Below are 112,967 nucleotides of genomic sequence, written 5' to 3'. Positions count from 1 at the left end.
GGGGGCGTCGCTCAGGTCGAGCACCCGTCCTGCGGCCACCAGGAAGACGTGGTCGCTGCGGGCCGAGAGCGCGGCGTTGAGGCGACCCAGCTCGTCGCGGAAGAGGCCACCGGCGGGGGTGGAGGGCACGACCCCGAGCCCCACCTCGTTGGTCACAGCCACGATGTCGGTCGGGGCGTTGCACCACGCGTCGGTCAGGTCCCGCAGGGCCCAGGCGACGGCGATCGAGGACTCGCGCGGGTTGCCCCAGCCGCCGATGCCGTCGATGAAGCGGGTCAGCCACAGCCCCAGGCAGTCGATGAGCAGCGGGGTGGTGGCCTCCCGGATGGCACCGGCGAGGTCGAGCGTCTCGTGGGTCGTCCAGCTCTCGGGCCGGCGGGCCTGGTGGCTCTCGACCCGTGCCGCCCACTCCGGGTCGGAGGGGTCCGCGGGGTAGCCGGGCGCGACGAAGGTGACCTTCTCGCGCTCGCGCAGGAGCTGCTCGGCATACCGGCTCTTGCCGCTGCGGACGCCGCCGAGGACCAGCGTCGTCGTCATGACGGGGTCGCGAACCGCACGGGGGCGTCGAAGCGCGCCTGCCGCAGGGCTCGGCGCAGGACACGCAGCACCGGCGCGGCGGCGAGCAGCGTCAGGGCTGCGGTGAGCAGGCCGCGCAGCAGGTCCCACGCCAGGGAGGTCAGCACGTAGAACACGGCGTAGTGGGTGAGGTTGGCGGCGGCACCCGCGCCCGGCACGTAGCCGGCGCCCTCGGGTGCGGTATCGCCCATGAAGGGCCAGAACCAGAGGTTCATGACGGCACCGTATGCCATGCCCGAGGCCAGGCCGTAGCCGGCCAGCACCACCCGCTCGCCCCAGCCCGACGCCCTCGGCAGCAGCCCCGCGCCCATGGCCACCCACGCGCACGCGAGCATCTGGAACGGCGTCCAGGGGCCGATCCCCGCGGTGAGGAAGGCGGAGGCCAGCAGGGCCAGTGCTCCCAGCAGGAAGCCCTTGCTCGCGCCGAGCACCCGGCCGGCGACGACGAGGAGGAAGAACATCGGCTCCAGACCGGCGGTGCCCGCCGACAGCACCCGCAGCGCGCCCCCGGCTGCGGCGAGGACCCCGAGCACGGCGACGCCCTTGGCGTCGAGTCGCCCGGAGGACATCTCGGCCAGCAGGACCAGGGCCAGCAGGGCCATCAGCGCCACGAAGAGGAGGGACGCGTCGCCGGAGTGGCCGAGCTGGGAGATCTCCGAGCCCGGTGTCACCAGGAACGGCCAGCCGAAGGCCACGACCCCGACCGCCATGACCAGTGCCATGACGACGCCCTGCTGCCACCGGCGTGCCCTCACGAGGCGGCCCCGGTCGCGGCGACCACCTGGTCGACCGTCAGGAAGTGCAGGGGGTGCAGGATCTTCGAGACCTGGGGGGCGAAGGCGGGCGAGCCCGAGAGCACCGCCTGGGCACTGCCGTCGGCGACGACCTCGCCCTCGGCCAGGACGACGACACGCGAGGCCACCTCTGCGGCCAGCTCGACGTCATGGGTGGCCAGCACGACGGCGTGCCCCCGGCCGGCCATCTGGCGCAGCACCTCCACCAGGCGGCGCTTGGCCGCGTAGTCCAGCCCCCGGGTGGGCTCGTCGAGCAGCACGACCTCCGGCTCGGAGGCGAGGATCACCGACAGGGCCAGCGAGACACGCTGGCCCTCGGAGAGGTCCCGCGGGTGCTGGGCGGGGTCGAGGTCCGGGGAGATGCGGCCGAGCACCGCGGCAGTGGTGCCCGAGGGCAGGGCGAAGTCCCGGTCGGCGGCTGCGCACTCGTCCCCGACGGACTCCGCGTACAGGATCAGCGAGGGGTCCTGCGGCACCATCCCCGCTCGGCGCACGATCTGCGCGGGCTGCGCCCGGGCGGGGTCGAGCGACCCGAGCCGAGCCGTCCCGGAGACCGGGTGGACCTGGCCGACCAGCGCGGCGAGGAGGGTCGACTTCCCGGCGCCGTTGCGGCCCATGACCGCCACGACCTCACCGCCGCCGACGGCCAGGCTCACCGACCGCAGGGCGACGACGGACCCGCGGCGCACCGTCAGGCCGTCGACCTCGGCCAGGGTCGCGCCGCCTGCGGAAGCCGCCTCGGCGGGCGTCGGCCCGAGCGCGGACAGGCTGTCCCGCACGTCGCCGGCGCGGCGCCGGGCGTCACGGATCGACAGCGGGAGCGGCGACCACCGCAGGGCGCGCCCGAGACCGATGATCGGCGGGTAGATCGGGGAGGTGACCATGGCCTCGGCCGGGTCGAGGAGGCCCGAGACCCGGCCGTCACGGATGAGGACCACGTGGTCGGCGTGGTGGATCACGCGCTCGAGCCGGTGCTCGGCGACGACGACCGTGATGCCGAGGTCGTGCACGAGGCGGTGCAGGGTGGCCAGCACGTCCTCGGCCGCCACCGGGTCGAGCGCCGACGTCGGCTCGTCGAGCACCAGGATGCGCGGGCCGGCAGCGAGGACCGCACCGATGGCCACGCGCTGCTGCTGGCCGCCGGAGAGGTCGCGCAGCGGGCGGCCGCGGACGTCGGCCAGCCCGAGGAGGTCGAGGGTCTCCTCCACACGGCGGCGCATCGCGGTGGCGTCCACCCCGAGTGCCTCCATGCCGTAGGCGATCTCCTCCTCGACCGTCTCCGTCACGAACGACGACATCGGGTCCTGCACCACGAAGCCGACGAGGTCGGCGAGGTCGCGCGGGCGGTGGGTGCGGGTGTCGCGGCCGGCCACCCGCACGGTGCCGTGCAGGGTGCCGCCGGAGAAGTGGGGAACCAGCCCGTTGATGCAGCGCAGCAGCGACGACTTGCCCGAGCCGGTCGGGCCGACCACCAGCACCAGCTCGCCCTCCGGCACACGGAAGCTCGCCCCGGTGAAGACCGTGGTCGTGCTGTCCGTCTCGTCGGCGCCCTTGCCGCCCTCGTCCGCGTAGCTCACGCCGACGGCATCGAACTCGATCATGTGGCTGCCTCACGTGCGCGGGCGAGTAGGGGAGGGACGGGTGCGGCGACCGCCGGCAGGGCAGCCACGGCGATCGCCGCAACCATACCGAGGGGTACCGGCGGCAGGGCTGCCGGAACCTGCTGGGGCACCAGCCCCGGCCAGGCAAGCACGGCGCCTGCGGTGAGCACGAGGGCGGGCACGAGCCCGCTCAGCGAGACCAGCCACTCCGGACCTGCCCAGGGATCGCGGCGGTAGCGCGTGCGGGGGTCGCGCCGGGCCCCCACCACGAGGGCTGCCGCCGCGCACAGCACCCCGGCGACGAGCATCGGGACGCCCAGCACCGCAGGGCTGGTCGCGTCGAGCAGGCCGTACAGGCCGACGACCACGCCGATCAACCCGACGAGGGTGAACAGCGCCGCCAGCCGGCTCGAGGTGGCGCTGCGGCGCACGACCCGGCCGTAGCCGCGCGACTCCATGGAGGCAGCCAGGCTGAGGGAGCGTTCGAGGGACCCGACGAGCACCGGCACGGCGAGACGGCCGAGCTCGCGCAGGCCCCGCCCGGAGTGGCCCCGCAGCCGGCGGGCCGCCCTGACCCGGGCCGCGTCGTCCACCATCTGCGGCGCGAACGTCAGCGCCACGACCACGGCGGTGCCCACCTCGTAGAGGGTGGCCGGCACGTAGCGCAGCAGGCGTCGTGGGCTCGCGAGGGCGTTGACGGCGCCCAGGCAGGCCAGGATGGCAGCCAGCCGAAGGCCCTCGTAGACCGCGGCCAGCAGGCCCTCGAGGGTGACCGCGCCGCCGATGCGGACCCCGCTCGTCCAGGCGGGCAGGGGCACCTCGGGGAGCCGGAAGAGCACGACCCGGCCGGTGACCCCGCCACCGAGGAGGCCGACCATGACCACCCTGAGGGCGATCGCGAAGAGCCCGACCAGCAGGAAGGGGACCAGGGAGTTGGTGGCCCCCACCTCACGCCGCTCGAGGACCACCCACGCCGCGACGGCCACGATGAGCGCCAGCAGCAGCGGGTTGGTCGTCTGCGAGGCGGCCACGGCCAGTCCCAGGCCCCACACCCACCAGGCTGCCGGGTGGAGCAGCCGGGGGGCGGGGGTGGGGTGGGACCTGGGGGCCACGGCGCGGTGCCCGGACCTCAGTGGCCGCGGCGTCGACGCGCAGCCGCCCCGATCGCCAGGGCGATCGCCGCGAGCCCGAGGGCCAGCCCGGCATACGTCAGCGCACTGGTGCCGTCCTCGCCGCCCTTGTCGGCGGCCGGCGCCCGTCCGGCCTCGACCGTGGCGGTGGCCGTGGCTGCCGAGAGCGGCACAGTGGTGTCGGCGGCCTGCGCCTGCGGGCTGACCTCCTTCACCTCACCGCCGCAGCCCTTGGCGGGGTGGTTGTCGATGCCGCAGACCAGGCCGCCCTCGGCGCGCACGGACGCCACGGCGGCCAGCACCTCGGCCCCGGTGGCCTTGGTGTCGACGACGGCGCACTTCCCGACCGGGGTCGGCGGCTGCGCGCCGTCCTCGCTGTCGGCCGCGCGGCCGTAGTCGATGACGACGCCGACGCGCTTCTTGCCGGCCTCGGCGGCGGCGTCACCGCAGAGGTCGTCGAAGGTGGCGGTCGCCCGCGGCATGCGGGCGTCGGTCTCGCCGGCGACGGCGAAGCGCCAGCCCTCGACGGCGCCGTCGGCGGGGGTGAGCTGGTCGGGGCCCTTGCTGGCGAAGGCCCACGTGGTGCCCTGGAGCTGGAAGTAGCCCCAGTAGCGGTAGGCCGCGGCACTGGCGGGGGCAGCCGGGGCGACGACGGCGGCGACCAGCGCGAGCAGCACGGCGGCGACCAGGGACGGGACGGCCACGACGGGCCGGGTGGTGCGAGACATGGTTTTCCTCCTCGCGACCGGCGAGGAGACGTGGCCGACCTGCCGGCGACGTCCCTGACTCCGGTCCGCATTCCACGACGGACTTGTTGATGGAGTCGAGGCCCAGGGCAGGTGCTCCGGCTCGTCGCCCCGGTGGAATGCCAGGGACGACCTACGGTTGCGGGACAGCGCCGGACTTTGACCGGCTTCCCCTCACCAAGGGCTGGTTCGACGTGCGAACCGTCCCACCCGCCCCGCGGTGCTGTCAAAGTGATCTCGCTCCCACGTGACCCGGGTATGCCGGGCAGGCACCACCGCGCCTAGGGTGGCCGCGCCATCGACGAAGGAGTGCCATGTCGCTGCTGTCCCAGACCCTCGAGGCCATCTCGCCCATCTGCCGGCGGGCGGTCGGCGAGGCCGATGCGCGCCAGGGCCAGCTCACCAAGCCCCCGGGGTCGATGGGCCGCCTCGAGGACCTCGGCGCGCAGCTCGCCGGGATCGCCCGGACCTGTCCGCCACCGGTGCCGCTGCGCCCGGCCATCGCCGTGTTCGCCGCCGACCACGGCGTGCACGCGCAGGGCGTCACGCCGTGGCCGCAGGAGGTCACCGCGCAGATGGTGGCCAACCTCGCGCACGGCGGTGCCGTCGTCAACGCCCTCGCGCGGCAGGCCGGGGCCAGCGTCACGGTGGTCGACGTCGGGGTGGCCAGCGACCTGCCCCCCGCACCCAACCTCCTGCACCGCAAGGTCGCCCACGGCACGCAGGACTTGGCCGAGGGGCCCGCCATGACCCGGGCCGAGGCACGGCAGGCGCTGGAGGCCGGCATCACCGTGGCCCACGACCTCGTCGACGGCGGCGCCGACCTGCTCGTCACCGGCGACATGGGCATCGCCAACACCACCGCCTCGGCGGCCCTGGTCGCAGCACTGACCCGCAGCGAGCCGGGGGAGGTCACCGGGCGCGGCACGGGCATCGACGACGCGATGCTCGAGCGCAAGACGGCCGTGGTGGAGCGCGCGCTCGCCCGTCTCGACCGCTCCGAGCCCCTGGCCGTCCTGGCCGAGGTCGGCGGGCTCGAGCACGCGGCCCTCGCCGGCTTCCTGCTCGGGGCGGCCTCGCGCCGGGTGCCCGTCGTGCTCGACGGCGTCATCGCGGTCGCGGCGGCCCTGGTCGCCAGCGCGGTCAGCCCGGCCGCGGCCGGTTACTGGGTGGCCGGCCACGTCTCCGTCGAGCCCGGCGCGCGGGCGGCCCTCGACCACCTGGGCATGGAGCCGCTGCTCGACCTCGGCCTGCGGCTCGGCGAGGGCTCCGGCGCGGCGCTCGCGGTGCCGCTCGTCCAGTCGGCGGCGCGCCTGCTCACGGAGGTCGCGACCTTCGACTCCGCCGGGGTCGCCAGCACCTGAGGCGCCAGCTCTGCCCACCGGCCTACAGTGGGCACATGAGCGAAGCCTGGACCTGGACCTACCTGGACCCCGAGGCCAACGAGATGAGTGGCGAGGGGCTGCCCACCACGGCCTTCCCGTCGCAGTCCGACGCCGAGAACTGGTTCGGCGAGACGTGGCACGAGCTCGCGGCCAAGGGCGTCGACGCCGTCAGCCTCTACCGCGACGGGCAGCTCGTCTACGGCCCGATGGCGCTGCAGCCGGCCGAGTAGGGCGAGACGGCAGGGCGGGCGCCGGGGGGTGCTGCGGGCGCCGCCCGCAGCGGCTCAGGAGGGGTACTGCCCGCGTGCCACCTGGGGCTTCGGCATGCGGGAGCGGCGCATCTGGAAGGCGCGCATCACGGCATACATCGCGCCGCCGCGGGGGAGGTGGTCCGCGCCGAACTTGGCCACGAGGCGCTTCTTCACCTTGCGCCACATGAGCACGGCGTCGACCACCGCGACCAGCAGGACACCGTAGACGGCCACGAAGACGATGAGCAGCGCCCACGACTGGCGCACGAACGACAGCGCCAGCACGACCAGCATGACCGGGAGCATGAACTCGCCGACGTTCCACCGGGCGTCGACGTAGTCGCGGATGAACCGGCGCTCGGGGCCCTTGTCGCGGGCCGGCAGGTGCGCCTCGTCGCCGGTGAGCAGGGCCTGGCGCATGCGCGCCGACGCCTCACGGCGCCCCCGCTGCTCTTCACGCTTGGCGGCCTTGCGGTCGGCCACCACCAGGGGACGCTTGCGCGCCGCCTCCTGCTCGCGTCGCTTCGGCGTGGGCCGGTTCTTCGCGCCTTCCCGCTCGGGGCGGGCGATGGTTTCGGCCTGCTGCTCGTTCAGCGTCTTGTTGCGTCCAAACACGGGCCAACTGTATGCCGTGCGGCCGGGTTCTCCCGCATCGCCACCGACGGCACCCACTAGGCTCCCCGCCGTGACCGCCGACGCCCTCACCGCTGACCAGATCGCCGACCTCAAGGCCGCCGTGGCCGGGCTCATGCCCGGGATCCGGGCCGACCTCGAGGCGCTGACCCGCATCCCGAGCATCTCCCTCGACGCCTTCGACCAGGCGCACGTCGAGGCGAGCGCGGAGGCGACCGCTGAGCTGCTGCGCGCCGAGGGCCTCGAGGTGGAGATCGTGCGCGAGGGCGGCCGCCCGGCGGTGATCGGACACGTCGACGGCCCGCCCGGAGCACCGACGGTGATGCTCTACGCGCACCACGACGTCCAGCCGACCGGCGCCGAGGAGCTCTGGGACAGCAAGCCGTTCGAGCCGACCGAGCGCGACGGCCGCCTCTACGGACGCGGCGCGGCCGACGACAAGGCCGGCATCATGGCGCACCTCGCGGCCCTGCGCGCCCACCGCGGCGACCTGCCCGTCGGGGTCACGGTCTTCGTCGAGGGGGAGGAGGAGATCGGCTCCGAGTCGCTGCCCGCCATCCTCGAGCGCCACGGCGAGAAGCTGCGGGCCGACGCCATCGTGCTGGCCGACTCGATGAACTGGGCGATCGGCGAGCCGGCCCTCACCACGACGCTGCGAGGCCTGATCCGCGTGGTCGTCACGGTGACCACGCTTGACCACGGCGTCCACTCCGGCATGTTCGGCGGGGCCGTGCCCGACGCGATGATGCCGCTGGTGCGCCTGCTCGCCAGCCTGCACGACGACAACGGCGACGTGGCGATCGAGGGCCTGCGGTCCGGGGTCGCCTCCGACCTCGACTACGACGAGGCGCGGCTGCGCGAGGAGTCGGGCCTGCTCGACGGCGTCGACGTTATCGGCACCGGCTCGCTGCTCACCCGCATCTGGAACAAGCCGACCGCCACCGTCATCGGCATCGACGCCCCGTCGGTCGCGACGAGCTCCAACACCCTCGTGCCGAGCGCGAGCGCCAAGATCTCGATCCGCCTCGCGCCCGACGAGGACCCGAAGGAGGCGTATGCCGCGGTGCAGCGCCACGTCGAGGAGCACACGCCGTGGGGTGCGAAGGTCGAACTGCGCCTCGACGACCAGGGCCCCGGCTTCGCCGCCGACGCCACGGGAGCGGTCTACGACCAGGCCCGCGCCGCCTTCACCGACGCCTGGGGCGTCGAGCCCGTCGACATCGGCGTGGGAGGGTCGATCCCGTTCGTGGCAGCCTTCGCCGAGCGGTTCCCCGACGCGGCGATCCTCGTCACCGGCGTGGAGGACCCCGACGCGCGCGCGCACGGCGCGAACGAGTCGCTGCACCTTGGCGAGTTCCAGCGGGTCTGCGAGGCAGAGGCCCTCCTGCTGGCCCGTCTGGGGGCCATGACCCGCTGACGGGCGGGCGGGCGCGGACGGGGCGCCCGGGTTAGGTTCTGGGCATGGCCGAGACAGCGACCAGCACGACCCGCAAGGGCTACGTCGAGCCGACCTTCGAGCGCGACACCCACTACATCCACGACCGCATCACCGCCGACGCCTCCGGCGAGAACGCGTGGCCGGTCGAGCCGGGTCGCTACCGGCTGGTCGTCTCGCGGGCCTGCCCGTGGGCCAGCCGGGCCATCATCGTCCGCCGGCTGCTCGGCCTCGAGGACGCCATCCCCATGGGGGTCTGCGGACCGACCCACGACGAGGACAGCTGGACCTTCGACCTCGACCCCGGCGGCGTCGACCCGGTGCTGGGCATCCCGCGCCTGAAGGATGCCTTCGAGGCGCGTCAGCCCGGCTACCCGCGGGGCATCACCGTGCCGGCCATGGTGGACATCGCCTCGGGCAAGGTCGTCACCAACGACTTCGCGCAGATGACGCTCGACTTCTCGACGCAGTGGCGGGACCTCCACCGCGAGGGGGCGCCGGACCTGTACCCCGAGGACCTGCGCCCCGAGATCGACGAGGTCAACCGGAGGGTCTACTCCGAGGTCAACAACGGCGTCTACCGCTGTGGCTTCGCCGGCACGCAGCAGGCCTACGACGAGGCCTACGACCGGCTGTTCAGCAGCCTCGACTGGCTCACCAACCGGCTGCGCGACGAGCGCTACCTGGTGGGCGACACCGTGACCGAGGCCGACGTGCGGCTCTTCACGACCCTCGTCCGGTTCGACGCGGTCTACCACGGCCACTTCAAGTGCAACCGGCACAAGCTGAGCGAGATGCCGGTGCTGTGGGCGTACGCGCGCGACCTCTACCAGACGCCGGGATTCGGCGACACGGTCGACTTCGAGCACATCAAGGCGCACTACTACGTCGTCCACCACGACATCAACCCCACGGGCATCATCCCCAAGGGGCCGGACCTGTCGGGGTGGCTGCTGCCCCACGGCCGTGAGGCGCTCGGCGGACGGCCCTTCGGTGACGGCACGCCGCCCGGCCCCCCGCGACCCGAGGAGCGGGTGGCGGAGGGGCACCAGCCGCGCGAGCGGCGCCGGTGAGCGAGCGCGAGCACGACCTCGTCGTCCACGGCGCCACCGGCTTCGTCGGGCGGCTGCTCGCCGCCGACCTCGCCGTCCACGCGCCGCGGCACCTGCGCATCGCGCTGGCCGGGCGCAGCGCGACCCGGCTCGAGGACCTGCGAGCCACCCTTCCGGGGTCCGCTCGCGACTGGCCGCTCGTCGTCGCCGACAGCAGCGACGACGCAGCGCTCGAGCGGCTGGCCCGCTCGACGCGCGTGGTCGCGACGACGGTGGGCCCCTACGCCCGCCACGGCTTCGGGCTGGCCCGGGCCTGTGCAGAGGCAGGCACCCACTACGCCGACCTGGCCGGCGAGGTGCTCTTCGTGCGCGAGCTCGTCGACCGGCTCGACGGCACGGCGCAGGGGACCGGCGCCCGCCTGGTCACGGCCTGCGGGTTCGACTCGGTGCCCTCGGACCTCGGCGTGCTGATGCTCCACAAGCGGGCCGCCGCCGACGGCGCCGGTGACCTCGGCGACACCACGCTGCTGGTGCGGCAGCTGCGTGGCGGCGTGAGCGGCGGCACGGTCGACTCGATGCGCACCATGGTGGCGGCGGCCACCTCCGACGCCGCGGCTCGCCGTGTCGTCCTCGACCCCTACGCCCTCAGCCCGGACCGGGAGGCCGAGCCGCAGCTGGGGCGCCAGAGCGATGTCAGCGGCGTGACGCGCGACGGCGAGACGGGTCAGTGGACCGCGCCGTTCGTCATGGGCTCGTTCAACACCCGGATCGTGCGCCGCAGCAATGCGCTGGCGGTCCACGCCTACGGGCGCCGGTTCCGCTACCGCGAGCGGATGGCCTGCGGCAGGGGACGCGCCGGCCAGCTGCGCGCGGCCGCGGTCTCGGCCGGACTCGGCGCCCTGGTCGTGGGGATGGCCAACCCGCTGACCCGCCCGCTGCTCGGCGTCCTGCTCCCGTCGCCGGGCGAGGGGCCGAGCGAGGAGGTGCGCCGGCGCGGCAGCTTCCGCATGGAGGTCCGCACGGCGACCTCCAGCGGGCGGCGCTACCTCGCGGTCGTGGCGGCCCAGGCGGATCCCGGGTATGCCGGCACGGCCGTCATGCTCGCGGAGTCGGCGCTGTGCCTGGCCGAGGACGAGCCGCGCCTGCCGGCGCGTGCGGGCGTGCTCACCCCCGCCACCGCGTTCGGCGACGTGCTCCTCGAGCGGCTGCGGGCGCGCGGCTTCACCCTCACGGTGGAGGAGCTGGCGGGCCCGCCCACGGCGCGCCCACGGCATACGGCCTAGTCGCGGTGGGTCTCGCCCGGCAGGGCGAGCATCTGGTCGAGCGCGACGCGGGCGAAGTGCGCGACCTCGGGGTCGACCCGGATGGGGTTGACCACCCGGCCGTCGACGAGGGACTCCAGCGCCCACACGAGGTGGGGCAGGTCGATGCGGTTCATCGTCGAGCAGTAGCAGACGTTCTTCTCGAGGAAGGCGATCTGCTGGCGCGGGAACTCGGCCGCGAGCCGCTTGACGAGGTTGAGCTCGGTGCCGACCACCCACTTGGTGCCGTCGGGGGCGGCGGCGATGGTCTTGATGATCTTCTCGGTGGAGCCCACGGCGTCGGCCGCCTCGACGACCTCGTGTCGGCACTCCGGGTGGACGATCACCTTGACGCCGGGGATCTCCCGCCGCGCCTGCTCGACGGCCTCGAGGGTGAACCGGCCGTGCACCGAGCAGTGGCCGCGCCACAGGATCATCCGGGCGTCCCGCAGCTGCTGCTTCGTGAGCCCGCCGAGGGGGCGGTGCGGGTCGAAGACCACGCAGTCCTCGAGGGAGCCGCCGAGGTCGCGAGCCCAGGTGTTGCGGCCGAGGTGCTGGTCCGGCAGGAAGAGCACCTTGCCGGTGCCTCCCTCCACCCGGCCGTCACCGGCCTGCGAGAAGGCCCACGACAGAGCGCTCTTGGCGTTGGAGGACGTGCAGATGGTGCCACCGTGCCGGCCGGTGAAGGCCTTGATCGCGGCGGAGGAGTTCATGTAGGTCACGGGGACGGTGTCGTCGGCGACGCCGGCCTCGACGAGGTCGTCCCAGGCGTCCTCGACCTGGTGGATCTGGGCCATGTCGGCCATCGAGCAGCCGGCGGCGAGATCCGGGAGGATCACGGTCTGCTCGTCGCTGGTGAGGATGTCGGCCGACTCCGCCATGAAGTGCACGCCGCAGAAGACGATCCACGGTGCCTCGGGGCGCGCTGCCGCCTCCTTGGCGAGCTTGAACGAGTCGCCCGTGACGTCGGCGAACTCGATGACCTCGTCACGCTGGTAGTGGTGCCCGAGGACGAACACCTTCTCACCGAGGGCCGCGCGGGCGGCGCGTGCGCGCTCGACGAGGCCGGGCTCAGAGGGGGCCGGGAGGTCGCCTGGGCACTCGACGCCCCGCTCGGTGGCCAGGTCGCGGCCGTGGCCCAGGACCAGCAGGGGAAGGGGGGCGCCTGCCCGGGCGGCGGGGTCTGCGGTGGTGCTCACGATGGAATCCTGTCACACCCCGTGGCGCCGGTCTGCCGCCCGGGCGATACCCGTCGACGCCTGCGGCTGCGTGCTCAGAGGGGGTGCAGGCGCGGGCTGGAGACGGCCACGCTCACGGTCTGGGAGCCGAAGCGCACGTTGACCCGGTCGCCGTCGACACGCACCACGCGGCCGAGTCCGTGGCGGTCGTGGGTGACCCGGTCGTCGACGGCGTACTCCGGGTGGATGGGCGTCGCCTCGGAGCGGAACGGGCTGTTGGCGGGGCGGGGCCGGTCGGGCTGTTTCTGTCGGGGGCGCATCAGTCCAGTGTGCGCCATTCGCCCGGGTTCTCATAGATCGGTGCTGTGGTCAGCGGGTCTGTCAGCCCCGCGGTAGGGTGGGGACACGCGGTCCGCTCCGTTCTGCCTCGGGCCGCCTTCTCATGTCGATGCTCATGCGCCGCGACCCGTGACGGCTCGCGCCGGGCAGAACGACCAGCGCTCATCGGTTGGTGAGCAGCTCTGTTCGAGAGCACAACCTCGGGAGTACCCCTGTGTCTGCTGACACCACCTTTGCCCACCTCGGCGTGCCTGCCGCGCTGACCGACGTGCTTGCGGCCTCAGGCATCACCGTGCCCACCCCCATCCAGGCGGCCACCCTGCCGGACTCCCTGTCCGGCCGTGACGTGCTCGGCCGCGGCCGCACCGGCTCGGGCAAGACCTACGCCTTCCTCCTGCCGCTGCTGGCCCGCCTGGCCGCGAGCGGCACCCCGCGCCGGTCGCAGCGCCCCCGGGCGCTCGTCCTCGCCCCCACCCGCGAGCTGGCCCTCCAGATCGACACCGCCCTGGCCCCGCTGGCCCGCCCGCTGGGGCTCACCAGCCAGACCATCTTCGGCGGCGTCGGCCAGAACCCGCAGGTCACGGCGCTGCGCCGGGGTGTCGACGTCGTCGTCGCCTGCCCCGGCCGCCTCGAGGACCTGATCGGGCAGGGGCACGTCAGCCTCGACAGCATCGAGGTGACCGTGCTCGACGAGGCCGACCACATGGCCGACCTCGGCTTCCTGCCCGGGGTGCGCCGCATCCTGGAGCGCACGCCGCGCACCGGCCAGCGGATGCTGTTCTCCGCCACCCTCGACGCGGGCGTCAACGTCCTGGTCAAGCGCTTCCTGACCGACCCGGTGACCCACGAGGCGGACTCGGCGCAGTCGCCCGTCGCGACGATGGCGCACCACGTCTTCCACGTGCACAAGGACGACCGGCTCCCCGTGCTGCTGGACCTGGCCGCGGCCCCCGGCCGGACGGTGGTCTTCACCCGCACCAAGCACGGCGCCAAGAAGCTGGCCAAGCAGCTCAACTCCTCGGGCGTGCCCGCGGTCGAGCTGCACGGCAACCTCAGCCAGAACGCCCGCACGCGCAACCTCGACGCCTTCCACGGGGGCACGGCCACCACGCTCGTCGCCACGGACATCGCCGCCCGCGGCATCCACGTCGACGACGTGGGGCTCGTCGTGCACGCGGACCCGCCGGTCGAGCACAAGGCCTACCTGCACCGCTCGGGCCGGACGGCCCGCGCCGGGGCGGCCGGCACGGTCGTGACCCTCATGACCGCCGAGCAGGTCGCCGACGTGCGCGACCTGACCCGCAAGGCGGGGATCCGCCCCACCACCACGCGCCTCGACGCCTCGCACCCGCTGCTGCTCGAGGTCGCACCCGGCCACCGCAGCTTCCCCGGGGGCATCGTCTTCGACCAGGGTGACGACCAGGCGAAGCAGGGCCAGCCGAAGCAGGGCCAGCCGAAGCAGGGCCAGCCGAGGCAGGGCCGGGCCAGCCAGACGGGCCGCGCCAAGCAGGGGCCGGCCCAGCCCGGGCGGGGCCAGGCCAAGCAGGGTCAGGCCAAGCAGGGCCAGGCCAAGCAGGGCCAGGCCAAGCAAGGTCAGGCCCAGCAGCCCGGCCGGTCCGGGCGCGCCCGCAGCGGCGGGGGAGCCGCGCGCAGCGGCTCGACCACGGCATACAGCACCTCCACCCCCGGGTCGGGGGGCAGCCGTGGCAGCAGCGGTGGCGCCGCCGCGTTCTCGACCCGCTCGCGCGCCGGTTCCCGGGGCGGCCGCTGACGGCGGCCCCCCGCGAGTACAGTCCGATTCGTGCACGTGCTCATCGCGCCGGACTCCTTCACCGGCACCCTCACCGCGACGCAGGCGGCGGAGGCCATGGCCGAGGGGTGGCGGCGGTCTGCGCCAGACGACCTGCTGACGCTGATGCCCCTCTCCGACGGCGGGCCGGGCTTCATCGACGTGCTCGCCACCGCCCTTCGCGAGTCCCGAACCGTGCTGACGACGGCCGCCGACCCGCTCGGCCGCGAGGTGCCGGCCGCGCTGCTCGTCCGCGAGGCCGACGACGGCGTGCCCACCGCCTACATCGAGTCCGCCCAGGCGGCGGGCCTGCACCTGCTGGAGGCGGACGAGCGCAACCCGGCCGTCACGAGCACCTGGGGCGTGGGACAGCTGCTCGACGCCGCCCTGCGCGAGGGCGCCGAACGGGTCGTCGTGGGCCTCGGGGGCAGCGGCACCAACGACGGCGGCGCGGGCATGCTCGCCAGCCTGGGGGCGGGCAGCGCCAGCGCGCTGGCCCGTGGCGGACTCGCGCTCGCCGACCTCGACGACGGCGGGCTGCACGGCCTCGAGGTGGTGCGCCAGCGCTTCGCCGGCATCGAGCTGCTCGTCGCCACCGACGTCGACTCGCCCCTGCTGGGCTTCCACGGCGCCTCGGCCGTCTACGCCCCGCAGAAGGGCGCCTCGCCGCAGGTCGCCCAGGCGCTCGAGGCAGCCCTCGGCCGCTTCACCGAGGTGGTGCGCCGCACGCTGCCGGAGGTGCCGGACCTGCTCACCGGCCAGGCGCGCCGCCTCGACCGCGAGCCCGGGGCCGGTGCTGCCGGCGGGCTGGGCTACGGGCTGATGCTGCTCGGCGGTCGCCGGGTCAGCGGCGTCGACGAGGTGATCCGTGCCGTCGGCCTGCCGGAGGTGATCGGTGCCGCCGACCTCGTCGTGACGGGGGAGGGCAGCTTCGACTGGCAGAGCCTGCGCGGCAAGGTCGTCGCCGGGGTCGCCCGGGCCGCGCTCGAGGCGGCCACGCCCGCGGTCGTCATCGCCGGGCAGACCCTGGTCGGGCGCCGCGAGGCCATGACGCTCGGCCTGTCCGGGACGTATGCCGTGGCCGAGACCCCCGAGGAGGTCGAGGCCGCGGTGGCCGACCCGGTGGGCACCCTGGCCGCCCGCGCCGCCCGCGTGGCGGCCACCTGGTCACCCCAGCGCTGAGGACGACGTAGGCTAGGCAGCGCGGGGAACAATTCCCGCAGACCGCGGGTTTGCACGCACGCAGACTCAACGCCGACGACATGAAGGACGCAACCCGATGAGTGTTCAGGACCAGACCCCGGTCGCCGCGGACGCCACGACCGAGGCACCTGCCCACGGCGTCATCCTGACCGACGTCGCCGCCGACAAGGTGAAGTCGCTCCTCGAGCAGGAGGGCCGTGACGACCTGCGCCTGCGCGTGGGCGTGCAGCCCGGCGGCTGCTCCGGCCTGATCTACCAGCTCTACTTCGACGAGCGCACCCTCGACGGTGACCTCGTGCGCGACTTCGGCGGTGTCGAGGTCGTCGTCGACCGGATGAGCTCGCCGTACCTCGAGGGCGCGACGATCGACTTCGCCGACACCATCGAGAAGCAGGGCTTCACGATCGACAACCCCAACGCGGGCAGCTCCTGCGCCTGCGGGGACTCCTTCAGCTGATCCGCAGCGCTGGTCCCGGCCCCGCCGGGACCAGCGCTTCGTCGCTGACACGAGCGGCCGGCATACCCCTCATCGGGCGGTATGCCGGCCGCTCGCGTTGTCGCGGCCACGTTCCCTCAGCGGTACTCAGGGTTCTCGTAGTCGAACCGCGCCCCTGCCTCCCAGGCGGCGCGCTGGTTGCCGCCGACCGGGAAGCCGCCCCGGCGTCGGAGCATGGCCGCGAGGTGCATGAGGTTCCAGGTCATGAACGTCGTGTTCCGCTGGGTGAACTCGTTCTCCGGACCCCCGCTGCCCGGGTCGAGGTAGGACGGCCCGGGGCCGGCCTCGCCGATCCAGCCGCAGTCGGCCTGGGGCGGGATGGTGTACCCGATGTGCTGGAGGCTGTACAGGATGTTGCTCGCGCAGTGCTTGATGCCGTCCTCGTTGCCCGTGATGATGGCGCCGCCGACCCGGCCGTAGTAGACGTACTGGCCACTGTCATTGGTCATCGAGGAGCCTGCATACAACCGCTCGATGACCTTCTTGGTGATGCTGGAGTTGTCGCCCAGCCAGATGGGGCCGGCGATGACGAGGATGTCGTTCGCGAGGACCTGCTCGAAGATCCGCGGCCACGCGTCCGTGGCCCAGCCGTGCTCGGTCATGTCGGGGTAGACCCCGGTGGCGATGTCGTGGTCGACCGCCCGCAGGACCTCGACCTGCACGCCGTGCTTCATCATGATCGCCGCGCTGGCGTCGACGATTCCCTCGGTGTGGCTGAGCTCGGGAGAGCGCTTGAGCGTGCAGTTGATGAACATCGCGCGCAGGTCCGAGAAGTCTGCGGCGTCGGTGTCGAAGCGCGGCCGCGCGGTCCCTGCTGGAGGAGTGGTCATCCCCCGACTGTGATCCCGTCGGGGGCCGGGCGCATCGGTCAGGCGCCGTAGGCCTCCATCCCCTCGACCAGGGCCGACGCGTCGTCCGGCACGTCGATGTCGCGGTGCGCGCCGCCGAGGGTGCGCGGCTGTGCGACCTCGACCTCGACCGCGCTGCCGTCGATCGCCAGCTCCGTGATGCTGCCGTTGTCCAGGCCCTCGCGAGGGGTGGGGAACTCGGTGGGGGTGCTCATGACTCGACCGTAGGCGCGGGGGCCGGGTCGACACACCGGTACCACGAGGTAACACCTGCCGGTAGCCGAACCCGTGGTCGCCCGGGCCGCCACCCGGCGCGGGAAGGTGCGCCCGCGGCATCCGCTCGCTTTGGCGGTAGGTTGCGGGTGTGCGCGTCGCCATCACCGGATCCATTGCCACCGACCACCTGATGACGTTCAAGGGACGCTTCGCCGACTCCCTCGTCGTCGAGCAGCTCGACAAGGTCTCGCTGTCGTTCCTCGCCGAGGACCTGCAGGTCAGGCGCGGGGGAGTGGCCGCCAACATCGCCTTCGGCATGGCCAACCTGGGCCAGCGGCCGGTCCTCGTCGGGGCCGTGGGGGAGGACTTCGCCGACTACCGCAGCTGGCTCGAGCGGCACGGCGTGGACTGCGAGTCGGTGCACGTCTCGGAGTCCCGGCACACGGCCCGCTTCGTCTGCACCACCGACGACGACATGGCCCAGATCGCCACCTTCTACGCCGGGGCGATGTCCGAGGCGCGCCAGATCGAGCTGCAGCCGGTGGCCGACCGCGTCGGTGGGCTCGACCTGGTCGTCATCGGAGCCAACGACCCCGAGGCGATGGTGCGCCACACGCAGGAGTGTCGCACCCGGGGCATCCCCTTCGCCGCCGACCCGAGCCAGCAGCTCGCGTTTGCCGACGGCGAGACGATCCGCCAGCTCATCGACGGGGCCGACTACCTGCTCACCAACGAGTACGAGGCGGCGCTGACCTCGCAGAAGACCGGCTGGTCGCCGGAGGAGATCGCCGACCGCGTCACGACCCGCGTCATCACGAGGGGCAAGGACGGCGCGGTGATCGCCACCCGCGGCCAGGAGCCGATCGAGGTGAAGGCGGCCCGCGAGGTGCGCCGGCTCGACCCCACCGGCGTGGGCGACGCCTTCCGGGCCGGGTTCCTCACCGGCCTGGCCGCCAACCTGAGCCACCAGCACGCCGCGGAGCTGGGGTCGATGCTCGCGACCTACGTCCTGGAGACGGTCGGCACGCAGGAGTACACCCTGGGGAAGGCGCGCTTCCTCGCGCGCCTCGCGGACGCCTACGGCCAGGACTCGGCTGACGCCATCGAGCCCCACATCACCTGTCTCGCCCCGTAGGCAGCTGAGCGTGCCCTGGCCGCCGCAGGAACCCGCCGCGAGTCCCTGGGACTTCGACCTCACCGAGGTCGACCCGGGCGAGGACCTCGTGGGCGTGGGCGGCGACCTGGCACCCGGGACGCTCCTGGCCGCCTACCGCAGCGGTGTGTTCCCCATGGGGCTCGGCGAGGACGGCGCCCGGCCCATGGGGTGGTGGTCGCCGGACCCGCGCGGCGTGCTGCTGCCGGGCCGCATCTCGGTCAGCCGGTCGCTGCGCAAGTCCTGCCGGCGGTTCGAGTTCCGCGTGGACTGCGCCTTCGACGAGGTCGTGGAGCGCTGTGCCGACCCGCGCCGGGAGGGCCGGTGGATCACCAGCGAGATCCGTCTCGCCTACGGGACGCTGCACCGGATGGGGTGGGCGCACAGCGTCGAGACCTGGCAGGACGACCAGCTCGTCGGAGGGCTGTACGGGGTCGCCGTCGGCGGCCTCTTCGCGGGGGAGTCGATGTTCCACTCCGTCACCGACGCCTCCAAGGCGGCGCTGGTGGCGCTGACCGGCTTCTTCTTCGCCGACGGCCACCCCGACCGCGTCATCGACGTGCAGTGGGCCACCGACCACCTGCGCACCCTCGGCATCGAGGACATGCCGCGCGAGCAGTACCTGCGTCGCCTCGAGCGCGCGCTGCAGGTGCCGCAGGTCCGCATCGGGGCCAACGAGGACTAGCGCCGGGGGTCCGCCAGGCGGACCCGGTATGCCGTGTGCCCGCCTTCGGCGCCCGCCGCCCCGGCGCCGGCCGCCTGCGTGACCTGCACCAGCTCGTGCCCGCGCATGCGGCACCACGCCGGGACGTCGGCCCGGGCAGCGGGGTCGGTGGCCCACAGCTCCAGCAGCGACCCGGCGGGCCGTCCAAGGGCCGCCTGGGCCAGCCGGATCACGGGCAGGGGGCAGCGCAGGCCCCGGGCGTCGACGACGGTGGCCGCCTCCGGTGGTCGAGCCGCGCCACCGTCCACCGGGTCATCCCTCACAGGTGCTCCGCGCCGAGCTGCGCCCGCACCGAGGCGACGACCTCGGGAAGGGCTACGCAGAACCGCTCGACGTGCTCGGCGCGGGCGGGCGAGACCGACTCGAGCGGCAGGGTGAGCCGCACGTTGCCGTGGGTCAGCACCCCCATGGCCGCCAGCACGTGGCTCGGTTCCAACGTGCTCGCCGTGCAGGCCGACCCCGAGGCGATCGCGAAGCCCCGCCGGTCGAACTCGTGCACGAGGGCCTCGCCGTCGACGAACAGCGCGCTGAACGTGACGACGTGCGGGAGCCGCTCGTCGGGGTCGCCCACGACCTCGACGTCGGGCACGGCAGCGGCGGTGGCGCGCACCCGGTCCACCAAGGCTCGGGCCCGGGTCGTCTCCTCGTCCAGGGCCGCGCCGGCCTGCTGCCACGCCTCCGCGGCAGCCAGCGCGAGAGGCACCCAGGGCACGTGCCCGCTGCGTCCGTAGCCCGGCTCACCGGAGGGACCGGGCAGCGCCCAGCGCGTGCGCTCGGGCACGGCCAGCACGCCCAGGCCGCCCGGACCACCCCAGGACTGCGCGTCACCGGTGAGCACGTCGAAGGCGTCCGGGGACGGCACCCGGCCCAGCGACGACTGCGCGTCCACGACCAGCGGCGTACCGGCGGCCCGGCACCGCTCGAGCGCGGCGGCCAGCGGCTGGAGGGTGCCGACCTCGCCGTTGGCGTGCTGCACCGCGGCGACGACCGTGCCCGGCGCGTCCAGGGCGGCGGCCAGCGCGTCGACGTCGACCCGGCCGGCGTGGTCGACGGGCACCTCGGCGAGGAGCGCCTCGTCCTGCGCCTGCGCGGCACGGTAGCGCCCGGGGGCCAGCACGGCGGAGTGCTCCACCGCGGTGGCGACCAGCCGTGAGCCGCGGCGGCGCGCGCTGTGCAGCACCCCGTCGACGGCCAACCGCACGGCGGCCGGGCCGGACGGGGCGAAGGAGAGCTCGGAGGGCCGGACGCGAAGGCCCGAGGCCAGCACCTCGGTCGCCTCGTCCAGCAGCCGGCGGGCCGCGCGACCCTCCGCGTGGAGGCGCCGCGGATCGGCCCAGCCGGCGTCGAGCGCGGCCATGAGGGTGTCGCGCGCGAGGGGGTGCATCGGGGTGCTTGCGGCGTCGAGGATCGCGCGCTCGCCACGGGTGTTCGCCACACCCCGACGTTAGTCCCACCCTGACCGGACTCACGGAACGGGCTGGAGTAGGGTTTGCCGCGTGGTTGGTCTCTCGTCAGAAGAAGGTGCACCGTTGCGTCCGCACGACGACTCTGTGCCGCGCCCGCGAGGGCGTCGGACCTGGTTCACGGCGGCGACCGCCGGCCTCAGCGCGCTGGCCCTGACCGGGTGCGCCGGACGCGTGGAGGACGGACTCCTCCCGCGGGGGGCGACCGAGGGCGCCGAGCGCGTGACCAACCTCTGGGTCGGGTCCTGGATCGCGGCCCTGGCGGTCGGCGTCCTGGTGTGGGGCCTGATCCTGTGGTGCGCCGTGGCCTACCGGCGCCGGCGTGACGACGACGGCACGCTGCCCGTCCAGCTGCGCTACAACGTGCCGCTCGAGATCCTCTACACCGTCGTCCCGGTCCTGATGATCGCGGTGCTCTTCTACTACACCCAGCGCGACGAGTCGGCGCTGCTCGACACCTCCAAGCAGCCCGACGTCGTGGTCAACGCGGTCGGCAAGCAGTGGAGCTGGGACTTCAACTACGTCAACGAGCAGGTCTACGAGACCGGAACCCACGCCCAGCTGACGGGGGAGCCGGGTGTCGAGGAGACGCTGCCGACCCTGTACCTGCCGGTCAACAAGCGAGTCGAGTTCCAGCTCACCGCGCGCGACGTCATCCACTCGTTCTGGGTGCCGGCCTTCCTCCAGAAGCTGGACATGATCCCGGGCAAGGTCAACCGCTTCCAGGTCGTGCCGACCCAGACCGGCACCTTCCAGGGCAAGTGCGCCGAGCTGTGCGGCGCCTACCACTCGCAGATGCTCTTCAACGTCAAGGTCGTCGAGCAGGCGGAGTACGACCGGCACATCGCCGAGCTGAAGGCCAAGGGCAACGAGGGACAGCTCGACAACGGCCTCAACCGTGAGGAGATCATGGACGAGGACGCGGACAAACTTGAGAACGCTGGGAGCAACTGAGCATGAGCGCCACGAGCGAGTCGACCTACCTGCGGACGGCTGAGACCGTCACGCGCCGACGGGTTGCCCCCGGGGCCACTGTCGTGAAGTGGATGACGACGACCGACCACAAGGTCATCGGAAATCTGTACTTCATCACGGCGTTCATCTGGTTCATGCTGGGCGGCCTGATGGCGCTGGTCATCCGCGCCGAGCTCATCAACCCCGGACTGCAGGTGGTGGACAGCCCCGAGCAGTTCAACCAGCTGTTCACCATGCACGGCACGATCATGCTGCTGCTGTTCGCGACACCGCTGTTCGCCGGCTTCGCCAACGCGCTCATGCCGATCCAGATCGGCGCGCCCGACGTCGCCTTCCCGCGCCTGAACATGTTCGCCTACTGGCTGTACCTGTTCGGCGGGCTCATCGCGGCCGGCGGCTTCCTCACCCCCTCCGGTGCGGCCTCGTTCGGCTGGTTCGCCTACGCGCCGCTGTCCGACGCGACGTACAGCCCCGGTCTCGGCGGCGACCTGTGGGTCTTCGGTCTGGCGCTCGGTGGCTTCGGCACCATCCTCGGCGCCGTCAACTTCATCACCACGATCATCTGCATGCGTGCCCCCGGCATGACCATGTTCCGGATGCCGATCTTCACCTGGAACATCCTGGTGACCTCGATCCTCGTGCTGATGGCGTTCCCGGTGCTGGCTGCCGCGCTGCTGGCCCTGGGCGCCGACCGCAAGTTCGGCGCGCACGTCTTCGACCCCGGCAACGGCGGCCCGATGCTGTGGCAGCACCTGTTCTGGTTCTTCGGGCACCCCGAGGTCTACATCATCGCGCTGCCCTTCTTCGGCATCGTGACCGAGATCCTGCCGGTGTTCTCCCGCAAGCCGATCTTCGGCTACAAGACGCTGGTGTTCGCGACCATCGCGATCGCCGCCCTGTCCGTGACGGTCTGGGCGCACCACATGTACGCCACGGGACAAGTGCTCCTGCCGTTCTTCGCGGTGATGACGATGCTCATCGCCGTGCCGACCGGTGTGAAGTTCTTCAACTGGATCGGCACCATGTGGGGCGGCAAGGTCACCTTCGAGACCCCGATGCTGTGGACCATCGGCTTCCTCGTGACCTTCCTCTTCGGAGGCCTGACGGGCATCATCCTCTCGAGCCCCGCCCTGGACTTCCACCTGTCCGACACCTACTTCGTGGTGGCGCACTTCCACTACGTCGTGTTCGGCACCGTGGTCTTCGCGATGTTCGCCGGCTTCTACTTCTGGTGGCCCAAGTTCACCGGCCGCATGCTCGACGAGACGCTCGGCAAGATCCACTTCTGGCTGCTGTTCATCGGCTTCCACACGACCTTCCTCATCCAGCACGTGCTCGGCGTCGACGGCATGCCTCGCCGCTACGCCGACTACCTGCCAGAGGACGGCTTCACGTGGGAGAACCGCGTCTCGAGCGCCGGCGCCTTCCTGCTGGCGGCCTCGACCCTGCCGTTCCTCTACAACGTCTGGAAGACCTGGCGCACGGCGCCGCTGGTCGAGACCAACGACCCGTGGGGCTACGGCGCGTCGCTCGAGTGGGCCACCAGCTGCCCGCCGCCGCGGCACAACTTCGACACCATCCCGCGGATCCGTTCCGAGCGCCCGGCCTTCGACCTGCACCACCCCGAGGCGGCCCCGGTCGCCGGGCCGCAGCCGGACGCCGACACGCTGGCCAAGGTCCTCGGTCCGGCCGACCTCGGCCAGGGCCGCCACCCCCACCAGACCGGCGAGTTCGACGGCACGGACAAGCACGGCCGTTTCCACGAGGAGCGCTGACCCCCTGTGAAGATCGAGTACAAGCTCTTCCTCATCGTCGGGGCGTTCTTCGTCCCGGTCGGGATCATCTACGGCATCGTCACGGACTGGTCGGAGCCGGTGGGACCGGTCGCGCTGCTGCTGAGCGCCGGCCTCGGCGGCATGATCGCCTTCTACCTCTGGGCGACCGGGCGCCGGCTGCCCGAGCGCCCCGAGGACAACCCCGGCGGGGAGATCGCCGAGCTCGAGGGTGACTACGGGTTCTTCAGCCCGCACTCGTGGTGGCCGCTGCCGCTGGCCGCCGCAGCCTCGATCTGCTTCCTCGGCCTGGCCATCGGCTGGTGGATGTTCATCATCGGTGCGGCCTTCGGAGTCGTCGCCCTCATCGGCTGGACCTTCGAGTACTTCACGGGCGACGAGGCGGTCTGACCGCCGAGCACGCCGACCAGGACGCCCCGCCGGGAGACCGGCGGGGCGTCCTGCTGTCCGGGCGGGGCAGCTTGGTACTCGTGTCCTCGTGACGGGGCATCAGGCCCAGCCGAGCTCGTGCAGGCGGTGGTCGTCGATGCCGAAGTGGTGGGCGATCTCGTGCACAACGGTGATCGCGATCTCGTCGAGCAGCTCGTCGCGGTCGACGCACATGCGCAGCAGCGGTCCGCGGTAGACCGTGATGCGGTCGGGAAGTGCGCCCATCGCCCAGGCGTCACCCCGCTCGGTGAGGGGCACCCCGTCGTAGACCCCCAGCAGGTCCGGGTCCTCGGGTGGCGGCTCGTCCTCGACGAAGAAGGCGACGTTGTCGAGCAGGGCCATGAGCTCGGCGGGCACGGCATCGAGGGCGTCACCGACGGCGTCCTCGAACTCCTGACGGCTCATCTCCTGCACGCGCACCAGCCTGCCATGCTGGCTGCGTGCGCATCACCGTGAGGGTCCGGCCCGGCGCGTCCCGCACGGCCGTGGGAGGGCGCTACGGAGACGGGACCGGGGGACAGGCGCCTGCGCTGGTGGTGCGGGTGGCCCAGCGGGCCGTGGAGGGCGCTGCGACGGCCGCGGTCCTCGACGCGGTGGCCGCGGCCTTCGGCGCGCGTCGTGGTGACGTCCGGCTCGTGACGGGGGAGCGCAGCCGCACGAAGGTGCTCGAGATCGACCCCGCCCCCGCCGGGGCCGAGCAGCGGCTGGACGAGCTGCTCGAGGGGCGCTGAGCGGCGCTCAACGGGGACGCCTAGCGGGCCGGGAAAGGCGAGAGGTGCCGCACCCCGGTAAGGGGTGCGACACCTCTCGCGACAGCCGTGCTGCGGGCTCAGTGGCCGCGGTGTCGGCCGGGCTCCGCCGTGTCCGGGTTGTCTCCGGAGGTGGACGACGCCATCTCGACGAGCGGGGTGCCACCGGGCTCCTGGTGCTCGATCTCCTCCGCGTGGTGGCCGTCGTGGTGGGCGGCCTCGAGCTCTGCCGGGGTGACGGGCTCGACGCGGTCCTTGAAGAAGAAGTGCGACACCTTCGCCCGGAGACGCTGGCTGCGGGCGTTGGGCGCAGCCACACCGTTCTCGTCGACACCCGACTCGAGCTCCAGCGGCCGGTGCTGCTCGTGCTGCACCAGCTTCCAGCGGGTGTAGGGGTCGAGCGGCTCGTGCCGCTCGTAGAAGCGGCCCTCCGCGGTGCGGATGATGCGTCCGGTCTCCCGGCCGTGCAGCACCAGGTCGCGGTCGCGGCGCTGCAGGCTCAGGCAGATCCGCTTGGTGACCCAGAAGGCGACCACGGGCAGGACGAAGAAGAGCGTCCGCAGCGCGATGGTGATGTCGTTGATGGACAGGCCCAGCTTGATCGCCATCAGGTCGTTGCCCGCGGCGAACATCAGCACGGCGTAGGCGGCGATGCCGGCCATGCCGATACCGGTGCGCGTCGGGTTGTTGCGCGGGCGGTCGAGCAGGTGGTGCTCCCGCTTGTCGCCGGTCACCCACTCCTCGAGGAACGGGTAGAGGGTGATCAGGCCGTACATCACCGGGATCAGCAGGATGGCGCCGATCATGACGTTGAAGCTGAAGGTGAACCCGAACGCCTCGAACTCGAGCCAGCCCGGCAGCAGTCGCAGGGCGCCGTCGGCGAAGCCCATGTACCAGTCGGGCTGCGAGCCCGCGGTCACGGGCGACGGGTCGTAGGGACCGTACGCCCAGATCGGGTTGATCGTCACCAGGGCCGAGATCAGGGCGACCACGCCGAAGACGATGAAGAAGAACCCGCCGGCCTTGGCGGCATACACCGGCATGACCGGGAAGCCGACGACGTTCTCGTTGGTGCGGCCGGGCCCGGGGAACTGGGTGTGCTTCTGCACGGCCACCAGCACGATGTGGGCGGTGAACAGGCCGACGAGGATCGCCGGGAGCAGCAGCACGTGCACCGAGTAGAGGCGGGGGATGATCGCCTCGCCCGGGAAGGCTCCACCGAAGACGAAGTACGAGACGTAGCTGCCGATCACGGGGATGGAGCGCATGAAGCCCTCGGCGGCCCGCAGGCCGGTGCCCGACAGCAGGTCGTCGGGGAGGGAGTAGCCGGCGAAGCCCTCGACGAGCGCCAGCATCGACAGCTGCGCGCCGAGGACCCAGTTGAGCTCACGCGGCTTGCGGAAGGCGCCGGTGAAGAACACGCGCATCATGTGCACGTTGATCGCCACGATGAACAGCAGCGCCGCCCAGTGGTGGATCTGCCGGATGATCAGGCCGCCGCGGATGTCGAAGGAGATGTCCAGCGTCGAGCGGTAGGCCTCGGACATCGTCACGCCGCGCAGCGGGAGGTAGGAGCCCTCGTAGACGACCTGCCCCGCGCTCGGGACGAACCAGAAGGTGAGGAAGGCGCCGGTGAGGAGGCAGATGACCATCGAGTACATCGCCACCTCCCCGAGCATGAACGACCAGTGGTCGGGGAAGACCTTCTTCATGAGGTAGCCGACGCCCTTGGCGGCGCCGGTGCGGTCATCGACCCAGCCGGCGACGCCGCCGACCTTCCTCAGGCCGCCACCGACGGGGGCCTCGGCCCGGGCGTCGTTGGCGCGCAGTCGGTCTGCGCCAGATGCGTTGTCTGCGGTGCTCATCCACGCTCCCAGAAGCTCGGGCCGACTGCTTCCTGGAAGGGGGCGTCGGCCACCAGGTAACCCTCGGCGTCAACGGTGATCTTCAGCTGCGGCAGCGGTCGCTTGGCCGGGCCGAAGATGACCTTGCAGTCCTGCGTCACGTCGAAGGTGGACTGGTGACACGGGCACAGCAGGTGGTGCGTCTGCTGCTCGTAGAGACCGACGGGGCAGCCCACGTGCGTGCAGATCTTGGAGTAGGCGACGATGCCCTCGTAGCCCCAGTCGCGTGCCTTGGCGACCTGGATGATGCCCGGCTCGAGGCGCATGAGGAGGACGGCGGCCTTGGCCTTGTCCTCGAGGACGTGGTGGGACTCCTTGATGGACTCCGGCAGCACGTGGAAGACCGAGCCGATGGTCACGTCGGTGGCCTTGATCGGGGTGTGCTCGGGGTCGCGCACGAGGCGGTCGCCCTTCTTCCACATGGTCTTGGAGAGCTCGTCCTTCGGCAGGGGGCCGAGGCTGCCGGCCACCTGCAGCACCATCGGCAGGGCGAACAGGCCGAGGGCGCCACCGAGGCTGTACTTGATGAGGGGACGACGGTCGAGCTGGGCGTCGGTGCCACCGGTCAGCATCGTCTTGACGAAGCCGCCACGGGCCTCGTCGGGGGAGCGCAGCGGGTGGCGCTCCTCGACCACTTCCTCGTCGGGCATGAGGGTCTTGGCCCAGTGGACCGCGCCGATGCCGATGCCGAGCAGACCGAGGGCAAGCGAGACGCCGAGGACGACGTTGGACAGGTTGGCCTTGCCGATGCCCGGGATGAAGACCTGGTTCTCCATGGGGATCGCGAAGTAGGCGACGATGAAGACGAAGGTGCCGAGCATCGAGAGGCCGAACATCGAGGCGACCTGCTTCTCGGCGCGCTTGGCGGCGCGCTCGTCGAGGTCGGCGGCGCGGTGGATGTGCGGGGGCATGCCCGGGTTCTCGAAGCGCGCCGGCAGGCCGCCGGTGCCCTCGATGTGCCCTTGGTCGAGCCGCACCGCGGAGCTGCCGTAGCCCTCGGATCCCGGCTGGGCCACCTGGCCGCCGTGCTCAGTGCCGTGTTCGTTCATGCTGTGGTCGATCCTGTCGGTTCGCAGTGGTCGAGTGCGGTGGGCATCAGGCCGATTTCTGTCCGAGCCAGACGGCGAAGCCGATCATGATGCCGAGGCCGAACACCCAGATGAACAGCCCCTCGGAGACAGGGCCGAGGTTGCCGAGCGCCATGCCGCCGACGTTCTCCTGCTCGTCGAGGGTGTGCAGGAACGCGATGATGTCGCGCTTGCTCTCCGGGCTGATGTTGGTGTCGTTGAAGACGGGCATCGACTGCGGGCCGGTGGCCATCGCCTCGTAGATGTGCTTGCCCTCGATGTCGCGCAGCGAGGGGGCGTACTTGCCCCGGGTCAGGGCCCCGCCGGAGCCGGCGAAGTTGTGGCACATTGCGCAGTTGACGCGGAACAGCTCGGCACCCTTGGCGACGTCACCGCCCTCTCCGGAGGCGTACTCCTCCTCGGGGACGGCCGGGCCCGGCGCCAGCGACGCGACGTAGGCGGCCATGGCGGCGATGTCCTCGTCGCTGAACTGGACCTCCTTGCGGGGGGCCTGCACGTCGGGGCGCGTCATGGGCATGCGACCGGTGCCGACCTGGAAGTCGACCGCGGCGGCGCCGACGCCCGCAAGGCTCGGGCCGTCCTGCGTGCCCTCGCCGTTGAGGCCGTGGCAGGTCGAGCAGTTGGCCTGGAAGAGCTTCTTGCCCTCCTCGACCTGGGCGGCGCTCGCGGTGGAGGCCTGGGCCGGCTTCGGCGCCAGGGCGGCATAGGCCGCGCCGGTCACCAGGAGGCCCACCAGGATGAGGAGGGCGATGGCGGCCGGGTGCCGTCGGCGGGCGGCCAGTGCGTTCACAGTGCGCTCCTGAACGTGTGCTGTCGTCGAGTTGTTCGGTTACGGGGGCTGTTCCGGATGGCTCTCACCGCAGCAGGTAGATCGTCGCGAAGAGCGCGATCCACACGACGTCGACGAAGTGCCAGTAGTAGGAGGTCACGACAGCGCCGGCTGCCTGGTTGTGGCTGTAGGTCCGGGTCGTGAAGGTGCGGCCGATGATCAGCAGGAAGGCGAGCAGGCCGCCGGTCACGTGGAGGGCGTGGAAGCCGGTGGTGAGGTAGAAGACCGAGCCGTAGGCGTCGGACGCGAGGGTGACGCCCTCGTGGACGAGCTCGGCGTACTCGAGCACCTGGCCGGAGACGAAGACCGCGCCGAAGATGTAGGTGAGCACGTACCACTCGCGCATGCCCCAGGCGCTGATGTTGAACAGCGTCGCGTCACCCCGGTGCGCCTTGCCGTGCTCCGCGGCGTGCACGCCGAGCTGGCACCACACCGAGGAGATCACGAGGATCAGGGTGTTGATGGTGGCGAAGGGGATGTTGAGCTGGCTCGTGCGCTCGTCCCACAGCTGCGGCTCGACCCCGCGGATCGTGAAGTACATCGCGAACAGGCCCGCGAAGAACATCAGCTCGCTGGCGAGCCACACGATCGTCCCGACCGAGACCATGTTCGGGCGGGTCACGGGACCGTGTCCGGGGATGGACCCTACGGGGCCGGGGGTACCTGGTTGCACTGCGGATGCTGTCGCCACGTGCGCCATTATTGCCACATTCGCATCGCGGCACACCGTCGACCCCCCCTTGGGTGTCGTCGGTGTGCGGGACGGGCGCGCGCGGTGTGCCCGAACCGCGCGGACGGGGTCGGCACGTGCCTGCGCCCACGGCCTGCTGCCCTTCGACCGGCGGGTGTGTCTCCGGCCGGTCCGGGCGGCCCCGCTAGGATTCACGCCATGACCGCTCCGCACGCGACCGCAGCCTCGAACCCGGCCACCGGCGGCTCTGCCGCCCGCCAGATCTCGGTGCTGCTCTACAGCGACGACATCACCACCCGCGACGCCGTTCGCGTCAACGTCGGCCGCCGTCCGGCCCGCGACGTGGAGGTCACGCAGTGGCGCGAGTGCGCCACCGCCCCCGCGGTCATCGAGGCCGTGGAGAACGGTCACTTCGACGTGCTGGTGCTGGACGGCGAGGCGGCCCCCACCGGCGGTCTGGGCCTGTGCCGGCAGCTGAAGAACGAGCTCTTCAACTGCCCGCCCGTCCTCGTGCTGACGGGCCGCCCGCAGGACGGCTGGCTGGCCACGTGGTCGCAGGCCGACCTCGCGGTGCCGCACCCCCTCGACCCGATCGCCCTGGCCTCCGCGGTGGCCGAGCTGGGGCGCCGCGGCCGCCAGGCAACGGCCTGACGCCGATGGCTTCGTCGGCGCCGGCTGCGTTCACGTGGCCGGACCTGTTCACCTCCCTGCTCGCCGGCGAGGACCTCAGCACGGAGGCTGCCGCCTGGGCCATGGACCAGATCATGTCCGGGGAGGCCTCACCGGTGCAGCAGGCCGGCTTCCTCGTGGCCCTGCGCGCCAAGGGCGAGAGCGTCGACGAGGTGCGCGGACTGGCCGACGTGATGCTCGAGCACGCGCGCCCCATCGAGGTCGCCGAGCCCAGCCTCGACATCGTGGGCACGGGCGGCGACCGGTCGCACTCGGTCAACATCTCCACGATGTCCTCGGTGGTGATCTCGGCGTGCGGGATCCGCGTCGTCAAGCACGGCAACCGGGCCGCGTCGTCGTCCTCGGGCTCGGCTGACGTCCTGGAGGCCCTCGGGGTCAACCTCACCTTGACCCCCGGCCAGGTGGCGCGGGTGGCCGAGCTCGCCGGCATCACCTTCTGCTTCGCCCAGACGTTCCACCCCTCGATGCGGCACGCTGCCGAGGCCCGGCGCGACCTGGGCATCCCCACCGCGTTCAACCTCCTCGGCCCATTGACCAACCCGGCCCGCCCCACGTATGCCGCGGTGGGCGTCGCCGACGCCCGCGTGGCGCCGCTGGTGGCCGGTGTGTTCGCCGGGCGCGGCAAGGACGCGGCGGTGTTCCGCGGTGACGACGGCCTCGACGAGCTCACCATCAGCACGACCTCGCGGGTGTGGTGGGTGCGGGGCGGCCAGGTGCGCGAGCACCGGCTCGACCCACGCGACCTCGGCCTGGAGCTGCACCCCCTGGAGAGCCTGCGGGGAGCCGACGCCGCGCACAACGCGAGCGTGGCCCGACAGCTCTTCGAGGGCCTGCGCTCACCGGTGCGGGATGCGGTCGTCCTCAACGCCGGCATCGCGCTCGCGCTCACCGAGCCCGACGGCGGCCCCACCGCTCAGGACTTCCTCTCCGGCGTGCGCCGCGGGATGGACCGCGCCGAGCAGGCGCTGGACTCCGGGGAGGCGCTGCGCCGGCTCGACGCCTGGGCACAGGCGAGCCAGCGCGACGACCTCTGAGCGCCGGCCAAGGTCAGTGCAGGTGGGCGAACCAGTGTGCCGCCCGCACCGCGTCACGGCGGCGCCACTCGTAACGGGCGCCGAGAGCGAGCAGCGCTGCGCCCGTCAGCCCCAGGGTGAGCGCGCGGGAGCCCCACGGCATACGGCGCGAGCTGGCTCACCGCCACGACGGCTGCAGCGGCAGCGCCGACGACCACCAGGGCCTGCCAGCGCAGCCGGACGCCGAGGCCAGCACCGCGGCGGCGGCGACCAGCGTCAGCATCGGCCGGACGAGGCCCTCCTCGTCGACCGAGACCAGCGCCGACGGCAGCAGCGCCAGCGCCGCGGCTGGACCCACCGACACCCACGATGACAGGCCCGGTGTCGTGTGCAGCAGCCACAGCCCGGCCGCGAGGGCGAAGGCAGCAGCGGGCAGGGAGTAGGCCTCCGGCGTCGTGACGTCGGAGTCGGCCACCAGCACCCAGACCGCACCCGTCCAGGCCAGCGCGGCCACGACCACCAGGGGCCGGCGGCGCAGCAGCACGGCATAGCTCGCGCTCACGCCTCCCTCGAGGACCAGCAGCAGCGACGTCGTGCCCGCCCAGCCCTCGCCGGCCGCCCACGCCTGCGCGGCCGTGGCCGCCAGCACCGCGGTGACCCCCAGGGAGAGCTCATCGGCGTGCCCACGGCGCCAGGCAGCCAGGGCCGTCAGCCCCACAGCCGAGACAGTGAGCGCCGCAACGAGCCACCCGGCGCCGAGCAGCTCGGCGGCCAGCCCGACGCTCACCGCGCCGGTGAGGGCGGCCACCGCGCTGCCGATCGCGCGGAGGTCGGGACGGAGCACACAGAGTGCCGCGGACACCGCCGCCACCGCGGCCACAGCGACGCTCGCCGTGGCCTGTGAGCCCCAGTGGTCCGAGGCACCCACCAGCCCCACCAGAGTGGTCGCGCCCAGGCCCAGGAGCGTCCAGCGGGTCCGGGACCAGCGGGTTCCGGACCGCCAGGCGAGGGTGCCCAGAGCGGTGGCCAGCAGGACGGAGGCCACGCCGGTCGTGACGGGTCCAGCCTGCCAGGCGAGAGACGTGAGGGCGGCGGGCGCAGCGACGCCGACGGCGGCAGCCAGGGCGCTGAGGGGCCACCAGGTCCCCGCGAGCGGCGTCGCGAGCCACGCGTCCGCCGCGCGGCCGGTGCCCAGCCCGCGGGACCGCCGTCGCAGGACCTCCCGCAGGACGGCGTAGCCACCGGTCGCGATGACGACGAGCACCACCACGGCCCCCGCGTCCTCGGGGCTCAACCCGTCCCGGTAGAGGTCGTCGAAGCCCGCGAGGACCGCAACCACCAGCGAGACGAGCAGGTACATCACGGCGGGCACGACGGCTCCGGCCCTGACCACGCCGAGCCGAGTGGGCAGGAGCGCCGCCGCGACGGCGAACACGACGGCTCCGGCCAGTGCCACCGCGGCGAAGCCCGCCACGGGCCCGGTGGCCCAGCCGAGGACCGCCGCCCAGGCGGTGGTCGCCGCCACCAGCGACCCGATGCCGAAGGCGCTCACCCGGCGGTCCCGGGTGTGCAGCGCGGCGAGGGCGACCGCGACGAGGGTGCCGGTCACCGCGGAGTAGGTGCGCACGTCCAGCGCCTCCAGGCCGCCGAGCCCGAGGGACCGGGCGGCGGCGACGTCGAGCAGCAGCAGGCCGGCGGTGAGGGCGCCCAGTGCCTCGGCGCTGCCGTGCAGGCGCTGGCGCGACAGACGGAGGGCACCGTATGCCGTCAGGCAGGTCAGGGTCGCCATGGCCAGGACCTGGCCGGCGACGCCGATGACGTCCCAGGCGACGGCAAGGAAGACGAGGGACGCCACCAGCACGAGCAGGACACCGGTGCCCAGCAGCACCTGCTGCCCGCTCCAGCGCGGACGCAGGTGGGGTGGTCGGGCGTTCGTCGGGCCGGTGGAAGCGCTGCGAGCGGCCACCGCGCCGGCGGGTGACCGCTGCTCGCGGAGCGCCTGCAACAGCCGTGCGCGCTCGCGGGCCAGTGCCGCGAGGCTCTGGTCCACCTCCCACAGGCGGCTCGCGACCGGTCCCTGCAGCGGCAGGTGACAGCTCGGGCACTCGGCGGCCCCACCGGGTGGGAGCGCGGCCCCACAGGACGGACAGGGGACTACGGGGCTCATCGTCGACCTCCGGGGCTCACGGGCACCACGCCCTCTGGGGGCAGTGTCGGGCCGAGGAGGGCTCGGCGGCATGAGGCTTCGTACTCACATCGCCGGACCGCGGGCCGGTGGCGCGGCGCGGCTACTCGTCGTCGAGGCCCAGGCTGAAGGCAGCCTCGAGGTCGTGCCGCGAGTAGGTGCGGAAGGCGATGTGGGTCGAGGTGCCGGTCACCCCGTCGACCTTGTTGAGCCGGTCGGCGATGACGTCGGCGAGCTCCTCGTGCGCCCGCACGCGCACCATGGCGATCAGGTCGACGTCGCCGGCGACCGAGTAGACCTCGCTGACGCCGTCGAGCTCGGCGATGGCCTGGGCCACCTCGGGGATGCGGTCGACTTCGGCGTTGATGAGGACGATGGCAGAGATCACGGGGCCACAGTAGTGCGGCCGGTCAGGACGCGGCGACGAAGCCGGCCGCCTCGTGGCGTGACACGGCCTGGGGCTCGAGCTGGGCCCGGGCGGCGCCGGCGCCGCCGACCGGGCAGGTCCACTGCCCGTCGAGGTCGACGAGCCGGACGCCGGGCGCCTCGAGCCAGCGCAGGATCTTCTCCGACTCCTCGGCCGTGCCTGCCGGTGCCGGTGCCGGCGCGGGCAGGACCGCTTCGGCGCTGGCCCGCAGGGCCTGCACGTAGGGCATCGGGTCGGCGCCTCGGGGGGAGACGCTGCTGCCGGCGAGCCGGCCGTGGCGGATGCACACGAGCTCCCAGCCGCCGAGGGCGGCCGGCCTCGCCGCGACGATCTCGGCGCTGGTGGCCAGCGGGGCAATGCGCTGGGTGCGGGCCATGCCGCGCACCAGGGCGAGGAGGCGGTCGCGCAGCGTGCCGGCGTCCTCGAAGCGCTCCTGCTCGGCGAGGGTGACCATCCGCGCCCGCAGGGCAGTGACGACGTCGCGGCTGTCGCCGGCCAGGGCGGCCATCGCCCGTCCGGCCACGACGGCATACTCCTGCACGCTCTGGGCCCCCGTGCAGGGGGCGCCGCACCGGCCCATGTCGGCGAGCGCGCAGGCGCTCACCGGCTTCGACGGGGAGAGCCGCTGCACGCACTGGCGCAGCGGGATGACCTCGTGCACCGCGGCGATCGCGGCCTCGGCAGCGGCGCGGCCGGAGAACGGGCCGATGTAGCGGGCCCCGTCGGGACGCACCTCGCGCACCATGCTCAGGCGCGGGAAGGCCTCGACGGTCAGCTTCACCCACACCCCCCGCTCGGGTGCCTTGGACCGCCGGTTGTAGCGCGGCTTGTGCTCGGCGATGAGGCGCAGCTCGCGCACCTCGGCCTCGAGGGTGGTGGCGCAGACGATGGGCGTGACGCTCTCGGCGAGGCGCACCATCTCGGCCATGCGGGTGCGCTGCTCGGAGGCGGTGAAGTAGCTGCGCACCCGCGTGCGGATGTTGACGGAGGTGCCGACGTAGAGCACGCGGCCCTGCCCGTCCTTGAACAGGTAGACGCCCGGGGCCGACGGCAGGTCCTGGGCGAGGTAGCGCTTGCGCCGCGTGGACGGCGCCACGCGCGAGGTGTAGCTGGTGAGCTCCTCCAGGGTGTGCACGCCGAGGTTGCCGACCCGCCCGATGAGCGCGTGCAGGACGTCGACGGTGGCCCGCGCGTCGTGCAGCGCCCGGTGGTCGGGCGTCGTGGGGGAGCCGAAGTGCGCCGCGAGAGTGGAGAGCTTGTGGTTGCGGGTCTCGTCGCGCGGGACCAGCTGGCGCGCCAGGGTGACGGTGTCGAGCACCTCGAAGCCCGGCCAGCGGTTGCCCGTGCGGGCGGCGGCGGCCTTGAGGAAGGAGATGTCGAAGCCGGCGTTGTGGGCCACGAGCACCGACCCCCGGGCGAACTCGAGGAACGCGGGGAGCGCCGACTCGATGCGCGGCGCGGTGGCGACCATGGCGTCGGTGATGCCGGTGAGCACCTGGATGAACGCCGGGATCGGCGCGCCGGGGTTGACCAGGGTCTGGAACTCACCGAGCACCTCGCCGCCGCGGACCCGCACGGCGCCGATCTCGGTGATCTGCGACTCGGCGGGGCTTCCGCCGGTGGTCTCGAGGTCGACGACGACGAAGGTGACCCCGGACAGCGCGGTGCCCAGGTCGTCGAAGGTGCCTTGGACCATCTGCATGCGCCAGACGGTATGCCGGGGCGCCGACAGCCCGGCGAAGGCGCGCCTGCAGGTGCCTGCGCCGGTTCCCGGCCGGCCCCTCGTCGGCGTCCTCCGGGCCGCTGCCGGGTCCGCCGGGAGGTCCGCTGCGGGGTCGCTGTCGGTGGTCGCTCCTACCGTCGGGGGCAACCAAGAGGAAGGGGTGATCACGGTGATCATCGACTGCACGTCCTGCCCGGTCCGTGAGCTCCACTGCGGTGACTGCATGGTGACGGCGCTCCTGGCGCCCGCGACCGCAGACCTGCCGCTCGACGCGGCTGAGCGCGCCGCGGTGACCCTGTTCGTCGCCTCTGGCCTCGTCACGCCCCAGGAGGCCACGGGGCTGCGGGCGCGGCGCGAGCCGTGGGACGCGGCGCGCGCCGTCGGCTGAACAGCCCCGCCGGCGCCAGCGCCCCGTGCCTACGATGGCCCGCGTGAGCATGCGGTCGTGTGGCCGGGACGACGGCCGGCGGAACGACGGGGTGGGCCGGCGGCGCCTCGCCGCGCACACGGTCCTGGTCGCCCTGCTGTCCTTGGCCGTCCTCGTCTCAGGCTGCTCCGGCTCGCCCCGCGTCGAGGGTCCGCCCCGCCCCGCCTCCGCGGGCCCGGCGACCACCTCCGCCTCCGCCGGTGACTCGACGCCCCAGAGCCCCACCGCCGACCCTGCCGTCGCCCGGGTCGAGGCGCTGCAGGACCTGCTCGACGAGCGTGCCGCGGCCGTCCTCGCACGCGACCGCGCCCGCTTCGTGGCCACCCTCGACAGCCCCCGGTCCGGTTTCGGGCTCCGCCAGCTCGAGGCGTTCGACAACCTGGTCCGCCTGCCGCTCGGCACCTTCGACTACGGTACACCCGAGCCCGCCCCGGCTCTGAGCGCCGAGCGGGCGGCGCAGGTCGGCCCCGAGGCATGGGTCGCCCGCGTCGAGGGCAGGTACGCCCTCAAGGGCTACGACCGCGGGTTGCGGACCTACGAGACCCACCTGACCGCCGTGCGCCGGGCCGACGGCTGGAGGCTGGCAGACGACTCCGACGGCGGCACCCAGGCCCAGCTGTGGGACCTGCCGGACCTGCGGGTGCTCGCGGGCCGCAGCACGCTGGTCGTCGCGAGCGGGAAGGTCCGCGACCCGGACCTCTACCGGCGCCTCGGTGACCGGGCCGTCTCCCGGGTCGGCCAGGTCTGGACCAGGCCCTGGGGCTCGCGGGTGGTGCTCGTCGTGCCCGCGACGGCCGACGAGATGGCTGAGCAGCTCGGTCAGGACGCAGCCGGGGTCGACCAGGTCGCCGCCGTCACCGACGGCGCCCTCGGGGCCGACGGCAGGGCAGGGGCCGACCGCATCGTGCTCAACCCGCAGGCCTTCGCGCGGCTGCACCCCACGGGGCAGGAGGTGGTCGTCACGCACGAGACCACGCACGTCGCGGTGCGGGCCTCGACCACGCGCGCGGTGCCGCTCTGGCTCTCGGAAGGCCTTGCCGACTACGTCGGCTACCGCGGGGTCGACCTGCCGCGCACCACCATCGCCGAAGCGCTCCTGGACCGGGTGCGCAGCGGCAGCGGCCCGAACGCCCTGCCGACCGAGCGTGACTTCGACCCTGCCACCTCGACCATCGCGCCGAGCTACAACGCCGCCTGGCTGGCCGCCTGCTCCATCGTCGACCAGCACGGGGAGCAGGCGCTCGTCCGGTTCTACCTGCGGGCGGCGACCCGGCCCAGCCCCTCCGCGGCGCCCGGCGACCCCGAGGAGAACACGCGCCAGGCGTTCCCGGCCGTGCTCGGCACGACCGAGGAGGCGTTCACACGGCAGTGGCTGTCCTACCTGGGGCGGCTGGCGCGGGCGTGACCGCCGGCCGGGCGGCCACCGCCAGCGAGACGACGACGAGGGCCCCGGCCAGCCAGAACTGGTTGTAGAAGGCCTGCTTGTTGACGAGGTTGGCCACCAGGAGCACCAGGGCGAGCCAGCGCAGCACCTCCGGCAGGGCCGGCTGCCGACGCCGGACCACGACGATGACGCCGCCCAGCGTGCCCAGGACGACCAGCCCGGTCACCCAGAAGGGCAGCGTGACCCCGAAGGTGTTCAGTGCCAGCAGGTAGAGGGTGTTGGCGAACTTCAGGGGCGGGAACGACACCAGCAGGGTGACCGTGTCGTGCAGGAAGTCGGACGGCCCGGCGAGGAACCACGGCGCGATGAACAGCCCGGTGAGGGCGCCGGTCGCGAGCGTGCGACGGACCCCGAAGGGCCGCCAGACCAGCAGCACCGGCAGCAGCACGGCCAGGTGCTGCTTGCTCGCACACGCGAGGGCCAGCGGCAGCACCGCCCACCAGGCCGCCCTGCCGCCGCGGTCGACGAGCACTGCCCACCACACGAGGCCGGCGAGCAGCAGCGGCTCGGTCCAGGCCTGGTCGACCTGGGTGAGGGTGCCCGGTGCGAAGAGCAGCAGGGCGACCACCGCAGCGGCACGCCAGCGGGGACCGGGCGCGGGCAGGTGTGCCGCCTGGCCGCGGGGGACGCGCGTGGCCAGGGCCCAGGCGCCGGCGGCCGCGACCAGGGTCCACACGAGCAGGGCCCAGCGGACGTCGCCGGCGAGCCAGCGACCCGGGGCGAGCAGCACGGTGGTGAACGGCAGGTAGGTGAAGGCGTCCTGGATGCCGGGTGAGCCGGACCAGGTCACCTCGTAGAAGCTCTCGCCGCGGGCGAGGGCGTCGCTGGCCTGCTGGAGGGTCACCCACACGTCGATCTTCGGCGCCGGGTCGGTGACGACCGCGGTGGTGCCCGCCACGGCATACGCACCGATGCTCGTCGCCAGGGCGGGCAGCGCTGCGCGCTCTCGGCCCGACCACAGGAGGGCCGCCGCGACGAGCGGGCCGGCCACCAGCGCGGTCGTCGCGACCGCGAGGCCGGCGGCGTCGAGGTAGGAGAACAGCGGCACCACCAGCGTTGCCAGCGCGCTGCCGGCGAGCATGCCGGTCACCGCGGGCGGGGTGAGCGTCACCGGGGCCCGGCGCCACTGCCACAGGGCCAGGGCGCCCGCGCACGCCGTGAGGGCGAGCACGATGGGGACCCGAAAGCGCACCACGCTCCACTGCAGGGGCAGGAAGTACGCGAGCCAGGCCACCGCGAAAGCGGTGGCCTGGCGCGAGGTGGTGCGAGGAGGCATGCCCAGAACCGTAGAGGTCCGCCGCCGCGGACGGCGCACCGGCTCGGCTCAGGAGTAGAGCGCCTCGACGTCGGTGTGGAAGTCCTTCATCACGATGTTGCGCTTGAGCTTCATCGACGGGGTCAGGTAGCCGTTCTCCTCGGTGAAGTCGCCCTCGAGGATGGTGAACTTGCGGATCGACTCCGCCTTGGAGACCGCCTTGTTGGCCTCGTCGACGGCCCGCTGGATCTCGGCGAGCACCACCTCGTTCGTGCGAGCCTGCTCGAGGCTGACGCCCTCGATGCCGTTGTTCCTCGCCCAGGTGGGGTACATCTCGGGGTCGAGGGTGACCAGCGCGCCGATGAACGGCTTCTGGTCGCCGACGACGATGCACTGCGAGACCAGGGGGTGGGCGCGCAGGCGGTCCTCGAGCACCGCCGGCGCGACGTTCTTGCCGCCGGCGGTGACGAGCAGCTCCTTCTTGCGACCGGTGATCTTGAGGTAGCCCTCGTCGTCGAGCTCGCCGATGTCGCCGGTGTGGAACCAGCCGTCCCGCACCGCGGCCGAGGTGGCCTCGTCGTTGTTGTGGTAGCTGGAGAAGACGTTGTTGCCCTGGATGAGCACCTCGCCGTCCTCGGCGATGCGGATCCCGACACCCGGCAGCGGCGGGCCGACGGTGCCGATCTTCACGCGCTCGGGGATGTTGACGGTGGCCGGCGCGGTGGTCTCGGTCAGGCCGTAGCCCTCGAGCACGGTGACGCCGATGCCGCGGAAGAAGTGACCGAGGCGTGTCCCGAGCGGGGCCCCGCCGGACACGGCATACAGCACCCGGCCGCCCATGGCGGCCCGCAGCTTGCCGTAGACGAGCCTGTCGAAGACCGCGTGGCGCAGGCGCAGGCCGAGACCGGCGCCGCCGGCGTCGAGCGCCGTCGACCACGCGATGGCGGTCTCTGCGGCGGTGGCGAAGATCTTGCCCTTGCCCTCGGCGGTCGCCTTCTGCTCCGCCGAGTTGTAGATCTTCTCGAACACCCGGGGGACCGAGAGGATGAAGGTCGGCTTGAAGTTCGCGAAGTCGGCCAGCAGGTTCTTGATGTCGGCGCTGTGGCCCATCTTCGCCTCACCGCTGACGCAGAGCACCTGGATGAAGCGGGCGAAGACATGGGCGAGCGGCAGGAAGAGCAGGGTGGAGGCGCCCTCCGAGCGGACCACCTGCTCCAGGCGCCGCACCGCGTTCTCGGACAGGGCCATGAAGTTGCCGTGGGTCAGCTGGCAGCCCTTGGGTCGCCCGGTCGTGCCCGACGTGTAGATGATGGTCGCGACCGAGGTGCGGTCGACGCCCTCGCGGGCCGCGTCGAGGTCGGCGTCGGTGGTGCCGGAGCCGAGCTCGACGAGCGACTCGAGGCCGCCCGCGTCGATCTGCCACACGTGCTCGAGCTCGGGAAGGTCGTCGCGCACCTCGGCCACGGTCGCCTCGTGGGCCGGCGTCTCGACGATGACGCCGCGGGCGCCCGAGTCCTTGAGGATCCAGAGCACCTGCTCGGCGGAGGAGGTCTCGTAGATGGGGACGGACACCCCGCCGGCGGTCCAGATCGCGAAGTCGGCGACCGTCCACTCGTAGCGCGTCTTGCTCATGATGCCGACCCGGTCACCGGTGCGCAGCCCGCTCGCGACGAGGCCCTTGGCCACCGCGCGCACCTCGTCGTGGAACTGCGCCGCCGTCACGTCGACCCACTCGTCGCCGAGCCTCTTGGCGAAGGCGACCCGGTGGGGTGCACGGGTTGCGTTGCGGGCCGGCAGGTCGGCAAGGCTCCCCTCGGTCGTGGGCTCGACGAGCGGGGGGACGGCGTGGTCCTGCACTGGGTCTCCTTCGACGCGTTCTGGTGCTGCCCCGCACTGTACCGACCGGTAGCCTCCCCGTGGGAGGCTGGCGGTCCTTCTCACACCCGCCCGCCGCGAACCTGAGCCGACACGAGCCCGTCCCGAGAGCGACATGAGCCACAGCACCTCGCGCGTCGACATCATCGACGAGACCTACCTGCGGGCCGCTCCCGCGGTGGTCCGGGGCTGGTTCGACGACGCCGACCGGCTCGACCGGCTCTGGCCGCACCTGCGGCGCACGCTCGTGCGCGACCGCGGTCCCAAGGGGCTGCGGTGGCGCGTCGACGGGGCCGTCGTGGGGGAGATGGAGGTCTGGATCGAGCCGTACTGGGACGGCGTGATCCTGCACCACTACGTGCGGGGCTCGCGAGGCCGCGGAGCGCCCGCCGACGTCGCCGCGCGTCACCAGCTGCGGTGGAAGCGCGCCGTGCACGCACTCAAGGACGTGCTCGAAGAAGGCACGCTGTAGCCTTCCGGCCATGGCCGACCGCACAGAGTCCAGCATCGACATCGCCGCCAAACCGGGCGAGGTCCTCGACGTGATCGCCGACTTCGAGAGCTACCCGAGCTGGGCCGCAGAGGTCAAGCAGGTCGTCGTGCTGTCCGAGGAGGGTGACGGCTGGGCCGACCAGGTGCAGTTCACCCTCGACGCCGGGGTCATCAAGGACACCTACGTCCTCGACTACGAGTGGGACATCCAGAAGAACGGCACCGGCGTCCTCTCGTGGCAGCTCGTGCAGGGCACCGTCCTGAAGGCCATGAACGGCTCCTACACCCTCACGGCCACGGCACGGGAGCTCACCACGGTGACCTACCGCCTCGCGGTCGACGTCAAGGTCCCGATGCTCGGCATGCTCAAGCGCAAGGCCGAGAAGGTCATCATCGACACCGCGCTCAAGGAGCTCAAGAAGCGCGTCGAGGGCTGAGTCCGGACCCGGTCCGACCACCTGCTTCCACGTCCGCTTATGCGCGTCATCCTCTTCACCGGCAAGGGCGGGGTCGGCAAGACGACGACGGCCGCCGCCACCGCCGTGCGGGCGGCCCGGTCCGGCATCAAGACACTCGTCATGTCGACCGACGCAGCGCACTCGCTCGGTGACGCGCTCGACGTCGACCTCTCGGGCCACCACGGGTCGGGCGCCACTTCGGAGGGCCGGCCCGCGCCGGTGCAGGTCGAGCCCGGCCTGTCGGCCCTGCAGATCGGCCCGCAGCACGCGTTCGACAGCTCGTGGCGGGTCGTGCAGGACTACCTGCTCTCCGTGCTGGCGACGCTCGGCATCGACGCGGTGGTCGCCGAGGAGCTGACCTCACTGCCCGGGGCTGAGGAGATCGCCGCGCTGCTGGAGCTGCGCACCCAGGTGGAGTCGGGCGCGTGGGACCTCGTCGTCGTGGACTGCGCCCCCACGGCGGAGACCCTGAGGCTGCTCGCCCTTCCCGAGGCGCTCGCCTGGCACCTCGACCGGCTGCTGCCGGGCCAGCGGGGGCTCATCCGGTCGCTGCGGCCCGCAGCCGCCGCAGCGGTCGGTATGCCGCTGCCGGCACCCGAGGTCGTCGACATCGTCAGTGGTTGGCACCGGCACCTGCGCGAGCTGCAGCGGCTGCTCACGGGCGACGGCACCTCGGTGCGTCTCGTGCTCACCCCGGAGCGCGTGGTCATCGCCGAGTCGCGGCGCACCTGGACCTCGCTCAGCCTCTACGGCTTCGTCGTCGACGCGGTGGTGGTCAACCGGGTCTTCCCCGATGCGGCGCAGGAGGTCGGGGCCGACGCGCCGCCGGACCCGTGGCGCAGCGCCTGGAACGAGGCCCAGCAGGAGGGCCTGGTGGAGGTCCGCGAGTCCTTCGCCGGACTGCCCGTCGTGGTCTCGCCCTACCTCGCGCGCGAGCCCATCGGGCCCGACGCGCTCGACGAGCTCGCCGTCGCCCAGGACCCGGACGGCTCCGGCACGGCCGCGCTCCTCGAACCGGTCGCCCACCGCGGCCTGACCGTCACCCGGACCCGGCAGGGGTTCACCCTGTCGCTGCCCCTGCCGCTGGTCTCCGCCTCCGACGTCGGCCTCCAGCGGCGCGACCACGAGCTGCTCGTGGCGGTCGGCGACCACCGCCGGGTCTTGACACTGCCGGCCGCCCTGCAACGATGCGACGTCCAGAGCGCCTCGGTCCGCGAGGGCCTGCTGCAAGTGCGGTTCGTCCCCAACGAGGAGGTGTGGCCACGTGGCTGACCAGGGCACAGGGCAGCGGCAAGGGCGCGAGCCCGTCGGCTCCGTGGCCGAGGAGACCGCCCGGCTGCTCGAGGCGCTCGGCGGGTGGGCCGAGGGGCTGGGCGTCCCGGCCGGGGAGGCCCCGGCCGCCGACCACGGTGCCGGCGACCACGACGACGGCGACCACGACGACGAGGCCACGGCCGCTCCGGGCGCCGACCGTGACCAGCGTGACCAGCGTGCCCACGGACATGCAGCGGGCGCCCGGCACACCACCCGGTGCGAGCACTGCGGCGTCTCCAGCCGTGCCGGCGAGGCGCTCACCTGCCAGCTGTGCCCGGTCTGCCAGGGCATTTCGCTGCTGCGCTCCGTGCGTCCCGAGACGGTCGAGCGGCTCGCCGACCTGGCTGCCGCCCTCTCCGGCGCGCTGCGCGACATCGCCGCCGACCGGTTCGGCCAGCCACCTCCACCCCCACCACCGGCACCACCTCGTGGACAGCGCGTGCAGGACATCGCCGTCGACGACGAGGATGAGCCGGGCACCGCACCCACCACCGACCGCCCCCGACGCACGCAGGAGAGCACAGCACCGTGACGGCCACCATCGGACTCGACATCGGCGGCACCAAGATCGCGGCGGGACTGGTCTCGCTGGAGGGGCGGATCCTCGCCGAGGCGCGGTGTGACACCCCGGCCCACGACCCGGACCGCATCGCCCACGACGCCGCCGCGCTGGTGGCCGCGTTGTCCGCGGACACCGACCAGGAGGTCGTCGGTGTGGGCGTGGCGTGCGCCGGCTTCGTCAACCGCACCGGCTCGCACGTGCTCTTCGCCCCCAACCTGGCCTGGCGTGACGAGCCGCTGAAGCAGCGGCTCGAGGCGCTGGTGCGCTACCCGGTCACGATCGAGAACGACGCCAACGCGGCGGCGTGGGGGGAGTTCCGCTTCGGCGCCGCCCGCGAGGCCGACGACATGGTGCTCATCACGATCGGCACCGGTGTCGGTGGAGGCATCGTCAGCGACTCCAAGCTGCTGCGCGGCGCGTACGGCATCGGCGGGGAGCTCGGACACATGCGGGTCGTCCCGGGCGGCATCCGCTGCGGCTGCGGCAACCGCGGCTGCTGGGAGCAGTACGGGTCGGGCAACGCCCTGCTGCGCGAGGCGCGCGAGCTGGTCGCGTCCGGGACGCCGCACGGGGCTGCTCTCGCCGACGCCTGCGGAGGGGACCCGGCTGCGCTGCGGGGTCGCGACGTGACGGAGGTGGCGCAGGGCGGTGACCCCGCCGCGGTCGAGCTGCTCGCCGACCTCGGCACCTGGATCGGGGAGGGTGCGGCCTCGGTGGCGGCGATCCTCGACCCCGAGCTCATCGTGATCGGCGGCGGCGTCGCCGAGGCGGGGGACCTGCTGCTCGACCCGGTCAGGGCGGCCTACGGACGCCAGCTCACCGGGCGGGGCCACCGGCCGGTGGCCGGCATCGTGCCCGCCTCCCTGGGCAACGACGCCGGCCTGATCGGGGCAGCGGCGATCGCGGCCGAGGGGGTGCTGGAGTGAGCGGCCCGCCAGATGCGCTGAGCATCGGCATCGACATCGGCGGCACGAAGGTCGCCGGCGGTGTCGTCGACCCACGGGGCGTGGTGCTCCAGCGCGCGCGGCGGGACACCCCGCACCGCTCGAAGAAGCCGGGGGTGGTGGAGAACACCATCGTCGAGGTGGTCGACGAGCTGCTGGGCGTCGTCGGTGCGGGCTCCGTGGTCGCCGTGGGCATCGGGGCGGCGGGCTTCGTGGCCGCCGACCGCGCGACGGTCGTCTTCGCCCCGCACCTGTCCTGGCGCCACGAGCCGCTGCGCGACGCGCTGCAGCGCCGGGTGCCGGTGCCGATCTTCGTCGACAACGACGCCAACGCGGCGGCGTGGGCAGAGTGGCGCTTCGGTGCCGCCCAGGGGCACACGCACGTGATGATGGTGACGCTCGGCACCGGGATCGGCGGGGCGCTGCTCATGAACGGCCAGGTGGTGCGCGGCCGGTTCGGCATTGCGGGCGAGTTCGGCCACATGCAGGTGGTGCCGGGCGGGCAGCGGTGCGAGTGCGGCAACCGCGGCTGCTGGGAGCAGTACGCCTCGGGCAACGCCCTCGTGCGCGAGGCGCGCTCGCTGATGACGGCCAACAGCCCCATCGCGAGCGACCTGCTCGACCGGGTCGGGGGCGACCCCGCAAACCTCACCGGCCCCCTCATCACCGAGGCGGCCCAGGCCGGCGACCAGACCGCCGTCGAGCTCCTGGCCGAGATCGGGCAGTGGCTCGGCGTCGGCATCGCCAACCTCGCGGCCGCCTTCGACCCGGGCATCTTCGTCATCGGCGGGGGCGTCAGTGCGGCCGGTGACCTGCTCCTCGGCCCGGCGCGCGAGACGTTCCGCAAGCACCTCACCGGCCGCGGCTACCGGCCGGAGGCCGAGATCGTGGCTGCCAGGCTGGGCAACGAGGCCGGGCTCATCGGGGCCGCGGACCTCGCCCGGGTCGGCGCCGGCGCCGACCCCCGGGTGGCCCCGGACCCGGTCCCGCAGGGCTGAGCCGGTCATGACCAGCATCCGGGTGGCGTCGTACAACCTGCGCGACTTCAAGGACGACCCGGCCGCGGCCGCGCGCGTCATCCAGGCGGTCGACCCCGATGTGCTGTGCCTCCAGGAGGTGCCACGGCGGCTGTTCTCCTCCTTCCGCGTCGCGGCCTTCGCGTCCCGCTGCGGCCTGTACTGGTCCGGTCGGCACCGGGGGAGCGGCGGCACCACGATCTTCACCTCGCTGCGCGTCCAGGTGGCCGAGTCCCGCCACCACCGTCTGCGGGTGGCGCGCCTGCAGCGCACCCGCGGGTATGCCGTGATCCGCGTCGCGCCGCCCGGTCACCAGCCGATCGTGGTCGCCAGCGTGCACCTGAGCCTCGACGCCGCCGAGCGCGAACGGCACGCCGGCCAGATCCTGCGGACGCTGTCGGCCGGCGGCCCGGTCGTCCTGGCCGGCGACCTCAACGAGGGCGACACCGGCAGGGCGTGGCAGCTGCTGGCCGCGCCGCTGCGGCTGGTCTCGCCGACGACGCCCACATACCCCGCCCGCAGCCCACGGCGGCTGCTCGACGTCGTGTTCGCCTCACCCGAGCTGGCCGTGCTGCCGCACACCCCGGTGGAGCTCGACGAGGCAGACCTGGTGGCCGCCACCGACCACCGGCCCGTGTGGGTCGACCTCGACCTCGACCCCCAGCCGCGCCCCACGGCGCGAACCGAGACCGGCGTGGCCGTGGCCGGGGAGGCGGTCGAGGAGGCCGAACAGCAGGCCGAACAGCAGGCCGAACAGCAGGCCGAGCAGAGCCGCGGCTGAGCGGGCTAGACGCGGGCGCCGTTGTCGGGGTCGTCCTCGTCCCGGCTGTGCGGCTGGCGCAGCACCAGGAGCACGAACCCGCCGACCGTGAGGGTCAGCGCGCCCAGCACCCACCAGTCGCTGACGTCCGGGCGGAAGATCACGAGCCAGAGCAGGATCAGCGGCCCCGCCACGAGACCCACCACGATGCCCCAGAAGTGGAGGTCCTCCTGTGGGGGGAGCGGCGCGGTCGGCCCCGGCTCGAAGTGCTCGTCGTCGTCCGCGCCACGGGCGCGGTCCGCGGCGGTGTCAGCGGGCCCGGCGTCGGAGGTCGCCCCCCGCCACACGGGGATGCCGCCCAGCGTGGGGGACGGGTTCACCGCCGGGTTCAGGGGCGAGGGGTTGACCGCGCTGAACCGCCGGTGCGGTGCGCCGGGGCCGGTGTCCTCGGTGCTGCTGGTGCCGTCGGTGTCGATCCCTGAGCCGGGGGCCCCGCTCGCACGGTCCTCGAGGGCCGACCGGGGGGCGTCGTCGTCTGCCCCCTCGAGGGCGTCGAGGCCGGTCGCGGCCGGCGAGTCGTTCGTCTGTGGGGCGTCGGGGCCGCGCTCGGGCAGCGGCGCGACGTCGTCCCAGTGCGCGATGATGTCCGCGAACTGGGCGTCCACGTCCCTGTCGCTCATGGTTCTCCGTCCTGGCCGGTCGAGGTCGGCTAGGAGCTCAGGCGCTCGATGAAGGCCACCGACTCGTCGAAAATGCGCGGCGCGTCATTGTCGAGGGTAGCCACGTGGTAGCTGTCGTGCAGCAGGATCTCAGTGACGTCGTCGCTGGAGATGCGCGACAGGATCATCGCCGAGGACTCCGGCGGGATGACGTGGTCCTCCGGAGAGCGGAGCAGCAGCACCGGCTGCGTGACCTCGGGCAGGTCGCGGGTGACGTTTTTCCACGCGACCAGCTGGGAGTGCCCGGCCTTCAGCGGCGTGTGGTCGTAGGCCAGCTCGGTCACTCCCTCCTTCTTGATGTCGTTGGCGATCGACTCCAGCCCGCCGACGACGTTCTTCAGCAGGGGCACGAGCCGCACCCGCCAGTCCTTGAACATCACGGCGGGGTTGACCAGCACCAGGCCGCTCACCCGCGGGCCGTGCTCCTGCGCGAGCGCCAGGGCGAGGCCACCTCCCATAGACAGGCCGCCGACGAACACGTGGGCACAGCGCTCGCGCAGCTCACGGAACTCACGGTCGGCCACGGCATACCAGTCCTCCCACCGGGTGCGGTTCATCTCCTGCCAGGTGGTGCCGTGGCCGGGCAGCCGCGGCACCCGCACGGTGTAGCCCTTGGCGGCCAGGTGCTCGCCCCACGGCCGCATGCTCTGCGGGGTGCTGCTGAAGCCGTGGACGAGCAGGACGCCGGTGTCGGAGCCGTCGTGGGCGTAGGGCTCTGCGCCGGGCATGACGGGCACGAGGCACTCCTGTCGGGACTGGCGCCCGAAGGGGACGCTCGGTGGGGTCGCGCGCATCCTCGCATGGAGGCATGGTGGCGTCGATAGTGTCGTAGAGTTCAGCGCGTCACAGGCGGGAGGTGCCACGTTGTTCTACTGGGTTCTGAAGACGGTTGTCCTCGGCCCGATCCTGAAGCTGCTGTTCCGGCCGTGGGTCGAGGGGGAGGAGAACGTCCCCGAGGACGGCCCGGCGATCCTGGCGAGCAACCACCTCTCGTTCTCGGACTCGATCTTCCTGCCGCTCGTGGTGCAGCGTCGCGTCACCTTCCTCGCGAAGTCCGACTACTTCACCGGTCGCGGCATCAAGGGTCGGATGACGGCCGCCTTCTTCAAGGGCGTCGGCCAGCTGCCCATCGACCGCAGCGGCGGGCGTGCCGGTGAGGCAGCCCTGCGCTCCGGCCTGAAGGTGCTGCGCCGTGGCGAGGTGCTCGGCATCTACCCCGAGGGCACGCGCTCACCCGACGGCCGGCTCTACCGCGGACGCACGGGCGTGGCCCGCATGGCCCTCGAAGCCGGCTGCCCGGTGCTGCCGGTGGCCATGATCGGCACCGACAAGGCGCAGCCGACGGGCAAGGTCGTGCCGAAGATCATGCGGATCGGCGTGCGCATCGGAAAGCCCCTGGACTTCTCGCGCTACGAGGGCATGGAGGACGACCGCTTCGTTCTGCGCTCGATCACCGACGAGATCATGTACGAGCTGATGCTGCTCTCGGGGCAGGAGTACGTCGACATGTACGCCACCTCGATGAAGGACCGCATCCTCGCCGCCGCCAAGACCAAGGCCCGCGAGCTGCAGGAGGCGGCCCGCCCCGGCACCGCCGCCAAGGAGCTCGAGGAGGCGCTCGACGCCGCCGAGGGCAGGCACCACCGGCACGAGCCGGAGATCGACGACGCCGCGGCCGACATCGACGAGACCACCCCGGACGGCGGGCGCGACGAGACGTCGGACGACCGCGACGTGCCGCCGGGCCAGCGCGCGGCCAGCTGACCCGCCGGTGACCGCCCAGGGGGACCCGCCGGTGACCGCCCAGGGGGACCCGCCGGTGACCGCCCAGGGGGAGCCGGCGGAGGCCGGGCGCGCCCCGGCGGTGCCGCCGGAGGGCTCCGAGCCCGGCGTGGTGGAGGCCTTCTGGAAGGGCATCGACGTCCTGCGCCCGCTGGCGCTCGCCTACGCCGTGTATGCCGCGTGGGACCGCCACGAGCAGATGGTGCGTCCCGAGGTGGCCTGGGCCGTGTTGGCGGTGCTCGGTGCCTGGACCGCCTTTCTCGTGGTGCACCGTCGCCGCACGCTCACCCTGGTGCTCGCCGAGCTCGGGATCGCGGCCGGCGCCATCCTGGCCACCCGCCTCGTGGACAGCGAGGCCGTCATCCACTCGGGGGCCCCGACCGTTCCGACGTTCTGGCCGGCGGCGGCCGTGGTGTCGGCCGCGGTGCTCCTCGGCCGCCGGGGAGGGTTCCTCGCCGCCCTGTTCATCGGGGTCGTCGACCTGCTCGAGGTGCAGGACCCCACCTTCCACACCGTCAACAACGTCGTCCTCCTGCTGCTGATCGGCACCCTCATCGGGTATGCCGTCGACCTGGCCCGCGAGGGCCACGCGAAGCTGCGCACGGCGCTGCTGCTCGAGGCCCGCGTGCGCGAGCGCGAGCGGCTGGCCCGCACGGTGCACGACGGCGTGCTGCAGACGCTGGCGTTCGTCAACCGTCGCGGCGGCCAGCTCGGCGGGGAGGCGGCCGAGCTGGGCGCGATGGCGGCCGAGCAGGAGCGCCGTCTGCGGGCCCTGGTGACGGCGACCGACGCCGAGGAGCTGCCCCCACCGGGAGGCGACGTCGACCTGCGGGCGCTGCTGGCGCGGCACGGCGGTGAGCGGGTGCACCTGGTCGCCCCGGCCGAGCCGGTGCTGCTGCCGGAGGCGGCGGCTGCCGAGCTCGAGGCGGCGGTCGGCGCCGCGCTCGACAACGTGCGCGAGCACGCCGGCGACGGCGCGCAGGCCTGGGTGCTCGTCGAGGACGAGGGCGCGGACGTGGCGATCACGGTGCGCGACAACGGCGCCGGTATGCCGTCGGGCCGGCTCGCCGAAGCCGCCGCCGCCGGCCGTCTCGGCGTGGCGTCGAGCATCCGCGGCCGGCTGCGGGATCTTGGTGGCGACGCACAGTGGTCCGGCCGCGAGGGGTCGGGAGTGACGGTGCGGATGCGGGCGCCCAAGCGGGCTCCGCACACGGTGAGCGGGGGAGACCAGGCATGAGGGACGCGGAGCAGGACGAGTCGGCCGAGGTGCTCGGTGGAGCCGGATCGCCGGTCACGGTCGTGGTGGCCGACGACCACCCGTTGTGGCGCGACGCCGTTGCGCGCGACCTCAGCGAGGCGGGCCTGAGCGTGCTCGCGACGGCCAGTGACGGGCCGAGCGCGGTGAACCGGACGAAGGCCACGCGACCGGACGTGCTGGTGCTCGACCTCAACCTCCCCGGCCTGGCCGGTCATGAGGTGTGCCGAGCCGTCGGTGGGCTCGAGACCAGGGTGCTGATCCTGTCGGCCAGCGGCGAGCACCAGGACGTCCTCGACGCGGTCAAGGCCGGGGCGACCGGCTACCTCGTGAAGTCGGCGTCGAGCCCGGAGATCATCGACGCGGTGCGGGCCACGGCGCGTGGTGAGGCGGTCTTCACCCCCGGGCTGGCAGGGCTCGTGCTGGGGGAGTTCCACCGGATGTCGAACGAGCCGCAGGTCGACCCGGGGCGCCCGATCCCCGAGCTGACCGCGCGTGAGACCGAGGTGCTCAAGCTGGTGGCGACCGGCATGTCCTACAAGGAGATCGCGTCCGAGCTGTTCATCTCCCACCGCACGGTGCAGAACCACGTGCAGAACACCCTCGGCAAGCTGCAGCTGCACAACCGGGTCGAGCTCGTCCGGTTCGCGATCGCCCGCGGCCTCGAGACGCCAGAGCTGTAGGTCGTCGCCGCCTCGGTGGCAGTGAGTTCGGTGGCGGTGGGTTCAGTAGCGGTGGGTGAAGTACGCCGTCGCCATGATCACCGCGGGCATCGTGCCGAGGACTGCGCCGAGCACGACGACGACGCGACGATGCCGGGGCAGCGCCCAGGCCAGCGACGCCCCGCACACCGCCCCGGCGACGCCGCACACCACCAGCTGCGGCGCGTCTCGCACCAGCTGCCGCCCGGGGTCCGTCTCGAAGCCCCAGCCGGCGAGGCCGAGCGCGGCGAAGGCGACGAACCCCGACAGGAGTGCCACGGCGACCGCGTCGAGCCGGGACGGGCCGCGGGCGGCGAGACGGGGGGACGACGTCGCCGCGACGGGCGACCCAGAGCTGTTCACGACCGGGACAACGACGCAGCCGGCGCGGAGTGACGCGTCCGGGACGAGGAGCTCACGGCTAGGCGACCTTGGGGGTGCGCTCCGCGACCACGCCTGCGAGGAGGACGCCTCCGGCGAAGAGCCCGACCATCAGCACCAACCCTCCGGCAGCGGGCCACTCGAGGTAGGGGTGGCCGAGGGCGGCGAAGACCGAGAGCCTGCCCACCCACTCGGGCCACTCGAGCATCGGGGTCATCAGGCCGAGGAGGGAGGAGGTGGCCAGGAAGACCGCCAGGACCGGGATGGCCGGACCGGTGCGGGCCACCGCCACGACCAGTGCCGCGACCCCGCCGAGGGCGCCCGCGAAGAGCAGGACGCTCAGGCCGAGGCGACCCAGCCCCTGCGCGTCGACCTCGACCCCCGCCGGTTCGCCCCCAGCACCAGGGCGGTGAGCCCGGCCGCCGTGATGACTGCGGACCCGACGAGGACGGTGAGGACCCTCTCCCTGACGAGGCGGGTCCAGGAGACGGGCGCAGCGAGGACCACCTCGACGCGACCGTGCTCGAGCCGGCCACTGCGGATCAGGCCCATCCGGTCGCAGACCCGCTCCACCTCGGCCAGCACGTGGGAGGAGGGCAGCACGGTCGCGCCGGCCTCTGCCGACTCGGTGAGCAGGCGCCGGAACTCGTGCTGCACGAGGGGGTCGAGGCCGAGGGTGGGTTCGTCGAGGATGAGCAGCTCGGGCCGGTGCATGAATGCCTGGACCAGCCCGACCTTCGGCTTGTTGCCGCGGGAGAGGCTCTGGAAGCGCTGGCCGAGGTCGAGCTCGAGCCGCTCGGCCAGTGCCGTGATGCGGGAGGGGTCCACCCCGCGCAGCCCCGCCATGAGGCCGACGACGTAGCCGGCGGTGACGCCGGTGAATTGGGGGAGCCCGCCCGGGAGGTAGCCGATGCGCCGCTTCAGCTCCAGCGAGTCGGCCTGGGCGTCGAGGCCCAACAGCGTCGCGCGGCCGCGGCCGGGTCGGATCAGGCCCATGAGGAGGCGGATCATCGTGGTCTTGCCCGCGCCGTTGGGGCCGATCAGACCGAAGACCTCGCCCCTGTGGACGGAGAGGTCGAGGTCGAAGAGGCCGCGACCGCTGCCGTAGTCCGTGGTGAGCCCGTCGCAGCGGATCGCCGGGTCCGCCGGGGTGGGCGGCGTCGGCGTCTGCGTGGGCTGGACGGATGTCTTCGACATGGGGTCTCCGGGGGCCGGGTGCCTCCAGCACACGCCGCCGCGCGATGCCGGGTGAAGGGGCGGAGGTTCCCGGCACGCGGGGGCGCGGTCCCGGCATACGGGCCCGTCACGGGCCCCCGGGCGGCGCGACCTATCCTTGACGGGTGAGCACCACCCACGCCTCCGACGCCCTCGCCAGCCTTGCGGCCGGCGCCGACCTCCCCGCTGCGCAGCAGCCGGTCTGGCCGGACGCCGAGCAGCTCGCCGACGCGATCGCGACGCTGGCGACCTATCCGCCGCTGGTGTTCGCCGGCGAGTGCGACGTGCTCCGCACCCGCATGGCCGCGGCCGCGCGCGGTGAGGCGTTCGTGCTGCAGGGCGGCGACTGCGCCGAGACGTTCGCCAGCGCCACGGCCGACAACATCCGCGACCGGGTCAAGACGATCCTGCAGATGGCGGCGGTCCTCACCTACGGCGCGTCCGTGCCCGTGGTCAAGGTCGGCCGCATGGCCGGGCAGTACGCCAAGCCGCGCTCGAGCAACGACGAGACCCGCGAGGGTGTGACCCTGCCCGCCTACCGCGGCGACATGGTCAACGACTTCGAGTTCACCGAGGCCGCGCGCACGCCCGACCCGCAGCGGCTGGTGCGCGCCTACCACGCGAGCAGCGCGACGCTGAACCTCGTGCGGGCCTTCACCATGGGCGGCTTCGCCGACCTGCGGCACGTGCACGACTGGAACCGGGGCTTCGTCGCCAACGCCGCCAACTCCCGCTACGAGCGGCTGGCGCGCGACATCGACAAGGCCATGAAGTTCATGCAGGCCTGCGGCGCCGACTTCGAGGCCATGAGGACCACCGAGTTCTTCTCGGCGCACGAGGCCCTGCTGCTCGACTACGAGCGGCCCCTGACCAGGGTCGACAGCCGCACCGGAGACCTCTACGACACCTCCGGGCACTTCATCTGGGTCGGCGAGCGCACCCGCGACCTCGACGGCGCGCACATCGACTTCGTCTCCAAGGTGCGCAACCCGATCGGCGTCAAGCTGTCGAACAAGGCCCATCCCGACGACGTCCTGCGGCTGATCGACAGGGTCGACCCCGAGCGCGAGCCGGGCCGGCTGACGTTCATCACCCGGATGGGTGCCCAGACCGTGCGCGACGCCCTGCCGCACCTGGTGGAGAAGGTCACGGCGTCCGGGGCGCTCGTGACCTGGATCTGCGACCCCATGCACGGCAACACCTTCGAGTCGGCGTCGGGTTACAAGACCCGCGACTTCGAGGACGTCGTCGAGGAGGTCCGTGGCTTCTTCGAGGTGCACCAGGGCCTGGGGACGGTGCCGGGCGGCATCCACGTCGAGCTTACGGGCAACGACGTCACCGAGTGCATCGGCGGGTCCGAGCGCATCCTCGACGAGGACCTCAACCTGCGCTACGAGAGCGTCTGCGACCCGCGACTGAACCACCAGCAGAGCCTGGAGCTGGCGTTCCTCGTCGCCGAGATGATCTCGCGCGACTGACCGGTCACACCCACCGACTGCCCTGGGGGACACCATCCGCACGCCCGCCGTCGACCTGCTCTCCGACACCCTGACCCGCCCGACCGAGGGCATGCGCGCCGCCATGGCGGCGGCCGCCGTCGGCGACGACGTCTTCGGTGAGGACCCGACGGTCCGCGAACTCGAGCGGCGGGTCGCCGAGCTGCTCGGGCACGAGGCCGGGCTGTTCACCCCCACCGGGTCGATGGCCAACCAGCTCGGCATCCGGATGCACGTCAAGCCGGGGGAGGAGCTCATCGCGGACTCCCTGGCCCACGTGCTGCGCGCCGAGATGGGCGCGGCCGCCGTGCTGTCGGGCATCAGCTCGCGGTCGTGGGTCGCGCCCCACGGCCTCCTCGACGCCGCGCAGCCGCTCGCGCTGATGATCCCCGACGGTGGCGCCTACCAGGTCAACACCCGGCTCGTGGTGGTCGAGAACACCCACAACTTCGGCGGCGGCACCATCCAGCCGCTCGACCAGGTCGAGGCGCTGCGGGCCGGGACGCGTGAGCGCGGCGTGGCGATGCACCTCGACGGGGCCCGCCTCTGGAACGCCCACGTCGCGACCGGCATCGCCCTCGCCGACTACGGCCGGCTCTTCGACACCGTCAGCGTCTGCCTGAGCAAGGGGCTCGGGGCACCGGTCGGCTCGGTGCTGGTCGGCTCGGCCGAGCAGATGGCGCAGGCGCGCATCTGGCGCAAGCGGTTCGGTGGCGGGATGCGCCAGGTCGGCATCCTCGCTGCCGGTGGCCTCTGGGCCCTCGACCACCACGTCGAGCGCCTGGCCGACGACCACGCCCGGGCGCGGCGTTTCGCGCAGGCCGCGGCGGAGGCGGTGCCCGCCAGCGTCGACCCCGCCCGGGTCGAGACCAACATCGTCGTCCTCGACGTCTCTGCCGCCGGTTGGGCACCGGGCGAGTTCGTCACCGCAGCCGCGGAGCGGGGCGTGCGCCTGTATGCCGTGTCCGGCACCGCGGTGCGCCTGGTCTGGCACCTCGACGTCGACGACGACGGCACCGACCTGGCCATCTCCGAGCTGGTGCCGCTGCTCGCCAAGGGTCCGCACTAGTCCAGGGCACCGACGCGCCGATGAGCGGGTCTCCTCGAAGGGGCGCTCCGCGGAGCGGCTCGTCGCTAGGCTCGGTGCGATGCAGCCACTCAGGGAAGCGGTGGACGAGGCGGCGGAGCGCACCGGGTTCTCCGGCGTGGTCCGCCTCGACCGCTCGGGCGAGACCGAGTTTGCCGCGGCCTACGGCCTGGCCGACCGGGCGCACGGGTTCCCGAACACGCTCGAGACCCTGTTCGCGACCGCGAGTGGCACCAAGGGCCTGACGGCGCTGGCGGTCATGAGCCTGGTCGAGCGGGGGAACCTCGAGCTCGGCACGACCGCCCGTTCGCTGCTCGGCGACGACCTGCCCCTCATCGCCGACGACGTGACGGTCGAGCACCTGCTGGCCCATCGGTCCGGGATCGGCGACTACTTCGACGAGGACGCCGTCGACGACATCGCCGACTACGTGCTGCCGGTGTCGCCGCACGAGCTCGTGACGACCGAGCAGTTCCTGCCGGTGCTGGACGGGCACGAGACCGTGTTCCCCGCCGGCGAGCGCTTCGCGTACAACAACGGCGGCTACGTCGTGCTGGCGCTGTTGGCCGAACGGGCGAGCGGTGTGGGCTTCCACGAGCTGGTTCGCACGCTCGTCTGCGAGCCCGCGGGCATGGTCGACACCACGTTCCTGCGCTCCGACGAGCTCCCGGGACGCGCTGCCCTGGGCTACCTCTCGGTCGACGGCCCGAGAACGAACGTGTTCCATCTCCCCGTGCTCGGCAACGGCGACGGGGGCATCTACTCGACCGCGGCCGACTTCAGCACCTTCTGGGACTCCCTCTTCGCCGGACGGATCGTCTCGCGCGAGAGGGTCGCCGAGATGGTGCGACCGCACAGCGAGTGGCCGCAGGAGTCCAGGCGCTGCGGTCTCGGGTTCGACCTGCACGCGACGGGTGACGCAGTCTGGCTGGAGGGGTACGACGCGGGCGTGTCGTTCACCAGCCTGCACCAGCCCTCGTCGTCCACCACCTACACCGTCATCTCGAACTGGACGGAGGGCGCCTGGCCGGTCGTCAGGCTGCTCGGCGAACGGCTCGGCCTCTGAGGGGCAGCTGCGGGCGGGCTACACCTCGTGGTGCAGCAGCTCGGCCGGCGGGTCCTCCTCGGCCGTGACCTCCGGCTTGCGGCGACCGAGCAGCTCGACGACGTACATCGCCGTCAGCACCAGTGCGCCACCGCCGAGCATCCGGGCGGTCAGGCGCTCGCCGCCGGCCAGCACCGCGAAGAACGCGGCGAACACCGGCTCCAGGGTCATGACGATCGCGGCCCGGGTGGCCGGCAGGTGCGACTGGGCCCAGGTCTGGGCCCACAGGGCGCCCGCGCCGGCGATGAGCGCCATGTAGAGCAGCGACGTCCACTGGCCGCTACCGTCGGGCAGGACGACCCCGCTCTCCCCGCTCACGGCGGCCGCCCCGAAGCAGAGGACGGCGATGACGAAGGCCTGCACGGTGGCCAGCCCGGTCGCGGTGTGGGACCGGCTGAACCGGCCGAGGCCGATGATGTGCAGCGCGTACAGCGCCGCCGAGCCCAGCGTCAGGGCCTCGCCGTAGCCGATCGACAGGCCGCGCAGCGAGAGGACCGCGAGCCCGGTCGTGGCCAGACCCACGGCGACCCAGGTCGACCCGCTGATGCGGTCGCGCAGCAGCAGGGCGCCGAAGACGGGGGTGAGCACCACGTAGGTGCCGGTGACGAACCCCGAGACCGAGGCGTCGGTGTGCTCGAGCCCGGTGGTCTGCAGCAGCTGGGCCGCGCCGTAGAGCCCGCCGAGAGCGAGTCCGGTCAGGACGTCGGCGCGCGAGAGGGCCAAGGTCTGGCGCCGGAACACCGCGAACATCACGACGGCGGCGATGGCGAACCGCACGGCGAGGAAGTCCGCCGAGGGCACGTGTGCGACAAGGTCGCGGATGAGGAAGAAGGTCGACCCCCAGACCGCCGTCACGCTGATGAGCAGCAGTGTGGCCAGCCGGGCGGCGCCGAGGGAGAAGCGCGTGGGTGCGGCGACGGTCATGGGGGTGGGGCGGGGCCGGGACGAGGCGGTCAGACGACCACGAGGGTGACGACGCTGCGCTTCGGCGCCTCGGCGTCGGCAGCCGGGCTCTGGCTGCGGACGGTGCCGAAGATGCCGCCCATGAAGCTCTCGACCTTCACCTGGAACCCGGCGCCCTCGAGGATCGTGCGCGCTTCGCCGAGCTGCTTGCCCTGCACGTTCGGGACCTTGACCATCTCGGGACCCTTGGACACCACGAGCACCACCGTCTCGCCGCGGAAGAGGGTGCCGCTGGCCGGCGACTGCGAGATCACGCTGCCCTTGGGCACGTCGGTGCTGAACTCCTGCTTCGTGGCGTCGACCTGCAGGCCGGCGTCGGTCAGGGTGGCCACCGCCTGGTCGGCCGGCTTGCCGGTGAAGTCCTGCACCTCGATGGGCTGGCGGCCCTTGCTCACCACGATGTTGACGGCCGCGCCGCGCTTGAGCGCCGTGCCGGCCTTCGGCGCCGTGGAGACGATCTGGCCGGCGGGGACCTTCTCGTCGAAGGCCTCGCTGGTGGCGCCGAGCGCGAGCCGGTTCTCCGCCAGCCGGGCCTTGGCCTCGGTCTGGGTGCTGCCCACGAGCTCGGGCACGGTGTAGCGCTCCGGTCCCTTGGACACCGTGAGCGTGACGGTGGTGCTGCGGCCGACCTCGGCGCCCGGCCCGGGGTTGCCGGAGATCACCCGGCCCTTGGCCACCTTCTCGTCGAAGGCGTCGACCCGCTCGGCGTTCAGGTGCGCCGCGGTCAGCTCGCGCTGCGCCTGCTCGTAGGTCTTGCCCGCCACGACGGGCACGACGGTGGGCGAGCCCGGCCCCATCGTGAAGTACCAGAGGCCGGCGGCGACGGCGGCGAGCAGCAGCAGGGCGGCCAGCGCCCAGCGCCAGGGGCCCTTGCCCGCTGAACCGTCCCGGGTGGGGTCCTTCGTGTCGTCGCCCCGGGCGACCACCGCGGTGGGTGCGGCGTCAGCTCCCGCTGGGCGGGCGCCGACGGCACCGAGCGGGAGCGCGGTGGTGCGGGCGACGGGCACCGTGTTGGCGCCGGCTGCCACCGCGGCGGGTCCCTCGGGCCGGTGGTCGAGCTCGGTCGGGCTGAGCGCCCCACGGATCCTGCGCACCTCGGCGAGGAAGGCGTCGGCGTCGGCCGGCCGCTGGTCGGGGTCGCGCGACGTGGCGAGGGCCACGAGGGCGTCCAGCTCGGCGGGCACGTCCGGCACCCGCGACGACGGCGCGGGCACCGAGCCGTGCACGTGCTGGTAGGCGACGTGGATGGGGGTGTCACCGGTGAACGCCTTCGTGCCGGTGAGCATCTCGAACAGGATGAGCCCGGCGGCATACACGTCGCTGCGGGCGTCGGCGATGCCGCGCTCGACCTGCTCGGGGGAGAGGTAGGCCACGGTGCCGAGCAGCATCCCGGTCTGGGCCGCGGTCGTCTGGGTGGTGACCGCCCGGGCGAGCCCGAAGTCGGCCACCTTGACGGTGCCGTCCTCGCGCAGGATGACGTTCTCGGGCTTGACGTCGCGGTGGATGATGCCGGCCCGGTGCGCCGAGGCGAGGGCCTGCAGCATCGGGTCCAGGAAGTCGAGGGCGGCTCGCGGGGTCAGGGGGCCCTCGGCCTGCATGACCTCGCGCAGGGTCTGGCCGGGGACGTACTCCATGGCCAGGAACATGCTGCCCTCGTCCTCGCCCTGGTCGAAGACGGCGACGACGTTGGGGTGGGACAGGCGGGCGGCCGAGCGGGCCTCACGGCGGAACCGGCTGACGAAGGTCTCGTCGGCCGCGAGCCCGGGACGCATGACCTTCAGGGCCACCTCGCGGTCGAGGCGGGTGTCGAGGGCGAGGTACACCGTCGCCATGCCACCGTCGGCGATGTGCGACAACACGCGGTATCGCCCGTCGAGCACACGCCCGACGAGGGACTCGGTCACACCAGAAGACACCCGCAGAGTCTACGTAGAGATCGGGCCGATCCCCGACATCAGCCCCGTGGGAGAGCCGCGTGCCGGGAGTTCTGCAGCGCGATTGTTACCCGAGGACGGCCGTGGGGTTGCTCACATCCGGGCCCGGTGGGCCTTGATCGCGGCGACGTAGCGCTTGGTGTCGGCGTACATGCCGTTCTTCTGCACCGAGTACAGGCCCTGGTAGTAGCCGGCGATCGCCTGGTCGAGGTTCTTGGCCGAACGGGTGAGCGAGCGCAGGATCACCACGCCGGCCGTGATGTTGTCCTGGGTCCTGAGCAGGTTGAGGCGTCGGCCGACCATCTGCGAGGCCCACTCGCCCGAAGAGGGGATCACCTGCATGGCGCCGATGGCGTTGGCCACCGAGACCTGCCGCTGGTTCCAGCCGGACTCCTGCCAGCTGACGGCGAGGGCCAGCCGGGGGTCGACACCGTGGCGGCGTGCGGTGTTGATGATCATCTGGCGCGTCTGGGCCCGGCTGGGCACCGAGACCCGGGCGAGGTGGGCGCGGTTGCGGGCCGCGGCCCGCACCACCGCGCTGGGGTAGGTCCGCCCCTCGAAGGTGTTGCTGCTGAACGCGGCCGCCTTCTTCGCCGCCCGGGCGGGCACCCACAGGCGCTGACCAGCCTGGAGGCTGTTGGGGTTGCGCAGGCGGTTGGCCTTGGCCAGGGCCGCCTGGGTGGTGCCGAGCCGCACCGCGATGCCGCTGAGGGTGTCTCCCGAGCGCACCGTGTAGCGCGTCCGGCCCGCGGCCGCGGCCCTGGCGGCTGCCGCCCTCGAGGCCTTGACCCGGATCACCTGGCCGGGGTGGATGACGCTGCGCATGGACAGGCGGTTGAGCTTGAGCAGGGTGCCCAGCGGCATTCTGGCGCGCTGCGCGATGGCGCCGAGCGTGTCGCCCGAGCGCACCCGGTAGGTGGTGGTGGCGTAGGCGGAGGCCGTGCGGCGAGGCGCTGTCGAGGTGGCGGCGCCCGACGAGCCGCCGGGGATTCGCAGCCTCTGCCCGGCGTAGATGGTCGACGTGGCCTTGAGCCGGTTGCGCTTGAGCAGCGCGGCCAGGGAGACGCCGCGCTTGGCCGCGATGCCGCTCAGGGTGTCACCCGAGCGCACGGTGTAGGTGGTGCGCCGGACCTCCGCGGCACGCCGCTTGGCCGCCGCGACCCGGGCGGCCTTGGCCCGGGCAGCGGCCTGGGCGGCCATCTGCGCGGTGCGGGGCACGGCGAGTCGCTGGCCGACGCGCAGCATGTGGCCGCCGCCGCGCAGGCGGTTCTTCTGGATGACCACGGCGTTCGACGTGCGGTAGCGCAGCGCGATCTCGGCCACGGTGTCACCGCTGCGGACCACGTGGGTCGTCCAGCCGTGCGGCGCAGGCTTGCTCTTCTGGACGATCGCCGTCTGGGGCAGCGCCGCCGGCGGCGTGGCCGGCAGGTGGGCGAAGACCGGAGGCATGAGGGAGTCCTTTCAGCGCGCCCCCCGCGGGACGGTCGTGTCCCGGCGGGCTGGTGAGGCTCAGGTAATCAGTTGTGCTCGAATGTGGTCAGTGTGATCAGTGGGACTGGTGTGAAGGTACACCAGATGGCCACGGGTCATATCGACTTACATCGATGTAATTTGATTTGCCGCCGATGGCTGGCAGGCTGTGCGCGTGAGCGAGAAGGCGCCGATGACCCCCGATGAGCCCACCGACACCCCGCTCGAGGAGCTGGTCGGCGAGTGGCTGACGGTCCCCGACGTGGCCGAGCGCCTCGGCGTCCCGCTGGCGACGGTGCGGCGGATGATCGAGGACCGTGAGCTGCTCGCGGCCCGGCTCGGTGAGCGCCGCATCGTGCACGTGCCTGCGAGGTTCCTCGACGAGCGGGCCCTGCCGCACCTGAAGGGCACGTTCACCGTGCTCGGGGACGGCGGCATGCACGACGACGAGATCCTGCGCTGGCTCTTCACCCCGGACGCGACCCTGCCGGTCGTGGGGGCCCCGATCGACGCCCTGGCCTCCGGGTTCAAGACCGAGGTGCGCCGGCGCGCGATGGAAACCGCCATCTGAGGTGAGGGCCCGGTGTGCCGGCCGGCACACCGACCGCGGCGCGCCCTGTGCACCGTCCCCGCTGCGCGGGGGGCGCGGGGCGGTCTCAGGCCGAGCGGGCCGTCGAGAAGTCGATGAGCGCGTCGAGCACGTCGAGCGGCTCGTCGGCGAGGCCGGAGGTGGACTTCAGCGCGAGCCGGGCCGCGTCGGCGAGCCCGGCGATCTCCGCCTCCACGGCGTCGACGGCCCCGGAGTCGACGATGACCCGTCGCATCGCCTCCACGCCTGCGGCGTCGAGGTCGGGTCGGCCGAGCCCCGCCTCGACGACCGCGCGGCCGTGCGCGTCCGCCCCCTCGAGGGTGTGGGCGATGAGCACGGTGCGCTTGCCCTCGCGCAGGTCGTCGCCGGCGGGCTTGCCCGTGGCGGCCGGGTCTCCGAAGACGCCGAGCAGGTCGTCGCGCAGCTGGAAGGCGTGGCCGAGGTCGAGGCCGTAGCGCGACAGCGCGGCGAGGTCGGCCTCGCCGGCGCCGCCCGCGGTGGCGCCGATGAGCAGCGGGTGCTCGATCGTGTACTTCGCGCTCTTGTAGCGGATCACCCGGCTGGCCCGCTCGATGCGCTCGGCCGTGCTCAGGCCCTCCCACGAGCGGACCGACTCGACGACGTCGAGGAACTGCCCGCCCATGAGCTGGGTGCGCATCCGGTCGAAGACGGCCCGGCCGCGGGCCAGGTGCTCGGCAGGCAGGCCGGAGGTGGCGAACAGCTCCTCGGTCCAGTTCAGGCACAGGTTCCCGGCCAGGATGGCGCCGGCCACCCCGAACCGGTCGGCGTCGCCGGACCAGTCCTCGTCGCTGTGCCGCGCGGCCAGCGCCCGGTGGGCGGCGGGCAGGCCGCGCCGGGTGTCGCTGTCGTCCATGACGTCGTCGTGGATGAGCGCGGCGGCCTGGAAGAACTCCATCGCGGTCGCGAGGCGGACCAGGGCGGGGGAGTCGGGCTGCCCGGCGGCGCGGTAGCCCCAGTAGAGGAAGGCCGCCCGGAGGCGCTTGCCGCCGGCGAGGAGGGAGCGCACCGCTGCCAGCAGGTCCTGGGTGTCGGGCCCGACCTCGGCCAGGACCGCTGCCTGCGTGGCCAGCTCGGCGTCGACGCACTCCTGCACGCGGGAGCGCAGGTCGGCGGCATCGAGCGGGTTGCGCACTGCGCCTCCTAGGCGGCGGTGGGCCTGCCACGTCTGTCGTCGCTGCGGCCGGCGGTCTCAGGATGTGTAGCCCCGAGCCTAACGTGAGGGCTGCTGAACTACTCTCGCCGCATGGCACTCGGACAGCCCTCCCGGCTGCGTCGACCGGAGAACATCACCCGGTCGATCCCACGCATGCTCGCCTCCCGAGGCCCCTCGATCAGCTTCGAGTTCTTCCCGCCCAAGGACGACGCCTCCGAGGCGGTGCTCTGGGAAGCGATCCGCCGCCTCGAGCGTGTGCGGCCCGACTTCGTCTCGGTGACCTACGGCGCGGGCGGCACGACCCAGGACCGCACGGTGCGGGTCACCGAGCGCATCGCCCGCGAGACGACGCTCACCCCGCTGGCGCACCTCACCTGCGTCAACGCCTCCGTCGCCCAGCTGCGCCAGGTGGTCGGGCAGTATGCCGCCGCCGGCGTCCGCAACATCCTCGCGCTGCGCGGTGACCCGCCCGGCAACGTGCGGGGGCCGTGGGTGCCGCACCCCGGGGGGCTCGACCACGCCGAGGACCTCGTCGCCCTGGTGCGCGGGCTCGGCGACTTCACCGTCGGCGTCGCCGCGTTCCCCGACGTGCACCCGGAGTCGCCCGACTTCGCCCACGACGTCGAGGTGCTGGTGCGCAAGCGTGCTGCCGGGGCCTCCTTCGCGGTGACCCAGATGGTCTTCGACGCCGACTCATACCTGCGGCTGCGCGACGCGGTCGCCGCCCGCTGCGACCTGCCGATCACGCCGGGCCTGATGCCGGTGACGAGCTTCAAGCAGATCGCGCGCATGTCCGAGCTGATGGGCACCCCGCTGCCGCCCGCCGTCGTCGCACGGCTCGAGGCAGTGGCAGACGACCCGGCGGCGATCCGCGAGGTCGGCGTGCAGATCGCCACCGAGCTCGCGGAGCGGATGTTGGCCGAGGGGGCGCCCGGCCTGCACTTCATCACCATGAACCGGTCCACCGCCACCCTCGAGGTCCACGGCAACCTCAGCCTCCCCGTGGCCGGCGTCGAGACCACCGGCTGACGTCGCCGATGGCGCCCGCGCGCTGGAGGCGCGCACGCGGCATACGGCTCAGGGCACGGGCTGGAGCTGCTCCACGAGCGGGACCACGTCGGCGATCGACTCGAGCACCCGGGTCGGCTGGTAGGGGAAGCGGTGCACCTGGTCGGGCCGGGTCGAACCGGTGAGCACCAGCACGGTGCGCAGGCCGGCCTCGAGGCCGCTGATGATGTCGGTGTCCATGCGGTCGCCGATCATCACGGTCGACTCGGAGTGGGCGTCGAGGCGGTTGAGGGCGCTGCGCATCATCAGCGGGTTCGGCTTGCCGATGAAGTAGGGCTGCGACCCGGTGGCCGTGGTGATGAGTGCGGCGACCGACCCGGTGGCCGGCAGGGTGCCCGCCGGTGACGGCCCCGAGGGATCGGGGTTGGTGGCGATGAACCGCGCGCCGTTCTCGATGAGCCTGATGGCCTTGGTGATCGCCTCGAACGAGTAGGTGCGCGTCTCGCCGAGCACCACGTAGTCGGGGTCGCGCTCGGTCATCGTGTAGCCGATGTCGTGCAGCGCGGTCGTCAGGCCCGCCTCGCCTACGACGTAGGCCGAGCCCCCCGGGCGCTGGTCGTCGAGGAACTGGGCGGTGGCGAGCGCGGAGGTCCAGATCGACTCCTCGGGCACGTCGATCCCGCCGGCGCGCAGCCGGGCCCGCAGGTCGCGCGGGGTGAAGATGGAGTTGTTGGTCAGCACCAGGAAGCGGCGCCCTGAGGAGACCAGCGCCGCGATGAAGTCGCTCGCGCCGGGGATGGCCCGCTCCTCGTGGACGAGCACGCCGTCCATGTCCGTGAGCCAGCACTCGACCGGTCGGGGCGTCGTCATGCGCCCCATTCTGCCGCGCGGGCTAGTCACTGTGGTGGATGGTGCCGCGTGGCGGGACAGGCGCACGCTGGAAGACGTCGAAGGAGGTGCTCACCTATGTCCCTCACCACGAGCACGATCGCGACGATGCTCCCTGTCACGGACACCGATCGCGCAAAGGAGTTCTACGCAGACCGGCTCGGCCTGCCCTTCGAGGGGGCGAACAGCATGGGGGAGCTGCGGTTCGGCCTCGCCCACGGCGACTCGCTCGTGCTGCTTCCCCGTGAGGCCGGAAGCCAGTCGAAGAGCACAGCCGTGAGCTGGGAGGTCGGCGACGTCGAGAAGGAGATGGCCGAGCTGGAGGCCAGAGGCGTGACCTTCGAGGACTACGACCTGCCGGGCCTGAAGACGGTCAACCACATCGCCGAGATGGACGGCGACAAGGCTGCCTGGTTCCTCGACCCGGACGGCAACGTCCTCTGCATCCACCAGGGGTTCTGACCCGCCTGAGAGCTGCCCTCGGTATGCCGTGTGGCCGGGACGTCGTGTCCCGGCCACACGCATCCGCGCGCGAGGCGCGGTCAGAGCCTCCCGATCACCACGCGTGATCACTACGCTCTGGCCATGGCAGAGGGCATCGCAGCACCCCAGGAGTCCCCGCTGGGGCACCCCGCGGTCCAGCGGGTGCTCGCCGCACTGGCGGTCCACGGCGTCCACCCCGAGGTGGTCGCCCTGCCCGATGCCGTCCGCACGGCCGCCGCAGCCGCCTCGGCTCTCGGCATCACCCCGGCCGAGATCGCGAACTCCCTGGTGTTCCGTGCCCACGACGCCGACGGCTCCATCACCCCGCTGCTCGTGCTCACGTCCGGCGCCCACCGCGTCGATCTCGCGAAGGTGGCGGACCTCACGGGCATCGCGCACATCGACCGGGCGGACGCCGACTTCGTCCGCAACGCCACGGGTTTCGCGATCGGCGGCGTGGCGCCGGTCGGCCACACCAGCCCGGTGCGCACCGTGGTCGACGTCTCGCTGAGCCGCTATCCCTACGTGTGGGCAGCGGTCGGCCACAGCCACACCGTCTTCCGCACCACCTATGAGGAGCTGCTGCGGGTCACCGGCGGCCACGCCATCGAGGTCGCCTGACCTGTGACCGCGCTCGGGGCAAGCCGGTGCGCCTCTGGTCGTCAGGCGGCGACTGGCTCGGCGCCGGATTCCCTGCCGGGAGGTAGTCCCGGCGTTCCCCTTGACGGGCTGTCCGAGGGCAGGTGTACATTCGTTCTATTCGAACACCTGTTCGAACATGCCGGATCCGGCGTGCGCCCCCCGCGGCAGTGGTGTCCTCTCCCGGACTCCCATCGTCCGCCTCGGGTCTGACACCGGGCCGGTGCGGCTCTGGCCCTGCGACAGGCGCCTCGACCCCGCCCTCGCAGGGCCAGGGCCCCACATCCCATGAACCCTGGAAGGAGTCTGCCGTGGTGCGCCGATACGAAGAGCCCATCGAGGTCCGGGCCACGACCGAGCAGGCCGTTCCGGGTGGTGCCACCGGATCCGGGGCGGTTCCCGACGCCTTCGTCTGGCGTGGGCGGCTCTACGTCGTCCGCCAGGTGCTCGACCACTGGAAGGAGCGCCGTCCGTGGTGGCGCGACGCGCTCGACGAGCGACGCGTCCCCGCTGCAGTCGCGACGGTCGGCTCCGGCCCGGACGCCGGCACCTCCGGCACCCACGTCGGCGGCGACGTCCTCGGGGACGCCCGGGAGCGGCAGGTGTGGCGCGTCGAGGCGAGCGCGGGCCGGATGGCCGGCACCGGGGTCTACGACCTCGGCATCGACCCGGGGGCCGGTGCCTGCTCGCAGCAGTGGCGCCTCCTGCGGGTCGCGGACTGAGAGGGCGGTGACCACGATGAGCCTGTCCGCACGGTCCCCGTCACCGGCCACGCCCCCGCCCCGGGCCACGGCCGCCACCACGCTCGAGCTGGTCGAGCGCGCCCGGGCCGACCTGCTGCAGGCCTGCCACACCCGTGACGTCACCGAGCGCTACCGCCAGTCCCGGCTGGGGGCCATGCGGGCCGCGGCGGCGCTGGTGTCAGCCCGGGCCCGGGGGTCCCGTCCGGGCGGCCCGCAGAGCCTCTGGGAACTGGTGCCCGCGGCAGCGCCTGAGCTGACCGAGTGGGCCGAGTTCTTCGCGGTCGCCACCGCACGACCCGAGCGGCTCGAGCGTCCTGCGCGGCTCGCGGTCAGCGCCCGGGAGGCCGACGACCTGCTCCGGCAGGCCGAGACCTTCATCGGGCTGGTCTGCCGCAACCTCGGCCTGCCCGTGAGCCCGGTGCACCACGACGTGCTCGTCCCGACGGCGTGGGCGTGAACGGTGACTTCGCCCACCTGCACGTCGCCTCAGGGTTCTCGATGCGCTACGGCACATCCACCCCGGCGGCGCTGGTGGAGCGCGCAGCCCAGCACGGCCAGCCCGTTCTGGGCCTGACCGACCGCGACGGCCTCTACGGAGCGGTCCGGTTCGTCCAGGCAGCCACGGCCGCCGGCATCGCGCCGGTCCTCGGTGTCGACCTCGCCGTCGAGCCCGAGCCGCAGCCCCTCGGCGACGGCACGGCACGCGCCGGTGAGCAGGTGAAGCAGCGCACCCCGGTGCGTGGCGGCGCCGTCCGTGACCCGCGCCACCCGCGGGTCACGGTGCTCGCCCGAGGACGCGGCGCTGGGGTGCCCGCCGGCGTGGGTTGGGCCTCCCTGTGCCGGCTGGTCACGGACACCCACCTGCGCGGCGAGCGCGGCCAGCCGGTCACGACCCCGGGCACCATCGCCGCGCGCAGCGTGACCGTGGCGCACGGAGACGAGCCCAGCCCGCTGGTGGTGCTGCTCGGGCCGGACTCCGACGTCGGTCGGGCGCTGCTCGCCCGGCGCCCCGACCGGGCCCGGGCCCTGCTGGCTGCCTGGCAGCGGCTCCTGCCGGCCGACGCGCTGGCGATCGAGGTGGTCTGCCACGGCGGCCCCGAGGGCACGCCCGCCTCGCGCGGGCACGCCGCCCGCCTGCTGGGGCTGGCCGACGAGAGCGGCGTGCCCGCGGTGCTGACCGCGGCGGTCCGGCACGTCGACCCGGGGGAGAGCGCCGTCGTCGACGTGCTCGACGCGGCCCGGCGGCTCGTCCTCCTCGAGACCCGCCACCTCGACCGCGTCACCGACGCCGCCCACCTGGCCAGCACCCCGGCCATGCACGCCGTCGCCCGGCAGGTGACCTCCGGCGACACCGCCCGGGCCCACGCGCTCGTCGCACGCACCCTGGCGGTCGCGCTGGAGTGCGCCCAGGACGCCCGCCGCGACCTCGGCATCGGCGCCGTCCACCTGCCCGAGCCGTCCGCCCTGGCCATCGAGCTGGGCACCCACCCCCAGTCGGTGCTCGAGGAGCGCTGCCGAGCCGCCGTGTCCACCCGCTACCCGGACGTGGGGGAGCGCGACCGGCACGCCATCGAGAGCCGGTTGACCGACGAGCTGAAGGTGGTCGCCGAGCTCGGCTACCCCACCTACTTCCTCACCGTCGCCTCCGTGGTCGACCTCATCAAGGAGATGGGTGTGCGGGTGGCGGCGCGCGGCTCGGGCGCCGGGTCGCTGGTCAACTACCTGCTCGGCATCAGCGGGGTCGACCCCATCCGCTACGACCTGCTGATGGAGCGGTTCTGCTCTCCGCTGCGGGCGGAGCTGCCCGACATCGACATCGACGTCGAGTCGGCCCGGCGCACCGAGGTCTACGAGCGCATCCTCGAGCGGTTCGGCGGCGACCGGGTCACCTGCGTGTCGATGATGGACACCTACAAGGTGCGCCACGCGGTGCGCGACGTCGGTGCGGCCCTCGGCCTGCCGCCGCAGGAGGTCGACGAGATCGCCAAGGCCTTCCCGCACATCCGCGCCCGTGACGCCCGCAGCGCCATCGCCGAGCTGCCCGAGCTGCGCAGCCGGGGGCTGGCCAGCCCGCGGCTGCGCCTGCTCTTCGACCTCGTCGAGCGGCTCGACGGCCTGCCCCGCCACATCGCGCTGCACCCGTGCGGTGTGGTGCTGTCCAACAGCGGCCTGCTCGACCGCACCCCCGTCGAGGCCAGCTGGCTGGGCTTTCCCATGAGCCAGTTCGACAAGGACGACGTCGAGACCCTCGGCCTGCTCAAGCTCGACGTCCTCGGCATCCGGATGCAGTCGGCGATGGCCCACGCCGTGCAGGAGGTGGCCCGGGTCGACGGGGTCGAGGTCGACCTCGACGACCAGGCCCAGGTGCCCCTCGACGACGAGGCGACCTTCCGCCTGGTCCGCACCGCCCACACCCTCGGCTGCTTCCAGATCGAGAGCCCCGGCCAGCGCGAGCTCATCGGCAAGTTCGGCCCGGAGCGCTTCGAGGACCTCGTCATCGACATCTCGCTGTTCCGGCCCGGCCCGGTCAAGTCCGACATGATCACGCCGTTCCTCGAGGCCCGGCACGGGTGGAAGCCCGTCGAGTACCTCCACCCCACGCTGGTGCCCGCGCTGGAGGAGACCGCCGGCGTCGTCGTCTTCCACGAGCAGGTGCTCAAGATCGTCGCCGAGACGACCGGCGTCACGCTGGCCCAGGCCGACGAGGTGCGCCGTGCCATGGGCAGCCCGAAGGGCCAGGAGGAGGTCGAGGCCTGGTGGCGGCCCGCAGCGAGGGCCCGCGGCTACGCCCCGGCCGACGCCGACCGCATCTGGGAGGTGCTGAAGTCGTTCGCCTCGTTCGGGTTCTGCAAGGCCCACGCCGCGGCCTTCGCGCTGCCGACCTACCACTCGGCGTGGCTGAAGACCCACCACCCGGCCGCCTTCCTCGCCGGGGTGCTCACCCATGACCCGGGGATGTACCCCAAGCGCCTCATCCTCGACGACGCCCGCAGCCTCGGCATCGCGGTGCTCGGCCTCGACGTCAACGCCTCGGCGGGGGAGTACCGCGTGGAGAAGGTCGACCCCTGGGACGAGCCACCGCCGCGGATCCTGGACCAGCACCACTCCCGCGAGGCACCGGCCCACCCCGACCTGCCGGACGGGCGGGCCTACGGCATCCGGCTGTCGCTGTCCGACGTCAAGGGCATCAGTGAGGCAGAGGTCGCGCGCATCGTCGCCGGCCAGCCCTACTTCAGCCTCGCCGACTTCTGGAACCGCGCCCGGGTCTCCCGCCCGGTCGCCGAGCGGCTGGTGCTCGCCGGCGGGTTCGACTCCCTCTACGGCATGGCCTCCAGCACCGGCGGCCTCGGCCGCCGCGGCCGGGTGACCCGGCGCGACCTGCTGCTGCACGTCTCCGAGCTCGACCGGTGGTCCCGCTCGGTCGCGAGCTCGAGCCGCCGGGTGAGCCCGCGGAGCGGACGAAAGAGCGGGGCGACGTATGCCGGCGGGCCGGGTCAGGACGGCATACCGAGCCTTGAGGTGGGTGGCGCCGACGTGCGCGGTCGCGCGGCGGCGCAGTCCCAGGCGGCACTGCCGGTCGTGGCTGCCGCGGAGCAGCCCACCCAGCTCGCCCTCGACCTCGGCGACAGCCCCGAGCTGACTGCCGGCACCGGCCTGCCCGAGATGACCGGCCCCGAGCGGGTCCGGGCCGAGCTCGACATCCTCGGCCTCGATGCCAGCGCCCACATCGTCGGGTTCTACGAGCCGATGCTCCGTGCGCTCGGCGTCACCCGCAGCCGCGACCTGCTGGGAGCCCGCAGCCGCTCCACGGTGTGGGTCGCCGGGGTCAAGGTAGCCACCCAGACGCCTCCGGTGCGCTCCGGGCGCCGCGTGGTCTTCCTGACCCTCGACGACTCCACCGGGCCGGTCGACGCCACCTTCTTCGAGGACGTCCAGGGCCCCTACGCCGAGGTGGTGTTCCACTCGTGGATGCTGCTGGTCCGCGGCGTGGTGCGCCGCACCGGCGACCGGGGGGTGTCCATCCGCGCGACCGGCGCCTGGGAGCTGTCCCGGCTCTGGGACGCCTGGGCCGTCGGTGGGCTCGATGCCGTCCTGACGGCCATCGACGACGACGAGGCGACCGCCCGGGCGCAGTTCCAGGCACACGAGGCCGCAGCGGCCGGGCAGGACGGCAGCGAGGGGCAGCAGGGACGGCCGCGGGGCCGCCGGGTGCTGGTGCACGCCTCGGGGTTCCGCCAGTCGCCGTACGCCGACACCAGGCCCGCCGGCAGCGACGTGCAGGGCAGCCGCCGCCTGGCGACCGGCGCGGTGGTGCCCGAGGACCTCAGCCCGCCGCGCAAGCTGTGGCACTCCAGCCCGGGAAGCTCGGGGCACTAGGGTGGAGCACGACGTGCAGCCGTCCCATCAGCCATCCCACCAGCAGAGGAGCCAGCCGTGGCCGAGGAGCACCGACGCGGGCGCCGGGGCACTGTCGAGACCTCGCTGCGCACCTCGGCGGTCTGGTCCTCCGTGCTCGACCTCGTCACCCGCCAGGAGGCCGAGCTCGGTCGGCCGCTGCGGGTGCTCGACCTCGGCGGGGGCACCGGTGGCCTGGCCGTGCCGCTCGCCGAGCACGGCCACCACGTCACCGTGGTCGACCCCAGCCCCGACGCCCTCGCCTCGCTGTCCCGGCGCAGCGCCGAGGCCGGTGTCGCCGAGCGCATCACCGCCCTGCAGGGCGACGCCGACACCCTCGGCGAGCTCCTCGGCGACGAGCCGGTCGACCTCGTCTGCTGCCACGGCACCCTCGAGGTGGTCGACGACCCGAAGGCCACGCTGGTCTCGCTCGCGGGCGTCCTGGCTCCCGGTGGCCACCTCAGCCTGGTCGCAGCCCAGCGCCTGGCGGTGGTGCTCGCCAGGGTGCTGGCAGGGCAGTTCTCCCAGGCCCACACCGCCCTCACCAGCGCCGACGGCCGGTGGGGTCCCGGGGACCCGCTGCCACGACGGTTCGACGCGCAGGCCCTCACCGCCATGGTCACCGCCGCCGGGTTCACGGTCCGCGACTCCCACGGGGTGCGCCTGTTCAGCGACCTCGTCCCGTCGGCCCTGGTCGACTCCGAGGCCGACCGCCTGGCCCTGCTCCGGCTCGAGCAGGAGGCCAGCCGGCACCCCGACTTCGGCTTCCTCGGACAGCTCGGTGCGTCCCTGCACGTCCTCGCCAGCCGCGACTGACCTGCGCGGCGGCAGCGCCCCCAGCCCCTCCCGCCACCCGGCCGGGGGAGGCCCGCGGTGAGCCGCCGCCAGTTCGCGCTCCCCGAGCGCACCTCCGACACCCCGCCGGACGACACCGGCTGCACCGTCCTGCACGTCGACATGGATGCCTTCTACGCGTCCGCGACCCTGCTCAGCCACCCCGACCTCGTGGGCACCCCCGTGATCATCGGGGGCGGCGGAAACCGTGGGGTCGTGCTCTCGGCCACCTACGAGGCGCGGCGGTTCGGTGTCACCTCGGCCATGCCGATGGCCAGGGCCCGCAGGCTGTGCCCACAGGCCACCGTCCTGCCGCCGGACCACCGCCTCTACAGCCGGATCTCCGACGCGGTCATGGCCACCTTCGCCTCCGTCACCCCCGCGGTGGAGCCGCTGTCGCTCGACGAGGCGTTCCTCGACGTGGCGGGGGCGGTGCGGCGGCTCGGCTCCCCGGCGACCATCGGCCAGCTCATCCGCGACACCGTCGCCGACGAGCAGGGCATCACCTGCTCCGTGGGCGTGGCCCCGACCAAGTTCGTGGCCAAGCTCGCCTCGGGCCTGGCCAAGCCCGACGGCATGGTGGTCGTGCCGCGCGCCGAGGTGGTCAGCTTCGTGCAGCAGCTGCCGGTCGGCGCCCTCTGGGGGGTGGGTGACCGCACGGAGGAGGCCCTGCTGCGGCTCGGGCTGCGCACCGTCGCCGACATCGCCCACACCCCGGTGACCACCCTGAAGCGCGCCATGGGAGAGGCAGCCGGCGCCCACCTGCACGACCTCGCCTGGGGCCGTGACCCGCGCGGCGTCGAACCGGTGCGCCGCGAGCGCAGCATCGGCTCGGACGAGACCTTCGCCCACGACGTCGACGACCCCGCCTACATCCACCGCCAGCTGCTCAAGCTGAGCGACCGCACCGCGGCCAGGGTGCGCGCTGCCGGGCTCATGGGCCGAACCATCTCGATCAAGGTGCGCTTCTCGGACTTCACCACCATCACCCGCTCCAAGACCCTGCGCGACCCCACCGACGTCAGCCGCGACATCTACGAGACCGCCCGCGGCCTCTACGACGCCCTCGGGCTCCAGCGGGCCCGCATCCGGCTGGTCGGGGTGCGGGTCGAACAGCTCGTCGACTCCGACGGTGCCCCCATCCAGGGACTGCTCGACGTGCCCGACCACGGGTGGCGTGAGGCCGACCGCGCGGTCGACCGCGCCAGCGCCCGATTCGGCGCCGGGAGCGTGCGTCCGGCGAGCCTGATCGAGGATGGGCATACCGGTTTCCGAACTCAGCGGGGGGACCTATCCTGAACCCAACGCAGGCTGCTGACCGGCGACGACAGCGGTTCATCCGCAGGGGACGATTCGGCCCGCTCGTGCGTTAGAGACGATGGCATCGCAGGCAACACCGGGAGGTCACCGTGCCGCTGTCAGAGCACGAACAGCAGCTGCTTGAGCAGATGGAGCAGGCGCTGTATGCCGAGGACCCCAAGTTCGCCTCGCAGATGCAGGGCGCCGGGGCGCGGGCCGCTGCCCGCCGCCGCATGATCATCGGTGGAGTCGGGGTCCTCGCAGGTCTCGCGCTCGTGTTCGTCGGCGTCGGCACGACGATGTGGGTCGGTGCCGCCGGGTTCGCCGTCATGGTGCTCGCGGTCGTCTTCGCCCTCACCCCGCCGCGGCGAGCCAAGATGGCGCTCGGGGCGGTGCAGCCCGACGGCAGCGTCCGGCGCGCCGAGGGCCGCGCGAAGGGCAAGGGCGGAAGCATGCGGGCCGCTCGTGGACCCCGCAGCGGCAGCCAGGGTGGCCGGGGCGGTCGTGGGCACGAGTCGTTCATGCAGCGGCTCGAGCACCGCTGGGACCGCCGCCGCGGGGACCGCTACTAGCAATCCCGACCCCCGGCTCGCGGCTACCGGCCGGCGCGGAACGGCTACCGGCTGGCGAGGACTCCAGCCACCCACGTCGTGGTGATCGCCAGGCCGGCCAGCAGCTCGATGCCGACACTGAGGAAGACCGCCTTGAGGGCGGTCTTCGTCGCGTTCCACGCGGCCCGGGCGTCCCGCGAGCGACCGTGCTCGACCAGGTAGATCCCGAGGACGAAGCCGACCGCTGCCCCCACCACCGGCACCACGAAGAACCCCACGACGCCCAGCGCCACGGCGAGGGCGAGGGTCGACGTGCGCACCCCCGCCTGCCGCATCCGGCGGCCCGGGACGAGGTACTGCAGGGCCACCCCGCCGGCATACAGGGCGGCGGAGATGCCGAACACCCACCAGCCCAGGGGGGTCGAGACCTCCCACGCCCACAGCAGCACCGCGCCGAGGACGAGGAACAGTCCGGGCAGCACGGGCACGACGATGCCCACCAGCCCGATGAGGATCAGGACCGCAGGGACCCAGATCTCCGTCACGGGCGGTGGGCTCGTGCTGGTGAGCGGTGAGGGGGCGTCAGACCGGTGTCAGCCACCGGTGAGCGTCAGCGCTCGTCGACCGGAGCGGACTCCGGGGTCTCGTTGAGCCGGTCGGACTCGTCGTGGATCTCTGCGACGTCGCGCAGCTTCGGCAGGTGCTCGCGGCCGTGGTGGGCGCAGAAGAGCAGCTCGCCACCGGTGTAGAGGCGGGCGCGCACGTAGGCCTGGGCGCCGCAGCGGTCGCAGCGGTCAGCCGCGGTCAGGGAGGGTGCCAGTGCAGTGGTCACGTCAGCCTTCTCTCGTCAGTGGGTCCGCGATGTGCTCGGTGCGGACCGGTTGTACTTCTGTTGACGTCTGTTGCCTTGACGTCCGTCGCCGGGTTGGGGTTGAGCCCGAGGTCGAGCCCGCTGCCTCCCGGCGCTGGATGTAACAGTCAAGCATGGACAATCCTTCCCACCTCGCATTGGCCCGCGATGTGGTCTGCGTCATGTCGCGCTGTTCGGGCCAAGGGGCCTGTCCGAACAGGCGATGAAGCCGCCGGGCGAGTGACCTACGCCGCTGCCCGAGACCATGGTCTCGACTTCATGAGGTGTTCGGTGCAGACCACCGCCCCGGTTCGGTGGGCACAAAGGCCCCTTCCGACACAGGCGGCCGCGTGCCTGCGCGGACCACCTCGGCCGCCGGGATAGCCTGCCCTCACCGGCCGGCGCCTGCGCGCGGGCCGCCGCAGTTCGTGAGCAGAAGGGACCACCGTGGCCACCGCCACCGCCACCACCGCGAAGAAGGCCGCGACGAGCAAGTCCTCGTCCGACTACAGCGCCCACCACCTGCAGGTCCTCGAGGGCCTCGAGGCCGTGCGCAAGCGCCCCGGCATGTACATCGGCTCGACCGACAGCCGCGGCCTCATGCACTGCCTGTGGGAGATCATCGACAACGCGGTCGACGAGGCGCTGGCCGGAGAGTGCGACCGCATCGAGGTCATCCTCTACAAGGACGGCTCGGTCGAGGTCCGCGACAACGGCCGCGGCATCCCCGTCGACATCGAGCCGCGCACCGGCCTGACCGGTGTCGAGGTCGTCTTCACCAAGCTGCACGCCGGTGGCAAGTTCGGCGGCGGCTCCTACACCGCGTCCGGTGGGCTGCACGGCGTCGGCGCCTCCGTCGTCAACGCGCTGTCCGCCCGCCTCGACGTCGAGGTCGACCGCGGCGGCAAGACCTACGCGATGAGCTTCCGCCGGGGCGAGCCGGGCTACTTCCCCGACGTGGCGACGGGGGAGAAGGCCCCCGACCACGAGTTCACCCCCTACGAGCGCTCCAGCGAGCTCGCCGTCGTGGGCAAGGCCAAGCGCGGGGTCACCGGCACCCGGGTGCGCTACTGGGCCGACCACCAGATCTTCCTCAAGGACGCCCGCTTCGACTACGACCAGCTCATCGGGCGCGCCCGGCAGACCTCCTTCCTGGTCCCGGGGCTCACCCTGGTCATCCGCGACGAGCGCGCCCTGCCCGGCACCCCGGGCGAGGACGGCCCCCACGAGGAGACCTTCGTCCACGACGGCGGCATCAGCGAGTTCGCCGAGTTCCTCGCCACCGACCCGCCGGTCACCGACGTCTGGCGGCTGCAGGGCAGCGGCACCTTCACCGAGACCGTCCCGGTGCTCGACGGCAAGGGCCACATGACCCCGACCGAGGTCGAGCGCGAGTGCGGCGTCGACATCGCGGTGCGCTGGGGCACCGGCTATGACGCCAAGCTCAGCTCCTTCGTCAACATCATCGCCACCCCCAAGGGCGGCACCCACGTCGCCGGCTTCGAGCAGTCCCTGCTCAAGGTCTTCCGCAAGCAGCTCGAGGTCAACTCGCGCCGTCTCAAGGTCGGCGGCGACAAGCCCGAGAAGGACGACGTGCTCGCCGGCCTCACCGCGGTGGTGACCGTGCGCCTGGCCGAGCCGCAGTTCGAGGGCCAGACCAAGGAGGTGCTCGGCACCAACGCCGTGCGCGCCATCGTCGCGAAGGTCGTCGAGAAGGAGCTCACCGCGCTGCTCACCTCGACCAAGCGCGGCGAGAAGGCGCAGGCGGCCCTGCTGCTCGAGAAGGTCGTCGCCGAGATGAAGTCGCGCATCAGCGCGCGGCTGCACAAGGAGACCCAGCGCCGCAAGAACGCCCTCGAGAGCTCGTCGCTGCCGGCGAAGCTGGCCGACTGCCGCAGCACCGACGTCGAGAAGTCCGAGCTGTTCATCGTCGAGGGGGACAGCGCCCTCGGCACCGCCAAGCTGGCCCGCTCCAGCGACCACCAGGCGCTGCTGCCGATCCGCGGCAAGATCCTCAACGTCCAGAAGGCCTCGGTCACCGACATGCTCAAGAACGCCGAGTGTGCCGCGATCATCCAGGTCATCGGGGCCGGCTCGGGCCGCTCGTTCGACCTCGACGCCGCCCGCTACGGCAAGGTCATCATCATGACCGACGCCGACGTCGACGGCGCCCACATCCGCACGCTGCTGCTGACGCTGTTCTTCCGCTACATGCGCCCGCTGGTCGAGGCGGGCCGGGTCTACGCGGCCGTCCCGCCGCTGCACCGCATCGAGGTGGTGAACCCGGGCGCGAAGAAGAACGAGCTCATCTACACCTACTCCGAGGGCGAGATGCGCAAGACGGTCGCCTCCCTCAACAAGCGCGGCAAGAACATCAAGCAGCCGCTGCAGCGCTACAAGGGCCTCGGCGAGATGGACGCCGACCAGCTCGCCGAGACGACCATGGACCCGCGCCACCGCACCCTGCGCCGCGTGACCCTCAAGGACGCCGAGATCGCCGAGCGGATGTTCGACCTGCTCATGGGCAACGACGTCGGCCCCCGCAAGGACTTCATCATCGAGTCCGCGGCCGAGCTCGACCGCGAGCGCATCGACGCCTGACCCCGGCCTGGGTCCCGCCACCACCGCGCAGGGCCGGTATGCCGCGTGGGCGACCACGCGGCATACCGGCCCTTGCGCTGTGGTCCCAGCCGTTGCCGTCCCGGGGGTTGTGCGCCACTGTGGTGCCGACCACCGGACCACCGCGCCCCCGAGGAGTCCCCCATGAGCTCTCCAGCATCCGTCGAGACAGGCGAGGAACAGACCCAGCTGCGCCGGGTGATGGGCCCGAAGCTTCTCCTGCTCTTCATCGTCGGCGACATCCTCGGCACAGGCGTCTACGCCCTCACCGGCACGGTCGCCCAAGAGGTCGGTGGTGCGGCCTGGGCGCCCTTCCTGCTGGCCTTCGCCATCGCGATGGTCACGGCCTTCTCCTACCTCGAGCTCGTGACGAAGTACCCCCAGGCCGCCGGGGCCGCGCTCTACACGCACAAGGCATTCGGCGTGCACTTCCTCACCTTCATGGTGGCCTTCACGGTCATGTGCTCGGGCATCACCAGCGCCTCTACGGCCTCCAAGGCGTTCGCCTCCAACCTCGCCAAGGGTTTCGGCCTCGACGACGGCAACACCACGATGGTGACCGCGATCGCCCTCGGCTTCATGACGCTGGTGGCCGCGGTCAACTTCCGGGGGGTGGGGGAGAGCGTCAAGGCCAACATCGTGCTGACCTGCGTCGAGCTCTCCGGTCTGCTGCTGGTGATCATGGTCGGCTTCTACGCGCTCTTCGCCGGCAAGACCGACTTCTCGCGCACGATGGTCTTCGAGAGCCCCGGGGACAAGAGCGTGTTCCTGGCCGTCACGGCGGCAACGTCGCTGGCGTTCTTCGCGATGGTCGGGTTCGAGGACTCCGTCAACATGGCCGAGGAGACCCACGACCCGGTCAAGAACTTCCCCAAGATGATGATCACCGGGATCGGCCTCACCGGCGTGGTCTACATCCTCGTCGCGCTCTTCGCGGTGGCGGTGGTGCCGGTCGGCGAGCTGGGGCAGAGCGACACCCCGCTCACCAAGGTCGTGGAGGTCGCGGCCCCCGCGGTGCCGATCGACACCCTCCTGCCCTTCATCTCGATGTTCGCCGTCGCCAACTCCGCGCTGATCAACATGCTCATGGCCAGCCGCCTGCTCTACGGCATGGCTCGTCAGGACGTCCTCCCGCCGGTGCTGGGGTGGGTGCACTCGACCCGCCAGACCCCCTGGACGGCCATCCTGTTCACCACCGCCATCGCCCTGGGGCTGATCGTGGTGGTGACCAACCTCGCCGACGATGCCGTCACCGCCCTCGGCGGCACCACGGCGCTGCTGCTGCTCGGGGTCTTCGCCATCGTCAACATCTCGGTCCTCGTGCTGCGCAAGGACGTCAAGGACCGCCCGCACTTCGTGGCGCCCACGGCGCTCCCCGTCGTCGGGGCGCTGGCCTGCGCGTTCTTCGTCACCCCGTGGACCGGCCGCGACACGATCCAGTACACGATCGCCGCCGTGCTGCTCGCCATCGGGGTGGTGCTCTGGGCGCTGACCTGGATGGCCAACCGCGCCTTCTTCGGCAAGAAGACCTACATGCGCCACCCGGAGGACATCAGCGAGCGAGAGGGCGGCGTCAACTAGGTGGCCGGCGCCGACCTGCCGTGGTGGCGCCGCGGGGCGGTCTACCAGGTCTACCCCCGCTCCTTCGCCGACTCCGACGGCGACGGCGTGGGCGACCTCGGGGGCCTGCGACGCCGCCTGGACCACATCGCGAGCCTGGGGGCCGAGGCTCTCTGGCTCTCGCCGGTGTTCCCCTCTCCCATGGCGGACTTCGGCTACGACGTGAGCGACTACTGCGACATCGACCCGGTGTTCGGCTCCCTGGCCGACTTCGACCGGCTGGTCAGCGACGCCCACGCCCGGGGGCTCCGCGTGGTGCTCGACTGGGTGGCCAACCACACGTCGGAGGAGCACCCCTGGTTCCGGGAGTCCCGCTCCAGCCGGACGAACCCCAGGCGCGACTGGTACGTGTGGGCCGATCCCCGCCCCGACGGAGGGCCGCCGAACAACTGGGCGTCGGCGTTCCGCGCCGTCGGCCCGGCGTGGACGCTGGACGAGGTCACCGGCCAGTACTACCTGCACTCGTTCGCCCCGCAGCAGCCCGACCTCAACTGGGACAACCCCGAGGTCGAGGCGGCGATGCACCAGACCGTGCGCTTCTGGCTCGACCGCGGGGTCGACGGGCTGCGCCTCGACGCCATCATCAAGGTGGCCAAGGACCCGCAGCTGCGGGACACCCCGGCTGCAGCGGTCCCGCACCACGAGGACTGGGAGACGATCCACGACAGGTTGGCCCGGCTGCGCCAGGTGGTGGACGAGTACCCCGACCGGATGCTCGTGGGCGAGCTGTGGGCGAGGGACCTGCCACGGTTCGTCTCCTTCCTCACCGGCACCGGCATGCACCTCGCGCACAACTTCGAGTTCGTCGAGCTCCCCTGGGACGCAGGCCGCTACCGCGAGTTCATCGACAGGTTCGAGGCACAGACGGATGAGGTGCCCGACCTCTGGCCCTGCTGGTTCCTGGAGAACCACGACCTGCCGCGGATCGCCTCCCGTCTCGACGACGACGGCCTGGGTGAGGCCAGGGCCCGGGCGGTCCTGCTGATGGTCTACACGCTGCGGGGTACGCCCTTCGTGTACCAGGGTCAGGAGCTGGGCCTGCCGGACGCAGAGATCCCCGCGGACCGGGTGGTCGACCTCGACGGCCGAGACCCGGAGCGCGCGCCGATCCCCTGGGAGCGACCCTCTGAGTGCGGAGCGGGTGCGGGGTTCACCACCGGCACACCGTGGCTGCCCCTGGTGGAACGGGCAGAGGACCTGTGTGTGGCAGCGCAGAAGGACGACCCGGCGTCGACGCTGCACCTCACCCGGCGGATCGCCCGGTTGCGTGAGGGGTCAGCGGCCCTGCGCGAGGGACGGCAGCGCACGGTCGACGCGGGTGCGCAGCTGCTGGCCTGGGTGCGAGAGGTCGATGGCGAGCGCGTGCTGGTCGTCGTGAACTTCGCGGCTGAGCCGCTCACCCCGGTGCTGCCCCCCGACCTACGGGGCAGCGCACAACTGGTCCTGAGGACGGCCCCGGGCCGATCGCCCGGGGAGCTGTCCGAGCCGGCAGAGGTGAGCCTGCGCAACCTTCGGCTCGCCGCGGGGGAAGGCGTGGCGCTCCGACTCGCTCCCTAGTCGGACGAGCGCGGGGGAGCGGTCGAGGCGCGCACGACCAGCTCCACGGGGAAGAGGGTGTCGGGGGGCAGGGGGCTGCCGTCGTCGAGCAGCCGGTGGATGAGGATCCTGCCCGCGCGGCGACCGAGGGCGTCGACGTCCTGGCGCACCGTCGTGAGGTCGAGCACGTCGGCCAGCTCGTGGTCGTCGATGCCCACCACGCTGAGGTCCCGGGGGACCTGGAGCCCGAGCCGTCGGGCCAGCGCCATCACGCCGAAGGCCATCTCGTCCGACGCGGCGACCACCGCCGTCGGGCGGCGCTCACCGGTGAGCAGGTCATGGGCGTCGCGCCGGGCCCCCGTCGCCGTCCAGTCCGACTCGATGACCCACGCGTCGGGGCAGGACAGGCCCCGGGCGGCCAGGGCGTCGAGGAACGCCGTCCGGCGGTCCTGTGGCGTCTGCAGGTGGGCGCTCTGGGTGGGCACCGCCCCCACGTAGGCGACCTCGGAGTGCCCGAGGTCGAGCACGTGCTCGGTGGCGAGCGTCATCGCGGCGCGGTCGTCGATCCGCACGCACGGCCACGTGCCGACCACGTTGCCCACCGTCACGACCGGCAGGTCGAGGCGGTCGATCAGGGCCTGCTCCTGCTCGTCCATGGGGATGTTGAGCACGATGACGCCGTCGACCCGCTTCCACAGCATGCTCTGGGTCAGGCGCATCCGGCGGTCGAACGACTCGTCCTCGAGGTCGAAGAGCAGGACGTGGTGGCCGTAGGAGCGCAGCGTCTTCTCGATGCCGCTGATGAGGGTCGAGAAGAACCAACGGGTCAGGAACGGCGCCACCACGCCCACGACGCGGGTGCGTCCCGAGGCGAGGCTCGCCGCCGTGGGGGAGGCGACGTACTCCAGCTCGGCCGCGACCCGTCGCACGCGCGCCCGCGTCTCCGGGTTGACGCGGTCGAGCCCCCGCAGGGCGCGGGAGACCGTGGCCACCGAGACCCCGGCCGCCCGCGCCACATCGGTGATGGTGCTCATGAGGGCACCTCCTTGCGGCATCCCTGTGCCATGGCGTCAGCCCTTGAGGCCGCCGGCGAGCAGACCTCGGACGAAGTACCGCTGGAGCGCGAGGAACACGACCACCGGCACGACCATCGAGATGAAGGCACCGGCAGAGAGCAGGAACCAGGCGTTGCCGCGGGTACCGGACAGCTCGGCCACCCGCACGGTCAGCGGCGCCACGTCGGGAGTGCCGCCGAGGAACACCAGTGACACGAGCAGGTCGTTCCACACCCAGAGGAACTGGAAGATGCCGAATGCGGCGAGTGCCGGGGTGAGCAGCGGCAGCAGCAGCTGGAAGAACACCCGCACGTGGCCGGCGCCGTCGACCCGCGCCGCCTCGAGCAGCTCCTTTGGGATCTCCTTCATGAAGTTGTGGATGAGGAAGGTGGCCAGGGGCAGCGCGAAGATCGTGTGCGAGAGCCAGACGCTCCAGTAGGTGTTGGCCAGGTCGAGGGTGTTGACGTAGATGTCGAGCAGCGGGATGAGGGCCACCTGCAGCGGGACGATCTGGAGGGCGAAGACCATGACGAACAGCGTGTTGCGCAGGGGGAAGTCCATCCACGCGAAGGCGTAGGCCGCCAGTGACGCGAGGAGCAGCGGGAGCAGCACGGCCGGGATGGTGATGACGAGGGTGTTGACGAAGTACTGCCCGAGTCCGGTCGTGCCCCCCGTCAGGGCCTCCTGGTAGTTGGCGGTCGTCAGCTCACCGGGGTCGGTGAAGACGGTCCACCAGCCCGATCGCTGGATGTCGATCTGGCGCCGGAAGGAGGTGATGAACAGGCCCAGCGTGGGAACGGTCCACAGCGCGGCGATGATGATCGCGACCAGGGAGGCCCAGGGCGAGGTGACTGCCCGGGCGGCGTTCCCCGCGGCGCTGCGCTGGCGCCGCCGCTTCGGCCGCGGCTGCGCGACGAGCTCCTCGGGCGTGGCGGTGGCTTGCGGGGTCGAGGTGCTCACTTACATGTCCTTCCGCAGCTGCACGACGTTGTAGGCGACGATCGGGATGACGAGGACGAAGAGGATCACCGCGAAGGCGGCGCCGAGGCCCGACTGGTCGTACCGGAAGCTCTGGTTGTAGAACTCGTTGGCGATGACCGAGGTGTTGAACTGGCCGCCGGTCATGGTGCGCACGATGTCGAAGACCTTGAGCGTCCCGATGCCGATCGTGGTGAGGACGACGATGACCGCGGGCCGGATGCTCGGCAGGGTGACCCAGCGGAACATCTTGAAGCCCTCGACGCCGTCGAGCTTGGCCGCCTCGATGATGTCGTCGGGGATCGACTTGATCGCGGCGGAGAGCACGGTCATCGCGAAGCCGGCCTGGATCCAGACCATGATCGCGATGAGGAACAGGGTGTTCCAGGGGTCGCCCAGCAGGAACTGGTAGGTGTCGAGCCCGAGCTCCTTGAGGATGGCGTTGAAGACGCCGATCTGCGGCCGGGGGGTGGGCCGGTACTCGTACATGAACTTCCAGATGATCGACGCCGCCACCATCGAGATCGCCATCGGCAGGAAGATCAGGGCCTTGGCGAAGGCCTCGACGCGCGCCCTGTCGATGAGGATCGCGTAGGCGAGGCCGATGGCCGTCGCCAGGAACGGCACCAGGACCACCCACACCGCCGTGTTGCGCAGGACGATGAGCAGCTCGGGCTTGGTGAAGATGTCCAGGTAGTTCCGCAGGCCCACCGACTCCGTGCCCGCCGAGTTCTGGAACGACGCGATGATGGTGAGGATGGCCGGGTACAGCAGGCCCACGGCCAGGAACAGCAGGGCGGGACCGACGAACGACACCGCCTGGACGCGCTCGCCGCGACGACCGGCGAAGCGCGAGGCGACGAACAGGATCCCGCCGAAGACCACGATGAACAGGCCGAGGGCGACGAACATCTGGGTGAACTTCTCGGGCGTCGTCACGGGCACACCTCCTTCACGATGCGCTCGTGGGCGGGGGCGGTGACCCCACCCCCGCCCACGAGCAGCGAACTGCGGACTGTTACGACTTCGGCCAGGAGCCTTCGATGAAGTCGAGCGTGGACTTGGTGTCCTTGCCGACGATCCAGTCGGTCATGCCCTTCCAGAAGGTGCCCGCACCCACGGCGCCCGGCATGAGGTCGGAGCCGTCGAAGCGGAACTCGGCCTTCGGGTCCTGCAGGATCTCGGCCGACAGCTTGTCCACCGGGTTCTTCAGCAGGTTGGCGTCGGCCTCCTTGTTGGCCGTGACGCAGCCGCCGGTGCCACAGGTCTTGTAGCGCTCGTTGGCCCACTCGACCGAGGAGAGGTAGGCCTGGAAGGCCTTGACCTCGGGCCGGTCGGCGAAGGCCGCGACGAACTCGCCACCACCGAGGACCGGCTTGCCCTTGGCCTCGTCGACCGCCGGGAGGTAGAAGGCCCAGACGTCGCCGTCCTCGGCGACCTTGGTGCCCTCGGGCCAGTTGGCCGCGTAGAACGAGGCCTGGCGGTGCATGTAGCAGGAGCCGTCGAGGATCGGCTGCCCGGCGTCCTGGAAGGTGGTCGAGGCGATCGTCTTGACGTCACCGAGACCGCCGTTGACGTACTTCGGGTCCTTGAGGATGGCGCCGGCCTTGTCGAGCGCCTCGGCGACCTTGGGGTCGTTGAAGGGGATCTCGTGGTTGACCCACTGGTCATAGGTCTCCGGGCCGGCAGTGCGCAGCAGCACGTCCTCGAGCCAGTCGGTGGCCGGCCAGCCGGTGGCGTCGCCCGAGCCGATGCCGGCACACCACGGCTTGGCGTCGGGGTTGTCCGCGGCGATCTTGGAGGTCAGCTGCATCATCTCGTCCCAGGTCTTCGGCACCGTGTAGCCGGCGTCCGAGAACATGCTGGGGGAGTACCACACGAACGACTTGACGTTCGCGCCGAGCGGGGCGGCGTAGAACTTGCCCTCGACGGTGCCGTAGGCCTTCCAGTCCTCGCCGAAGAACTTGTCGACGTTGGTGGCGACCTCGGCGGGGGCCTCCTTGACCTTGCCCGTGGCCACGAGGGTCCGCAGCAGACCGGGCTGCGGCACGTAGGCGATGTCCGGCGCGTTGCCACCGCGGACGCGCACCGGCAGCTGTGCCTCGAACTCCTTGGAGCCCTCGTACTTGATGGTGGCCCCGGTGCACTGCTCGAACGGCTTGTACGAGTTCTGGTGGGGCTCGTCCTCGGGGGCCACGATCGAGGTGTACACCGTCACCGTCTTGCCCTTCAGGTCGCCGTACTGCTTGTACGCCGCGCAGTCCTGGGTCGTGCCGCCGCCCGCAGTGCTGCCCCCGCCGCCGTCGTCCCCGCCGCCACAGGCAGCGGCCGTCAGTGACACCGCTGCGATGCCGGCCAGGGCCGCGAGGCGACCCTTGTTCATCTGGTGGGCCATGCCCGCCTCCATTTCGCGTCCTGCCGAGGCGGGATTGGCCTCGGCACTGAGGTTGACCGCCCCCAATAAAAACGCTTTCACCACAGGGCCGCAACGGCGTTGTGCAAGCGTTTGTATAACGTTCTGGTAACCGCGGACGTCACAGCAGGCGGAGCAGCCACTCCTGCGCCGGGATTGCCCGCTTACCGCATGACTCGGCGAGGTCGACTCCTGCCGCGGAGCGCTGGGCCAGCACCGTCCACACCCGCCCGTCGACGTGCCGGACCACGACACTCGCGCCCTCCTCGGACGTCTCCTCGACCTCGGTGGCCAGGGCCGTGAGCGAGGTCTCGCCGAGCAGCTCCCGCACGAACGACTCGGCGGCCTGCGCCTCGGCGGGCAGGGCGCTGCGGCCACGGTCGTGCCGGCGACCGAGGACCCACGGCGGCAGGTGCCCGCGGTCGGCGGCGTCCAGCACTTCGGCGCACCGCGCTCCGTCGAGCCGGGCCAGGGCCACGCCGTGCGGCAGCAGCACCCCGGTGGGGGCGAACCGGTGGCCGCCGGTGTGCGAGCTCTCCCAGACCCGCTGCGGCGCCAGCGCGGCGGCCTCGATCGCGACGGGCCGGCCGCGGACGGCGCAACAGACATCCCGGCGTCCGTTCGTGCACACCAGCAGCACCGGGTCGGCGGGCTCGGCGCCGGGAACGCTCGCCGTGACACCCGCCCGATCGCCCCGCGCCAGCGCGTCGAGGTCGACGGCCAGCAGGTCGTCCAGGCTCACGCCGTGGGCCACCAGCAGCCACGGCGACGGCCCGGAGAAGGCCAGGTATGCCGTGCGGCCGCCCCCGTGGCGGGGGTCCGGGTGGCGACCGGGTCGCCGCAGGAGGGCCAGCCGGCCGCCCCGGCGGGCGCACTCCTCGTCGAGCCGGCGGCCGGTCTCGGGGGGCAGGTGCGACTCGGTGGCGGCCACCCGGCCCCACGGCCCCTCCTGCTCCAAAGCCATCCAGAACCCCGCCCTGGCCGCGGTGCCGTGGGCGCTCAGCGCGGTCCGGTCGAAGCCCACCGAGCAGGCGTCGGGGGCGCTCGACCCGTGGCCGGCGGACACCTCGGGGCGGGGTCCGGTCACTCCTCGGTCGCGGGGTCCGCAGCCGCGGGTGCCGCAGCGGGCTGGCCCGCAGGGCCCGGGACCGGACCCGCGATCCGGGCGATGGCTGCCGGCGCCGGCGTGCCGGAGCCGTCGCGCCGGCCTGTGGGCGCGGGGAGCTCGAGGGCCACGCCGTTGGCGCCGGCGGCGCGCGCCGGCGTGGCGCCGGCCCAGGCGAGCACGAGGGTGTCCTCGCCCTTGAGGAAGCGGTGGCAGCGCACCCCACCGGTGGCGCGGCCCTTGGCCGGGTACTCGGCATACGGCGTGACCTTGAGCGAGCCAGCCTCGGTGCCGGGGAGGGCCCCGGAGGAGCCGGAGGAGGTGACGACCACGGCGTCGGCGCCGGGGGCGACCGCGCCGAAGAAGGCGACCCGCTGGCCGGCCGCCAGCTTGATGCCGGCGATGCCGCCACCGGCGCGGCCCTGGGGCCGGACCGCGCTCGCGGCGAAGCGCAGCAGCTGGGCGTCGCTGGTGATGAAGACCAGGTCCTCCTCACCGGTGCGCAGCTGCACCGCGCCGACCACGCTGTCGCCGTCCCTGAGCCCGATGATGTCGAAGTCGGTCCTGCCCGGGTAGTCGGCGGTGACCCGCTTGACCACGCCGGAGGCGGTGCCGAGCGCGACGCCGCCGGACTCGGGGTCGAGGGAGACGATGGTCAGCGGCTCCTCGCCGGCGGTCAGGTCGACGTACGCGGCGAGCGGCGCCCCGCCGGAGAGGCTGGGGGAGCCGTTGGTGGGCGGCAGCGTCGGCAGCTCGAGCGCCGACAGGCGCACCATGCGGCCGCGGGAGGTGACCAGGCCGACCTCGCCGCGGGCGGTGGTGCGCACCGCGCCGACGATGACGTCGTGCTTGCTCCGGCCGCCCTCGGCCGGGATGGGGTCGGCGCTCGTGGTGCGCGCCATCAGGCCGGTGGACGACAGCAGCACCCAGCAGGGGTCGTCGGCCACCTCGAGCGGGGTGGTGGCGCTGACCGGGCTGCCGGCCGACTCGAGCAGCACGGTGCGGCGCGGCGTGCCGTGGGCCCTGGCCACGTCGGCCAGCTCGGTCGAGACGTTCTTGAGCAGCAGCTTCTCGTCGCCGAGGATCGCCTCGAGCTCCTCGATCTGGCGCTCGAGCTCGCTCTTCTCGTGCTCGAGCTCGATCTTGGAGAACTTGGTGAGGCGGCGCAGCTGCAGGTCGAGGATGTAGGTCGCCTGCGGGTCGGAGAGGTCGAAGACGTCCATCAGGCGGGCCTTGGCCACGCCGGCGTCGTCGGAGGTGCGGATGACCTGGATGACCTCGTCGATGTCGAGGATGGCGATGAGCAGGCCCTCGACCAGGTGCAGGCGGTCCTTGCGCTTGCCGAGGCGGTACTCGCTGCGCCGGCGCACCACGTCGGTGCGGAAGTCGACGTAGACGCGCAGCAGCTCCTTGAGGCCCAGGGTGCGGGGCTGGCCGTCGACGAGGGTGACGTTGTTGATGGCGAAGTTGTCCTCCATCGGCGTCAGCTTGTAGAGCTGCTCGAGGACCGCCTCGGGGTTGAAGCCGTTCTTGACCTCGATGACCAGGCGCAGGCCGTGCTTGCGGTCGGTGAGGTCCTTGACGTCCGAGATGCCCTGCAGCTTCTTGGACTGGACGTTGTCCTTGATCTTCTCGATGACCTTCTCGGGGCCGACGAGGTAGGGCAGCTCGGTGACGACGATGCCCATCTTGCGCGGGGTGATCTTCTCGATCCGGGTGGTCGCGCGGGTGCGGAACGAGCCGCGGCCGGTGAGGTAGGCGTCGCGGATGCCGTCGAGCCCCACGATCTTGCCGCCCGCGGGCAGGTCCGGGCCGGGCACGAACTTCATCAGGTCGTCGAGCGAGCAGCTCGGGTGGGCGATGAGGTGGCGGGCGGCGCCGATGACCTCGACGAGGTTGTGCGGGGCCATGTTGGTGGCCATGCCGACGGCGATGCCGCTGGCGCCGTTGACGAGCAGGTTCGGGAACGCGGCCGGCAGCACCTCGGGCTGGAGCAGCTGGTCGTCGTAGTTGGGGATGAAGTCGACGGTGTCCTCGTCGAGGCCGGTCGTCATGAGCAGGGCCGCGGGCGCGAGGCGGGCCTCGGTGTAGCGGCTGGCCGCGGGGCCGTCGTCGAGGGAGCCGAAGTTGCCGTGGCCGTCGACGAGCGGGAGCCGCATGGTGAACGGCTGCGCCATGCGCACGAGGGCGTCGTAGATCGCCGAGTCGCCGTGCGGGTGGTACTTGCCCATCACGTCGCCGACGACGCGGGAGGACTTCACGTGGCCGCGCTCGGGTCGCAGGCCCATCTCGGCCATCGAGTAGAGGATGCGCCGCTGCACCGGCTTGAGGCCGTCGCGGGCGTCGGGCAGCGCGCGGGAGTAGATGACCGAGTAGGCGTACTCCAGGAACGCCCCCTGCATCTCCTCCTCGACGTCGATGTCGACGATCTTCTCGGCGTAGTCCGCGCTGTCTCCGGCGTCCTGGGGGGCGGTCGTGCGGCGGGCCATGCGTGGTGCGTCTCCTGCGGCGGGGATGGGGGTGGAACACCCCATCATCACCTACGCGTGGTGCAGCCCCGGAGCCGACTCGCCGTAGGTGCCCCAGTGCACGGCGTCCTCGAGCGTCCGCCGGCCCCGCTTCAGGCTCGGGCTGGTGACCCGCTGGGCCTCGTGGCCGAGGGCGACCACCCCCACGATGCGGTGGGAGCGGGGTATGCCGAGGGCACGCCGGACCTCGTCGTGGGTGCCGGCGGGCACGCCGAAGAACAGGGCGCCCAGCCCGTGGTCCACGGCGGAGAGCAGCATGAGAAGGGCCGCCATGCCGGTGTCGACGTCCCAGTACGGGATCGGCCACCGGGCGAGGTCGCGGTCGGTCCAGCCCTTGTCGGGCTCGGCGTAGCGGTCGAGGTAGGCCTCGGGGTTGGAGCAGCAGACGATGAGGGTGGGGGCCGCGCTGACGCCGAGCAGCCAGGCGTCCGGCTCGCGGTCGGCCGTGGCGGCCCAGAAGTGCTGCCGCGCCTCGGGCGTGTCCAGGACGACGAAGTCCCATCCCTGGGTGTGGCCGGCGCTGGGCGCGCGCAGCGCGGCAGCCAGGACCTTCCGCACGGTGTTGTGGTCGATGGGCCGGTCGGGGTCGAAGCGCCGGACCATCCGCCGGCGCCGCACCACTTCGCTGAACTCCACGGCGTCATTCTCCTCTCACACGTCCCGAGCGCCTGCTCACCGCAGCGCCGCCAGGGTCGTGAAGCCGTAGCCCGCCTGGCGGTAGCCGGCGATGATGCGGGGCAGGGCGCTCGCGTCGAGCGTCGTCCCGTCGTCCGGGTTGGCGCCGACGTGAAGGAGCACGACCTGCCCCGGCGACATCCCACCCAGCACCCGGGCGACGACCGCGTCGACGGTCATGCCGCCGGAGGTCCCCTTCCAGCCGAGCGAGTCGGTGGTCCAGCCGACGGCGGCGTAGCCGTCGGCGTTGACGAGGGCCAGGGCATGGGAGTCCCACGCGCCGAACGGGAAGCGGAAGAACGGGCGGGGGTCCGGCGCGCCGGCGCGGAGGATGGCGGCCCGGGTGGTGGCCAGCTCCTGACGGACCGCGACGTCCGTGGCCTCGGTGAGGTCCGGGTGGCTCCAGGTGTGGTTGCCGACGGGCCCCAGTGCCGCCATCTGGCCCACCACCGCCGGGTTGGCGCTCGCGAAGGCGCCGGTGACGAAGAACGACGCGGGCACCCCCTGCGCGCGCAGGGTCGCCAGGATCGACGCGGCGCCCTGGCTGCCGGCGCCGCCGTCGAAGGTGAGCGCGACGACCCGCCGGGAGGTGGGCAGCGTGGTGACCACCCGGCCGCGCAGGGCGCTGGGAAGCGCGGTGGACGCGCTGGGCAGCGGTGCCGGGGGCGTGGTGCTGGGGGTCGGGGCCTGCGGGGGCCGCGGGGGGCGGGGCGCACCCGTGGTCCGGGTGGTCGACGGGGCGGTGGTGGGCCCCGTGGGCCGCGTGGGGCTCGATGCCGTGGGCGTGGGGGCCCCTGCCGACGTGCTCGACGGGGATGTGGTGGTCGGTGCCGCCGGTGCCGGGCCCGGAGCCTGCCCCCCGCATGCCGCAAGCACCAGCAGCGCGGTCGCTGCCGGCGCCGACCACCACGTCCTCACGGGCCCATGCTGGTCTGCGAGGCGCGCTCGGGGCAGAGGCCAAGGTCCCCGGGCACGACCCGTCGCCGGTGCGGGCACGGCATACGGGGGCACGCCGTGGTGCCACCGGCCGGGCTGCCCGGCATGACATCCTTGGCCGCATGACGGACGCCGCCACGCTGCCGCCTGGCTACCCCGTGCAGTGGGAGGCGGACGTCGTCCTCCGCGACGGCTCCGTGGCCCATGTCCGCCCCATCACGCCGGCTGACGCCGACCGGATCCGGCGCTTCCACGCGCGCCAGTCCGACGAGTCGATCTACATGCGCTTCTTCGCGCCGCTTCGGCAGCTGAGCGACCGCGACGTCAAGCGCTTCACCAACGTCGACTACACCGACCGGGTGGCGCTGGTCGCGACCGTCCGCGACGAGATCGTGGGCATCGGCCGCTACGACCGGGTCGGGAAGGGCAGCGCCGAGGTGGCGTTCAACATCTCCGACCAGTTCCAGGGCCGCGGGGTCGGCTCGGTGATGCTCGAGCACCTCGCGACCATCGCGCAGGAGGCCGGCATCACGGAGTTCGTGGCCGAGGTCCTGCCGCAGAACCGCAAGATGCTGTCGGTGTTCAGCGACGCCGGCTACGAGGTCGAGCGCCACTTCGAGGACGGCATCGTCTCGATCCGCTTCGAGATCAGGCCGACCGAGCGCTCCGAGGCCGTGCGGCTCTCGCGCGAGCACCGCGCCGAGGCGGTCAGCATGCGCTCGGTGCTCTACCCCGACACCATCGCGGTCATCGGGGCCAGCCGGCGCACCGACTCCATCGGCCACCAGATCCTGGCCAACATCATCGCGGCACGCTTCAACGGAGCCGTCTACGCCGTCAACAACGAGGCGATGGAGGTGCTCGGGCTCGCCGCCTACGCCCGGGTCAGCGAGGTGCCCGACCACGTCGACCTCGCGGTCGTGGCGGTGCCTGCGAGCCAGGTGATCGAGGTCGTGGAGGACTGCGCCGAGGCGGGGGTGAAGACGCTGCTCGTCGTCTCGGCGGGCTTCGCCGAGGCCGGACCGGCGGGCGAGGAGCTGCAGAACCGGCTGCTGCACACGGCCCGGGGGGCCGGGATGCGGGTCATCGGCCCCAACTCGTTCGGGGTGATCAACAGCGACCAGCAGGTGCGCCTCAACGCCTCCCTGGCCCCACAGCTGCCGCCGCCGGGCCACCTCGGCCTCTTCTCGCAGAGCGGCGCCCTCGGCATCGCCGTGCTCGCCTCCGCGGCCCGCCGCAACCTCGGCGTCTCGGTGTTCGCCTCGGCCGGCAACCGGGTCGACGTCTCCGGCAACGACCTCATGCAGTACTGGATCGACGACCCGCAGACCCACGCGGTCGGCCTCTACCTCGAGTCGATGGGCAACCCGCGCAAGTTCTCGCGCATCGCGCGACGGCTGGCGGCGACCAAGCCCGTCATCGTCGTGAAGTCCGGTGTCTCGAGCTACGGCGTGCCGCCCGGCCACCGCGCGCGGCAGACCCAGGTGCGCCCCGAGGCATTCGACGCCATGCTCCGCCAGGCCGGCGTGATCCGCGTCGAGAACGTGCACCAGATGTTCGACGTCGCCCAGCTCGTCGTGCACCAGCCGCTCCCGCAGGGCAACCGGGTCGCGGTCGTCGGCAACTCCGACGCCCTCGGCGCGCTCACCGCCGAGGCGTGCGTCAGCTGGGGGCTGGAGGTCGCGCACGGGCCGGTCTCGCTCCCGTCGGAGGCCAAGGGGGAGCAGTTCTCCGAGGCGTTGGCGAAGGCCTTCGCCGACCCCGGCGTCGACTCGGTGCTCACGTGCTTCATCCCACCGCTGGTCACCTCCGACGAGGACGTCGCGACCGCAGTGCGCGAGGCTGCCCTGACGTCCGAGAAGCCATGCCTCGCAACCTTCCTCGGCATGCGCGGAGTCACCGACCGGCTCTCGGGCAGCGCGTCGGACCCCGAGGAGCGCCGCGAGGTCGTGCCCGCCTACGCGATGCCCGAGGACGCCGTCCGTGCGCTGGCCGCCGCCACGCGGTATGCCGAGTGGCTGGGACGCGACCGCGGCGTGCCGGTGCTGCCCACCGGCATCGACCGCGCTGCGGCCGAGCGCGTCGTCACGTCCGCGCTCGAGACCCATCCCGAGGGGCGCAAGCTCACCCTCGAGGAGGTGACCGAGCTGCTGGCTGCCTACGGGATCGAGCTGTGGGGGAGTGTGCCGGTGCGCACCGTCGACGAGGCGGTGGCGGCCGCCGAGGCGCTCGGCTACCCCGTGGTCGTCAAGTCGGTCGCGCCGCTGCTGCGGCACCAGCCGGGCATGGGGGGCATCCGTGTCGACCTCGCCACCGAGGCAGAGGTGCGGGCGGCGTTCGCCGGCCTCAACGACCGCCTGGCCCCGTTGGCCGCCAACACGTTCGTGGTGCAGAAGATGGCCACCCCCGGTGTCCCCTGTGTGGTGCGCAGCGACGAGGACCCGCTGTTCGGCCCCGTGGTGAGCTTCAGCGTGGCCGGACCACCGACCGAGCTGCTCGGCGACATCGGCCACCGCATCCCGCCCCTGACGGACGTCGACGTCTCGGACCTGATCTCCTCCGTCAAGGCGGCCCCGATGCTCCACGGCCACCGGGGGGCGGCACCGGTGCACCGCGCGGCCCTGGCCGACCTCATCGCGCGGGTCTCCGTGCTCGCCGACAACCTCCCGGAGGTGGCGTCCCTCGTGCTCAACCCGGTCAATGCCCACCCCGGTGGTGTGGACGTGCTGGGCGCCGAGGTGACCGTCGCCGCACCCCCGCGGCGCAAGGACCCGGGGCGGCGCTCCCTCACCTAGGGCAAGATGGCCCCATGGGTTCGACCTCTCCTCACCGCGCCGTGGCGCACGCTGTGCCCCTGCCCGACGACCTGACCCGCGCCATCCAGCGGGCGGGCTACTACCCGGCCCTCGTCGCCGACGTCGTACAGGCAGCGCTCGGCCACGAGGAGGTCGTCTCGCACCTCGTCCACCAGGAGACGACGTTCGACCACGACGTCGTCCGTCGGCACATCACCGTGCTGGCCCTGACGGCCACGCGGCTCGTAATCGCCCACGCCGACGACCACGCCGACGAGCACACCGGCAACGAGGAGGTGGCGACGGCCACCACCGAGAGTGTCCCGCTGAGCGCGGTGCGCGGCGTGATGCTCACGCACGTGGTGCCCCGCCCGCAGGACTACCGGCCGGGCTCGCTCGGCCGCGAGATCACGCTCACCCTCGGCTGGGGCGCGGTCAACCGGGTCGACCTGCTGCCGGCGACGTGTTCGGACCCCGGCTGCGACGCCGACCACGGCTTCGAGGGCACCATCTCCTCGGACGACATCTCGCTGCGCATCAGCGCCGACGCCGAGGGGGAGGCGGCGCTCGAGCAGGCGCTCGGCTTCGCCCGCGAGCTGTCCGCCAGCATCGGGCGCTAGGGCGCTCGTGCCGCACCTGGGGCTCCTCGAGCCGCGGTACGACGGCGCCGGTCTCGCCGGGGTGCTGCCGGGAGTCGCCACCAGCCTCGGGGTGCCCGGGCTCGAGCAGGTCGGGTCGGTGCCGATGCGGCCGGCCCGGCGCGCGGTGGTCGTGCTCGTCGACGGCCTGGGCTACGAGCTGGTCCGTCGGCGCGGCGGGCACGCGCCGTTCCTGCGCTCGCTGCTGCCGGCGGCATACCGGATCACCGCAGGGTTCCCCTCCACGACGGCCACCTCGATGGGCACCTTCGGCACCGGGCAGCCCCCCGGGGCGCACGGGCTGCTCGGCTACGAGGTGCTCGTGCCCGGGGAGGACCGGCTGCTCAACGAGCTGTCGTGGGAGGACGGCCCCGACCCCACGACCTGGCAGACCCAGCCCACGGTGTTCGAGCGGGCCGCCGCGGACGGCGTGGCCGTCACCTCGATCGGCCCCGGGTTCTTCGACGGCTCGGGCCTGACCCGGGCCGCCCTGCGGGGGGGCCGGTTCCGCGCGGCCGGGGTCCTGTCGGCCCGGGTCGACGCGGCGCTCGCAGCGCTGCGAGCCGAGCGTCGCTCCCTCGTCTACCTCTACTGGGGCGAGCTCGACAAGGTGGGCCACGTGCACGGCTGCCAGTCCTACGAGTGGGGCGACGAGCTCGAGGCCATCGACGCCGAGCTCAGCCGGCTGGTGCGCTCGGTGCCCTCCGACACGGCCGTCTACATCACCGCCGACCACGGCATGGTCGACGCCCCACACGCGCTGCGGATCGACCTGGCCCACGACCCGGAGCTGGCCGCCGGCGTGCGCCACGTCGGCGGCGAGGCGCGGGCGCTGCAGCTCTACTGCGAGGAGGGCGCCGCGGCGGACGTGCTGGCGACCTGGAAGGAGCGGGTGGGCGAGCGCGCCTGGATCCGCACCAAGCAGGAGGCCGTGCAGGAGGGTTGGTTCGGCCCCGTGAGCGAGCAGAACCTGCCGCGCGTCGGCGACATCATCGTGGCGATGCGGCAGAACTTCGCCATCGTCGACTCCCGCCGTGCCCGGCCGCAGCTGCTCGCCCTGCTCGGCCTGCACGGCTCGCTGACACAGGAGGAGTCGGCCGTGCCCCTCTTCCACGTCCCGGCGCGCGACAGCGCCTAGGCTGTCCCCTCGTGGCTGAGCTCGTCTTCTTCTCCGGGACCATGGACTGCGGCAAGTCGACCCTTGCCCTCCAGATGGACCACAACCACCAGGCGCGGGGCCGTGCCGGGCTGATCTTCACGAAGATGGACCGGATGGGGGAGTCGGTGCTCTCCTCGCGACTCGGCCTGTCGACCACGGCCCGTGAGGTCACCGACGAGCTCGACTTCTGGGACGAGGTCGTCGAGTTCGCCACCACCGGCCACACCGTCGACTACCTCATCTGCGACGAGGCGCAGTTCTACACGCCGCAGCAGGTCGAGCAGCTCGCCCGCATCGTCGACGAGATGGCCGTCGACGTCTTCGCCTTCGGCATCACCGCCGACTTCCGCACCCAGCTCTTCCCCGGCTCGCGACGCATGATCGAGCTCGCCGACCGGGTGCAGGTGCTCCAGGTGGAGGCCCTGTGCTGGTGTGGCCGTCGGGCCACCCACAACGCCCGCGTCGTCGACGGCGTCATGGTCGTCGAGGGCGAGCAGGTCGTCGTGGGCGACACCAAGCCGGGGCAGGCCGGGCTGGTCGAGTACGAGGTGCTCTGCCGGCGCCACTTCATGCGCCGGATGAACTCCGCCGCTGCCCGCGCCGCGGCGACCTCGCCCGACACGCTGCCGTTCGACCTCGACCTCTGCCCCGTCCCACCCTGCTGACCCCTCATCGGGCGCCGCACCCTTATCGGGTCACCCGATAAAGGTGCGGCTACCCCCAGGTGGTACGGGGGGGAGAAGCGGCCGTTTATCGGGTCACCCGACAAACGCACACGCGTATGCCGGGTGGTGACCACCCGGCATACCGCTCAGTCGCGCGGTCGGGCGCCGAAGACCACGTCGTCCCAGCTCGGGACGCTGGGCCGGCCCTTCTTGCGGGTCGGGCGAGCGGGCGTCGGCTCCGCCTCGGTCTCCGGCTCCACCTCAGCCGCGGCGTGCGGCTCCGCATCGGCTTCGTCTTCGGGCTCCGCCTCGGCGTCGGCTTCCGGCTCCGCATCGGGCTCAGCCTCGGCGTCGGGTTCGCTGACCTCGGCCCCGTGCGCGTCGGCCTCGAGCGCGTCGGGCTCGTGCGCCTCCGCGACGTCAGGCTCGTGCGGCTCGGCCGCCGGCAGCACGTCGTCGCCGACGGCGGCCTCGGACCCGTCGGAGGGGTGGGCGCCGCGGGCCGCCGGGGGAGGCGGCATGGTCTCGGGGTCGTAGGCGATGTCCTCGAGGGGGAGGGCGTCGCTGCGCGGAGCCTCGTCGACCGGCGTCTGCGCGGGGGCGCTCTTGCGACGGCCGCCGGAGCGGCGCCCGCGGGCCGAGGCGCGCTCGCGCATGGCGGTCATCAGGTCGAGGGGCTCCTCGCGGGAGGGACGCTCGGGGGCGGGCGAAGCCGCCTTGGGGCGGGCGCTCGCGGCGACCCCTCCCTCAGCCTCCACGTCGTAGACCGTGGTCGCACGCACGGGGGTGGCGACGAGGTGGGGTGCCGGGATGGGGCTGCCGGTGGAGGGCTGGTCGTCCTCGCTCAGCCAGCGGGCCTCGTCATCGGCGGCGGCGACCGTGCGCGCCGAGACGTCGAAGTGCCAGTGGGCCTGCCGTTGGCGGCCGCCGGCGGCGAAGGCGAGGGTGACGGTCCACTCGCCCTCCTCGTTGCGGGCCGAGTCCCACTCGGCCGTGGCGGGGTCCACCCCGCGGCCGGACAGGCGCTGGCTGACGCGGGCGGCCAGCGTCGGCGCCGAGCCCTGGCTGCCCCCACGCCCGCGCAGGCGCACCGAGCGGGCCAGGCCCGCGACGTGCTCGCGCTCGGCGAGGATCGGGCCCTCGTAGCGGCGGACCTTCTCGACGGGCCAGCCGGCGCGCTCGGCGACCTCCTCGGTTGTCGCTCCGGCGCGGATCAGCGCCTGCACCTCACGGGGTCGCATTCCACCTTCGATCTCGATCTGCAGCTGCCCCAGGCGCGGCCGGTCCCTGCGGATGGCCGCCCTGAGCGGTTCGTCGAGCGGCACGCGGTAGCGGTTGCCCTCGGGGTCGGCAAGCAGAAGGTGCTGCCCGTCCTCGTGGACACCGATCAGACGCAGGTCCTGCATTGCCTCTCCCGACTTCGCCATACTCGACCCCTGACTCTGCCACCTTGCCACGCAAGGGCAAAGCGCCCACGCCGCGGCGGTAGGTTGGGCTCGCGATGCTCACCCTCGATGCGAACCTCCAGCTGGCCCTCGACCTGGTGGGCATCTTCGCCTTTGCCCTGACCGGTGGTCTGGTCGCCGTGAAGAAGCGGCTCGACCTCTTCGGCGTGCTCGTCCTCGCGTCCGCCGCGGCCCTGGGCGGGGGCGTGCTGCGCGACCTGCTCATCGGCGAGACCCCGCCGGTCGGCATCAGCGACTGGCGACTGCTGGGCGCGGCCGTCGTCGCCGGGATCATCACGTTCCTGTTCCACCCCGGCGTGGCACGGATCTCGAAGGTGGTCCTCGTCCTCGATGCCGCGGGGCTGGCCACGTTCGCGGTCGGCGGCTCGCTCAAGGCTCTGGGCGCTGGCGTCGACCCGCTGGCTGCCGTCGTGGTCGGCGGCATCACGGCGGTGGGGGGCGGCATGCTGCGCGACGTCCTCGCCGGCCAGGTGCCCGAGGTGCTCCGGCGCGAGATGTACGCCCTGCCGGCCCTGCTCGGCTCGGCTCTCATCGTGGCCGCCCACCACTACGACCTCATCAGCGCAGCGGCAATCTGGGGCTGCGTCGGCCTCGTATTCGTCATCAGGATGGCCGCTGTCATCCTCGACATCCACGCCCCCAAACCCCTACGCACCGGAGACCTGACGTGACCGAGCCCGCTGCCGCCCCGGACAACCCGCTCCAGCCCTACGACGGCATCCTGCTCCTCTCCTTCGGCGGACCCGAGAAGCCCGAGGACGTCCTGCCGTTCCTGCGCACCGTGACCGCCGGCAAGGGCATTCCCGACGAGCGGCTGCAGGAGGTGGGGGAGCACTACTACCGGTTCGGCGGCCGGAGCCCGATCAACGACCAGAACCGCGACCTGCTGGCCGCGCTTCGAGCCGAGCTCGACCGGCGCGAGGTCGACACGCCCCTCATCTGGGGCAACCGCAACTTCACGCCCTTCACCATCGAGGCGCTGCGCGAGGCGCACGGGCGAGGCCTGCGCCGCCTCGTCACGGTGGTCACGAGCGCCTACTCCTCCTACTCCTCGTGCCGGCAGTACCGCGAGGACCTCGCGGGGGCGGTCGCCCAGGCACAGGAGGAGGGCATCGAGATCGAGGTCGACAAGATCCGGCCCTACTACAACCACCCCGGGTTCTCGCGGGTCAACGCCCGGCTGGTCACCGAGGCGGTCCGCGGCCTGGTGCGTGACGGCGTCGCGCCAGCCGACATCCGGCTGCTCTTCGTCACGCACTCCATCCCGACCGCCATGGACGAGACGTCCGGCCCGGGTGACTCCGAGGGCCACCTCTACAGCCGCCAGCACGTGGCCCTGGGGGCGGCCATCACCGAGGAGGTCGGGGCCACCTTGGACCTCGACCTCGAGGGCGAGCTGGTGTTCTGCTCGCGCTCGGGCCCGCCGACCCAGCCGTGGCTCGAGCCCGACGTCAACGACCGCCTCGAGGAGCTGGCGTCCGAGGGTGCTGCCGCCGTGGTGCTGGCGCCCATCGGTTTCGTCTCGGACCACATGGAGGTCATCTACGACCTCGACACCGAGGCGGCCGAGACGGCCGAGCGGCTGGGCCTGAGGATGGTGCGGGTCCCCACGGTGGGCACCGACCCGGAGTTCGTCTCGGGCCTGGTCGACCTGCTTCTGGAGCGGGCGGGCGAGGCGCGGGGCGAGGAGCCCACCCGGCCGGTGTGGCCCGGCTCGGACGTGCGGCCGTCGGTCTGTCGTCCCGGCTGCTGCCCGAACCTGCGGGTGGCCAAGCCCGCCCTGTGCGGGCAGGACTGACGGTGGGCGCCGTGCCGGTCGGCCCAGACGTCGAGGTCCCCGACGGGCTGCCGCTCGAGGAGCTCGAGCGGCTCGCCGTCGAGGTCGCGCAGGAGGCGGCCCGGCTGATCGTGGAGGACCGGCCCGACGGCCTCGGCGTTGCCCGGACCAAGTCGAGCGCCACCGACGTGGTGACCGTCATGGACCAGCGCGCGCAGGACCTGCTCCGGCAACGGCTGCGGGCCGCCCGCCCCGCCGACGGCTTCCTGGGCGAGGAGGAGGGGGGCGACAGGGGCACCTCGGGCGTCACCTGGGTCGTCGACCCCATCGACGGCACGGTCAACTACCTCTACGGCATCCCCGCGTATGCCGTGTCGGTCGCCGCCGTGGTGGGCGACCCGGCGACCCCGGGTCGGTGGCGCCCCGTCGCCGCCGCGGTGGTCGACCCCGAGCGGGGACGGACCTTCCACTCCCGCCTCGGCGGCGGCGCCTGGCGCAGGTCGGCGGGGAAGGACCCCGAGCGGCTGCAGGTCGGCGACCAGGCAGACCTCTCGCAGGCCCTGGTGGGCAGCGGGTTCGGCTACGAGGCGAGCGTGCGGGTCTGGCAGGCCAAGGTGCTGCTGGAGGTGATCCCGCAGGTCCGCGACATCCGGCGCATCGGCAGCGCCGCCCTCGACCTGTGCCACGTGGCCGACGGCGAGCTCGACGCCTACTACGAGCGCGGCCTCAACGCCTGGGACATGGCAGCCGCCTGGCTGGTGGTCACCGAGGCAGGAGGGGCCTTCGGGGGCCTGGCCGGGGAGCCTGCCGACTCGCGCATGGTCATCGCGGGCCCGCCGGGCCTGTTCGCCAGGCTCGAGGAGGTCGTGGCGGATGCCGTGCGGCGCGTGGGCCCTGATGGGCCATCTCCGTCAAACGTGTGAGCCGCCGCCCCGCGCCGCGCCCCAGAATGACGGCACGAGCGGACCCGACCGCTGGAGGGGGCAGATGCACGCTGACCGGGGACTGTCGCGACCACACGGCAACCGGCTGGTCGACCTGGTCGTCAGCCCTGAGCGGGCCGGCGAGCTTGAGCGGGCTGCCGCGCACTGGCCGGACCGGGTGCTCACGGAGCGGCTCCAGTGCGACCTCGAGCTCCTGGCCTGCGGGGCCTTCTCGCCGCTGACCGGCTTCATGGACGAGGAGGACCACCGAGGCGTCTGCGAGCGGCTGCGCCTGGCCGACGGCACCTTGTGGCCCATGCCGGTGGTCCTCGACGTCGACGAGCCCACCCTGCGCCGGGCGACCGCTGTGGGGCGCCTCGCCCTGCGCGACGGGCAGGGGCGCCTCCTGGCCGTGCTCGAACCCCGCAGCGCGTGGCGTGTCGACCCCGGCAGCGAGGCGGAGGCGGTCTTCGGGAAGTGCGACCCGGCGCACCCGTCGGTCCACCGGCTGCTGAACGACACCCACCCCTGGTACGTCGCCGGTCCCCTGGAAGTGCTGCCGCGGGCCGTGCACACCGCCGGGCGGGAGGGGGCCGACCTGCGGTTCTCGCCGGTCGCCCTGAGGCGGCACTTCGACGAGCTCGGCGTGCGTCGGGTCGTTGCGTTCAACACCCGCAACCCGATGCACCGCGCCCACCAGGAGCTCACGGTCCGGGCGGCCCGGGAGACCGGGGCCCACCTGCTGGTGCACCCGGTGGTAGGCCCCACGAAGCCCGGCGACATCGATGTCGCGACCCGGGTCGCCTGCTACCGCCAGCTCCTGCCGAGCTACCCACGGGGCGAGGTCACGCTGGCGCTCCTGCCGCTGGCCATGCGGATGGGAGGGCCCCGAGAGGCCCTTTGGCACGCGATCATCCGCCAGAACTTCGGCGCCACCCACATGATCGTCGGCCGGGACCACGCGGGCCCCGGCACCGACAGCTCGGGGGCGCCGTTCTTCGACCCGTATGCCGCGCAGGCGCTGGTGCGTCGTCACGAGCACGAGCTAGAGATCTCGATGGTGGCCTACCCACAGCTGGGCTACGTGGAGGCGACCGGCAGCTACGAGCCGGTGGAGCAGGTCTCGCGCGGGACCCGGGTCCACGTCATCTCGGGCACCGAGGTGCGGGAGCGACTCGCGCGCGGCGAGTCGCTCCCGGAGTGGTTCACGCCCGGCGCTGTCGCCGAGGTCCTGCGACGGCGTTTCGCCCCCGAGGTCGAAGCGGCGGGCTGAGTGGGCTGGACGAAGGGATCAGGCCGCGGTGAAGGCCTGGAGCTCCGGAATCCGCAGCCCGTGCTCGCTCGCGAGCCGGGCGAGGTTCTCCAGCTCTGCCTCGCGCACCTCGACGAGGAAGTCGTCGCCGCTGTCCTGGGCCTGCTTCAGCGACTCGACCGCGGTCGTGGCACGATCGCGCATCTCGGCGTGGAACTCGGTCATGGTGCACCTCTTCTCAAGCGTCTCGCTCCCGGCTGGCGCAAGGACTCTAAGGGGAAAGACGCTCAAGGCAGGCATCCGGGTTGCCGATATCTCGGTGAACGGGCAGTAAAGGAACGGTCAAGGCGCCCGCCTGACCTGCGTGCTTGGCGCCCCCGTGTGGCCCTGCTCACAATGCCCGGATTGCCCTGTTTGCCAAGGTCTCCGGTCCGGTCGGTGGGCATCTGGGCCCCGGGTGATGCCGGGGGGACGTGGATAGGGCACAATCCGCTGACGCCGACCACCAGAACCGGGCACAAAAGCAGGACCGGCTGCGTTGATGCAGCAGACACGCGCGCCGGCCAGGGCGGGCACCACACCACCGACGCACGAAACCTAAGCAAAGGGGAGCGACAGCGACCATGGCGACTGACTACGACGCGCCGCGCAAGACTGACGACGAGCTGTCCGAGGACTCCATCGAGGAGCTGAAGTCCCGACGGGCCGACAAGAGCGCGTCCAGTGTGGACGTGGACGAGACCGAGCAGGCCGAGGGATTCGAGCTGCCCGGCGCCGACCTCTCCGGCGAAGAGCTCTCCGTGCGGGTGCTGCCGCGCCAGGCCGACGAGTTCACGTGCTCGCGCTGCTTTCTGGTGCACCACCGCAGCCAGCTGGCCAAGGAGGTCAACGGCCAGATGGTGTGCACGGAGTGCGCCGCCTGAGCAGAGCCGCGGCAGAGATAGGGTCAGTCCTCGTGACTGGCCCTTCTCGCGTCCCCGTGCAGATCCGGCGACTCGACCCCGGCCTGCCGCTGCCGGCATACGCGCACCCCGGCGACGCCGGCGCCGACCTGCGGGCCGCCCGGGAGGTGACGCTTGAGCCGGGAGAACGGGCCCTGGTGCCCACCGGCGTGGCCGTCGCACTGCCCGTCGGCTTCGTCGGCCTGGTGCACCCGCGCTCGGGCCTGGCGGCCCGGCACGGCATCGGCATCGTGAACGCGCCCGGCACCGTCGACGCGGGCTACCGTGGAGAGATCCTCGTGAACCTGGTCAACCACGACCCCCGGGAGCCGTTCACCGTCCAGCGGGGTGACCGGATCGCCCAGCTGGTCGTCCAGCAGGTCGCCCTGGCCGATTTCACCGAGGTCGACACGCTCACCGAGAGCGCTCGGGGGGAGACTGGACACGGGGCCAGTGGTGGCTTCGGCGCCGCCCCGGACGCACTGGCACCAGACGCACCATCGAGAGATTGACGAGGCAGTGAGCATCTTCCGACGCAACAAGGACCAGCAGCCGACCGGCGACGACGCCGTCACCCCCGAGGAGGCCCGGGAGCACGGTGCTCCGGAGGACGTCGAGGGCCAGCCCACGCCGTCGACCGCCGACGCCACCGACGACGCAGGTGCCGCCGAGGCGCAGGGTCCCTTCGACGCCAGCGAGGTCGACGGCCCCACCGGCCGCCTCGACCTCGGCGCGCTGTGGATCAAGGGCGTGGCGGGCATGGAGCTGCGGCTCGAGGTGGAGGAGGCGACCCAGAACGTCGTGGGGGCCACCGCCGTCCTCGGCGACTCGGCCGTGCAGCTCCAGGCGTTCGCGGCGCCCAAGACCATGGGCATCTGGGACGACATCCGCTCCGAGATCGCCGAGTCGATCGTCGGCCAGGGCGGCACGGCCGACGAGCAGCACGGCGTCCTCGGCACCGAGCTGCGCACCCGCATGCCGAGCGCCGGCCCGGACGGCCGCACCGTGTTCGCTCCCGCGCGGTTCGTGGGCGTCGACGGGCCGCGCTGGTTCCTGCGTGCCGTCTTCTCCGGCCGTGCCGCGATCGACGACGAGGCCGCCGAGGCCCTCATGGACGTGCTCCGCCAGACCGTGGTGGTGCGTGGCGACGCCGCCATGGCGCCGCGCGAGCTGCTCCCGCTGAGCCTCCCGCAGGAGGTCACCGACGCGGTCGAGGACGAGGCGGACGACGAGGGAGCCGGCCGCAGCGCCGACGACCTCAACCCGTTCGAGCGCGGGCCCGAGATCACCGAGGTCCGGTAGGACTTTCGATGGCGGCAACCCCTGCATCCTCGGGCACCAGTACGGCGGACGGCCGCCACCGCTCGCTCCTCGGTCGGCTCGGCGAGCGGCTGACGAAGACGGCCCAGCAGATCGAGGCCGCCGAGCTGCAGGAGGACACGGCCCGGCACGGCGCCACCCGGATGTCGGACCTGAAGGACCGCCAGGTCGCAACCGTGACCGGCACCGTGCGGGCCGTGACGCTGCGCCCGCGGGTCAACGTGCCGGCCCTCGTCGTCGACCTCTACGACGGCAGCCGGACCATCAACCTCATCTGGCTCGGGCGTCGCACGATCGGCGGCATCGAGCCGGGCACCTACCTGCGCGCGACCGGACGGGTCACCTACGTGAGAGGAATGCCGACCATCTTCAACCCCGCCTACGAGATCGTGCCGTCACGTGGCCACTGAGCAGGAGCCCGTCGCGGCGACCCACCCGGCGCCCACCGTGGAAGAGGTCATCCGGCACCGCCTGTCCACGGCGCTCGGCGGCTGGCGCGGATCCATCGAGTCGGCGATGCCCATGGTGGCGTTCGTCGTCGTGTGGACCTGGCAGAAGGACGTCATGGCCGCCGTGGTCACCGCCGGCGTGCTGACGGCGGTCCTCGCCGTCGTGGCCATGATCCAGCGGCAGAGCCTGCAGTTCATCCTCTCCGCAGTGTTCGCCACCGCCATCGCGGCGTTCTTCGCACTGCGCAGCGGGCGCGCCGAGGACGCCTTCCTGCCCGGGATCCTCACCAGCGCCGCGTGGGGCCTGGGGACGCTGGTCTCGGTGCTCGTGCGCTGGCCCGTGGTCGGGTTCATGGTGGGCGTGGGTGACCCGCGAATGGCCGAGGACCCGTTCGCGTGGCGACGCGACCCCGGGCTGGTGCGGGTGTGCCAGCGGCTCACGATGGTGCTGGTGGCCCTGTATGCCGTGCGGGTGGCGATCATGCTCCCGCTCTACTTCGCCGGGCAGGTCGCCTGGCTGGGGGTCGCCAAGGTGGCGCTCGGGTGGCCGGCCTGGGTGGTCGCGGTCGCGGTCATGGGCTGGATGCTCCTGCGCGGCCAGACCCCGCAGGTCGTGCCGGCGCCCGACAGCGAGCAGACCTGGCAGGACGCGCACCACGAGGGCGGCGAACCCAGGCCGTAGCCGGCCCGACCCTCAGTCGCGTTCGCGCGGGTGGCGGTCTCCGGGGCTGAGCATCGCCTCGAGGGAGTCCTCGAACTCCGGCGTGGTGATGAACAGCAGCTCGTCGTGGGGCTCGAGGGAGTCGTCACGCGACGGCGCGATGGGGTGGTCCTCACGGATGATGCCCACCAGCACCGTCTCACCGGGGAAGGTGATGTCGCCGACGCGCTTGCCGGCATACGGGCTGTCGGCGGGCAGCGTGAGCTCGACCATCGTCGCCCGGCCCTGCTGGAACTGGAAGATGCGCACGAGGTCGCCGATGCTGACGGCCTCCTCCACGAGGGCGGTCATCAGCCGCGGGGTGGAGACGGCGACGTCGACGCCCCAGGCCTCGTCGAACATCCACTCGTTCTTGGGGTTGTTGACGCGGGCCACGGTGCGCGGCACCCCGAACTCGGTCTTGGCCAGCAGCGACACCACGAGGTTGACCTTGTCGTCGCCGGTGGCGGCGACGACCGTGTCGCAGTCGGCGAGGCCGGCCTCGTGCAGGGCGGCGATCTCACAGGCGTCGGCCAGCAGCCAGTTGGCCTCCGGCACCCGGCTGGCCTGCACGTCCTTGCGCTCGCGGTCCATGAGGAGCACCTGGTGGCCGTTGTGGATCAGCTCGCGCGCGATGGAGCGCCCGACGCTGCCCGCTCCGGCGATGACGACTCGCATGTGGGTCCTTCCTTGCCTCAGGCCTCGGCCGGCTGGGGAGCGGAGTCGAGCACGCGCTCGACCACGGGCAGCTCCTCGGCGAGGGTGGCGACATGGAGCAGGTCGCCCTCCTGGTAGACGGTGTCGGCGCCGGGGAGCATCCCGGAGCCGAGGCGGGTCAGGAAGGCCACCCGGCCGCCACTGGCGCCCTCGAGGTCGGTGATCCGGCGCCCGACCCAGCCCGGGTTGACGGGGACCTCGGCGAGGACGATCTTGCCCGACGGGTCGGTGAACTCGGGGACGTGGCCCTGGGGGAGGAGCCGGCGCAGCATCTGGTCGGCCGTCCACTTCACGGTGGCCACCGTGGGGATGCCGAGGCGCTGGTAGACCTCGGCGCGGCCGGGGTCGTAGATGCGGGCGACGACGTGCTCGACCCCGAAGGTCTCGCGCGCCACACGGGCCGCGAGGATGTTGGAGTTGTCACCGCTCGAGACCGCCGCGAAGGCGTAGGCCTGCTGGATGCCGGCGTCGATCAGCGTGTCGCGGTCGAAGCCGACCCCGGTGACGCGCCGACCCTCGAAGCTGGAGCCCAGCCTGCGGAACGCGGACTCGTCCTGGTCGACCACCGCGACGTCGTGTCCCTGACGCTCGAGGCTGCGGGCGAGCGTGGAGCCCACACGGCCACAGCCCATGATCACGAAATGCACGACAGCGACGCTACACGGTGCGGGCTGCCGGATGCGCAAGCCCATCCGGCAGCGGCCTAGAGTGTCTGCGTGCCAACTTCTGGACGCCTCGTCAAGCGCCTCCTCGTCGGTCGGGCCATGCAGAGCAACCGGCTGGGGGAGACGCTCCTCCCGAAGAAGCTCGCCCTCCCCGTGTTCGCGAGCGACGCGCTGTCGTCGGTGGCCTACGCACCGGACGAGATCTTCCTGACCCTCGGCCTGGCCGGAGGTGCCCTGGCGCTGACGCACTCGTGGGAGATCGCGCTCGGCGTCGTGGCGGTCATGCTGGTGGTCGTCGCGTCCTACCGCCAGAACGTCCATGCCTACCCCTCAGGTGGCGGTGACTACGAGGTGGCCACCGTGAACCTCGGCCCGAGGGCGGGTCTCACCGTCGCCAGCGCCCTGCTGGTCGACTACGTGCTGACCGTCGCCGTGTCGATCTCCTCCGGTGTGCAGAACGCCGCTGCGGCGCTGCCCTTCGTGCGGGGCCACGAGGCGCTGGTGGCGGTCGGGCTCGTGGTGCTGCTGACGACGATCAACCTGCGCGGCGTCAAGGAGAGCGGTGCCGCCTTCGCCGCCCCGACCTACCTGTTCATGGTCAGCGTCCTGGGCATGGCCGCCGTCGGGATGGTCAGGCACTTCACCGGCACGCTGCCCCAGGCGGAGAGCGCCTCCCTCGAGCTCGTGGCCGACCCGGAGCACGCCGCCATGAGCGCCCTCGCGATGGGCTTCCTCATGCTGCGCGCGTTCTCCTCGGGCTGCGCGGCGCTCACCGGTGTGGAGGCGATCTCGAACGGCGTCCCCGCCTTCGAGAAGCCCAAGAGCAGGAACGCCGCCACGACCCTGCTGCTGATGGGAACCATCGCCGTCACGATGCTCCTGTCGATGATCGCCCTCGCCACGTGGACCGGCGTGAAGTACGCCGAGGACCCCGCCGAGCAGCTGAGGCGCAACGGCCAGCCGGTGGGTGAGGACTACGTCCAGGAGACCATCATGGGCCAGGTGGCCCACGCGGTCTTCGACGACTTCACCCCCGGAGTCATCCTCGTCTCCATCGTGACCGGGCTCATCCTCTTCCTGGCGGCCAACACCGCCTTCAACGGATTCCCGGTGCTGGGGTCGATCCTGGCGCGGGACGGCTGGCTGCCCCGCCAGCTGCACACCCGCGGCGACCGGCTCGCCTTCTCCAACGGCATCATCATCCTGGCGGGCGCGGCGGCGTTCCTCATCGTGCTCTACGACGCCCAGGTCACGAAGCTGATCCAGCTCTACATCGTCGGCGTCTTCGTGTCCTTCACCCTCAGCCAGACCGGCATGATCCGGCACTGGAACCGGCACCTGCCCCTGGAGCGGGACCCCGCCGCGCGGGCCCGGATGCAGCGCAGCCGCATCATCAACGCCATCGGCGCGGCGATGTCCGGCATCGTGCTGCTCGTCGTCCTCGCGACGAAGTTCATCCACGGCGCGGGCTACGCGATCGCCGCCATGGTCGTGCTGTTCTTCCTGATGCTCGGCATCCGCAGGCACTACGACCGGGTCCGCGAGGAGCTCGCGGTCTCCGAGAGCGACATCGACCACCAGCGGCTGCCCTCGCGCGTGCACGCGATCGTCCTGGTCTCCAAGATCCACAAGCCGACGCTGCGCGCGCTGGCCTACGCCCGGGCGACCCGGCCCTCGGTGCTCGAGGCCATCACCGTCAACGTCGACACGGAGGAGACCAAGGCGCTGCAGCAGGAGTGGGACCGCCGCGACCTGCCCGTCCCGCTCAAGGCGCTCGACTCGCCCTTCCGGGAGATCACCCGGCCGGTCGTCGACTACGTGAAGTCCATCCGCAGCGGCAACCCGCGTGACGTCGTCGTGGTCTACATCCCGGAGTACGTCCTCGGCCGATGGTACGAGCAGGTGCTGCACAACCAGAGCGCCCTGCGGCTGAAGTCGCGACTGCTGTTCACCCCGGGCGTGATGGTCGCGAGCGTCCCGTGGCAGCTCGCCTCCTCGGAGGGCCAGGAGGAGCGGCTCGACGGTCCCTCGGTCGGCGCCGTGCGGCGCGGCGAATGACCGACGCCCCGGACCTCGGCGAGCTGGCCACCGGCGACGAGGTCGAGGTGGTCGTGGGACCGGTGGCCCACGGCGGCCACTGCGTCGCCCGGCACGAGGGTCGCGTCGTGTTCGTGCGCCACACGCTGCCCGGAGAGCGGGTCCGGGTGCGCGTCATGGAGGCCAAGCCGGGCCAGCGGTTCGTGCGAGCCGATGCCGTGGACGTCCTCGAGGCCAGCCCGCACCGGGTCGCCGCGCCCTGCCCGTATGCCGGTCCGGGGCTCTGCGGTGGCTGCGACTTCCAGCACGTCGAGCTCACCGAGCAGCGATGCCTGAAGGCGAGCGTGGTCCGCGAGCAGTTCGCCCGCCTGGCGGGGCTGGACGTCGACGTGGAGGTCGAGGCGGTGCCGGGCGACCGCCACGGCCTCGGCTGGCGCACCCGCGTGGAGTTCGCCGTCGACGCCGAGGGCCGAGCCGGCCTGCGCCGGCACCGCTCGCACGACGTCCTCGCCATCGACGACTGCCTCATCGCCCACGACCGCGTGAGGGAGGCCGGGGTCCTCGGCAGGAGCTGGCCGGGTGAGCGGGCCGTCGACGTCGTCGCGCCCAGCACCACCGGGCAGGCCGTGGTGGTGCCGGTGCCCAGCGGCGAGAAGACCGCCCCGGTGGTCCGCGAGTCGGTCCGCGCGGGGGCCTGGGAGGCGACCTTCGAGGTCGGCGCGCGCGGGTTCTGGCAGGTGCACCCCGGTGCCGCGGCGACCTTCGTCGAGGCGGTGCTCCAGGCGCTGGGTCCGCGACCGGGGGAGCGTGCGGTCGACCTGTATGCCGGCGTGGGGCTCTTCGCGCTCGCCCTCGCCGACGCGGTCGGGCCCGACGGGGCGGTGCTCGCCGTCGAGGCGGAGGGGCCGGCGATGGCCAGTGCCCGCCGCAACACGGGGACCCACCCGTGGGTCGAGCTGCGACCGGGGCGGGTGGACAAGGTGCTGAAACCCCTGGTGCGACAGGGAATCCGCGCTGACCTCGTGGTGCTCGACCCGCCGCGCACCGGCGCGGGCCGACAGGTCGCGCAGCAGGTCGCGGGCCTGGGCCCGAGGGCCGTCGCCTACGTGGCCTGTGACCCGGCAGCGCTCGCCCGCGACACGGCATACCTGAGGGAGGCCGGGTACGGCCTGCGCGCGCTGCGCGCCTTCGACGCCTTCCCCATGACCCACCACGTCGAGTGCCTCGCCGTCTTCGAGCCGCAGGGAGCCTGAGTGAGCCAGCCGTTCGCCCACACCGTCGAGGTGCGCTTCTTCGAGGTCGACCAGGCGGGGGTGGTCTTCAACGCGTGGTACCTCGCCTGGTGCGATGACGCGCGACTGGCCTACCTCGCGTCCCTGGGGTACCCGCTGGAGAAGGCAATCGCCGATGACGCGGTGCCGCTGGTGCGCCACGCCGACATCGAGTGGCTGGCCAGCCTCCAGGCGGGGGACCACGCCGACATCGTGGTCCGGCCCGTGCGCGCGGGGGAGTCGTCCTTCACCCTGCGCCACGAGATCCACCGGGCCGGCGACGGCCTGCTGTGCGCGGTCGTGACCATCACCTACGTTGCCGCAGGCCTGGCCGTGCGGGCCAAGAAGCCGCTGCCCCTTTCCTTGCGGGAGGCTTTGGAGAAGGATCGACTGGATTCGTAGCGGCGCAGCCTCCCCGCCGCGCCGTACGCGGGGCGGGGGAGCACTGGACGACGCCGATGTGGTTAGATATCTTGACGTCAAGATAAATGAGACTCTGCTGCGGAAGGAGCAGGCTGTGGCCAGCGCGAACAGCTTCAATGCACACGGCGAGCTGAAGGTGGGAGGAAACTCCTACGAGGTCTACCGGCTCTCGGCGGTCGAGGGCAGCCAGACCCTGCCCTACAGCCTCAAGGTGCTGCTGGAGAACCTCCTGCGCACGGAGGACGGCGCCAACATCACCGCCGACCACATCCGGGCCATCGGCGGCTGGGACGAGAACGCCGAGCCCGACACCGAGATCCAGTTCACGCCGGCCCGCGTGATCATGCAGGACTTCACCGGCGTGCCGTGTGTCGTCGACCTCGCCACCATGCGCGAGGCGGTCGCCGAGCTCGGCGGCGACGCGGCCCGGATCAACCCGCTGAGCCCCGCCGAGCTCGTCATCGACCACTCCGTCATCATCGACGTCTTCGGCCGTCCCGACGCCTTCGAGAAGAACGTCGAGATCGAGTACCAGCGCAACCGCGAGCGCTACCAGTTCCTTCGCTGGGGCCAGACCGCGTTCGACGACTTCAAGGTCGTACCCCCGGGCACCGGCATCGTCCACCAGGTCAACATCGAGCACCTCGCCCGGACCGTCATGGTCCGCGACGGCGTGGCGTACCCCGACACCTGCGTCGGCACCGACTCGCACACCACGATGGTCAACGGCCTCGGTGTGCTCGGCTGGGGCGTCGGCGGCATCGAGGCCGAGGCGGCCATGCTCGGCCAGCCGGTCTCGATGCTCATCCCTCGCGTCGTCGGCTTCAAGCTCTCCGGCTCGATCCCCTCCGGTGCCACGGCCACCGACGTCGTGCTGACGATCACCGAGATGCTTCGCAAGCACGGTGTGGTGGGCAAGTTCGTCGAGTTCTACGGCGACGGCGTCTCCCAGGTGCCGCTGGCCAACCGCGCCACGATCGGCAACATGAGCCCGGAGTTCGGCTCCACCTGCGCGATCTTCCCGATCGACGACGTCACCCTGGAGTACCTGCGCCTGACCGGCCGCTCCGAGGAGTCCGTCGCGCTCGTCGAGGCGTACGCCAAGGAGCAGGGCATGTGGCTCCAGGCCGGCCCGGACCAGCCCGAGGCGCGCTACTCCGAGTACCTCGAGCTCGACCTGTCGACCGTCGTGCCGTCCATCGCCGGCCCGAAGCGCCCGCAGGACCGCATCGCGCTGACCGACGCCAAGTCCGCCTTCCGCAAGGTCCTGCCGACCTACGTCTCCCACCACGAGGGCGACCCGGGCCAGGCGTCGAGCTTCCCCGCCAGTGACCCCACCGCCCAGGCCGGCAGCAGCACCGACGGCCAGAACGGCGGCGACAAGCCGGCCGACGAGGGCAACGGCGTCGACCGTCCGTCGCGCCCGGTGAGCGTCACCACCGCCGAGGGCAACACCTTCGAGATCGACCACGGCATCGTCTCGATCGCCTCGATCACCAGCTGCACCAACACCTCGAACCCGTCGGTGATGATGGCCGCGGCCATGCTCGCCAAGAACGCCGTCGACAAGGGCCTGTCGGTCGCGCCCTGGGTGAAGACCTCGATGGCGCCCGGCTCCAAGGTGGTCTCCGACTACTACGAGAAGGCCGGCATGTGGCCCTACCTCGAGAAGCTCGGGTTCCACCTCGTCGGCTACGGCTGCACGACCTGCATCGGCAACTCCGGCCCGCTGAACGACGAGATCTCGAAGGCGATCAACGACAACGACCTCGCCGTCGTGTCGGTGCTCTCGGGCAACCGCAACTTCGAGGGGCGCATCAACCCCGACGTGAAGATGAACTACCTCGCGTCGCCGCCGCTGGTCATCGCCTACGCCCTCGCCGGCACCATGGACTTCGACTTCGAGACCGAGCCGCTCGGCAGGGACACCGAGGGCAACGACGTCTTCCTGCGTGACCTGTGGCCGGCGCCCGCGGACGTCGAGCGGACGATCTCGGAGAGCATCACCAAGGAGATGTTCACCAGCGACTACGCCGACGTCTTCGCCGGTGACGAGCGCTGGCAGTCGCTCCCCACCCCCGAGGGCAACACCTTCGAGTGGGACGCGGAGTCGACCTACGTCCGCAAGCCCCCGTACTTCGAGGGCATGCAGATGGAGACGACCCCGGTCGAGGACATCGACGGCGCAAGGGTGCTCGCCAAGCTGGGCGACTCGGTCACGACCGACCACATCAGCCCGGCAGGCTCGATCAAGGCCGACAGCCCGGCGGGCAGGTACCTCGCCGAGCACGGCGTCGAGCGCAGGGACTTCAACTCCTACGGCTCGCGCCGCGGCAACCACGAGGTCATGATCCGCGGCACCTTCGCCAACATCCGCCTGAAGAACCAGCTGCTCGACGGGGTCGAGGGTGGCTTCACCCGCAACTTCCTCGCCGGCGGCGAGCAGACGACGATCTTCGACGCCTCGGCCGCCTACCAGAAGGCCGGCGTGCCGCTGGTGATCCTGGCCGGCAAGGAGTACGGCTCGGGCTCGTCCCGCGACTGGGCCGCCAAGGGCACCCGACTGCTGGGCGTCAAGGCCGTCATCGCCGAGAGCTACGAGCGCATCCACCGCTCCAACCTCATCGGCATGGGCGTCCTGCCGCTGCAGTTCCCCGCCGGTGAGTCCGCGGACTCGCTCGGCCTCGACGGCACCGAGACCTTCTCGGTCTCCGGTGTCACCGAGCTGAACTCGGGCACCACGCCGCGCACGGTCAAGGTCGTGGCGCAGAAGGAGGGCGGCGAGGCGGTCGAGTTCGACGCGGTCGTCCGCATCGACACCCCCGGCGAGGCCGACTACTACCGCAACGGCGGCATCCTGCAGTACGTCCTCCGTTCCCTCGTGAACGGCTGACGCCAACAGCACCGCAACGAGAGGGGTGTGCCGCGTGGTCACCACGCGGCACACCCCTCCGTCGTGTCCGGGGTCGGTGGCTCACCGGGCGGCGCGCGGTTGCCGGCCACGACGCCTACGTTGGCGTCATGAGCTCATCGCGTCCTGCCGCTGCCCTGGACTGGCTGCTCGACAAGTCCGTCGTGCTGGGGTGGTCGAGGGTCGGTCCCGCCGTGCGGCAGTACTGGTGGCCTGCCGACCCGCCCGCTGACGCGCTGCGCGGCAAGCACGTCGTGGTCACCGGGGCCAGCGGGGGACTGGGCCTGGCGACGGCCGCCGGCCTGGCCGGGCTGGGCGCCGACGTGCACCTGGTCGGGCGCAGCCTCGACCGCCTGCACACCGCCGAGGAGCAGATCCGGGCACAGCACCCCGACGCGCGGCTGCACTCCGCCGCCTGCGACGTCGGCGACCTCGAGGCGGTGGAGGACTACTGCGCGACGCTGTCGCGCGACGTGACCTCCCTGCACGCCCTCGTCCACAACGCCGGCCTGCTGCCGCCGGAGCGCGGGACCACACCCCAGGGCCACGAGCTCACGCTGGCGACCCACGTGCTCGGCCCGCACCTGATGACCTTCCGCCTGGCCGAGGTGCTGCGTGGTGGCCGGGTGCTGGTCGTCGCCTCCGGCGGCATGTACGGTCAGGGGCTGCCCGAGGACGACTACGAGTACGCCCAGGGCGAGTACTCCGGGGTGACGGCCTACGCGCGCACCAAGCGCATGCAGGTGGTGCTGGCCGAGCAGTGGGCGCAGCGACTGCGCCGGCACGGGATCGACGTGGCGTCCCTGCACCCCGGCTGGGGCCGCACGCCCGGCCTCGACGAGGCACTGCCCGGCTTCGTGCGCGTCATGGGTCCGTTGCTGCGCACCGCCGAGGCCGGTGCCGACACCACCGTCTGGCTGACGGCCACGCCCGACCCGTGGCCGACCGGCCGCTTCTGGCAGGACCGGCGCCCACGCCCCACCCACTACGGGCCCCTGCACCGGGAGACCGAGCAGGCACGCGAGCGCTTCTGGCAGTACGTGCGTGACCAGACGGGGGTGCCGCAGGACTGAGCCGGCGGTCGGGTCCGGGACGGGCCTGTCGGCCCCGTCGCGGACAATGGTGCTGTGAGCAGCGCTGTGCCCCCCGGTTGGCCCGATGGCGTCCCCCCGCCCGAGAGCGAGGGGTGGCAGGTGCCCGCCATGTCGTGGCTGCTCGACCACTGCCCGCCCGACTACCGCGGGTATGCCGGGTGGCGGCGGTACCCGGTGGCGCTCGCCTGGGTGGCGTCCCGGCACATCGAGGCGCAGCTGGCGGCCATGCGCCAGGCCTACCGCGAGGCGCGGGTGGAGCTCGGTGACCGGGTGCCCGCCGACGGGCTGGCGCAGATCATGGCCGACATCGAGGCCGAGGGGGTGCGGCTGCTCGCGGCCAAGCGCAGCGCCGCCCTGCTGTACGAGGCGCTCCAGGGAAAGCGATTCGTCCCCCGCCTGTGACGGGCAGGTCTAGGGTCGGAGGGTGCCCCCGCAGTCGCGAGCTGCAGCCGGTCCGGTTGACGGACCGGCCCGCCAGCCATGGCTGCACACCCTGACGACCTGCGTCGACGGCAACACCACCGTGTTGTCGGACCGCTCCGGTGACGTCACCGCCGGCTCGGCGAACGGACTCTACGTCGACGACGTCCGCGTCCTGAGCCACCTCGCGCTCACGGTGCAGGGCGAGGCGCCTGCCTGGGTGGCGAGCGAGGCGCGCGGCGCCACGGCCGAGTTCCTCCTGTCGGCCCGCAACCTCGGCGTCCCCGGTGCCGACCCCCAGGTCGAGGTCCGGCGCACCAGGGGGCTGGAGGGGCCGCACCTGCGCGAACGGGTCGCCGTCACCAACCGGGGACCCGACCCGGTGAGCTGCCGGCTGCAGCTCGAGCTCGCGGCCGACGGGCGCGGCATCGCCGCGGTGAAGGCGGGGCACACCGCTGCGCAGCCGGTCGAGCCGCGCATCGCACCGGTGGGCGCCACGTTCGCGCTCGACCGGCACGAGACTGCCGTCGCCTTCGACCCGGCGCCCGAGGAGGTCACCGGAGAGGGAGGTGTCGTCCGTGCCGTCTTCGAGCTCGAGGTCTCCCCGCAGGCGACCGCCACCGTGGTGCTCAGCGCCGAGGTCCGGCGCACGGCCGCGTCGGCGCTGGACGCCGACCGCGGGTCTGACGCGGCCCTCTGGCAGGGCCTGGTGGTGGAGTCCGACGACCCCCGGCTGGGGAGGGCCTTCACGGCCGCCGTCGACGACCTGCGCCACCTTCTGCTGCGCGACCCGCAGGCGCCGGACGACGTGTTCGCCGCGGCCGGGTCGCCCTGGTACCTCACCTTGTTCGGGCGTGACTCGCTGTGGACGGCCCGGATGATGCTGCCCTTCGGCACCGAGCTGGCGGCCGGGACCCTGCGCACGCTCGCCCGCCGCCAGGGGCGGCGCCTCGACGAGGAGA

At 72.6% G+C, this 112,967-nt stretch carries 111 protein-coding genes and 1 riboswitch (2 of these 112 running past the window's edge); of the genes, 64 read left to right on the top strand and 47 right to left on the bottom strand.

Features of this window, described 5'->3' with window-relative positions; genetic code table 11:
* The 5 genes in view from P0Y31_RS08685 to P0Y31_RS08665 are tightly spaced (at most 17 nt apart) and all read right to left on the bottom strand, a layout consistent with a single transcriptional unit that may run on beyond the window.
* On the bottom strand, positions 1-537 hold the 5' portion of the coding sequence (locus tag P0Y31_RS08685) for a bifunctional adenosylcobinamide kinase/adenosylcobinamide-phosphate guanylyltransferase (protein ID WP_275868356.1). The gene continues 15 nt to the left of window position 1, outside the view; 537 of the gene's 552 nt are visible here — the first part of the coding sequence; it begins with the start codon at positions 535-537; its stop codon lies off the left edge, out of view.
* A complete protein-coding gene (locus P0Y31_RS08680) occupies positions 534-1,331 on the bottom strand; it encodes an ECF transporter S component (protein ID WP_275868354.1) in 798 nt (265 codons plus the stop codon). The genes P0Y31_RS08685 and P0Y31_RS08680 overlap by 4 nt, the downstream gene beginning before the upstream one ends.
* On the bottom strand, positions 1,328-2,971 hold the full coding sequence (locus P0Y31_RS08675) for an ABC transporter ATP-binding protein (RefSeq protein WP_275868352.1): 1,644 nt from the start codon (positions 2,969-2,971) through the stop codon (positions 1,328-1,330). Before P0Y31_RS08675 ends, P0Y31_RS08680 begins: the two co-directional genes overlap by 4 nt.
* Positions 2,968-4,083, bottom strand: a complete 1,116-nt coding sequence (locus P0Y31_RS08670) for an energy-coupling factor transporter transmembrane component T (RefSeq protein ID WP_275868350.1) — start codon at positions 4,081-4,083, stop codon at positions 2,968-2,970. The genes P0Y31_RS08675 and P0Y31_RS08670 overlap by 4 nt, the downstream gene beginning before the upstream one ends.
* 17 nt (positions 4,084-4,100) lie before the next feature.
* On the bottom strand, positions 4,101-4,829 hold the full coding sequence (locus P0Y31_RS08665; protein WP_275868348.1) for an SCO2322 family protein: 729 nt from the start codon (positions 4,827-4,829) through the stop codon (positions 4,101-4,103).
* An 88-nt stretch (positions 4,830-4,917) separates the two neighbouring features.
* Positions 4,918-5,080: riboswitch (cobalamin riboswitch) on the bottom strand.
* Between the two features lie 81 nt (positions 5,081-5,161).
* Between P0Y31_RS08665 and cobT the strand changes: the two genes are divergently transcribed.
* Together cobT and P0Y31_RS08655 are read left to right on the top strand one after the other, a co-directional pair.
* Positions 5,162-6,211, top strand: coding sequence for a nicotinate-nucleotide--dimethylbenzimidazole phosphoribosyltransferase (gene cobT / locus P0Y31_RS08660; protein WP_275868346.1), 1,050 nt, complete (start codon positions 5,162-5,164; stop codon positions 6,209-6,211).
* A gap of 35 nt (positions 6,212-6,246) precedes the next feature.
* Positions 6,247-6,462, top strand: a complete 216-nt coding sequence (locus P0Y31_RS08655) for a hypothetical protein (RefSeq protein WP_275868344.1) — start codon at positions 6,247-6,249, stop codon at positions 6,460-6,462.
* A gap of 54 nt (positions 6,463-6,516) precedes the next feature.
* On the opposite strand, the gene P0Y31_RS08650 is transcribed toward P0Y31_RS08655, so the two are convergent.
* On the bottom strand, positions 6,517-7,098 hold the full coding sequence (locus P0Y31_RS08650) for a DUF3043 domain-containing protein (RefSeq protein WP_275868343.1): 582 nt from the start codon (positions 7,096-7,098) through the stop codon (positions 6,517-6,519).
* Between the two features lie 70 nt (positions 7,099-7,168).
* Here P0Y31_RS08650 and P0Y31_RS08645 point away from each other — a divergent pair, with 70 nt between their 5' ends.
* From P0Y31_RS08645 to P0Y31_RS08635, 3 genes are read left to right on the top strand one after another with little or no spacing between them, the layout of a single operon-like run.
* A complete protein-coding gene (locus P0Y31_RS08645; protein WP_275868341.1) occupies positions 7,169-8,533 on the top strand; it encodes a dipeptidase in 1,365 nt (454 codons plus the stop codon).
* Positions 8,534-8,577: 44 nt separating this feature from the next.
* Positions 8,578-9,624: a glutathione S-transferase C-terminal domain-containing protein gene (locus P0Y31_RS08640; protein ID WP_275868339.1), complete on the top strand. Its 1,047-nt coding sequence runs from the start codon at positions 8,578-8,580 to the stop codon at positions 9,622-9,624.
* On the top strand, positions 9,621-10,886 hold the full coding sequence (locus P0Y31_RS08635; RefSeq protein ID WP_275868338.1) for a saccharopine dehydrogenase NADP-binding domain-containing protein: 1,266 nt from the start codon (positions 9,621-9,623) through the stop codon (positions 10,884-10,886). Before P0Y31_RS08640 ends, P0Y31_RS08635 begins: the two co-directional genes overlap by 4 nt.
* On the opposite strand, the gene nadA is transcribed toward P0Y31_RS08635, so the two are convergent.
* Both nadA and P0Y31_RS08625 read right to left on the bottom strand, forming a co-directional pair.
* On the bottom strand, positions 10,883-12,103 hold the full coding sequence (nadA, locus tag P0Y31_RS08630) for a quinolinate synthase NadA (protein WP_275868336.1): 1,221 nt from the start codon (positions 12,101-12,103) through the stop codon (positions 10,883-10,885). The genes P0Y31_RS08635 and nadA overlap by 4 nt on opposite strands.
* A 74-nt stretch (positions 12,104-12,177) precedes the next feature.
* Positions 12,178-12,402, bottom strand: a complete 225-nt coding sequence (locus tag P0Y31_RS08625; protein ID WP_275803491.1) for a hypothetical protein — start codon at positions 12,400-12,402, stop codon at positions 12,178-12,180.
* A 233-nt stretch (positions 12,403-12,635) separates the two neighbouring features.
* Between P0Y31_RS08625 and P0Y31_RS08620 the strand changes: the two genes are divergently transcribed.
* From P0Y31_RS08620 to P0Y31_RS08610, 3 genes are all read left to right on the top strand, one after another.
* Positions 12,636-14,192, top strand: coding sequence for a DEAD/DEAH box helicase (locus P0Y31_RS08620; RefSeq protein ID WP_275868334.1), 1,557 nt, complete (start codon positions 12,636-12,638; stop codon positions 14,190-14,192).
* A 30-nt stretch (positions 14,193-14,222) separates the two neighbouring features.
* Positions 14,223-15,392, top strand: a complete 1,170-nt coding sequence (locus P0Y31_RS08615; RefSeq protein ID WP_275868332.1) for a glycerate kinase — start codon at positions 14,223-14,225, stop codon at positions 15,390-15,392.
* 97 nt (positions 15,393-15,489) lie between these two features.
* Entirely contained in the window at positions 15,490-15,870 is a 381-nt protein-coding gene (locus tag P0Y31_RS08610) for an iron-sulfur cluster assembly accessory protein (RefSeq protein ID WP_275803485.1), read from the top strand.
* 116 nt (positions 15,871-15,986) lie between these two features.
* Here P0Y31_RS08610 and P0Y31_RS08605 read toward each other — a convergent pair whose 3' ends face one another.
* Positions 15,987-16,739, bottom strand: a complete 753-nt coding sequence (locus P0Y31_RS08605) for a flavodoxin family protein (RefSeq protein ID WP_275868330.1) — start codon at positions 16,737-16,739, stop codon at positions 15,987-15,989.
* Positions 16,740-16,777: 38 nt separating this feature from the next.
* Entirely contained in the window at positions 16,778-16,972 is a 195-nt protein-coding gene (locus P0Y31_RS08600; RefSeq protein WP_275868328.1) for a hypothetical protein, read from the bottom strand.
* Positions 16,973-17,121: 149 nt separating this feature from the next.
* Here P0Y31_RS08600 and P0Y31_RS08595 point away from each other — a divergent pair, with 149 nt between their 5' ends.
* Both P0Y31_RS08595 and aat read left to right on the top strand, forming a co-directional pair.
* Positions 17,122-18,108 carry a carbohydrate kinase family protein gene (locus P0Y31_RS08595; RefSeq protein ID WP_275868326.1) on the top strand — a complete coding sequence of 329 codons (987 nt, stop codon included), beginning with the start codon at positions 17,122-17,124 and terminating at the stop codon, positions 18,106-18,108.
* A gap of 10 nt (positions 18,109-18,118) precedes the next feature.
* On the top strand, positions 18,119-18,811 hold the full coding sequence (gene aat / locus P0Y31_RS08590; protein WP_275803479.1) for a leucyl/phenylalanyl-tRNA--protein transferase: 693 nt from the start codon (positions 18,119-18,121) through the stop codon (positions 18,809-18,811).
* Here aat and P0Y31_RS08585 read toward each other — a convergent pair.
* Together P0Y31_RS08585 and P0Y31_RS08580 are read right to left on the bottom strand one after the other, a co-directional pair.
* A complete protein-coding gene (locus tag P0Y31_RS08585) occupies positions 18,808-19,113 on the bottom strand; it encodes a sulfurtransferase TusA family protein (protein WP_275868324.1) in 306 nt (101 codons plus the stop codon). The two genes, aat and P0Y31_RS08585, sit on opposite strands and share 4 nt — an antisense overlap.
* Entirely contained in the window at positions 19,110-20,285 is a 1,176-nt protein-coding gene (locus P0Y31_RS08580) for an aminotransferase class V-fold PLP-dependent enzyme (protein WP_275868322.1), read from the bottom strand. Before P0Y31_RS08580 ends, P0Y31_RS08585 begins: the two co-directional genes overlap by 4 nt.
* A gap of 115 nt (positions 20,286-20,400) precedes the next feature.
* Between P0Y31_RS08580 and coxB the strand changes: the two genes are divergently transcribed.
* The 3 genes from coxB to P0Y31_RS08565 all read left to right on the top strand — a co-directional run bounded on the left by coxB (position 20,401) and on the right by P0Y31_RS08565 (position 23,471).
* Positions 20,401-21,267, top strand: a complete 867-nt coding sequence (coxB, locus tag P0Y31_RS08575) for a cytochrome c oxidase subunit II (protein ID WP_275868320.1) — start codon at positions 20,401-20,403, stop codon at positions 21,265-21,267.
* Positions 21,268-21,359: 92 nt separating this feature from the next.
* On the top strand, positions 21,360-23,063 hold the full coding sequence (gene ctaD, locus P0Y31_RS08570; protein ID WP_275807210.1) for a cytochrome c oxidase subunit I: 1,704 nt from the start codon (positions 21,360-21,362) through the stop codon (positions 23,061-23,063).
* Positions 23,064-23,069: 6 nt separating this feature from the next.
* A complete protein-coding gene (locus tag P0Y31_RS08565) occupies positions 23,070-23,471 on the top strand; it encodes a cytochrome c oxidase subunit 4 (protein WP_275803471.1) in 402 nt (133 codons plus the stop codon).
* 99 nt (positions 23,472-23,570) lie between these two features.
* Here the strand turns inward: P0Y31_RS08565 and P0Y31_RS08560 are convergent, their stop codons facing one another.
* The gene (locus P0Y31_RS08560) at positions 23,571-23,915 is read right to left on the bottom strand and encodes a metallopeptidase family protein (protein ID WP_275868932.1); all 345 of its coding nucleotides are present in this window, start codon (positions 23,913-23,915) and stop codon (positions 23,571-23,573) included.
* A 35-nt stretch (positions 23,916-23,950) separates the two neighbouring features.
* On the opposite strand from P0Y31_RS08560, the gene P0Y31_RS08555 reads away from it, so the two are divergent.
* A complete protein-coding gene (locus P0Y31_RS08555) occupies positions 23,951-24,241 on the top strand; it encodes a DUF167 domain-containing protein (protein ID WP_275868318.1) in 291 nt (96 codons plus the stop codon).
* Positions 24,242-24,339: 98 nt separating this feature from the next.
* On the opposite strand, the gene P0Y31_RS08550 is transcribed toward P0Y31_RS08555, so the two are convergent.
* From P0Y31_RS08550 to P0Y31_RS08535, 4 genes are all read right to left on the bottom strand, one after another.
* Positions 24,340-26,124, bottom strand: coding sequence for a ubiquinol-cytochrome c reductase cytochrome b subunit (locus P0Y31_RS08550; protein WP_275868316.1), 1,785 nt, complete (start codon positions 26,122-26,124; stop codon positions 24,340-24,342).
* Positions 26,121-27,212, bottom strand: a complete 1,092-nt coding sequence (locus P0Y31_RS08545) for a Rieske 2Fe-2S domain-containing protein (protein ID WP_275868314.1) — start codon at positions 27,210-27,212, stop codon at positions 26,121-26,123. Before P0Y31_RS08545 ends, P0Y31_RS08550 begins: the two co-directional genes overlap by 4 nt.
* Positions 27,213-27,258: 46 nt before the next feature.
* Positions 27,259-28,041, bottom strand: coding sequence for a cytochrome c (locus tag P0Y31_RS08540; protein ID WP_275868312.1), 783 nt, complete (start codon positions 28,039-28,041; stop codon positions 27,259-27,261).
* Between the two features lie 64 nt (positions 28,042-28,105).
* On the bottom strand, positions 28,106-28,687 hold the full coding sequence (locus tag P0Y31_RS08535; RefSeq protein WP_275868930.1) for a heme-copper oxidase subunit III: 582 nt from the start codon (positions 28,685-28,687) through the stop codon (positions 28,106-28,108).
* Positions 28,688-28,969: 282 nt separating this feature from the next.
* Here P0Y31_RS08535 and P0Y31_RS08530 point away from each other — a divergent pair, with 282 nt between their 5' ends.
* On the top strand, positions 28,970-29,422 hold the full coding sequence (locus P0Y31_RS08530; RefSeq protein ID WP_275868310.1) for a hypothetical protein: 453 nt from the start codon (positions 28,970-28,972) through the stop codon (positions 29,420-29,422).
* Between the two features lie 5 nt (positions 29,423-29,427).
* Complete coding sequence (gene trpD, locus P0Y31_RS08525) at positions 29,428-30,495, top strand: anthranilate phosphoribosyltransferase (protein WP_275868308.1); 1,068 nt, start codon at positions 29,428-29,430, stop codon at positions 30,493-30,495.
* Between the two features lie 13 nt (positions 30,496-30,508).
* On the opposite strand, the gene P0Y31_RS08520 is transcribed toward trpD, so the two are convergent.
* The 4 genes from P0Y31_RS08520 to P0Y31_RS08505 form a co-directional block, all read right to left on the bottom strand.
* Positions 30,509-30,637, bottom strand: a complete 129-nt coding sequence (locus P0Y31_RS08520) for a hypothetical protein (RefSeq protein WP_275868306.1) — start codon at positions 30,635-30,637, stop codon at positions 30,509-30,511.
* Positions 30,638-30,652: 15 nt separating this feature from the next.
* Complete coding sequence (locus tag P0Y31_RS08515; RefSeq protein WP_275868304.1) at positions 30,653-32,524, bottom strand: hypothetical protein; 1,872 nt, start codon at positions 32,522-32,524, stop codon at positions 30,653-30,655.
* Positions 32,525-32,762: 238 nt separating this feature from the next.
* Positions 32,763-33,047, bottom strand: coding sequence for an Lrp/AsnC ligand binding domain-containing protein (locus tag P0Y31_RS08510; RefSeq protein ID WP_275803454.1), 285 nt, complete (start codon positions 33,045-33,047; stop codon positions 32,763-32,765).
* A gap of 22 nt (positions 33,048-33,069) precedes the next feature.
* Positions 33,070-34,788 (bottom strand): DEDD exonuclease domain-containing protein, encoded by a 1,719-nt coding sequence (locus tag P0Y31_RS08505; protein ID WP_275868302.1) that lies wholly within the window; start codon positions 34,786-34,788, stop codon positions 33,070-33,072.
* Between the two features lie 181 nt (positions 34,789-34,969).
* Between P0Y31_RS08505 and P0Y31_RS08500 the strand changes: the two genes are divergently transcribed.
* Positions 34,970-35,197 carry a hypothetical protein gene (locus P0Y31_RS08500; protein ID WP_275803450.1) on the top strand — a complete coding sequence of 76 codons (228 nt, stop codon included), beginning with the start codon at positions 34,970-34,972 and terminating at the stop codon, positions 35,195-35,197.
* Positions 35,198-35,240: 43 nt separating this feature from the next.
* Positions 35,241-36,641 (top strand): hypothetical protein, encoded by a 1,401-nt coding sequence (locus P0Y31_RS08495; RefSeq protein WP_275868300.1) that lies wholly within the window; start codon positions 35,241-35,243, stop codon positions 36,639-36,641.
* On the opposite strand, the gene P0Y31_RS08490 is transcribed toward P0Y31_RS08495, so the two are convergent.
* Together P0Y31_RS08490 and P0Y31_RS08485 are read right to left on the bottom strand one after the other, a co-directional pair.
* Positions 36,595-37,956 (bottom strand): hypothetical protein, encoded by a 1,362-nt coding sequence (locus P0Y31_RS08490; RefSeq protein WP_275868298.1) that lies wholly within the window; start codon positions 37,954-37,956, stop codon positions 36,595-36,597. The two genes, P0Y31_RS08495 and P0Y31_RS08490, sit on opposite strands and share 47 nt — an antisense overlap.
* 48 nt (positions 37,957-38,004) lie before the next feature.
* Positions 38,005-39,792 carry an AMP-dependent synthetase/ligase gene (locus P0Y31_RS08485; RefSeq protein ID WP_275868296.1) on the bottom strand — a complete coding sequence of 596 codons (1,788 nt, stop codon included), beginning with the start codon at positions 39,790-39,792 and terminating at the stop codon, positions 38,005-38,007.
* A 133-nt stretch (positions 39,793-39,925) separates the two neighbouring features.
* On the opposite strand from P0Y31_RS08485, the gene P0Y31_RS08480 reads away from it, so the two are divergent.
* From P0Y31_RS08480 to P0Y31_RS08450, 7 genes are read left to right on the top strand one after another with little or no spacing between them, the layout of a single operon-like run.
* Positions 39,926-40,282, top strand: a complete 357-nt coding sequence (locus P0Y31_RS08480; protein WP_275868294.1) for a hypothetical protein — start codon at positions 39,926-39,928, stop codon at positions 40,280-40,282.
* Positions 40,283-40,292: 10 nt separating this feature from the next.
* Complete coding sequence (locus P0Y31_RS08475) at positions 40,293-40,739, top strand: SRPBCC family protein (protein WP_275803439.1); 447 nt, start codon at positions 40,293-40,295, stop codon at positions 40,737-40,739.
* A 39-nt stretch (positions 40,740-40,778) separates the two neighbouring features.
* A complete protein-coding gene (locus P0Y31_RS08470; RefSeq protein ID WP_275868293.1) occupies positions 40,779-42,032 on the top strand; it encodes an ArsA family ATPase in 1,254 nt (417 codons plus the stop codon).
* On the top strand, positions 42,025-42,606 hold the full coding sequence (locus P0Y31_RS08465; protein WP_275868291.1) for a hypothetical protein: 582 nt from the start codon (positions 42,025-42,027) through the stop codon (positions 42,604-42,606). The genes P0Y31_RS08470 and P0Y31_RS08465 overlap by 8 nt, the downstream gene beginning before the upstream one ends.
* Entirely contained in the window at positions 42,603-43,562 is a 960-nt protein-coding gene (locus P0Y31_RS08460) for an ROK family glucokinase (protein WP_275803433.1), read from the top strand. Before P0Y31_RS08465 ends, P0Y31_RS08460 begins: the two co-directional genes overlap by 4 nt.
* Entirely contained in the window at positions 43,559-44,578 is a 1,020-nt protein-coding gene (locus P0Y31_RS08455) for an ROK family glucokinase (RefSeq protein ID WP_275868289.1), read from the top strand. Before P0Y31_RS08460 ends, P0Y31_RS08455 begins: the two co-directional genes overlap by 4 nt.
* Before the next feature lie 7 nt (positions 44,579-44,585).
* Positions 44,586-45,377 (top strand): endonuclease/exonuclease/phosphatase family protein, encoded by a 792-nt coding sequence (locus tag P0Y31_RS08450; protein WP_275868287.1) that lies wholly within the window; start codon positions 44,586-44,588, stop codon positions 45,375-45,377.
* A 5-nt stretch (positions 45,378-45,382) separates the two neighbouring features.
* On the opposite strand, the gene P0Y31_RS08445 is transcribed toward P0Y31_RS08450, so the two are convergent.
* Both P0Y31_RS08445 and P0Y31_RS08440 read right to left on the bottom strand, forming a co-directional pair.
* Positions 45,383-46,036 carry a hypothetical protein gene (locus P0Y31_RS08445; protein ID WP_275868285.1) on the bottom strand — a complete coding sequence of 218 codons (654 nt, stop codon included), beginning with the start codon at positions 46,034-46,036 and terminating at the stop codon, positions 45,383-45,385.
* Positions 46,037-46,065: 29 nt separating this feature from the next.
* Positions 46,066-46,803: an alpha/beta fold hydrolase gene (locus P0Y31_RS08440; RefSeq protein ID WP_275868928.1), complete on the bottom strand. Its 738-nt coding sequence runs from the start codon at positions 46,801-46,803 to the stop codon at positions 46,066-46,068.
* Positions 46,804-46,939: 136 nt separating this feature from the next.
* On the opposite strand from P0Y31_RS08440, the gene P0Y31_RS08435 reads away from it, so the two are divergent.
* From P0Y31_RS08435 to P0Y31_RS08425, 3 genes are read left to right on the top strand one after another with little or no spacing between them, the layout of a single operon-like run.
* Positions 46,940-47,839 (top strand): lysophospholipid acyltransferase family protein, encoded by a 900-nt coding sequence (locus P0Y31_RS08435; RefSeq protein ID WP_275803426.1) that lies wholly within the window; start codon positions 46,940-46,942, stop codon positions 47,837-47,839.
* A 31-nt stretch (positions 47,840-47,870) separates the two neighbouring features.
* Positions 47,871-49,094 carry a DUF5931 domain-containing protein gene (locus P0Y31_RS08430; protein WP_275868284.1) on the top strand — a complete coding sequence of 408 codons (1,224 nt, stop codon included), beginning with the start codon at positions 47,871-47,873 and terminating at the stop codon, positions 49,092-49,094.
* Positions 49,091-49,795, top strand: a complete 705-nt coding sequence (locus tag P0Y31_RS08425; RefSeq protein ID WP_275868282.1) for a response regulator transcription factor — start codon at positions 49,091-49,093, stop codon at positions 49,793-49,795. The genes P0Y31_RS08430 and P0Y31_RS08425 overlap by 4 nt, the downstream gene beginning before the upstream one ends.
* 42 nt (positions 49,796-49,837) lie before the next feature.
* Here the strand turns inward: P0Y31_RS08425 and P0Y31_RS08420 are convergent, their stop codons facing one another.
* The 3 genes from P0Y31_RS08420 to P0Y31_RS08410 are packed head-to-tail and all read right to left on the bottom strand — an operon-like array spanning position 49,838 to position 51,391.
* On the bottom strand, positions 49,838-50,176 hold the full coding sequence (locus P0Y31_RS08420) for a hypothetical protein (RefSeq protein ID WP_275868280.1): 339 nt from the start codon (positions 50,174-50,176) through the stop codon (positions 49,838-49,840).
* 58 nt (positions 50,177-50,234) lie between these two features.
* The gene (locus P0Y31_RS08415; RefSeq protein WP_275868277.1) at positions 50,235-50,480 is read right to left on the bottom strand and encodes a hypothetical protein; all 246 of its coding nucleotides are present in this window, start codon (positions 50,478-50,480) and stop codon (positions 50,235-50,237) included.
* A gap of 53 nt (positions 50,481-50,533) precedes the next feature.
* Positions 50,534-51,391 carry an ATP-binding cassette domain-containing protein gene (locus P0Y31_RS08410; RefSeq protein WP_275868275.1) on the bottom strand — a complete coding sequence of 286 codons (858 nt, stop codon included), beginning with the start codon at positions 51,389-51,391 and terminating at the stop codon, positions 50,534-50,536.
* 143 nt (positions 51,392-51,534) lie between these two features.
* On the opposite strand from P0Y31_RS08410, the gene P0Y31_RS08405 reads away from it, so the two are divergent.
* The 3 genes from P0Y31_RS08405 (at position 51,535) to P0Y31_RS08395 (ending at position 55,058) form a co-directional block, all read left to right on the top strand.
* On the top strand, positions 51,535-52,887 hold the full coding sequence (locus P0Y31_RS08405) for a 3-deoxy-7-phosphoheptulonate synthase class II (protein ID WP_275868274.1): 1,353 nt from the start codon (positions 51,535-51,537) through the stop codon (positions 52,885-52,887).
* Between the two features lie 22 nt (positions 52,888-52,909).
* Positions 52,910-53,974 carry a GntG family PLP-dependent aldolase gene (locus P0Y31_RS08400; protein WP_345803631.1) on the top strand — a complete coding sequence of 355 codons (1,065 nt, stop codon included), beginning with the start codon at positions 52,910-52,912 and terminating at the stop codon, positions 53,972-53,974.
* 79 nt (positions 53,975-54,053) lie between these two features.
* Complete coding sequence (locus tag P0Y31_RS08395) at positions 54,054-55,058, top strand: serine hydrolase domain-containing protein (protein WP_275868271.1); 1,005 nt, start codon at positions 54,054-54,056, stop codon at positions 55,056-55,058.
* 18 nt (positions 55,059-55,076) lie between these two features.
* Here the strand turns inward: P0Y31_RS08395 and P0Y31_RS08390 are convergent, their stop codons facing one another.
* The 3 genes from P0Y31_RS08390 to P0Y31_RS08380 form a co-directional block, all read right to left on the bottom strand.
* Positions 55,077-56,021 carry a DMT family transporter gene (locus P0Y31_RS08390; protein ID WP_275868269.1) on the bottom strand — a complete coding sequence of 315 codons (945 nt, stop codon included), beginning with the start codon at positions 56,019-56,021 and terminating at the stop codon, positions 55,077-55,079.
* Positions 56,022-56,050: 29 nt separating this feature from the next.
* The gene (gene pknB / locus P0Y31_RS08385) at positions 56,051-57,976 is read right to left on the bottom strand and encodes a Stk1 family PASTA domain-containing Ser/Thr kinase (RefSeq protein WP_275868267.1); all 1,926 of its coding nucleotides are present in this window, start codon (positions 57,974-57,976) and stop codon (positions 56,051-56,053) included.
* A 111-nt stretch (positions 57,977-58,087) separates the two neighbouring features.
* Positions 58,088-59,443 carry a LysM peptidoglycan-binding domain-containing protein gene (locus tag P0Y31_RS08380; RefSeq protein ID WP_275868264.1) on the bottom strand — a complete coding sequence of 452 codons (1,356 nt, stop codon included), beginning with the start codon at positions 59,441-59,443 and terminating at the stop codon, positions 58,088-58,090.
* A gap of 214 nt (positions 59,444-59,657) precedes the next feature.
* On the opposite strand from P0Y31_RS08380, the gene P0Y31_RS08375 reads away from it, so the two are divergent.
* Positions 59,658-60,035 (top strand): Rv2175c family DNA-binding protein, encoded by a 378-nt coding sequence (locus P0Y31_RS08375; RefSeq protein ID WP_275868924.1) that lies wholly within the window; start codon positions 59,658-59,660, stop codon positions 60,033-60,035.
* Between the two features lie 85 nt (positions 60,036-60,120).
* Here the strand turns inward: P0Y31_RS08375 and P0Y31_RS08370 are convergent, their stop codons facing one another.
* Positions 60,121-61,206: a polyprenyl synthetase family protein gene (locus P0Y31_RS08370; RefSeq protein ID WP_275868262.1), complete on the bottom strand. Its 1,086-nt coding sequence runs from the start codon at positions 61,204-61,206 to the stop codon at positions 60,121-60,123.
* A gap of 111 nt (positions 61,207-61,317) precedes the next feature.
* Between P0Y31_RS08370 and metF the strand changes: the two genes are divergently transcribed.
* Positions 61,318-62,256 (top strand): methylenetetrahydrofolate reductase [NAD(P)H], encoded by a 939-nt coding sequence (metF, locus tag P0Y31_RS08365; protein ID WP_275868260.1) that lies wholly within the window; start codon positions 61,318-61,320, stop codon positions 62,254-62,256.
* Between the two features lie 48 nt (positions 62,257-62,304).
* On the opposite strand, the gene P0Y31_RS08360 is transcribed toward metF, so the two are convergent.
* Positions 62,305-63,105 (bottom strand): HAD-IIA family hydrolase, encoded by an 801-nt coding sequence (locus tag P0Y31_RS08360; RefSeq protein WP_275868257.1) that lies wholly within the window; start codon positions 63,103-63,105, stop codon positions 62,305-62,307.
* A gap of 96 nt (positions 63,106-63,201) precedes the next feature.
* Between P0Y31_RS08360 and P0Y31_RS08355 the strand changes: the two genes are divergently transcribed.
* The 8 genes from P0Y31_RS08355 to P0Y31_RS08320 all read left to right on the top strand — a co-directional run bounded on the left by P0Y31_RS08355 (position 63,202) and on the right by P0Y31_RS08320 (position 72,088).
* Positions 63,202-63,585 carry a VOC family protein gene (locus tag P0Y31_RS08355; protein WP_275803401.1) on the top strand — a complete coding sequence of 128 codons (384 nt, stop codon included), beginning with the start codon at positions 63,202-63,204 and terminating at the stop codon, positions 63,583-63,585.
* Between the two features lie 123 nt (positions 63,586-63,708).
* On the top strand, positions 63,709-64,227 hold the full coding sequence (locus P0Y31_RS08350) for a YbaK/EbsC family protein (protein ID WP_275868254.1): 519 nt from the start codon (positions 63,709-63,711) through the stop codon (positions 64,225-64,227).
* Between the two features lie 329 nt (positions 64,228-64,556).
* Positions 64,557-64,967 (top strand): DUF6504 family protein, encoded by a 411-nt coding sequence (locus P0Y31_RS08345; protein ID WP_275868253.1) that lies wholly within the window; start codon positions 64,557-64,559, stop codon positions 64,965-64,967.
* 16 nt (positions 64,968-64,983) lie between these two features.
* A complete protein-coding gene (locus P0Y31_RS08340; RefSeq protein WP_275868922.1) occupies positions 64,984-65,445 on the top strand; it encodes an SAV_6107 family HEPN domain-containing protein in 462 nt (153 codons plus the stop codon).
* Positions 65,442-69,365 carry a DNA polymerase III subunit alpha gene (gene dnaE / locus P0Y31_RS08335; RefSeq protein ID WP_275868250.1) on the top strand — a complete coding sequence of 1,308 codons (3,924 nt, stop codon included), beginning with the start codon at positions 65,442-65,444 and terminating at the stop codon, positions 69,363-69,365. Before P0Y31_RS08340 ends, dnaE begins: the two co-directional genes overlap by 4 nt.
* A gap of 57 nt (positions 69,366-69,422) precedes the next feature.
* Positions 69,423-70,199: a methyltransferase domain-containing protein gene (locus P0Y31_RS08330; RefSeq protein ID WP_275868247.1), complete on the top strand. Its 777-nt coding sequence runs from the start codon at positions 69,423-69,425 to the stop codon at positions 70,197-70,199.
* A 57-nt stretch (positions 70,200-70,256) separates the two neighbouring features.
* A complete protein-coding gene (dinB, locus tag P0Y31_RS08325) occupies positions 70,257-71,516 on the top strand; it encodes a DNA polymerase IV (protein WP_275868244.1) in 1,260 nt (419 codons plus the stop codon).
* A 110-nt stretch (positions 71,517-71,626) separates the two neighbouring features.
* A complete protein-coding gene (locus P0Y31_RS08320; protein WP_275868241.1) occupies positions 71,627-72,088 on the top strand; it encodes a DUF3040 domain-containing protein in 462 nt (153 codons plus the stop codon).
* A 44-nt stretch (positions 72,089-72,132) separates the two neighbouring features.
* On the opposite strand, the gene P0Y31_RS08315 is transcribed toward P0Y31_RS08320, so the two are convergent.
* Both P0Y31_RS08315 and P0Y31_RS08310 read right to left on the bottom strand, forming a co-directional pair.
* The gene (locus P0Y31_RS08315; protein ID WP_275868239.1) at positions 72,133-72,612 is read right to left on the bottom strand and encodes a DUF456 domain-containing protein; all 480 of its coding nucleotides are present in this window, start codon (positions 72,610-72,612) and stop codon (positions 72,133-72,135) included.
* Between the two features lie 65 nt (positions 72,613-72,677).
* On the bottom strand, positions 72,678-72,899 hold the full coding sequence (locus tag P0Y31_RS08310) for a hypothetical protein (RefSeq protein ID WP_275803384.1): 222 nt from the start codon (positions 72,897-72,899) through the stop codon (positions 72,678-72,680).
* A gap of 465 nt (positions 72,900-73,364) precedes the next feature.
* Between P0Y31_RS08310 and P0Y31_RS08305 the strand changes: the two genes are divergently transcribed.
* The 3 genes from P0Y31_RS08305 to P0Y31_RS08295 all read left to right on the top strand — a co-directional run bounded on the left by P0Y31_RS08305 (position 73,365) and on the right by P0Y31_RS08295 (position 78,713).
* On the top strand, positions 73,365-75,518 hold the full coding sequence (locus tag P0Y31_RS08305) for a DNA topoisomerase IV subunit B (RefSeq protein ID WP_275868236.1): 2,154 nt from the start codon (positions 73,365-73,367) through the stop codon (positions 75,516-75,518).
* Positions 75,519-75,680: 162 nt separating this feature from the next.
* Positions 75,681-77,117 (top strand): APC family permease, encoded by a 1,437-nt coding sequence (locus P0Y31_RS08300; RefSeq protein ID WP_275868234.1) that lies wholly within the window; start codon positions 75,681-75,683, stop codon positions 77,115-77,117.
* Positions 77,118-78,713, top strand: coding sequence for an alpha-amylase family glycosyl hydrolase (locus P0Y31_RS08295; protein WP_275868231.1), 1,596 nt, complete (start codon positions 77,118-77,120; stop codon positions 78,711-78,713).
* On the opposite strand, the gene P0Y31_RS08290 is transcribed toward P0Y31_RS08295, so the two are convergent.
* From P0Y31_RS08290 to P0Y31_RS08255, 8 genes are all read right to left on the bottom strand, one after another.
* Positions 78,710-79,726 carry a LacI family DNA-binding transcriptional regulator gene (locus P0Y31_RS08290; protein ID WP_275868229.1) on the bottom strand — a complete coding sequence of 339 codons (1,017 nt, stop codon included), beginning with the start codon at positions 79,724-79,726 and terminating at the stop codon, positions 78,710-78,712. The two genes, P0Y31_RS08295 and P0Y31_RS08290, sit on opposite strands and share 4 nt — an antisense overlap.
* Before the next feature lie 36 nt (positions 79,727-79,762).
* Entirely contained in the window at positions 79,763-80,707 is a 945-nt protein-coding gene (locus tag P0Y31_RS08285; protein WP_275868226.1) for a carbohydrate ABC transporter permease, read from the bottom strand.
* Entirely contained in the window at positions 80,708-81,664 is a 957-nt protein-coding gene (locus tag P0Y31_RS08280; protein WP_275868224.1) for a sugar ABC transporter permease, read from the bottom strand.
* 79 nt (positions 81,665-81,743) lie between these two features.
* Entirely contained in the window at positions 81,744-83,120 is a 1,377-nt protein-coding gene (locus tag P0Y31_RS08275) for an ABC transporter substrate-binding protein (RefSeq protein ID WP_275868221.1), read from the bottom strand.
* A 139-nt stretch (positions 83,121-83,259) separates the two neighbouring features.
* Complete coding sequence (locus P0Y31_RS08270) at positions 83,260-84,225, bottom strand: sucrase ferredoxin (protein WP_275868218.1); 966 nt, start codon at positions 84,223-84,225, stop codon at positions 83,260-83,262.
* Positions 84,222-86,732: a DNA topoisomerase IV subunit A gene (locus P0Y31_RS08265; RefSeq protein ID WP_275868216.1), complete on the bottom strand. Its 2,511-nt coding sequence runs from the start codon at positions 86,730-86,732 to the stop codon at positions 84,222-84,224. Before P0Y31_RS08265 ends, P0Y31_RS08270 begins: the two co-directional genes overlap by 4 nt.
* Before the next feature lie 51 nt (positions 86,733-86,783).
* On the bottom strand, positions 86,784-87,407 hold the full coding sequence (locus tag P0Y31_RS08260) for a nitroreductase family protein (RefSeq protein ID WP_275868213.1): 624 nt from the start codon (positions 87,405-87,407) through the stop codon (positions 86,784-86,786).
* A 36-nt stretch (positions 87,408-87,443) separates the two neighbouring features.
* Positions 87,444-88,364 carry a polysaccharide deacetylase family protein gene (locus P0Y31_RS08255; RefSeq protein ID WP_275868211.1) on the bottom strand — a complete coding sequence of 307 codons (921 nt, stop codon included), beginning with the start codon at positions 88,362-88,364 and terminating at the stop codon, positions 87,444-87,446.
* Between the two features lie 140 nt (positions 88,365-88,504).
* On the opposite strand from P0Y31_RS08255, the gene P0Y31_RS08250 reads away from it, so the two are divergent.
* The 4 genes from P0Y31_RS08250 to P0Y31_RS08235 are packed head-to-tail and all read left to right on the top strand — an operon-like array spanning position 88,505 to position 93,639.
* Entirely contained in the window at positions 88,505-91,177 is a 2,673-nt protein-coding gene (locus P0Y31_RS08250; protein ID WP_275868209.1) for a bifunctional GNAT family N-acetyltransferase/acetate--CoA ligase family protein, read from the top strand.
* A gap of 14 nt (positions 91,178-91,191) precedes the next feature.
* Entirely contained in the window at positions 91,192-91,797 is a 606-nt protein-coding gene (locus P0Y31_RS08245) for a DUF5998 family protein (RefSeq protein WP_275868206.1), read from the top strand.
* Positions 91,798-91,804: 7 nt separating this feature from the next.
* On the top strand, positions 91,805-92,953 hold the full coding sequence (locus P0Y31_RS08240) for a nucleotide pyrophosphatase/phosphodiesterase family protein (RefSeq protein ID WP_275868204.1): 1,149 nt from the start codon (positions 91,805-91,807) through the stop codon (positions 92,951-92,953).
* Between the two features lie 11 nt (positions 92,954-92,964).
* Positions 92,965-93,639 (top strand): thymidine kinase, encoded by a 675-nt coding sequence (locus tag P0Y31_RS08235; RefSeq protein ID WP_275803355.1) that lies wholly within the window; start codon positions 92,965-92,967, stop codon positions 93,637-93,639.
* Between the two features lie 146 nt (positions 93,640-93,785).
* On the opposite strand, the gene sepH is transcribed toward P0Y31_RS08235, so the two are convergent.
* Positions 93,786-95,045: a septation protein SepH gene (gene sepH / locus P0Y31_RS08230; RefSeq protein ID WP_275868202.1), complete on the bottom strand. Its 1,260-nt coding sequence runs from the start codon at positions 95,043-95,045 to the stop codon at positions 93,786-93,788.
* Positions 95,046-95,140: 95 nt separating this feature from the next.
* Between sepH and P0Y31_RS08225 the strand changes: the two genes are divergently transcribed.
* From P0Y31_RS08225 to sat, 4 genes are all read left to right on the top strand, one after another.
* Complete coding sequence (locus P0Y31_RS08225) at positions 95,141-95,776, top strand: trimeric intracellular cation channel family protein (protein ID WP_275868199.1); 636 nt, start codon at positions 95,141-95,143, stop codon at positions 95,774-95,776.
* Positions 95,773-96,903: a ferrochelatase gene (locus P0Y31_RS08220; protein ID WP_275868196.1), complete on the top strand. Its 1,131-nt coding sequence runs from the start codon at positions 95,773-95,775 to the stop codon at positions 96,901-96,903. Before P0Y31_RS08225 ends, P0Y31_RS08220 begins: the two co-directional genes overlap by 4 nt.
* A gap of 11 nt (positions 96,904-96,914) precedes the next feature.
* Positions 96,915-97,805 carry an inositol monophosphatase family protein gene (locus P0Y31_RS08215; protein WP_275868193.1) on the top strand — a complete coding sequence of 297 codons (891 nt, stop codon included), beginning with the start codon at positions 96,915-96,917 and terminating at the stop codon, positions 97,803-97,805.
* 64 nt (positions 97,806-97,869) lie between these two features.
* On the top strand, positions 97,870-99,078 hold the full coding sequence (sat, locus tag P0Y31_RS08210) for a sulfate adenylyltransferase (protein ID WP_275868191.1): 1,209 nt from the start codon (positions 97,870-97,872) through the stop codon (positions 99,076-99,078).
* Positions 99,079-99,096: 18 nt separating this feature from the next.
* On the opposite strand, the gene P0Y31_RS08205 is transcribed toward sat, so the two are convergent.
* Complete coding sequence (locus P0Y31_RS08205) at positions 99,097-99,282, bottom strand: hypothetical protein (RefSeq protein ID WP_275803345.1); 186 nt, start codon at positions 99,280-99,282, stop codon at positions 99,097-99,099.
* Positions 99,283-99,680: 398 nt separating this feature from the next.
* Here P0Y31_RS08205 and P0Y31_RS08200 point away from each other — a divergent pair, with 398 nt between their 5' ends.
* From P0Y31_RS08200 to P0Y31_RS08180, 5 genes are read left to right on the top strand one after another with little or no spacing between them, the layout of a single operon-like run.
* Entirely contained in the window at positions 99,681-99,980 is a 300-nt protein-coding gene (locus P0Y31_RS08200) for a DUF4193 domain-containing protein (RefSeq protein WP_275803344.1), read from the top strand.
* Between the two features lie 32 nt (positions 99,981-100,012).
* Positions 100,013-100,510: a dUTP diphosphatase gene (gene dut, locus P0Y31_RS08195; RefSeq protein ID WP_275868188.1), complete on the top strand. Its 498-nt coding sequence runs from the start codon at positions 100,013-100,015 to the stop codon at positions 100,508-100,510.
* Between the two features lie 7 nt (positions 100,511-100,517).
* Positions 100,518-101,300, top strand: coding sequence for a DUF3710 domain-containing protein (locus P0Y31_RS08190; protein ID WP_275868186.1), 783 nt, complete (start codon positions 100,518-100,520; stop codon positions 101,298-101,300).
* Between the two features lie 8 nt (positions 101,301-101,308).
* Entirely contained in the window at positions 101,309-101,728 is a 420-nt protein-coding gene (locus P0Y31_RS08185; RefSeq protein ID WP_275868184.1) for an OB-fold nucleic acid binding domain-containing protein, read from the top strand.
* Positions 101,718-102,449: a DUF3159 domain-containing protein gene (locus P0Y31_RS08180; RefSeq protein ID WP_275868181.1), complete on the top strand. Its 732-nt coding sequence runs from the start codon at positions 101,718-101,720 to the stop codon at positions 102,447-102,449. The genes P0Y31_RS08185 and P0Y31_RS08180 overlap by 11 nt, the downstream gene beginning before the upstream one ends.
* A 12-nt stretch (positions 102,450-102,461) precedes the next feature.
* Here P0Y31_RS08180 and P0Y31_RS08175 read toward each other — a convergent pair whose 3' ends face one another.
* Positions 102,462-103,145: a TrkA family potassium uptake protein gene (locus P0Y31_RS08175; protein WP_275803334.1), complete on the bottom strand. Its 684-nt coding sequence runs from the start codon at positions 103,143-103,145 to the stop codon at positions 102,462-102,464.
* Between the two features lie 17 nt (positions 103,146-103,162).
* Positions 103,163-103,831, bottom strand: coding sequence for a TrkA family potassium uptake protein (locus P0Y31_RS08170; RefSeq protein WP_275868178.1), 669 nt, complete (start codon positions 103,829-103,831; stop codon positions 103,163-103,165).
* A gap of 117 nt (positions 103,832-103,948) precedes the next feature.
* Between P0Y31_RS08170 and P0Y31_RS08165 the strand changes: the two genes are divergently transcribed.
* The 7 genes from P0Y31_RS08165 to P0Y31_RS08135 all read left to right on the top strand — a co-directional run.
* A complete protein-coding gene (locus tag P0Y31_RS08165; protein WP_275868920.1) occupies positions 103,949-105,907 on the top strand; it encodes an APC family permease in 1,959 nt (652 codons plus the stop codon).
* Entirely contained in the window at positions 105,904-107,139 is a 1,236-nt protein-coding gene (locus tag P0Y31_RS08160; protein ID WP_275868176.1) for a class I SAM-dependent RNA methyltransferase, read from the top strand. Before P0Y31_RS08165 ends, P0Y31_RS08160 begins: the two co-directional genes overlap by 4 nt.
* A complete protein-coding gene (locus P0Y31_RS08155; protein ID WP_275868174.1) occupies positions 107,140-107,559 on the top strand; it encodes a thioesterase family protein in 420 nt (139 codons plus the stop codon).
* A gap of 115 nt (positions 107,560-107,674) precedes the next feature.
* A complete protein-coding gene (locus tag P0Y31_RS08150) occupies positions 107,675-110,473 on the top strand; it encodes an aconitate hydratase (RefSeq protein ID WP_275868172.1) in 2,799 nt (932 codons plus the stop codon).
* A gap of 128 nt (positions 110,474-110,601) precedes the next feature.
* On the top strand, positions 110,602-111,564 hold the full coding sequence (locus tag P0Y31_RS08145; protein WP_275868169.1) for an SDR family NAD(P)-dependent oxidoreductase: 963 nt from the start codon (positions 110,602-110,604) through the stop codon (positions 111,562-111,564).
* A 129-nt stretch (positions 111,565-111,693) separates the two neighbouring features.
* Positions 111,694-111,987: a hypothetical protein gene (locus tag P0Y31_RS08140; protein ID WP_275868918.1), complete on the top strand. Its 294-nt coding sequence runs from the start codon at positions 111,694-111,696 to the stop codon at positions 111,985-111,987.
* Positions 111,988-112,009: 22 nt separating this feature from the next.
* Positions 112,010-112,967: the 5' end (the start) of a glycogen debranching N-terminal domain-containing protein gene (locus tag P0Y31_RS08135; protein ID WP_275868167.1), read on the top strand. 1,145 nt of this gene lie beyond the right edge of the window; the window shows 958 of its 2,103 coding nt (coding positions 1-958); it begins with the start codon at positions 112,010-112,012; the stop codon falls past the right edge of the window.

It is taken from the genome of Knoellia sp. 3-2P3 (genome assembly GCF_029223115.1).
GTDB lineage: Bacteria > Actinomycetota > Actinomycetes > Actinomycetales > Dermatophilaceae > Pedococcus_A.
The sequence above is the reverse complement of the archived record's forward strand: the minus strand, read 5'-3'. Positions and strand labels throughout refer to the sequence as shown.

What these genes read in the sequence shown, in the direction of transcription:
- P0Y31_RS08675 (WP_275868352.1), bottom strand. Translation starts at nt 2,971, where the DNA reads ATGATCGAGTTCGATGCCGTCGGCGTGAGCTACGCGGACGAGGGCGGC.
- P0Y31_RS08145 (WP_275868169.1), top strand. Translation starts at nt 110,602, where the DNA reads ATGAGCTCATCGCGTCCTGCCGCTGCCCTGGACTGGCTGCTCGACAAG.
- cobT (WP_275868346.1), top strand. Translation starts at nt 5,162, where the DNA reads ATGTCGCTGCTGTCCCAGACCCTCGAGGCCATCTCGCCCATCTGCCGG.
- P0Y31_RS08665 (WP_275868348.1), bottom strand. Translation starts at nt 4,829, where the DNA reads ATGTCTCGCACCACCCGGCCCGTCGTGGCCGTCCCGTCCCTGGTCGCC.
- P0Y31_RS08560 (WP_275868932.1), bottom strand. Translation starts at nt 23,915, where the DNA reads ATGAGCCGTCAGGAGTTCGAGGACGCCGTCGGTGACGCCCTCGATGCC.
- P0Y31_RS08300 (WP_275868234.1), top strand. Translation starts at nt 75,681, where the DNA reads ATGAGCTCTCCAGCATCCGTCGAGACAGGCGAGGAACAGACCCAGCTG.
- P0Y31_RS08275 (WP_275868221.1), bottom strand. Translation starts at nt 83,120, where the DNA reads ATGGCCCACCAGATGAACAAGGGTCGCCTCGCGGCCCTGGCCGGCATC.
- P0Y31_RS08375 (WP_275868924.1), top strand. Translation starts at nt 59,658, where the DNA reads ATGACCCCCGATGAGCCCACCGACACCCCGCTCGAGGAGCTGGTCGGC.
- trpD (WP_275868308.1), top strand. Translation starts at nt 29,428, where the DNA reads ATGGCTTCGTCGGCGCCGGCTGCGTTCACGTGGCCGGACCTGTTCACC.
- P0Y31_RS08160 (WP_275868176.1), top strand. Translation starts at nt 105,904, where the DNA reads ATGACCGACGCCCCGGACCTCGGCGAGCTGGCCACCGGCGACGAGGTC.
- P0Y31_RS08140 (WP_275868918.1), top strand. Translation starts at nt 111,694, where the DNA reads ATGTCGTGGCTGCTCGACCACTGCCCGCCCGACTACCGCGGGTATGCC.
- P0Y31_RS08380 (WP_275868264.1), bottom strand. Translation starts at nt 59,443, where the DNA reads ATGCCTCCGGTCTTCGCCCACCTGCCGGCCACGCCGCCGGCGGCGCTG.
- P0Y31_RS08470 (WP_275868293.1), top strand. Translation starts at nt 40,779, where the DNA reads ATGCGCGTCATCCTCTTCACCGGCAAGGGCGGGGTCGGCAAGACGACG.
- P0Y31_RS08200 (WP_275803344.1), top strand. Translation starts at nt 99,681, where the DNA reads ATGGCGACTGACTACGACGCGCCGCGCAAGACTGACGACGAGCTGTCC.
- P0Y31_RS08205 (WP_275803345.1), bottom strand. Translation starts at nt 99,282, where the DNA reads ATGACCGAGTTCCACGCCGAGATGCGCGATCGTGCCACGACCGCGGTC.
- P0Y31_RS08640 (WP_275868339.1), top strand. Translation starts at nt 8,578, where the DNA reads ATGGCCGAGACAGCGACCAGCACGACCCGCAAGGGCTACGTCGAGCCG.
- P0Y31_RS08165 (WP_275868920.1), top strand. Translation starts at nt 103,949, where the DNA reads ATGCAGAGCAACCGGCTGGGGGAGACGCTCCTCCCGAAGAAGCTCGCC.
- sat (WP_275868191.1), top strand. Translation starts at nt 97,870, where the DNA reads ATGCACGCTGACCGGGGACTGTCGCGACCACACGGCAACCGGCTGGTC.
- P0Y31_RS08340 (WP_275868922.1), top strand. Translation starts at nt 64,984, where the DNA reads ATGAGCCTGTCCGCACGGTCCCCGTCACCGGCCACGCCCCCGCCCCGG.
- P0Y31_RS08530 (WP_275868310.1), top strand. Translation starts at nt 28,970, where the DNA reads ATGACCGCTCCGCACGCGACCGCAGCCTCGAACCCGGCCACCGGCGGC.
- P0Y31_RS08395 (WP_275868271.1), top strand. Translation starts at nt 54,054, where the DNA reads ATGCAGCCACTCAGGGAAGCGGTGGACGAGGCGGCGGAGCGCACCGGG.
- P0Y31_RS08290 (WP_275868229.1), bottom strand. Translation starts at nt 79,726, where the DNA reads ATGAGCACCATCACCGATGTGGCGCGGGCGGCCGGGGTCTCGGTGGCC.
- P0Y31_RS08175 (WP_275803334.1), bottom strand. Translation starts at nt 103,145, where the DNA reads ATGCGAGTCGTCATCGCCGGAGCGGGCAGCGTCGGGCGCTCCATCGCG.
- metF (WP_275868260.1), top strand. Translation starts at nt 61,318, where the DNA reads ATGGCACTCGGACAGCCCTCCCGGCTGCGTCGACCGGAGAACATCACC.
- P0Y31_RS08520 (WP_275868306.1), bottom strand. Translation starts at nt 30,637, where the DNA reads ATGCCGTGGGGCTCCCGCGCGCTCACCCTGGGGCTGACGGGCGCAGCG.
- sepH (WP_275868202.1), bottom strand. Translation starts at nt 95,045, where the DNA reads ATGCAGGACCTGCGTCTGATCGGTGTCCACGAGGACGGGCAGCACCTT.
- P0Y31_RS08625 (WP_275803491.1), bottom strand. Translation starts at nt 12,402, where the DNA reads ATGCGCCCCCGACAGAAACAGCCCGACCGGCCCCGCCCCGCCAACAGC.
- ctaD (WP_275807210.1), top strand. Translation starts at nt 21,360, where the DNA reads ATGACGACGACCGACCACAAGGTCATCGGAAATCTGTACTTCATCACG.
- P0Y31_RS08265 (WP_275868216.1), bottom strand. Translation starts at nt 86,732, where the DNA reads ATGGCCCGCCGCACGACCGCCCCCCAGGACGCCGGAGACAGCGCGGAC.
- P0Y31_RS08490 (WP_275868298.1), bottom strand. Translation starts at nt 37,956, where the DNA reads ATGCCTCCTCGCACCACCTCGCGCCAGGCCACCGCTTTCGCGGTGGCC.
- P0Y31_RS08655 (WP_275868344.1), top strand. Translation starts at nt 6,247, where the DNA reads ATGAGCGAAGCCTGGACCTGGACCTACCTGGACCCCGAGGCCAACGAG.
- P0Y31_RS08390 (WP_275868269.1), bottom strand. Translation starts at nt 56,021, where the DNA reads ATGACCGTCGCCGCACCCACGCGCTTCTCCCTCGGCGCCGCCCGGCTG.
- P0Y31_RS08185 (WP_275868184.1), top strand. Translation starts at nt 101,309, where the DNA reads ATGGCGGCAACCCCTGCATCCTCGGGCACCAGTACGGCGGACGGCCGC.
- P0Y31_RS08245 (WP_275868206.1), top strand. Translation starts at nt 91,192, where the DNA reads ATGGGTTCGACCTCTCCTCACCGCGCCGTGGCGCACGCTGTGCCCCTG.
- P0Y31_RS08505 (WP_275868302.1), bottom strand. Translation starts at nt 34,788, where the DNA reads ATGCAGATGGTCCAAGGCACCTTCGACGACCTGGGCACCGCGCTGTCC.
- P0Y31_RS08480 (WP_275868294.1), top strand. Translation starts at nt 39,926, where the DNA reads ATGAGCCACAGCACCTCGCGCGTCGACATCATCGACGAGACCTACCTG.
- P0Y31_RS08410 (WP_275868275.1), bottom strand. Translation starts at nt 51,391, where the DNA reads ATGTCGAAGACATCCGTCCAGCCCACGCAGACGCCGACGCCGCCCACC.
- P0Y31_RS08425 (WP_275868282.1), top strand. Translation starts at nt 49,091, where the DNA reads ATGAGGGACGCGGAGCAGGACGAGTCGGCCGAGGTGCTCGGTGGAGCC.
- P0Y31_RS08600 (WP_275868328.1), bottom strand. Translation starts at nt 16,972, where the DNA reads ATGAGCACCCCCACCGAGTTCCCCACCCCTCGCGAGGGCCTGGACAAC.
- P0Y31_RS08545 (WP_275868314.1), bottom strand. Translation starts at nt 27,212, where the DNA reads ATGAACGAACACGGCACTGAGCACGGCGGCCAGGTGGCCCAGCCGGGA.
- P0Y31_RS08475 (WP_275803439.1), top strand. Translation starts at nt 40,293, where the DNA reads ATGGCCGACCGCACAGAGTCCAGCATCGACATCGCCGCCAAACCGGGC.
- P0Y31_RS08605 (WP_275868330.1), bottom strand. Translation starts at nt 16,739, where the DNA reads ATGACCACTCCTCCAGCAGGGACCGCGCGGCCGCGCTTCGACACCGAC.
- P0Y31_RS08225 (WP_275868199.1), top strand. Translation starts at nt 95,141, where the DNA reads ATGCTCACCCTCGATGCGAACCTCCAGCTGGCCCTCGACCTGGTGGGC.
- P0Y31_RS08360 (WP_275868257.1), bottom strand. Translation starts at nt 63,105, where the DNA reads ATGACGACGCCCCGACCGGTCGAGTGCTGGCTCACGGACATGGACGGC.
- P0Y31_RS08610 (WP_275803485.1), top strand. Translation starts at nt 15,490, where the DNA reads ATGAGTGTTCAGGACCAGACCCCGGTCGCCGCGGACGCCACGACCGAG.
- P0Y31_RS08440 (WP_275868928.1), bottom strand. Translation starts at nt 46,803, where the DNA reads ATGCCCGGCGCAGAGCCCTACGCCCACGACGGCTCCGACACCGGCGTC.
- P0Y31_RS08355 (WP_275803401.1), top strand. Translation starts at nt 63,202, where the DNA reads ATGTCCCTCACCACGAGCACGATCGCGACGATGCTCCCTGTCACGGAC.
- P0Y31_RS08250 (WP_275868209.1), top strand. Translation starts at nt 88,505, where the DNA reads ATGACGGACGCCGCCACGCTGCCGCCTGGCTACCCCGTGCAGTGGGAG.
- P0Y31_RS08350 (WP_275868254.1), top strand. Translation starts at nt 63,709, where the DNA reads ATGGCAGAGGGCATCGCAGCACCCCAGGAGTCCCCGCTGGGGCACCCC.
- P0Y31_RS08550 (WP_275868316.1), bottom strand. Translation starts at nt 26,124, where the DNA reads ATGAGCACCGCAGACAACGCATCTGGCGCAGACCGACTGCGCGCCAAC.
- P0Y31_RS08450 (WP_275868287.1), top strand. Translation starts at nt 44,586, where the DNA reads ATGACCAGCATCCGGGTGGCGTCGTACAACCTGCGCGACTTCAAGGAC.
- P0Y31_RS08535 (WP_275868930.1), bottom strand. Translation starts at nt 28,687, where the DNA reads ATGGTCTCGGTCGGGACGATCGTGTGGCTCGCCAGCGAGCTGATGTTC.
- P0Y31_RS08445 (WP_275868285.1), bottom strand. Translation starts at nt 46,036, where the DNA reads ATGAGCGACAGGGACGTGGACGCCCAGTTCGCGGACATCATCGCGCAC.